Raw genomic sequence first — 107507 nt, forward strand, 5'->3', positions numbered from 1 at the left:
TGGTGGCTACGCCCAGTATTTTCAATTAAAGGCACACTGACGCCAACTCCAACGAGCCAATCGGGTTTCATTTGGCCCGCTAATGAGTCATCCTCATGTAAGCTATAGTTACCAAATAGATACACCTCTGGGTAGTATTTCCCTTTCTCAGCCTTGATAAGGCTATTGGCTTGTTTCTCTTTTGCGCTGAGCAGATCAAGGCCAGGATAGGTTGCTAAGGTTTGCTGTATAAAAGCACTCAAAGGAGGAAGGCTTTGGTTAATAAACAGCTGCCCACTTGGTTCAACAGGCTGATGTTGATTAAGTATTTGAGTTAAAGCACTTTGTGCAATATCTAAATCTTTTTCTGATTTTTTACGATCAATCGTTGCCTTATCAAGGGAAGCTTCGGCTTGTAGACGCTCAACTAAAGCGATTTGACCTTGTTGCTCAAGTTTAAGGGCCTTATCTCGATGCTGAGTCAATCCTTGCTCAACGGCAAGCCGAGTTTGTAACACTTCGCGTGCTAAAACCACACTAAAGTAGTACTTGGCTAAATCTTCGTAGCGTGCTTGGGTTACCATCGCTAATTGACTTTGTGCTTCTTCTTTTCTGCCTTGAGCGGCCGTTTGAGCGGCGGTAATACGTCCACCGGTAAAAATAGGCCATACCGCTCGAATCGAAGAACTAAAAATATCACGTTCAGTGATCGTTGAGCTAAGAGACCCCAATTGATTTATAAGAGGCCCCAATTGATTTAATTGCGGCGGCAAGGTCGGTAAGTGAGCACCGCTACTGCCTACAATTTGTTGTACGGATAAAGTGACATCTTTATCAAGCCGAGTATAGCTGGCTCCTAATGAAACCGAAGGAAGATTAAGATTTGCCGTAGAATCTTGGAGGTGCTGATAGTGCTCCACACTGGCTCGTTCGGCGGCTAATGAGTGGTTGCTTTGCTGCAAAATATCCCAAGCTTGCTGAAACGAAATCGGCATGGCATGGACAGAAGCACTACCCAGCAACGAGCACAACGTCAAAGTAATGGTTTTTAGCTTCATGTTACCGTTCAGAGTTCGATTTAGAGTGATTACTCTATAGTAGCGAGTTTTTTTTCGAGAGAGTAGTGTTTTGTTGTAACAAGAGTTCAAAGCTGATTCGTGGTAACGAATCAGCTTTGATTTATCGATGAGGGAAATGGGGACAGAAGAAATCCGCTCGCCAAATCAATTTTTTCGTGCCTTGCATCGTAGTGAGCACATCCTTGCCCGACATTTGTGGAAAAGCGAATAATACGCGGACTTGTTCATCGTTTTCTACCGCCAGTTCGTAAGCCCGAACATGAGTAAACGTTGACAGAAGATGCTCGCTTAGCATGTCTCGTGAAAGGCATATACCTAAAGCATCTTTTTCCATAATGACTTTCCTCCTGACGATGTAAAATGAGATAAGTCAATCGTTCCTAATCTATTTAAATGATTATGATGAGTAGGGAATGATTGATGATTTAACACCTCACTGCACTTATCAGTATATAGAAGAACGTACCTGTTGAGTAAAAAATAAGCGACATTATAAGTGATCGATGTCACATATTGATATGCAAAAGAGTTTCTATTGAGGTGTGATTTTTCCCATTTTAGTGGGTTAATCATTGGTTCTGTGGTGCTTCTTTTACAACTACTCATCTATATTCATAGACTTGCTGGCAATAGCACGGTTTAAGGGAGCCATGGCGGATTAACGAGAGACTTTTTTCTTGGTAATTGGGTATAGATAACAAATTAAATAAACAATCTACCCCATTATCATTTTCTTTGGACGACTTGCGTATATACTACAAAAAGGAACGAACTTAACGCTTTGCCGAAAAGATGTGAATGATTATGAGCAATCCAAATAATACAATTTTATTAGAAAGTGGTACTAATGAGCTGGAAATTATTGAATTCCATCTAGAAAAACTATTGCCTAGTGGTGAGACGAAAACCTGTTACTACGGGATTAACGTTGCCAAAGTACGAGAAGTCATTCGTGTACCTGAAACCACCGATTATCCCAATGCACAGCCTCACATGATAGGGGTCTTTTCTTCTCGGGAAATATTAACACCCTTAGTCGATCTTGCTGGTTGGCTTGGTGTTCCCACTCGCCCAGATATTAAGAACAAATACGTTATAGTGACCGATTTTAACCGTATGACAAACGGATTTTTAATTGACAGTATTAGTCGAATTCACCGTATTTCGTGGAATGATGTTGAGTCACCGAGTCAATTTTTAGAAGCTGGTGAGCAAGACTGTGTCGTTGCCGTCGTCCGTAAAGACAAAAAGCTGATCATGATTTTAGATTTTGAGAAAATCATTGCTGACATCAACCCAGAATTAAGTATGGGTAAATACGATGTTAAAATGGATCGTTCGATTGATTTAAATCAGAAAATGGTCAGCAAACGCAATGCTAAAACGATCATGGTAGTCGATGATTCGGCATTTATTCGTAGTATGATTCAAGAAACGCTGAGTTCAGCTGGTTATAACGTGATTGCTTGTAAAGATGGGGGAGAAGCGTACGAAAAGCTAATGGATATTCAGCGTGTGGCCAAAGAAGAGAATACCTCCGTTAGTGAGTTGGTAAATGCCATCGTGACTGATGTAGAAATGCCGCGTATGGATGGGATGCATTTAGTCAAACGGTTACGTGAGAATGAAGCATATAACCAAACACCAATCATCATGTTCTCATCATTAATGAGCGATGATAACCGAGCTAAAGCGCTTGCTCTAGGTGCTAACGACACTATCACTAAACCTGAAATTGGTAAGATGGTCGGTTTGATGGATAGTTTTATTTTTTAATAATAATCAATATAGCGATAAGCTTCTCGTTAGCGTTGTATAGATAAAGAATAGGTACTATGGCGAACGTCTTTATTATAGTTGCTCTTTTGGTTGGTTTTTTTCTATTCATTCAAAAATATTTAATTCGTAATGATGATAGTAAAGATTACACTTACAAAAAAAGTGGCCCGTTACTGAATGCCGCAGAAAGTACCTTTTTTAATGCATTAAGAGCTGCCGTCGGTGAGCACGGTATTGTGCTGGCAAAAGTAAGCATGACCCATGCTGTTATGCCCAAACCATTGAAGAACAAAAAACAATGGTTTATTGCTCATAGCCGGATTGCTAAGCATTATTTTAGTTTTGTGGTTTGCGATGCAAGAACGTTAGAACCACGAGTCATCATGGAACTCGATGATGGAAAACCGTTAAACAAAGGAAAAATAGAGCGACAAAAGTTGTTACTGCAAGTATGTCAGTCAGCTAATATTCCATTAATTGGCGCCAATATTAAATACAGTTATCAAGTGGGTAAACTACGCCGATTGCTTGCCGCACACATTGATCTTATTGAGCCGGATAAAGAAGTTCGTTTTTGTAAGCGTTGTGGTAGCCCAATGGTCATCAAGACGGCCAGCCAAGGTGAGTTTAAAGGCCGACGATTTTTCACTTGTAGTCGTTTACCTCATTGTACCTATACTGAGAATTATAACGTTGTTTTTGAAACTGATGAAGCTGAGGTACCGGTGTCCGAAATAAAACGGCTAAATTGAATCAGCTTGTGAAAGTTCAGTATAATCTTTGCTGGCTGATGATTGACAAATACAGACTTGATTTCGGCCATTTTTTTTCGCTTTATACAGTTCCATATCCGCTAATTTAATTAACTCATTCAAGTTATCCCCGCTGCGATACTCACAAATACCGACACTGAGTGTTAACTGGATAGCTTGTTGTTTAGAAAATGAGTAATTAGCAACAAGATTGCGTAGCCTTTCGCCGATTTTCTCTGCCTGTAACAGTGAATGATCAAAGAGAGTAATACAAAACTCTTCCCCACCAATTCGAAATAAGTTTTTCTCCCCAACATGTTGAGCAAATAATCGACATGTTTCTACTAGCACTTTATCGCCAGTATCATGGCCAAACTGATCGTTGATTTGTTTGAAGTAATCTAAATCAATAATCAATAAGCAAAGCGAGGTATTTGGGCTCTTGTTTTGCTCAAAATAGTCAAATGCAGAATGCAGCGAAAGTCGATTATGAGCTCCAGTTAATGGGTCTCGAGTGGCTAAATGAGTCAGCGTAAATTCAATTTTATGGCGATTAGATTCATAAAGATGAGCAATAAACCAAAGGCCGCTATAGCAAAAACTAAAATTAATCAGTATAGGTATGGCATTAGGATACGATGAGTAGGGGAGCTGAATAAACAAAAGGCAACTGATGATCACGACGATCATACCGGTTACTACTCCGCCTAGTTTCTGACCCAGAAAGACGTAAAGTACCACCGGAGCCAATAAGCCCCATATAAAGGTCCCATTACTAATCGGTTGTAGATAAGTTGCTAACACTATGATCGTTAATAGGACACAAACGTAAGACTGAGCATGGCGCTCAGAGTAGTCATTCTGTTTAGCGTATTGATGAACATAGAAAGAGTAGCCTGAAAACAGAACTTCAATACTCGCTAGGCCGAGTGCTTGATGGTAGACAACGTTGAAGATGGCCATAGAGAGAGCAATAAAACACAAAAATAAGCTCAGCCCGCGAAGTACGGACGCTCTTAGCGTTTGTGAATGATTAAACAGTTTTGCATCCATGTTCTACCGACTCAATTGCATATTCGTTCGAATAGCCGTTATAGTACCCATTCGCCTTCACCAATCAACGTTATTTTTGAATCCAAATCACAAAAAGAGGAGCTAGTTCTAATTAACGGCCTTTTTAATTTTTGATGTGACCCGCCTTTTCTCTTTTTTATGACTTACTCACGACCTACTATAAAAGTGGGGATGACTGTGGACTTAGACAGAAAGATTGGATGATAACGGTTATTTTAGAGCAAAAAGCCAGCAAGTTGATCGCGTAAGAGGCAGTTGAGTCAAAAATAGTAAAAATCCACTTGCACTGAGTAAAATCAATCGCTAATATCCACCCCGTTCTCAAGTGATGCGTCCGTAGCTCAGCTGGTTAGAGTATCGCCTTGACATGGCGGGGGTCGGTGGTTCGAGTCCACTCGGACGCACCAATGTGAACAAGAAAAAATTTGGGTCTATAGCTCAGTTGGTTAGAGTACTACCTTGACATGGTAGGGGTCGGCAGTTCGAGTCTGCCTAGACCCACCAAATTTTAGACAAAGCCCGCTTTTTAGCGGGCTTTGTTGTTTCTACCCCTAAATTTCCTTTTTTTTTCTCTTACTTTTTACCGTTTTCAATACCGTCAGTGATCTAGCAATATCTGTTAATGCCTATCATTAGTATTCAATAGCGTTTAATGATTGATTATTGTTATAATATTACAATTTTCTCACTCAGTTTCTTCTTCTCAATCAACAAACGAGTTTAATCCAATGATAAAACGCCCACCGGTTGCTCTTCTTAATGATTGGCAGCTTCTTTCCCCGGCAGGAAAAGTTTTGGTCGCGAATAGCCTAAGTTTTAACTTAGGTTTCTATATGTTGATGCCTTATTTAGCTGACCATTTACAAGGTTTAGGCTTAAGTAGCGCCTATATTGGGCTGGTTATCGGTTTACGAGTTCTTAGTCAACAGGGGCTATTTTTAGTTGGAGGCACTCTCGGTGATTGGTTTGGTTATAAACCGATGATTTTATTTGGTTGTATGGTTCGTATTGTCGGCTTTTTGATGCTTGCCTTGAGTGTTGAATTACCGTGGATTATCGTCGGAGCTTTTGCAACTGGATTTGCTGGGGCATTATTTACACCAAGTAGCCAAGCATTTCTTGCTGCTGAATATCCTGAAAATCAACAACGCAATCGAGTCTTTGCATTACAAAACCTTGCTAGTGAAGCCGGTATGTTATTAGGGCCTTTGCTTGGTTTGATGCTATTAAGTGTTAGTTTCACGTTGGTTGGCGTGCTATCTGCTGGTATTTTTATCCTATTACTATTGTTGCAATGGTTTTTTCTACCGACTCAAAGGCACAAAATAAACCGCTCAGCTCAACAGCCATTTTGGCGAGATTGGCTAGAGATGTTACGCAATAAACCTTTTATGGCCTTTGTGATGGCCGCTTCTATTTATCAGGTGTTATTTCATCAACTGTACATGGCGATACCTTATCATGCGCGCGTAGAAACTAATGACCCTAGCATTATTACTTGGGTATTTATGGTTTCGTCACTGATGGGGGTGACACTACAAATGATAATAAGCCGTTGGATAGATCGCTCATTAGGCACAGCAAAAGGGATGGGATGGGGAATGTCACTGATGGGAGGAGCATTCTTAATTCTTACTCTATCTTTTCCGCTTTGGCCTGCATTGCCGTTTGTTTTATGTGCTGCATTACTCAGCTTTGGCTCAATGATGGTTTTTCCTTTACTGAGCGCTTATGTACCTAATTTTGCCTCCTCAACGAAATTGGCTAGTTATTACGGTTTACAAGCTTGCATTGGCGGTATTTTTGCGTTTATTGGCAATAGTCTCGCGGGGTGGTTGTTAGGTTTGAATTTTTCAACCAATTGGATTTGGATAACATTAGCCTTATTAGGTGTTTTCTCTGGTGTATGGCTGCATCGGCAAACGTCACGCCCATCGTTTTAAAACCGTAAGTAAAGTTAACAACTTGTTTAACCGCTCAAAGTTCGTTGGGCATCAAAATTTAACCCAATGAACTTTGAGGCCCCAAAAGCCATTGATCGTTTTTGAGCTCCATATTTTATTTAAGGAGTTTTCTAGCTCCAATAACATTCACTGAACTGACCGCAAACACGGATAATGTTATTAATGCCAGTGATGGAGCAAGAACGACCCAATAACTACGTTCAATATAGGGCATCCCTTCGGCAAGAATCCTCCCCCATTCAGGGCTTGGTGGCATAGCACCTAACCCCAGAAAACCAAGAGAAGCAAGAGCGAGGGCAATACCAGGCACTCGTAACATGGAATGACGTAATAATGGTTTGATGACGGCTGGCAAGATATAAAATAGATTACGACGAATCATTCCAACGCCAATAAGTGGTAACATTTGGATATAAGGTCTAGCTCGGACTTCGGTTGTTAGCGTAGCAGCATGAGCAGCAAGAGGTGCCCAACTGATCAGAATGACGGATAGAGCTGCGCCGTACAATCCGGGTCCATAGACTGCTGCGACTAATAAGCCGCTTACTACAGGAGGCAACGCGTTGGCGACTTCAATCGGGCCGGTCATTAATCGTGGAAATTGACCAATCAATAAACCAATAAAAAGGCAACTGATGGCAACGCCAACGGCCAATAAGCAAGTATAAAGACTTCCATGAGCGACCCTAGCTAATAGATCGCGTCCCATGGCATCTGCACCAAAAGGCAGTAGTAATGAAGGGGGTTCGAGTCGCATAAACTCAATGGCATAAGGATCACGACCCAAGCCAAATAACATCACACTGGCCAATAGTATGATGCATAGCATGGGGGTTCGCCGTGTACTCTTACCTATAGTGATATTTGATTCTTTAGGTAACGGCATCGCGCCTTGTGTCAGTGCTCTGCCTAGCAGTAAAGCTTTGGTGATGTTCACCGCAACCCCAACCATAAACGCGAGCAAAAGAATCAACAAAATACCCAGTTGTAACGTCGGTAGATCTTTCGCAATGGCTGCTCCTAGCGTGACTCTCCCTAAGCCGGGTATAGCAAACACTTTTTCCACCGCAATCGCTCCACCCGTTAGTGATACGATTACTAAGCCAATCATTGGTAGAACGGTAGTCAAGGCTCGTTTGAGAACGGCTAAAATGATATGAATACGGCGAATACCTGCAACGCTCCAAGTTGCTACCCAAGCTTCAGTAAAAACTTGTGCAATTGCATCAGAAAATAAACGACCTAGATAGCCACCAGCGGGAATACCTAATGCTAAAGCAGGCAAAATAGTATAACTAAAACCATACCAACCGAAGGGTGGTAGCCAGCGTAACCATACCGCACCCACCAAGAGTAGTAACGAAGCGAGGAGAAACTCTGGTAGTGCAGTTAACCCAACAGCAAGAATGCCGTTGCTTCGATAGGCTTGTCCTTTTAATCCTCGACGAAGTGTTGGGGTAACTAAAAGTGACGCGATCACAAATGCTACCCCAAGAGCCAGAACCATCAGCTGCAACGATACGCCTGCAGCACTTAACATGTCGTTAAGAATCGGCTTGCCAGTGACCCAAGATGTCCCTGGGTCACCTTGTAACAGATTAGTTAGCCAGTGGAACATTAGTGAAAATGGTCCTTGATCTAACTCTAGAGATTGGCGGATAGCATTAAGTGTTTCCTCACTTGGGTTTTGTTCTGCTGAACGTGCTCTTAATAACGCTAAGGCGGGATCTTGTCCGGATAGCCAAGGCAGCAAAGCAATCAGAACAACAACTCCCGCCATGGTAAAAATACGTGAACAAAGCGTAATTAAAGTGGGAGTACTGATGCTTGATAATCGCCATGGTATCAACGTTTTTCGCGTGAATCGTTGTGTTGTCGTCATGGATAGCGATGCCTTTATTGGGATGTTTCAATGATTGTGCTCAGATAAGTCTGATTACTGATTAAGGTTCGCTCTCGGGGATCACGATCGGCATGACGAACGTAAGCGGATTCTCCTTGAATAACCCGTTCATGTAGCATAGGAATAGCCGCATCACTAGCTAAAATAAGTGCTTCAGCGTCCATGATAGCTTGTTGTCTTTCTAAACCTGCAGGTAATTCCGATGCTTTTTCCAAAGCATTATCAATATCTAACTGGCAAAGCTGCGCAATATTGAACGAACCTTTACAGCTGAAATCACTGTACATATAAGCCACGGGATCGCCAGAATCGAGTACGGTTGCACGAGAGAGAATAAAGGCATCAAATTTTCCTGCTAAAGCATCCGCTTCGATTTGAGAATACTCACGAACCACTTGTCTGACCTTAAACCCAGCTTGAGTCAACTGTTGTGCCAAATAGACCGCCACTTCCGGTAGTTCCGTTCGGTCGGTAAACGTAGCTAAAGTGATGATCGCTCCATTAGGATGACCCGCTGGCGTTGGATGCTTGATTGGCTGGCGTAATTTCGCCGCCCAAGGGATAGCTGGGCCAAGTAGACCTTGGGCAATATCAGCACGTTTTTCATAGACAGTATTGACGATTTGCTCTCGATCAATTGCATCACGAACGGCAGCTCGTATTGCCGGGTCTGCCATTACTCCTTGGCGAGTATTCAGATACAAGGTATTGGTACGAGGCATCGGCACTTCATGAACTAGGTTTGGATCTAATAAAGGTGCTTGAGATACAGGGATTGCTTCAACGATATCGACAGAACGAGTGCGCAGTGCTGAAGCTCGGGCGAGGCCATCAGGTACAAAACTGACGTCAATACCAGCCGCTTTTGCTGGCTCTCCCCAATAGTCTTCAAAACGATTTAATTGAGCACTACTCGTGCCATGAACATTAACCAATACAAAAGCACCGGTACCTGTATTAATAGGATTAATAACGCCATTATCACCATAAGCATTGTGTGACAAAATCGACAGCTGTGGACTAGTTAAACGTTGCGGTAGCAGTGGGTCTGGCGTTGCAGTATGTACGATTACCGAGTATTCACCGTCAGCCTCAATAGTCAGATCAACGCCATCCAAAATACGAGGCTTAGGTTTTGCTGTTGCTGCGGTATTGAGAGCATTGACAACAGCCTTGGCATTAAAAGGCGTACCATCATGAAATAGAACTTCAGAGCGTAACTGAAATCGCCAAGCTGTAGGGGTAAGCCTATGCCACTCAGTTGCTAATGCCGGGGTGAGATTGCCCTCATCGTTTAAAATAACCAGTGTTTCGGCTGTGCTCCATCGGGACAATTTAAATGCATCATCACTTAACGGCGTTAAGCCGGAGCGTGGCGGGAGTAACATCGCAAGTCTAATTCGATTATTATCATTTTCAGCTAAGGGGACCGTTTTGTTATCTGAGTCAAAACAGCCAGTTAATAAAAACAAAGGGGCAGCAAGGCCAAATATTAATCCAATTTTTACCTGTAGCATCGCGTTGTGAATCCTTAAATAATCAAACGGTGTGGGAAGATGATTGGTCGTGGAGAGGGTAGAAATCAATTCTAGGTACGGCTTCGATCAATTTTTGGCTATAAAGGTGCACTGGTGATGCGATCACCTCACCGGTTGCACCATCTTCAATAATTTGTCCTTGGTGCATGACTAGCATTCGCTCACATAAATCCGATACCAGAGAAATATCATGGGTCACGACGAGTAATCCCATCTGGTTTTCATGACAGACCCTTTTCAGTAACGACTTAATTTGCTCTCTCAATGGGAGGTCAAGGCCACTGGTTGGCTCGTCTGCTAATAGAAATTTAGGTTGTATAATCAATGCACGAGCTAATGCAATCCGCTGAGCTTGACCGCCCGAGAGTTCACCTGCCTTCTTATAAAGAGTACTAACCGGTAACTCGACTTGTTTAACGGCACGCTCTAAGGCGGCTTGACAAGGTTTCCCTACTGCCAATCGTTTAAGCGGTTCTGCGAGCAATTTTGCTACGGTTTGAGTGGGAGGCAAGGCGGTATGAGGGTCTTGTGGAATATATTGTACCAAACGTCGATAATTTTTTAGTGTTTGCCAAGGTGAGTGGATAATGGGCATTCCCGCACAATGTATTTGTCCCGTCTGCGGTGCCGCTAAACCTAGGATCAGCTTTAATAGTGTCGATTTGCCACTGCCTGACTCTCCAACTAAGCCAACACGTTCTTGTTGTCCGATGGATAGCGAAAGAGAATCAATGATGGTGTGTTTTTTTTTCGCAGTTCTATAACTGTAATTTAATGCATTGAGCACAAGAAAATATGCATGTGGATCAATATGTTTTAGCATGCACTCGCCACTCTTGTTGGTATGATAAGCTCATTGAGGTTGTGGTTGCTTGCCGCCTTAACCAGTTGCTGGGTATAAGGATGAGCGGGGGAGGTGAGAAGACCGTTCATGCTGCCAGTTTCTACAATACGACCATTTTCCATCACAATTGCTCTTTGGCACAGTTGAGCCGCGACATTAATGTCATGAGTAATAAATAGCAGAGAAAGGCGATGGCTATGCAGCTGTTGATCGTGATGACAACGCTCACCGCAACATTGCTGAAGTAAAGTGATGACCTGTTTTTGATTAATGACATCGAGTGCGGTTGTTGGTTCATCGGCGACGAGTAGGCTTGAGCCACTTAACAGCGCAAAAGCAATACATAAACGTTGTCGTTGTCCGCCGGAGAGCTCACAAGGTAAACGAGACAGGAGATCATCACCATTAGATAATTGCATTTTATTCATTAGGGTTTGCAATTCATGCTGCGAACGGAGGTGAGTACTAAGCAGCATTTGTTTACCGACACTCATCAGTGGATTGAGTGCGCTAAAACTATCTTGGAAGATCGTTGCTACGCGCGATTTGGAACGGCGGGCCAAAATTGGCTGTTGTGCAATACTATCGCCATCGAAATCGATTTCTCCCTCAATATCGCAGTAAGGAGGTAAAGTACCACTGATTGCTCTAGCGGTCAGTGATTTACCAGACCCTGAAGCGCCTAATAACGCGACGCGTTCCCCCTGATATAGCTGAAAGTTAACGTTGTTTAAAAGTAGATTTCCATCAATACGTAAGCTTAAGTTTTTGACATCTAAAATCTTTTTTTTATTTTTCATTATATTAACTTTCGGGCTGGTCTGTTTAATATGTTATAACATAACCATGTTGACATGAATGCGAATGTCTTTCAATTTTATTTTTGTATCATTCCAGAAGTTCACCTTCGCTTCATTGAATAGGTATCACTACTACGATCGTCATATTTATTATTGTTTATCCCCTCCCTACTTGAAGCTGCAGCGGTGTTGACTACGTTCGTTCACCCCAATCATAGAGCCTGTCTATGCTCATGGGGATGAACTCACTTGCCGCCTACCTGCAACTTCAAGTAGTGCGAGTATATTAAGCTAGATAAATGAGAAGAGCCGATAATATTTGAATAAGTGTGCTACTGTGCGGTCTCTCCTTACCGCTTAGTAGGGACTTCTTTTCTTTTCCGATGTGACTGATCGGCACTCCTGAGTTGCCCATCTAAGCCTTAATTGATTAGGCTTTTCTATGTCTCTTGCAACCCCAATACTCAATAAACGTTTCCATCCTCGTACTGATGCTAATAACAAAAACCGTCCATCAGCCTTAGCTTCGATCATCCCCAATATTCCGACTGCCATCATCTATTGCGAAGGCAATTTTGGTAAGGTGGATGGTAAAACTGCCAATGGATTGGTTAGGCATTCTGAAAATTATCGGATTTTATCGGTCGTGGATAGTCAATCTGCTGGGCTAGATTCAGGAGAGGTACTTAACGAGGAAAAAAATGGTGTGCCCGTAATGGCCACAATTCAAGCGGCGCTGCAACAGGCAGGAGTAACGCCTGATTATTTTATTTTTGGTATTGCCCCTTCCAATGGCTTGCTGTCTGATGACGAAAAGACATTGATTCTAGAAGCGATGGAATCAAAAATGAATATTGTTAACGGGCTGCATGAGTTTCTCACTGATAACCCACTATTTGTCGAGTCAAGCCTTCGCAATGATGTGCATATTTTAGATATTCGTAAACCTAAGAACAAAGCAGAACTGCAAACATTCAGCGGTAAGATACATAGCGTACTTTGTCCTAGAATCGCAATCATGGGTACCGATTGCGCTCTGGGCAAGCGAACCACAGCGACTATCTTATCTAATGCGCTGCGCGCGAGAGGACTGAATGTGGTGATGATTGCTACAGGACAAACCGGAATCATGCAGGGGGCCCCTTATTGCGTTGCTTTAGATGCGGTTCCCTCTCAATTTTGTGCTGGAGAGCTAGAAGCGGTGATAGTCAAAGCTTATCAAATTGAGCAGCCCGATCTTATTATCATTGAAGGGCAGGGAGCATTAAGCCATCCAGCGTTTTCAACCAGTTCGTTTATTTTACGTGGCAGTTGCCCGACCAGTGTGATTTTACAGCATGCTCCGCATCGCCTTTACCGTACCGATTTTCCAGAAATGTTAATGCCTTCTGCCCAATCTGAAATCAATCTGATTGAAACCTTTGCGAAGACGTCTGTCATTGGCTTAACCTTAAATCATGAACAAATGTCCGCAGATGAAGTTGAAACGGCGATCGCGACTTATTCTGCCGAGTTGGGCATTCCTGTCACTGATCCACTATCACAACCGATTGATGCACTCTTACATATGGTCGAATCGGTTTATCCGCAGCTAGCCAGTAAAATGGTGACGGAAGGGTGAACTACCCTCGATTAGAGATTAACTGCACAAAGATTATTCATAATACTCAATATCTTATGGCTGAGTTGCATTTAAAGGCCATTTCAGTGACCCCCGTAACCAAAGCCAGCTCAGGCCACCCCTTACTGGCACAACTATTTATTCATGCCGGAGCGACAATGCTGGCTGATTCTCGAGTCGAAAATATGCAACGTATGCGCTGCTCTGGTATTTCGATACCTTTGATGTTGATCCGTACACCGATGCTTAGTCAAATAGCAGGGGTCATTAGTGATTGCAGTATCAGCCTGAATACCGAAATTGAAGTGATTCAAGCGCTTTCTGACGAAGCTCAGCGAACCAATAGCGATCATGGCGTGATAATTATGGTTGAATTAGGTGACTTACGCGAAGGGGTGATGGCAAAAGATCTGGTTGATTTTATACGTCGTATCGTGTTGCTACCCAATATTATTATTAAAGGTATTGGGGCAAACTTAGCCTGCCGTTATGGGATTGCTCCAGATGAGCAAAAAATGGCGGTATTATCAGCGTTAGCGGATGAAATTGAAGGCACCTTTGATATTCATCTAGACATTATTTCCGGTGGCAACTCCGCGTCATTACAATGGGCGTTGGCACACACTGGCGAGACACGAATCAATCATCTGCGTATAGGAGAGGCAATATTTTTTGGCTATGAATCCCTATATCAAGAAACACTGGCTGGTTTACAAACCGATGCGATGATCTTAACCGCTGAAGTCATAGAGTCTAACTTAAAACCCTCTTTGCCTTGGGGCAAGCGTGGTAATAATGCCTTTGGAGAACAGCAACCGATTGAAGATAGAGGGCCAGTGACCCAAGCGATTTTGGCTATAGGTCGTCAGGATGTTGATGTATCAGGGTTAACGCCGCCGCAAGGGATCACCATTGTCTCTTCGACCAGTGATCACTTGATTGTTGAAACGCTTGGCGAAAAACTATTGGTAGGGCAGAAAATCTCGTTCAGTCTTAATTACAGCGGTTTTCTTTCGGCGATGTCTTCACAACATGTTTATAAGCTTTTTAGTTACCCCCACTGTTAGTTGGTCGTATATATCCCCTTCTTACTGGAGGATGCAGCGGTGTTGGCTGCAGCGCCAAGTCGTTTGAGTATGACGAGATGAACAAAAGTTACAAAAGCTAAAGATAGTTACATTAATAGGAGGCTCAATATTCGATGTGTTAAGGGTTGTTAGAATGGCGGCATAATTTTAACAATCTAATAAAAAGGTAGAATATGTTAGCCAATAATGTGAACTCCCAAAAAGATAAGCGGATGATCAATATCATCTTTGCCTTATCGGCTGCTGTGATACTCTTTTCAACGCTGTCCAATAACTTACCAACGGGAATCATCGGCGCGATTGGCGTCATGGTCGTGGTTGGTTACATCCTTAATCTGATCGGTGATAAAACGCCGATTATCAATCAATTTTTTGGTGGTGGGGCGATTGTCGTTATCTTTGGCTCTTCCTACCTTTTTCATAGTGGCATTATGCCGCATGAAACTACGGAAACCGTGACTACCTTTGTTAAAGGTGGCGGATTTTTATCCTTCTTTATTGCCAGCTTAGTGACCGGTTCTATCTTAGGTATGGACACTCAAGTCTTGAAAAAAGCGGCGCTGAAATACATCCCAGTTATTTTGGGCGGTGTGGCATGCGCTTTTTTATTTGCAGGCCTTGTCGGCAGCCTATTGGGTGAAGGATTCTTTGCATCGGTTATGTTGATTGCTTTGCCTATCATGGGGGGCGGCATGGGCGCTGGTGCGGTCCCTTTAGTTGAGATTATGTCGGGTAATACTGGTATGTCAGCCGAAATGCTCTTATCGAAAATGGTCCCTGCATTAGCGATAGGTAACGCGATGGCGATTGTTATCGCTGGGCTACTGGATAAGTTGGGCAAAGTTTACCCTTCATTAACGGGGAATGGACAACTGATCCGAGGGAACGCTGAACAGCCAGCCGCGTCGGAAAATGAATCACCGATATCAATCAATGTGTTGGGGATAGGCGCACTGCTGGCAATCACCATGTATTTCGTTGGTACGATGTTGAGTGATGTGATCAGCATGCACCCTTACGCTTTAATGATTCTATTTGTCGCATTGGTCAAAGTTATGGGGCTGATTCCGCGTGAGTTAGAGAAAGCCGCTCACGGTTGGTACAAGTTTGTGGTTGATAACTTAACACCAGCGTTATTGGTAGGAATTGGCGTGGCATATACGGATCTTAATCAAATTCTCGCCTCATTAACCCTAGTCTATTTTTTAATGGTTCTGGCAACCGTGCTCGGTGCGGTAGTTGGGGCCGCGTTGATGGGGCGATTAATCGGTTTTCATCCTATTGAAGCAGCAATCACCGCCGGCTTATGCATGGCAAACATGGGTGGAACGGGAGATGTGGCGGTGCTTGCAGCCAGCAAACGAATGGAGCTTATGCCTTTCGCGCAAATCTCATCACGCATTGGTGGGGCTTTGATGCTAATCATGGCGACCTTTATCATTGAACTCTTAAAATAACGCCTTAGATTAACGCTTAACGGGTTAAGTTGTGTTAGTGATAGTTAGCACTATAATTATCAAGGGCATGATTGAGCTTCGATTTTACTTCAAGAAGGCACGATAGGCGTGATCGTATTTGGAGCGCAGTATTGGCTTTAGATTGACCGGCATTGATGACAGTCTCTGGGTACGTTCGCTCATCAGCTTAGTGGTTCCGACAAGCGTTTAATTGATTTCTCTATTAAGGAAAATACATGTTCTATTTACATATGCTGCTTCTTTTTGCGGTCATTTTTACGGGTATTCGCTATGGCGGCATCGCGTTTGGTTTACTCGGCGGCTTAGGGGTTTCGGTTCTCGCGTTTGTCTTTGGTGTTGCTCCCGGAACGCCGCCAATTGGTGTCATGCTGATCATTTTAGCGGTGGTATCGGCTTCAGCGACATTAGAAGCCACGGGCGGATTAAAACTATTGGTAAAATACGCAGAAAAAATGCTGCGTAAACACCCCAATCATATCGTTTATCTCGGACCACTTTGCACCTATTCATTAACCGTATTAGTCGGCACTGGTCACTCGGTTTATCCGCTGTTACCAGTGATTTATGATGTTGCATATAAGAAAGGCATTCGACCTGAACGGCCGATGGCGATTGCGTCAGTGGCATCACAAATGGGCATTACAGCCAGCCCCATCGCTGCCGCTGCTGCGGTGTTTATGGCTACCGCTGCTGACAATAATTTGGATATCGGTTTACACAATGTGCTGATGCTGACCATTCCTGCCACTTTGATTGGCTTATTGGTGGCGTGTACGTGGAGTTTAAACCGAGGAAAAGATCTCGATAAAGATCCTGAGTTTCAAGCGCGTTGCCAAGATGAAGAATTTCGTAACGGCCTGATTGATCCTGAAGCGGAGGTCGTTGAAGGTTCTAGCGAAGACAAAAAAGCCAAAACGGGTTTATTGGTCTTTATGCTGGGGATTGCCTCGGTGATTTTTGTCGCGATGTTCGGCAAAGAGTTAGGCTTACTGCCTAACGGCGTCAATATGTCGGTAGCGATTCAGTTCTTAATGCTGTCCGTTGGGGCCATCATCTTATTAACCACCAATATTCAACCATCGAAAATCGTCAACAGTCATGTTTTCATTGCTGGTATGACCGCGGTAATCATCATCTTTGGTATCGCTTGGCTCAGTGACACCATCATCAGCTATCACAAAACGTTTTTGATCGATATGGTGCGTGATGTGGTGAATCATCACCCATGGACTTTTGCTATTGCGATGTTTGCGGTATCTATCTTCTTAAAAAGCCAAGCAGCGGTATTAACCATTATGTTACCGTTGGGTTTTTCTTTGGGTATCCCACCAGAAGTGATCATCGGTGTATTACCGGCTTGTTACGCGTATTTCTTCTTTCCGTTTTACCCAAGCGATCTTGCGGCGATAAGTTTTGACCGCTCAGGCACGACTCGGATCGGTAAATACGTGTTAAACCATAGCTTCTTGATCCCTGGATTTATCGGTGTTTCAACCGCAACCGTCGTGGGGTATTTTCTCTCGATGGCGCTTAATGGCTAACGCTTTCATTCGCTAACGATAGGCTCATTCTTATGCCGAACACTCAATGGTGATCTGGCTGAGGATGAGCCGACTTAACCGAGCAACAAGATCAGTTAACCAGATGATACAAACGGCGTGGCCTGCCGCCCGTTTTATAATTAAGCGCTAAACGAACCATTCCTTCGGATTCTAAAAATTCTAAATAACGGCGAGCCGTAATTCGGCTCACGTTCATCTGCTCGCCAATATCATCCGCTGAAAATTCAGCCAAGTGTGGTTGTTGTAATAATGCCTTCAAGGACGCTAACGTAGTGGCATCAATCCCTTTGGGAGTTTGGCGTAACGGTTTAGTGACCGATTTACCGAGAATATCATCGATATCGCCTTGATCAACGGTTGCCGTACGCGCTAATTTTGCGGTGTAATGTTTGTAATCATCTAACGCTTGATGAATACGCGACATGCGCAGCGGTTTCACCAAATAGTCGGTCACGCCTAACTGAATGGCTTTTTGTACCGTTGCCGTTTCACGTTCGGCGGTCGTCATAATAAAATCACAAGCCGCTTGCTGATCACGTAATTGACGAATCACCTCAATGCCATTACCATCTGGTAGGCTGATATCAACAAAAATCAGTTGCGGTTTAAAGGTGGTATATTGCAGTAAAGCATCGGCGCAACTTTCACTGGCGGCGACAACGATAAAATCAGGATGCTGATTAATTGCTGACTCAAGCATATAACTCGCTCGGGGATCATCTTCAAGTAACATGACGGTTGTTTTATTCATAATTAATGACTTTGTTTTTATCTAAATAAATACTGAATAGGGTAGTATTTTCGTCGGTTCTTTCCCAGTCAATACTGCCGTTAAAATTATCGACCCATTGTTTGACCAAATACAAGCCTACACCGCTTTGCTCGTGATCGAGTTTCGTGCTGACTCCAAACTCTAAAATATGCTCGGTAATTTGCTCACTGACTCCCGCTCCGCTATCCTGCACCTCAAAAATAATATGATGACTTCGATCACTAAGATAAATATGCACCAATGGACAACAGCTTGCTCGGTTTTGCCATGCAGCCAGTAAAGCGTTATCAATCAGATTGCCTAAAATAGTCACAAACTTTTCAGAAAGATTTTTCGGATAACTCGATAAGTGAGTATCTTCGTCAATAATAAATTTAACGCCAATCTCTGAGGCTTTATTAAATTTAGCCAGTAATAAACCAGCAATGACACTATCATTGACTGAAAAAACAATATTATGAATGATGGATTGATAGCGATCGGTTTCTTGTTGGATAAATTCAATGGCTTCATGGTGTTTTTGACTTTGTAACAGGCCGGATAAAACATTTAATTTATTGGAATACTCATGGGTTTTACTGCGTAATAGCTGGGCATAATTTTTAAGATAAACCACTTCACGCTCAAGTTCGTTTTGCTCCAGATTGGGAAAAAAGACAATCACTTGGCCTTTAACACCTTTGGCGCTAGCAATCGGGTAAATATCCACTTTGTAGTTTAATTGACCAATAGAAAATTCACCTTGATGCAGCTGGCTCGGTTTGGCTAAAACCAAGTGACTTAATGGTGTTGAATAACGGGAGAGTGGTTGGTTTAAATAATCATAACGATTACAGACGCCCATAGAGAGTTTTTGCATCGCACTATTATTGATGGTGGTAATGTTCATATTATTATCTACGGCAATAATCGCATCGCGAATACTGTCTAATACCATTTCATGCTCACGGAATTTATGAATAATAAATTCCGGTTCATAGTCAAGAAACGTTCGTTTCATTTTAAAAACAAACGCACTGCTGATCCCGATCCCTAGTAAATAGACGACAGCAATTAAACCACCAAGATGACCATATTGCGCCAATAAAATATCCGATGTTTTCTCAGATAAATAACCGATACTAACCGCACCAATCACCTCGTCTTGCCAGTAAATGGGTGAGAAATTACGAATCGCTTTACCTAACGTTCCTGAATGGATACTACTGTATTCAGCACCTTGGATTAACGCGGGATAAATATCTTCGCCAATAAATCGTTGACCGACACGCGTCGGATCAGGATGACTTAAACGCATGGTCTTTTTATCCACGACCACAATATAAGACGCATCGGTTTGGGCGCGGATATGTTCCATATAATCAGCAATTGATGAGCGGGTAGGCGATGTATTCTGCGCGTTCACTGCCTCAATCACCGCAGGATCATTCGCGATGACGCGAGCTAACTCTAAACCGCGAGCTTTAAGCCCTTCAGTGTAGGAATTTTGTAGCAGAAAAAAAATAGCGCAGGTCACAACAATCACAATCGAAGAGGTTGTCGCAATCGTCGTTAATGCTAAATAACTTTTGAGTTTCATGCTCCCGCCTAATGACGATGGACTGTACGCTTAGCCCTGATAATTAAGATAAAAATAAGATCATCAGTATATCTCGAAACGACAGCAGAATGTGCAGTTATCCCTGAACGCAGTTCGCGAAAATGTGAGTTAAAGCGGCAATAAAAGCATGATAGACACTGCATTATGCAACAGAGCCTAAAGCCTCTTAGGTGGGCTTATGTTAGGGTGAGACGATGGTATTAGACGCCAAACCAAGATAGTAAACCTCTTGTTCTGGCGTTAAATGATGTGGCGTTGCAGGTGACCGTTGAGTGTCGAGATCAGCGAGAAAGCATAAGGAATAAAACATGGACGATTTATCCCCCTCCGATTTAAAAACCATACTGCACTCAAAGCGCGCCAATATGTATTACTTGGAATATTGCCGTGTGATGCAAAAAGATGGCCGTGTGCTCTATTTAACAGAAGCCGACAAAGAAAATCTCTACTTCAATATCCCGATTGCCAATACCACCGTACTGATGCTCGGTAACGGCACCTCCATTACTCAAGCCGCGATGCGCATGCTCTCACAGGCAGGCGTATTGGTCGGGTTTTGTGGTGGCGGTGGCACGCCATTGCATATGGCGTGTGAAGTAGAATGGTTTACGCCGCAAAGCGAATACCGGCCCACCGAATATCTACAAGGTTGGCTATCGTTCTGGTTTGATGATCAAAAACGCTTGGCGGCCGCCAAACAGTTCCAAAATGCGCGGATTGATTACTTACAGCGCGTTTGGCGATCAGACCGAGAATTAACCCTAGAGAAATTTAATGTTCAAGATGAAGTGATACAGCAATCTCTTGAAACCTTTCACCAACGCACTGACGCCGCCAGCAAACAATCCGACTTATTGCTCACCGAAGCACAACTGACCAAATCCTTATACAAGTACGCCGCTAATAATACCGGTAAAGACGGTTTTACTCGCCAGCATCAGCCGGACAAAAAATCCACCGACAAAGCCAACGATTTTTTAAACCACGGCAACTACTTAGCCTATGGGCTTGCGGCAAGCTGCTTGTGGGTGCTTGGCATTCCGCACGGCTTTGCCGTCATGCATGGCAAAACCCGCCGTGGAGCCTTGGTGTTTGATGTAGCCGACCTAATCAAAGACGCCATCGTACTGCCGTGGGCATTCGTTTGCGCCAAAGAAAACGCCACCGAGCAAGTGTTTCGCCAGCAAATTTTACAATCTTTCATTGAACACAAAGCGCTCGATTTTATGTTTGATACGGTGAAACAGGTCGCACTGCAAGGTAAAGAGGAAGAAGAAAGCGAGGATGGCTCGTTATGATGGTCACTTTTGTCAGTCAATGCGAGAAAAACGCCCTCAAGAAAACCCGCCGCGTACTGGATGCCTTCGCCAACCGAATTGGCGATAACACTTGGCAAACTTTGATCACCGAAGAAGGGCTATTAACCGTCAAAAAAATGCTAGGCCAAACCGCCACCCGCAGCACCGCCGTCAGTTGCCATTGGATCCGCTCTCGTTCACGCAGCCAGTTGTTATGGGTAGTGGGCAATAAAAAGAAATTTAATGTGGAAGGTGTGGTGCCTGTTAATCAAACTAGAAAAGAGGTTTTTATGGATGTTTTAACTGATAAACCCAAGCAAGGTGTGTTGTATGCAAACACCCAATTGCAACCACTGAGCGAGCATTTATTTGCGGTTGGATATGTTGCCGAACGACTACATTGTCAGTTATTTCCAGACAATACCCAGTTTTCAATTGTGAATTTCATTGCAGGTTGTTTGCATGATTTAGGAAAAATTGATCCCAAGTTCCAAGAGTGGGTAACCAACCCTAAAAAGAAAGAGTACATAGCAGACGATGGTCAGCATATTGATGATGCTAAATTTAGCTTTGATAAGCATCCAAGACATAATGAAATTTCACTTTTGCTCTATCAATTACTTGATAGTGCAGAACTAAAATGTCTAAATCCCAGCAATAAGCGTTCTGTAAAGCACGCGGTATATTGGCATCATGCAAAGCCCTTTCGTAAAGAAAAAAATGGCTTTGATAGTTATAAAGATATTTGCAAAAAGCTGGTGATAAATCAAAAAGAAGCAAAGTTAGCTGATATTGTGGTTCAAGCCCAAGCGCTGATTAAGCAAGTCGTTGCCATAGATAAAAAATACCGTGAGTCAACCAATAGTGTCCTTGAAAGAAGTATTTTGGCTGACGAATTGCAGGGATTAGAGGAGAATCTGCCTGATGCGCCGCCTCTGCCTAGCTATAAAGAATATGAACTAGAAGAATCAGTATCAGCCAATACCTTCAATGTAAAAGTTAATGCGCTAAACAATGTTGCACGTGCATGCTTGATCACTTCTGATCGAATAATATCTGCATTAAGTGCGACAGAATTACACGCTGTCATTTTTGAGCGGAACTTGAATGAACTTGTGGCTGGGCTGCTCGAAGTGGAGTCTTCTCTCAGTAGCGATATTGCTACCTGCCTACGCACATTTTATCCGGATAGTGAACGCAGTAAAAAGCAAAGTGAGATTGCTCAACAATTGGCTAACGCTGATGATATTTCAGTACTCGCGGGTGCTGCTGGCTGTGGTAAAACCAAAATTGCCTTGGAATGGGCAAAATTGAAAGGTGCGAAGCGCATTATTTGGGTGTGCCCTCGCGTACAGGTATGCCAAGGTTTATTTTATGAGCTCACCTCGGAGCAATATTTGCCCAATAGCACCATTGAAATTAATACGGGGGAATTTAAGTTTCATAATCAATGGGATAATCCTATTACCGATGATGAAAGCTTTTCTGGTGATATCGTTATTACCACCATAGATCAAATCCTCGGTTCAGTGATCAGCCACACGAAAGCCAACACGCTTATAGATTTTTTGAACGTACATGTCGTATTTGATGAATTTCATGAGTACGTCAATATGCCAGCCTTTAATTTGTTGTTTGCAGAGCTTATTGCCGCCAAAAAGATGCAGCAGCAACAAGCCAAAACCTTATTAGTGTCGGCAACCCCTCATTACGTGTTTGTTGAAGAACTACTTGGTATTCATCCTGATGATATTAAAGTCATGCCATCGTTTAACCACAGCCAATATCAACTTGACTTTAAAGTATTCAATGATTCGGAATTAGGTGCAGATAATCCGCTATTTACGGAACAAAAGGATGGTACTTTTGTTATCAGTAATATGGCACTCACGGCACAAAATAGTTTTATCCGCAATCAACACAGAGAAAATTCTGTTTTATTACACTCAAAATTTATTAAGAGTGACAAACGTAAATGGTTTGGTGAAGTGTACGAAGCATTTAAACGCGGAGGAACCCGTAAGTTTGAAGTGTTGCGCAGTGGACCAATTGTACAGGCCTCGCTAAATATCAGTTGTGATTATATGGTGGCCGAAATCACCAGTGCTGAAGATAGCTTACAGCGTTTAGGTCGTTTAGATCGCTTTGGTGAAAATAAGGTTGTAAACACTTACACATTAGCAGTGCCTGAATCAATTGCTAATAGCAAAGGTAAAAGCCCTGCTGCGGGTTTTCTATCGAAAATGTATGTATTAAGCTCTGTGAGGGCATGGTATCAATTTTTGCGAAGCGAACTTGATGATAAAACGTTTACCTTGCCAGAAGCTTATCAACTTTATTTCACTTTTCATCACACCGAGCGTAATCGTAGTTTTATAGAAAGTGATTTAGTGGCTGCACTTAAAAACAGTGTGCAACAAATTAATGTCAAAGTGGTTGATCCAATCACCATGCCACCGAAGAAAAATAAAGATAAAAAACGCAGTAAAATCAGTAAAGGATCTCTGCGTGGCGATAATCGTTTTGTGCAAATGGCGCTTGTAGATCTCAGTAATTCGGAGCCAAATTTTCTTGACCAATATGCCTACTCAATACAACTAGATGATGACAGCAATATTGATAATCTTACCTATGCCACTAGCGCTATTTGTGGTTATGGCCAAAGTGACAAAGACCTGTTATCTCATATGTTTAAAAAACATCACAACATTATGGGTGGGTTTAATAAATCGTTCACTGACAAAATTTTATTAAACCAAGCTCGGGATCCTGAATCGCCAATTTATTTAAGTTATACCAGCAACGATTTACTGCAAGTGGGCGGCGAAAGTGCCCGTCACTCGCATGCTATTTATTACGCCGTCTGCGATAAACAAGCTATCGGCGCTATATCCATTAAACAAATCAATCAAACTACAGAAAATGAGGAATAAACCATGGAAAAAGTAACAGGTATTAAAAGTGTAGATTTTAAAATTAAAGCATTAGGGCATGGTGTTGTGAACTGGAATGGACCAACAACTTTGACTGGTGACAATGGTAAAACTGTAGACAATCATACTTTACCAAAGTTACGAGGCTATACCAATTTAACAGGGAAAGTGAAAGAAGAAACAGGTTATAAATATAAAAAGGAAGCGACAGATATAGATTTTAAAAAAACGCCTTTATATATCAGCCAAAACTGTATCCGTCATCATCTTTTTAGGGATCAAGCATTCGATTTACATTTTGCCGCAGAGAAAAACCTAGAAATGGTGTTAGCTTCTATTACAGGGTTGATCCGTGGTTACGTCGTTCCTTCAAGTCAGTGTAAACGCACAAGCCCCCTACTTCTAGAGGATTTTATTGATCAATTGGGTAACGGTAACTTTGAACAGTTTGGTCAAGCTGGTGCGCGTGACAGCTCATCATTCTTTTCTAAAACAACATTTGGTGATACTGAGTACGTTTCTTATGGCTCGATCAGTATTGAACAATTGCAATTTATCTCACTCGATAAGAAATTTGATCGCGCCAGTATGATTATCAAAGAGGGCCAAGGTGAAGAAGTGGCTAAAACGGTACAAGACTTTATTCAGTCGCTTAATCCTTCACTCAACCCTGTTGCCATATTCCACAGCAATTATGTGCGTAAAGGTACCATTTTTGAAGAAGGCGAATGCGGGATTTTACTTAATGATGATGCAGTAAAAATCTTGGTTACTGAAACATTAGATCGCTTAGCTAATTTATCTATTCGTCAAGCGAAAGGCTATATGTATGTCGATGAGATCACTGTAGATTATAACGATAGTCATAAAATGATGCGTATTAAGCGTGATGAATCCGAAATCAGCAATGAGCAACATGTACCGTTTGCTCAGTATTTTTATGCAAAATAGGAGGCTGAATGAAAATAACCATAGAATATGATTCTTGCTGGCGAAATTCATTTTTAGGTGGTTCAAATAATGATCCTGTTCCTAAGAAAGGCCGTGAATTTTTAGGATCAATGACTAACTTAAAAAAAGAGGGTAATTTCAAAGTATGCGAAACGACTTTGGATACTGTAATGGGAATACTTAATCGATTAATTGGTGACCAGCGTAAACTGTATCAGGCTCGTAGTAACATACATGAAACTAGCTATTATTTTTCAGAGTTGGAAGATAAGGTCAGTTTTACAGATAAGCCGCAGTTTACCAATGAAATGACTTTTATTCGTAATATGAATGGCAGTACGGACCAAAATTCATTTACTGGTATGATTAAGGTGTCTGATCCCGTTTTTAAGTCTGAATATTCACAGCAGTTTTGGGGAGTATTGAACCTAGATTTCAATCAGCTCTGCGATTTTATTATTAAGCAACCACAGGTAGAAGTATCAATTGATCTTGATCCTTTAAGTATTATTAACCGATTGGAGAGTCTTAATAAAGAAAAAGCAATAGAGTTAAATGACAATCTGGCTCTGGTTATTGATATTTTAAATAAAAATTTTCCAGAAATTGAATATTTAAACAATAAAAACTTGATTACACCAATCAGCCTTTATTGTTCAGCACTCTATCTTCAACTTGCTCGACTAGAAGTAAATTATGATATGGCCACTGCGAAAACTAAATCAGGTGGTATTAGTGGTATATCTAAACGTGGATTTACCAAAAAAGATTTCATGGATCGATATACCACGGGATCAAAGAAAACAATTTGGGGCAATCCTTTTATCAAGAAAGAAAAGATAAAAGGGCAAGGGGAAGTGACTTCCATGATGACGAAAGCTAGTGGTCAATTAGAAATTAATATCGATGTTGATCGCAACAAAGCACAAGAAATAAAAAGCTTGATCGAAAATGCTGGGGTATCAAGTTTTTACCTAGGGAAAAAAGGCCTAGCTTATGTGTCAAACATACGGCTTTAGGAGGAAATATGGACTCACACATTGATATTCGATTAAAGCCCGATGCAGAAATGCTTGAAGCCGAATTGAGCAGTAAAGTGTTTACCAAATTTCACAAAGCATTGGTGATGCTGAATAGCGATCAAATAGGCATCAGCTTTCCAGAAGTTAACGTAAAACTTGGGCGATTATTTCGCTTACATGGTGAAGCAAGCTTTTTGCATGATTTACAAGGTTTAAACTGGCTTGGTCCGTTATCTGGTTACTGCCAAGTGAGTGAGATATTGGCTATTCCTGAACAGGTGCAATATCGAGTGATCTCAGTAAAGCGTAGCAATTTAAGTCAAGCGAAGCTCAGACGTTTGATCGCTCGCGGTAGCATCGATAAAGAAGGTGAAAAACGTTACAAAGTGAAAATGCTTAGCCAAGGTTTTGATAATCCGTACCTAGATTTATTCAGCAGTTCGACGAAGCAGGTACATCGTAAATTCTTTGAGTTTGGTGAAATACAGCCACTGCCAGTATCCGGAAAGTTTGACTCCTATGGGCTAAGTCATACCACTACGGTTCCTTGGTTTTAACCCTATTTTTGCTCTTTAAAAATAACCTTTAAATACAAATAGTTACAGCATGTGATTTAAAATAGGGTAAAAATGGCTTTTTTACTCTAACTGCTTGTTGTAACTTATTTTTATGTTGTTATTCTATAGTTCACTGCCGCACAGGCAGCTTAGAAATTCCACTCTCACTGATACAAGCTCGGCTTGTTGTTCACTGCCGCACAGGCAGCTTAGAAAGCTCTATCTAGCACTTTATGACCATGAAACACGTTCACTGCCGCACAGGCAGCTTAGAAAGATCAGTCGAAAATCAGCGTCAAGCCGCAGTTGTTCACTGCCGCACAGGCAGCTTAGAAAGTTCATTTTTCTAGCGAGCGACATTATTAACTGTTCACTGCCGCACAGGCAGCTTAGAAATCACTACTCCTCCTTGAGGAAGTAACGTTACATGTTCACTGCCGCACAGGCAGCTTAGAAATTCTTGGCAGGGTAACCCAGTGCGTCAATTCGGTTCACTGCCGCACAGGCAGCTTAGAAATATTAAGTTAGCAATCAAGCTGTTAATCGGGCGTTCACTGCCGCACAGGCAGCTTAGAAAAACCATTACACGCTCACCAGTCATCCCCGCGAAGGCGGGGATCCATTCTGCAACCGATGCCAAGTGCTTAAGTGAGCGATCAATGGTCACCGTTTACTGATACTGCGCATAGATTCCCGCCTACGCGGGAATGACGGTTTTGTGTGGTTTTGGGATATGATCTCCATAGATCCCCGTCATATTTTGCCTGCTACTGTTGTGAGGCAGGGAAATGAAGGTGTAGCGATCATCGAAAACTGATCCACTAAATACAATTAGTCAGCATAGACTCCCACCTTGACGGCAATGATGCTTGACGCTTTGAATATTCGATTATTCACCGTGATTACAAGAAAACGTGAGTTTCTTAACAATATGTGCGCCTAATTCCTTAGACACTACGTTGTATGATTGATGTGAGTGGTGGAATACATGAGCTCCCTAACGTTACCTTGCCAGCGAGAGATTGATCTCTCATCAGAGTTAAACGTCGTATTACAAGACAATGAATTGCATTTTTCTTATTTAGGACGCGACTCGGTGCCCATCAGCGATCGCTATGTCCTATTTCGGATGGCGCTAAAGAGTGATCCCCATGCCCGAGTCATTGGCGATGGCTTTCAAATGTTGGCGCAAACGGCGGGTACGGTGAGTCATCCGCTGGATGTGGGTCGTTGCCCCGATAATGACCAGAGTTATCGACTTTATGCTTCTCATGCCAATAAACGCTACTACAACTACCTAGTGATTGAAGATAAAGACCAATATCAGCTCGTTGGCTTTACCTCTTGCCAACGGTTTGCGGGCTATTTTGAGTTAGTGGTGGAAGAAGAAACCACGTATCTGATTGCCGCCATCGATGGAGAGCAAACTCTGCCGAGTGATTGGCCCAATCACCGTTTAGAATCACTTATCGTATTGCAAGACTCATCGCTAGCCGAGATCTACCAACAGTATGCGCACGCCATTCAACGCCATCATCGATCACGTGACGGGGTAACTCAGCCTGCGCCGATCGGGTGGTGTTCGTGGTATGCCTATTATGCGGAAGTTAATGAGCAGCATATTCGCGCTAACCTTGCGGCCATGCAAGGCGAGTTGGCGGAGGTCGAGTGGGTATTACTGGATGACGGATACCAAGCTTTTATGGGCGATTGGTTGACGCCATCAGAGAAATTTTCCGGTGGTGTAAAAACGCTGCTCCAGAGTATTAAAGCGGCGGGCAAAAAACCGGCAATCTGGCTGGCTCCGTTTATTGCTCAGCCTGAATCGGCTTTGTTTCAGCAACACCCTGACTGGTTTGTTAAAAATCACCAAGGACAGCCTCTAAAAGCCGAAGATGTGACCTACGGCGGATGGCGTTGCACGCCTTGGTATGTGTTAGATGGCTCTCATCCACAAGCTCAGGCTTATTTAACTCATGTAATAAAAACCATGCGAGAAGAGTGGGGGGTTGAACTGTTTAAACTGGATGCCAATTATTGGGGAACCCTAAAAGGTTTGCGTTACCAATCAGGCGTTACTGGGGTTGAGGCTTATCGGATGGGCATGCAAGCGATAGCCCAAGGAGCCGGAGAGGCTTGGTTATTGGGTTGTAATGCGCCGATGTGGCCATCACTCGGTTTGGTGGATGCGATGCGAGTGTCTGATGATGTCGAACGTCGTCGTCAACGTTTTGCGCAAATCGCTAAAGAAACCTTTTATCGCAGTTGGCAACATCGTCAGTTATGGCAAATCGATCCCGACTGTGCCACCTTGGTGTCGTTAGCCGATCAGGCTACCGATCTCGCCAGTTATGAATTTCATCGTAATGTACTACTTGCTTGTGGAGGGGTACTGCTTTCAGGTGATCCGCTCACCGAGTTAACGCCTTTTGCTAAGAGCAGTCTTCAGCAATTGATCGCTCGCCAACATCAGACTCAAGAGACGTCGACGCCAACGTCTTTAGCGCTTAATCATTGGCGATTGGCTTTAACCCCTAATCATGAGTTGCACTGTTTATTTAACGATCAAGCTACCTCACAGCATTATACCTTGACCGCTACCCAACCGGTCGATTGGTATGACTATTGGAGTGGCGAAAAACTTGTTCAGCAGCCGGCTCAGGTGTTGGATGTGTCATTGGCGGGAGGATTAACCAGCCGAGCTATCGTCGCCTCGACAGAGAGAACACACTCATCGTATCGAGAATAATAACCGAAATTTTTTATGATGGAGACGCATCTATCCTACTTTAGGTTACGTATTACCCTGAGTGTGTTTATAAAAGGAATAGTACCAGCGTATGTTTTCTGCTGATGAGCAATCAAGAATTATTGAAATGGCATGGGAAGATAGAACGCCATTTGAAGCTATTTTTCACCAATTTGGTTTAACTGAACCACAGGTGATTCGTTTTATGCGCAGGCATCTAACCACACGTAGTTTTAACTTGTGGCGAAAGAGAGTCAGTGGCAGAGAAACCAAGCACCTTAAATTACGTCCACCTGAAGTTGATCGCGGTTACTGCCCGACTCAATATAAACCTCGTTAACGGGTTTATTGATTGGGGATCCTGGTCAGGTCTGCTAAAGTGACGACCTGCCAGCGATCAAGTTGATAGCGCTGGAGTACCTAAGACTAGGAAAAACTTTGACCAATAATGATATTTTCTGCGCTTTGCGCACGACGTTTGCTTTTAACGACCAAACTTTATTAGAGATTTTTCATCTCGCGGATAACGAGACAACACCAGCACAATTAGCCTCTTGGCTGAGCAAACCGCAAGCCCCTGAGTTTGCTGAACTGAGTGATCCGCAATTAGCGAGTTTTTTAAATGGTTTGATTAACCTCAAACGCGGCAAGCGTGAAGGGGAAGCGGCAAAGCCAGAAGCGAATTTGAATAATAATATGGTGTTTCAGAAACTGCGTATTGCGTTAAATTTGCAAGCTGATGATTTACTGACTCTTTTTCAGCAGGTTGGGGTTGAGCTGAGTAAAAACGAAATCGGCGCTTTTTTCCGTAAGCCGGGTAATAAGCATTATCGAGAGTGCAGTGATGCAACGTTACGTCAGTTTTTACAGGCTGTTGAACATCACTCGCCAGCCGTTACAGAGTAACCGTAAACTAACAATAGTGTCGTGAACATCGTGAGAAGCGATCCCTTCTCACGATGTTGTTATCTCTCTTCACTGATATTGAGTGGTAGCCTGAATTCAAAACAAGCTCCGCCTAAACTCGGGCTAGAGATTACTATCAAATGCCCATGATGTTGACGAGCGATTTGTTCAGCAATCGCTAATCCTAATCCAAAACCACCACTGGCTTTATCTCGCGCCGATCCGACTCGATAAAACGGTTTAAAAATATGTGGCCAATGAGTTTCCGGGATCCCGGGACCATCGTCTTCAATCGTTACTGTCCAATCAATATCATCACAACTGACACTGATTTTTACTTGCTGCTTGGCATAGCGAGAAGCATTGCGTACGACATTAGAAATGGCACGATTCAATAAATTACTATCGACTAGTGGCGTTGGCCATTGCTGTGGCGCTTGCAATTCAATGGTTACTGGCGACTCGATTTGCCATTTTTCGATTTGCGTTGGCAGCCATTGCGCTAGGTCGAGGCTAATGAAGGTTAATGGCGTCGTTTCCATTTTACCTAAGCGAAGCAGCTCGTTAATCATCTCTTCGAGTTCGTGGATGTCATCTTCGATGCCAGCAATGTATTTATCCTTTTTTTCTGGCATATCTTGCAGCATATCAAGCTGGCACTGAATCCGAAACAGCGGGGTGCGCACCTCATGGGCAATCGCGTTGGTGAGCATTTTATGACTTTCAATCAGATGAGAGATTTTATCTGCCATAGCATTAAAGCTGCGGTTAAGCGTTCCCAATCTCATTGATCCCGTCTCTTTTGCTCGAATGCTTAAGTCACCTTTGGCTAAGGCTTGCGTTACTTGTTCGAGGTGTTTGAATCGCCACATAAATAACTTCATCATCACCATGCTGTACACGGCAAAGCAACCCATTAAAACCAGGAAAATAACCCAATCTTCGATATCTAAGGCAATCCAAATCTCAGCTTCTGGATCGCGATAGATATGATAGATGGTATCGGTTGGATTAAAGGTAAAAATAGAACCATCTTCATCGGTAGTAAAAACGCCATGATTGGCTAGTCGCTCTCTAACTTGAGGGGTCAGTAAAGGGGAGTTTTCGGGCAGCGCGTCAATGACTAGCCAGTTTGCATCGGCAATCGCTTTGAGTTTTTCTTTGGCAACGTCAACCCCATGCTGATCGGCGACAAATTCTAAAAGCTCAAGGCTACTTTGAATTTGTTGACTGCGTGCGACTAAGTCAAGATCAGGAGAGAGCCAGTCATTAATGCTGACATAACTCACTAGAGTAAACATAAAAATACCGACTAGAGCGAGATAAAGCTCTAAATAAAGACGTTTCATAGTCTCCCTTTATGACCAACTTTCTGGGACAAATAAATAACCTTTACCACGTAAGGTTAAGATACGTTTTGGGACCGATGAGCTGTCGCCAAGTTTACGGCGTAAAATGGCCACTTTATTGTCGATGGTTCTATCAAGACCATCGTACTCAATACCACGGGTTTCTTTGACTAAATACTCGCGTGACAGCACTTGCTCAGCATGGCTAGCCAGTAACCACAAAAGGTCAAATTCACTGTCGGTAAGTACAATATCTTCACCGGCGAGAGAGCATTGACGAAGCTTATGGTTGATACTGAGCTGCCCAAAATGAAGCTGATGATCGTTGTCTGGATGCGCTAACTCGGTTTGTTGCTGGCGACGTAATAGCATGCGGATTCTCGCCAATAATACCCGAGGTTTAATCGGTTTATTAACAAAGTCATCGGCGCCTAGCTCAAGGGCGGCGACATGGTCGATATCATCATCACTGGCGGTTAAAAAGACAATTTTCCCTTTGTAGTCGTTACGAATCTCTCGGCAAATCGATAAGCCGTCTAAACCGGGTAGCATCAGGTCGAGAATCACTAAATCTGGCTGAACTTGCAAAATCAACGCGCTGGCTTGTAGGCCATCATGAGCCAGATGAACCTCAAACTCATTATTTTCTAAATAGCTAGTCAGGAGCTCTGCTAGCTTTACATCGTCTTCGATAAGTACAATTTTCATAAGCGAATCATCAGTTAAAAATAGAGTGGATACAATAGGGGCGGACAAAACGGTACATTACGTGGTGCTGTGTACGGCCTGCATACATACGCGTACAAAACATGAGTTGTGTCACAAAAAATAAGTAACTATAGTTCGGGCCAATACGTTAATAGTACGAGTATCATCCCATGAATTCTATACAACCCAATGAAAACCGTACGCGTTTAGTCGGCCTCGACTTTTTACGCGGCTTGGTTATTTTTATGGCCATCTTTGAACATTATACGGGGTATTTAAACTATTGGTATGTGGATTTTTTCCCTAAAGAGAGCGATTTTTATGAGACATTATATCGTTCACACTTACCAATGTTGGGGCAACTTGTCCCGATGGACAGTTTTACCGGACAAGTCTCAGCATGGTTGATTCCTTGGGTGAGTCAAGTCTATTTAGCGTTAGCGGCCTTTAATCTTTCGGCGCGATCATCTGAGCATATGCGAGCAACACTGGTGAAAAAACTGGCTCTGTTTTTGAGCATTATTTTTGTGTTGTACATTGAAGGTTTTATTATTGCTCCTAACTTTGGTGAGGCAATTTCATTTTATCCGGTCATGCTATGGATGACGTTACTGGCTTTTTTCTCTATTGTTTACGCCTTTTTTGGTATTCGCGGCATGTTGGTGTTGACCGTATTGAGTACCATCGTCAGTCAGTTAGGTGTGACATCATTACTAGAGCATGCTGAACTATGGATGCAAACCCATGTTCATCCGGGTTATGAGTTGGATGCGCGGTTAGATCTGTTTATGGCCAGTGGGTGTTTTGGTTTCCTCTACGGGTGGGTGTGGCATCATTACGCTGAAAAACGTGATGCGCTGAATAAACTGGTATTGGGTATTGCGCTGGTGGCTTTATCGCTTTATTTCTTGAATGGTCAAGCCGCGACGATTGATTTGCATGATGTCTATGCCGAAGAGCATGCCTTAGCAGAAGATACCATTGGTCGTCTCGGGATTTGGGGCACGGAATTTTTAGTGATTGGTTTAATTTTAACACTGCATCAAGCGGGAATTCGCTTAAGCTGGCGACCACTCAATTGGATTGGCATGTACTCATTAACCGTGTTTATCTTCCATAAGTCGATTTTTATCTTCTTATGGGGTCCGTTGCTTACTTGGGCTTCAGCAAAGATGGGAACGACTTTACCCAATAATTTCTTGTTGATCTTTACCCTATGTTCATTATCGGTTGGCATCATTTATCTGTTCAAGCGTTCGGGCATTATTTGCCATCTGATGGGCGATCATCAAGATCAGATGTGGAAAGACGTTTACCGTAAGAAGAGGTTATCGGATGCTTAATCCAACGATGATTCTCGCTTACCAAGCTATCATCGTGCTCACGCTGACCCTATGGGTCGGCGTTGTGCGTTGTGATGAGTTTAGTCTTGGGGCCAGTTTTGGTATTGATAGCCCTGCGGTGAGTTCCTCAACCAAATGGGAGTGGTCACCGAGCATTGCTTACGAAAAAGAGACGGAGTTTGGACTGTTTTTTGCTCAGGGAGGTGAAGCGGGGGTGGCTTTACCTATGCCTTATTGGGACAAGGCTTATTTTACCGTTGGCCCAGTCTTATTGAGCGAAGAGCAGGGCTCATCACGAATCGGTTCAAGTTTGCGTATCGGGTATTTATTTACTGAATCATTGTCGGCCTCATTAGCATGGCAGAAAGATTGGTCAAATGCCGTTGGAGCACAGTGGTTGATTGATGGCTCCTATCGACTTAATGATGAGTGGAGTATCAATGGCTGGTCTCGCTATGCCGACAAACATAATCAAGCGTTACGTGATGTCTCTGGGACTTGGCGTGATGTCGGCATCAGTGTTGAATGGGAAACGCCGTTTTTATCCGATTGGGTGAGCTCGGTGGAGGTTGGCGTTAATCATCAAGTCGATAGGAATTTCACCGAGCCAGTGCTGACTTGGAGTGTACGTTATCTGTTTTGGTAATCATCCTTTACCACGATTCATCCCGCATACTTTGTCATTGAGGTCAATCGGTGTTAATGCACTTGCTTATGGGTTTCAATTCAGACAAAGCCATACATTTCATGACTGAATGATTTTGATGTTTATCTTTATAATAAATACTGTTAATTACTAATAGGATCGCTGTTTACTATGTCGAAAACATTGGCACTTTCTCCGATTATGGGCTTGATGGCTTGCCTTGGGCTTCACTCCCCTCACGTGTTAGCGGAGCCCGTCGCTTGGGATCAAGCTGGGCAGGTTTGGCAAACACAGCAATCTGCGCATTTTGTGGTCCATTTTCGTAGTGAACTCGCCAGTAGTGCAGCACGTGCATTAGATATTGCTGAGCAGGTTCATCAAGAGCTCGCGTCTCAGTTTGCACAAATGCCCAGCGAGAAAACGCATCTCACCGTAGTCGATGATTATGATTACTCTAACGGATGGGCTACGCCACTGCCTTACGCACAGATACGTCTGATCATCAATCCACCTAGCGATGTGAATGGCTTAGAAGGTAATGATGAGTGGCTGCATTTACTGATCCGTCATGAATATACCCATATTATCCATATGGAAATGAATGATGGTGCTGTTACCATTGGACGAGGCATTGTCGGTCGTCATCCTCTTTTATTCCCACATGCTCTTACCCCTTCGATGCTATTGGAAGGTTTGGCGGTCTATATGGAAAGCCAAAACGATCATGGTGTGGGTCGATTACACAACAGTCACTTTGCAATGCAGATGCGCATGGAAGTGGCGAGTGGTGAGTTAGCCGATATTGAACACGTGGTAGTGGCTCATAAGCGTTTGCCCTTTGGCAGTAACTATTTGTATGGTGCTTATTTTGTTCAGTATCTAGCCAAAACCTATGGTGAAGAGTCTGTTCAGGCCTTTTTAACCGATTACAGTGGCTATCTGGTTCCGGGACTTTTCTTAAATCTCAGTGCTCGACACATTTTTGGGAAAGATTTTTTCGCGCTTTGGGAAGAATTTCGTGCCGATTTGAACACGCAGTTTGCCGATCAACTGACTTCGAATGAGGCGTTCACTTACCATGAGCTCGATGCTCAGCCGTTTGAGTATTTGTTAGCCCATGACCGTGATACGTTGATCGCGTGGCGTCAAAATGGCGACGATCGTGCTAACCTTGCTCAATGGGATACCAAGCGTGGTCAATGGCAAAGTCTGGTCAGTACCAAAAGCTTAACCAGTATCGACTCGCATCCGACGCAAGGGCTAGTGGTTTCGCAAATCAATTCGTATGTTGATGGGCGTGTTTTTAATGATCTGTATCGTTATGTTGATGGTCAGTGGCAGCGTTTAACTGAGCAGCAACGCTTTGTGCAAGCACGCTGGAGTAACGATGGGCAAAGCATTTTTGCGGTCCGTCATCAGCAAGGTCTGGCTGAGTTATGGCAAATCGAATTAAACGGCAAGCAAACTCAGTTGTGGCAGGGTGAAGCCAATTGGGTATTAGGCGATATGGCCGTGTCACCAAACGGTGATATTTATGCCACAGTGAAAGCGCCTTTTCAGTCGTGGAATATTATGCGTTTTGATCAGCCAACGCAAAGCTGGATGGCGGTCACTGAAACCGCCGCTACTGAACATCAATTGAGCTTTACTGCGCAAGGCGATTTACTATTCAGTGCCGATTATACTGGGCGTTATCAGATTTATCGTCTTGATTTGCAAACCAATATCGTTGAACAATTAACCGCAGAAATCGGCGGTGCATTTTCACCGCAATCGGGGCCTGAAGGGATTGTTTATCAAGCGTATGAGCATGATGGTTACCATCTGCGTCGTGTAGAGAATCCGCAAGGACTTGCCGATATACCGCTATCAACGCTACCGGTGGCCAACACCGTGAATGCGGCTCCGATAGCCACGATTACTGCTACAGAGAAAAGTCAGCCAACAGGATACTCGCCATTATCGACGTTAGCGCCACGTTATTGGGTGCCGGTATGGCAGTCTGATGATAATCAATCGTTATTTGGTGTTGCTACTAGTGGCTCCGATGTATTGGGTCGCCACCAATATGAGATCATGGCGGCATGGGACAGTAAAAATGCGTTTGCTGCTTATCAACTTGGCTATCAATACGATAACCGCTGGCAAGCGACATTAAGTCGTGAACATGAGTTTAAATTTAACGCATTAACGGGTAAAGACGATCGGATTGTTCGTCAGGATGATTTCACACTGCAGCGTAACCATTTATGGCATGCGTTTGATGACCACTTAAACGTTGGCGTCGGAACGTATTGGCAGAAAGAAGCGCTGGTTAAATCTCCTCAAGGTTCTCACTATGCGGACGCGAGTAATGAATGGCTGGCCGGTGGTGCGATTCAATGGGATAACCGTGAAGACTTGTTGAATATCCCCGGTTACGCTTGGGGACATTACGCTGACTTAGTGTGGGAAACCAATATTGATGGTGACTACTCAGGACAGAAGTGGCAAGCACAGTGGCAGGCGAACTGGGATTTACCCGGACGTTTACGCTTAACAACGCATTTGGCCGCCGGTTATGCCGATGCTAAAGCTAAACCTTTTGAACTTGGTGGTTATACGGGTGACGAAGCACAACTTTATGGCCGAAATGAACTTAAACTACGCGGTTATGGTTCTGCGGCGCAAGTGGGCCAGCAATATGCCACACAAAGTATTGAGCTAAGCCGTTTGCTGTATCGCGCTGAGCGAAACTGGGGCTTATGGCCGATTGGTTTAGGTGACATTTCTGCGACCGCATTTGTTGATTCTGGTTCCAGTTGGAATTCTCAGCAAAGCTATAGCGCATTAACGGGCATCGGTGCTGAGTTACAAATCGATGCGATCGTTTTGTATGGTAATGCGTTACCGATTCATATTGGATATGCCCATGGTTTAGACAGTAAGCTGGGCAAAGATGAAGTGTACATTAAGCTCGCGGCTGAGTTTTAAACGCGCACCACTATTATTATCGGTTGTAAAAAGGGCAGAATGATTTCTGCCCTTTTTTATTGCTGAATCGATCGATAATCCCTCGATTTACGTATCAAAATAAAATTTAATCATCGGTTACTTTTTATGTCCATACGCTCTCTTTATTGGTTTACCAATGACTTACGGATTTCAGATAACCCATTATTGGCTCAAGCCGCGCAAAATAGTCACCAGTTGACTTGCTGTTATCTGATCCCTTCGTTAACGCCTTTAGATCAACGTTTTCAAGTTGTGGCCAGTAATGGCTTGGCCAAGCAGCGGTTTTTACTAGAGAGCTTGGCGGATTTGGATGCAAAATTGCAAACGCTCGGTCAATCATTACAGATAGCCACCGGAGAGGCGGTATCGCAGCTTTGCCAGTTTATTGAACTGACCGAAGCCAATCATTTGTATGTGTCTGAATCTGTCGACTTTGCCATTCATCAAACGTTACGTGAAGTACGCTTACGCTACCCACAATTAACGGTGGTCTCTCTTAATACTCATCGTTTATTTGAGCAAGTCGAATTACCGTTTTCGTTAGCGGCGTTACCTGACTCTTTTTCTGTTTTTCGTAAACAGGTCGAATCACTCGACGGTCGATATTCATCGCAATCAGCGCGGTGGAATAGCGATATCACGGCTTTGCCACCCAGTGTTCTTCCATCGTCGAGCTCTTGGTTATCGACCGCCATCAGATCCATCAATCTTGAGTTGCGGTCTTCGCCGCTGTGGAGAGGCGGTGAAAGTGCTGCCTTAGAGCATCTTGAAGATTATTTTTCTAGCGATGCGCCATTGATTTATAAACAAACGCGTAATGCGTTAGATGAATGGGAGTCTTCGACGAAGTTTTCGTCTTGGCTTGCCAATGGTTGTCTCTCGATTGGCCGTTTATTAGCAAGGCTTAACGATTATGAAACGCAACGAGGAGCGAATGAGTCGACATACTGGATTTATTTTGAATTGTTGTGGCGAGAATATTTTCAATGGTACGCCCTTAAATATGGGGCGCAATTATTTCAATTCTCAGGTATCAAAGGTCAAGTGCCGTTGACCAGCTACTATCCGCAACGGATGCGCAGTTGGATCAATGGTACAACCCCTTATCCGATTGTGAATGCGGCAATGAAGCAATTAAAAGCCACAGGATACCTGTCTAATCGAAGTCGTCAGCTTGTTGCCAGTTGTTTGGTGCATGAGCTAAGCATCGATTGGCGCTATGGCGCGCAGTATTTTCAATCACAATTAATCGATTATGATGTCGCCAGTAATTGGGGTAATTGGCAATATTTAGCGGGAGTTGGCGCGGACCCTCGCGGTCATCGCCGCTTTGATTTGGCTAAGCAGACCGCGTTATACGATCCTGAGTTGAGTTTTATTCGTCATTGGCAGGGGGAAGCGGATCAGCACAGCATTGATGTTGTTGATATGGTTGATTGGCCTGTCTCTCCAGCGCAATAAGCGTACGATTATTGCGCAAGCGTGGCGCCATTCACTTTTTGTCATCATTCTCATCGATTCGACACACCTTTTGGCTCGGTTATCATGAATAAGTTTGATATACATCAAACTTATTTGTGTTTTTATACCGAGTCGATCGCTATTAACCCTAATTGGCAATGGCAAAACACAATAAAAATAGCAACGAGTAAACCAAATTGGAGTGGGACTCGTAATTAACAAGTAAGTTAATAATCGTTGTGTCATTGCCTAGCGGTTTTTTAGATTGAGGAATACGTGATGTTAGATACCCTCATGTTGTCGCGGATACAGTTTGCGGCCAATATTAGTTTTCATATTTTATTTCCGACCATCACCATTGCGTTAGCGTGGATCATGGTGTTTTTCAAGTGGCGTTTTGTTCGTACTCAAGCCCAATTATGGCTTGATTTGTACTATTTTTGGGTCAAGGTATTTGCGCTTACCTTCGCTCTTGGGGTTGTCTCTGGTATTACCATGAGTTTCCAATTTGGCACCAACTGGCCGGGTTTTATGGAAAAAGTCGGTAATGTTGCTGGACCATTACTGGGTTATGAAGTGATGACCGCTTTCTTTATGGAAGCGACCTTCCTTGGTGTGATGTTGTTTGGACGGGGTCGTGTTCCTGAATGGGTACACACCTTAGCCACCGTACTGGTTGCGATTGGTACCTCACTCTCTGCCTTCTGGATTTTAGTCCTTAATAGTTGGATGCATACGCCAACGGGTTATGAACTGATTGACGGCATAGTACATGTGACCAGTTGGAAAGAAGTGATTTTTAATCCTTCTATGCCTTATCGTCTCGCCCACATGTTACTTGCTTCGTTACTCACAGTCAGTTTTGTTATTGCTGGGATCTCGGCTTATCAGTACCTGCGTAATTCACAACTTAACGCCGCCAAAGTGGGCATGAAAGTAGCGATTATTCTTGCCGCTGTTGGTATTCCGGTGCAGATTTTGGTCGGTGATTTACACGGTTTAAATACGCTTGAACATCAGCCTGCGAAAATCGCTGCGATGGAAGGGGTGTGGGAAACTGAACAAGGTGCGCCATTACTGCTTTTTGCTTGGCCCGATGAAACCACGCGCAGTAATCATTTTGAAGTCGGGATCCCTAAATTAGCGAGCTTCATTTTAACCCATGACTTAAATGGTGAAATTCAGGGCTTAAATGAGTTTGCGCCAGATCATCCTCCGGTCAAGCCTTTATTCTTTGGTTTTCGGATCATGGTGGGTGTCGGGATGTTGATGCTATTGGTGAGTTGGTACGGTGCTTGGCGATTGCTACGCCAACAATCACTACCGAAACCTTACTTATACACTTTAGTGGCGATGACATTTTCCGGATGGGTAGCAACCTTAGCGGGTTGGTATGTGACAGAAATTGGTCGTCAGCCTTGGTTAGTTCAAGGGGTATTACGAACCTCAGATGCGGTAACGACGGTGGCGAGTAGCTCTGTAGCCACGTCATTAGTGATGTACTTAATTGTCTATGCGGTCTTGCTGGTGGCTTATATCCATACCCTGTTTTATTTAGCCAGACAGTTTTCATCACCGACTGAAACCGCAACCACTAATGAGCAAAAGGTATAAGCATGATCACACATCTACCTGAAATTTATCTATTACTGCTGGGCTTTAGTGTCTTCATGTATGCCGTGCTTGATGGCTATGATTTAGGCGTTGGTATTTTGTTACCGCGTAATAATGAGCAGCAACGCGATCGAATGATCGCTTCGATTGGCCCTTTTTGGGACGCTAATGAAACGTGGCTAGTATTAGGTATTGGTATCTTATTAATCGCGTTTCCTGCCGCTCATAGCTATATCCTTACCGAACTCTATATGCCTGTCGCCATTATGCTGATCGCCTTGATTATGCGAGGTGTGGCGTTCGATTTTCGCGCCAAAGCGAAAGCCGATCATAAAGATCATTGGGATTTGTGCTTTAAAACGGGTTCACTGCTCGCGGCACTGACTCAAGGCTACATGATTGGTCGCTATGTGATGAGTTTTGAAGAGTCAACTCAAGCTTACGCCTTTGCACTGCTCAGCGCGTTGTGTGTCACTGCGGCTTACGTGTACATTGGTGGCGCTTGGCTAGTCTTAAAAACCGAGGGTGAGTTACAAAAACGCGCGGCATATTGGTCTCGCCGAGCTGGCTGGTTAGCGGCATTAGGTATTTTAGCGGTCAGTGTGGTTAATCCACTGTTTAATCCGATGGTGGCTGAGCGTTGGTTCAGTTTTCCAGAGATGTTGCTGTTGGCTCCGGTGCCATTGGTAGTGCTAGCAACCATTTTTATGGTTGATCGTTATTTAAGACGGGTGCCGGTAGAGAATGATATGGGCGTTCAATGGCCATTCTTTGGGGTAATGTTGATTTTTGCTCTAAGTTTCCTCGGCTTAGCTTACAGCTTCTTTCCTGATGTTGTACCCGGTGTGATGACAGCGCAAGAATCAGCCGCTTCTACTGCTAGCTTGTTAGTGGTCGGGATTGGGGTAGTGATTGTTATGCCAATGATCTTGCTTTATACCTTTGTTGTCTATCGGATTTTTAAAGGTAAGGCGACAGACTTAAGCTACAAGTAATCGCATTTAGTGGTATTGGAAAAAATAATGGCCTCGAAAGAGGCCGTTATTTTATGGTATTTACATCACCTTGCAGGCAAAGCCTTTCAGATAAAAACCTTCTGGGTACGCGGTATCAACGGGATGATCCGCGGCTTGTTCGAAGCGTTCGATAAACTTCACATCGCGACCGGCATCCAGCGCTGCATCGGCAATGATTTTTTGAAACAGGACTTGATCCATTAAACCCGAGCACGAATAGGTGAGTAGGGTGCCACCAGGTTTTAAAATTTGCATCGCCAACATGTTAATGTCTTTGTAGCCACGACAAGCGCCGTTCAACTGAGCTTTAGACTCGGCAAACTTAGGTGGGTCCATAATCACTACGTCGAATTGCGTGCCTTGCTCTCGGTACTCGCGCAGCAGTTTGAACACATCCGCATTGAGAAACACCGCGCGTTTTTTGCTGATATCAAATTCATTGAGCTCGGCATTCATTTTCGCATTATCGAGTGCTGGCTGTGACACATCGGCATTAATTACCCGCTTAGCGCCACCTTTTAACGCGTATAACCCAAAGCCACCGGTGTAAGAGAAGCAGTTGAGTACTTCTTTATCTTTAACGTATTTCATCGATTGCTGACGGCTATCGCGTTGATCAAGATAAAAACCCGTTTTATGGCCACCAACTATATCAACACGGATTTTAATGCCATTTTCTTCAATCACCACCACCTCTGGTGGAACTTCTCCGTGCAATACACCAACGCGCTCTTCTAAGCCTTCTTTCTTACGCACGGCAACGTCTGAACGCTCATAAATATGACAATCGGCAAAACAGTGTTTAAGTGCGGCGATCAAGTGCGGTTTTTGGTATTCAGCACCGGCACTGAGTAGCTGACAGACTAAATAGTTATCATATTTATCAATCGTTATACCGGGCAAGCCATCCGATTCCGCAGCAATCAGGCGATATCCAGTGACGCCGTCACGCTCAATCAATTCGTTGCGCAGTTTTTGAGCTTGCTGAATACGTTTGATAAAAAAATCATTATCAATGCTTTCATTGGTAAAGCTCCATACACGAGCACGAATTTGAGAGTGGGGAGAGTAAGCCGCTTTCGCTAACCATTGTCCATCATGCGTGTAAATATCGACCGTTTCACCGAGTTGTGGATCGCCTTCAACTTTGCTGATGCCACGAGAAAAAACCCAAGGATGTTTACGACGTAAAGATTTATCACGACCTTTGACCAGATAGATTGCAGGAGTCATTGCGCTACTCAAAAAGATTAATAAAAATGGGCAGGCATTGTCGTGCAACTTGGGGTGAAAAGCAAATCAGAGTATCCCTTTGCTTTATCAATGCTACGGCATTAACTACGCTCATCCTCAGTACTCATATCGCTATATTGATCTTCATGAGATAACGATTCTTCATTTCCCGCTATAGCGTTACCAAATGCTTATCTACCTACAACGGCAAGTCGCTGAGAGATATACTCTACTGGAGATGACTTTGACGTGGAGGAAAGTATGAGTAACGTAATAAGCGATAAGTTTATCGTGTCGGGAAGAGTACAAGGGGTTGGCTTTCGTTACCATACCGCCTTGCAGGCATCGAAGCTTAGTGTGCTCGGTTATGCGAAAAACCTTCCTAGTGGTGAGGTTGAGGTGCTGGCGGTTGGTCAATCAGAACACGTTGAGCAGCTCTTTATATGGCTACAACAAGGGCCGAAAACGGCACGAGTCATCCAAGTGATACGTAGTCAAGTCACTATCGATTCAGTGCCATCGGATTTCCAAATTTTATAGCGAGTTCAAAGAGGGCTGATTCACTGTCAGCCCTCGGCTGTTTAGTCGGGCTTATAAGCACTTCGCGGGTTTGGGTAAGCCAGCGAGCTTTGTTGCTTGTTTAGCGGGACCTTTAGGAAACAGCTTAAACAGATATTTACTATTGCCCTTTTCCGGTCCGTGGGCTTTTTCCATTGCCTTAACCAGCATGCGAATCGCGGGAGAGGTTTGGTATTCTTCATAAAATCGGCGAACCAAATGGATCACTTCTAAGTGCGCATCACTCAACAGGATTCCCTCTTCATTAGCTAGAATTTCTATCATTCCTTCTTCCCAAAGGGTGTGATCAAGTAAATACCCTTGTGCATCGGTTGCAATGCTTTTACCGTTATAGTCGAACATCAGTTTCTCGCCCCAATTGAAAAGTGCGCATAGGGTAATGGAGGCTTGGTTTTTGCTCAAGAGAAAACAAAGGCCCGAAAGCGAGCTTTCGGGCCTTTAGGTAATGTGATTTCAGTTGTGTTGCGATTAATCGCGCATGATACCAAGAATCGTCAACAAGCTGATGAATAGGTTGTAGATTGAAACGTAAAGGCTGACGGTCGCAGAGATGTAGTTAGTTTCACCACCACGAACAATTTGCTGAGTTGTTAACAAGATAACACCGGTTGAAAACAACACGAACATTCCGCTCATTGCTAGGTGCAGCATTGGCATTTGTAGGAAAATATTTGCCACAATACCGATAAGCAGCACAACGAAGCCAGCCATCAGTACGCCACCAAGGAAAGAGAGGTCACGCTTAGTCGTTAACGCGTACGCTGATGCACCCATAAAGGCCAAGGCCGTACCACCTAAAGCGGTCAGGATAACATCGCCCATGCCTGCACCGATGTACATGTTGAGGATTGGACCAATCGTATAACCTAAGAAGCCAGTAAATAAGAACGTAAACACCAGGCCAAGGCTGTTGTTACGGTTTTTCTCAGTTAAAAATAACAGACCATAAAAACCGACCAGCATAAGAATTAAGCCAGGGCGTGGTAGGTTCATTGCCATAGAAACGCCAGCGACAACCGCTGACCATAATAAGGTCATTGAGAGTAGCGCATAGGTGTTTCTTAGCACTTTGTTGGTTTGTAGAGCACTGTCATAAGACGAGGTGCGTGAATACATTGGACTGTTCATACTCTTCCTCATAGAAGGTGTAGTTAACTATGTAGACAGTAATGGGGTGAAAAGTTCACTATTTCAATCCCATATCTGTATTTTTGTTTACGAGAATAATAATCAAAAAGCGCGAATTAAGTGTGAACAAGTTGTAACATGATATTACTTGCGTTCGCTATTCATACTAGAACGGGGCGATCGCGCTTGTGAATAGGTAACGCTTATTCTACGTTAAAATAGACGTAATAATAAGAAACTTTTAGCGTATTGGTGGGGCGTACATAATTCCTCCGGCGTTCCAAAGGGCATTCAGTCCACGTGGAATGGCTAGAGGAGAGTCTTCGCCGACATTACGTTGAAAGCTTTCACTGTAGTTGCCCACTTGTTTGATGATTTGATAAGCCCAATCGTTATTAATGCCCAGTGGACGTCCAATTTCTCCTTCAACACCGAGGAGTCGTCTGATTTCAGGGTTGGTTGATTTGCGCTGTTGGTCGACGTTGGCTGAGGTAATGCCGAGTTCTTCGGCGTTAATCATCGCGGCGAGCGTCCAGCGAGTGATATTTAACCAGCGATCATCGCCTTCGCGAATCACCGGGCCAAGCGGCTCTTTGGAAATGATTTCTGGTAGAATAATGGCTGAGTCTGGTTTCGCTAAGTTCAGTCGCAAGGCATATAATCCAGACTTATCGGCGGTGACCGCAACACAGCGCTCTGCATTGAAGGCGCGGGCAATTTGTATTGCAGTATCAAACACCACGGGTTGGTAACTCATGCCGTGATGACGAAAATAATCATCCAAATTCAATTTGGTGGTGGTTTCTGATTGGACGCAAATAGGGCGATTATTAAGCTGGCTGAGTTGGGTTATGGCGGACTTTTTAGTAACCATAAATCCTTGGCCGTCATAAAAATTAACGCCGACAAAGTTTAAGCCCATGGTGGTATCTCGTTCAAATGTCCATGTAGTATTGCGAGAAAGCACATCGACCTGTCCCGATTGCAAAGCATTAAAGCGCTCGCGAGCCGTTAACGGCACGTACTCTACTTTATTTTTATCGCCTAATACTGCGGCGGCGAGGGCGCGACAATAGTCCACATCCAAACCTTGCCATTGACCTTTGGCATCGGCATCAGAAAAACCTGCTAAACCAGTGCTGATGCCACAGGTTAGCTTTCCTTGGGTTAACACGCGGTCTAAGGTTGTTGGCGATGCAAAAGCGAGATGAGTGGTTAACGATAATGAAACCGCACAAACAAGAGTAGCCAATCGATTCGCCATGGGAATATCCTTCTTTGAGCAGAAGCGCTCGGTCAATTTGTCAGTTATTATAAGCGTAGATAAGATAAGTCACTTCTACCAAGTCAAATTAATGTTAGATTGCTTCAACAATCTATCTACTGTTAGTGTTGGTTTTTTGTTAGCATGAATCGATTGAATTAAAAGGTAAAAGACTAACATGCGCTATTTTCCAGTATTTCTTGATTTGTCCAATAAAGCCGTTTTAGTGGTGGGTGGTGGCGAGGTAGCGTGTCGAAAAATTGAGGCGCTGATGCGTGCAGGTGCCCATATCACGGTAGTGTCCCCCCATATTACCCCTCAATTGCAGGCGTGGGTTGAGCAAGACCGCTGCCAATGGATTCAAAATTTCTATTCCTCAAAATTTATTAGCGCCGATTATGTGCAAGTTTGGGCGACCACAGATAATCCCGATCTGAATCATCAAGTGTTTCGTGATGCCAAGTCAGCCGGAGTCTTGGTTAATGTGGTCGATGATCAGCCTTATTGCGATTTTATTACGCCGTCGATGATTGAACGCGGCCGAATTCAATTGGCGATCTCTAGTGGTGGAGCTTCCCCAGTCTTGATCCGCAATATTCGTGAAACCCTCGAAAGTGTTTTACCGCAAAACCTCGCGTTATTGGCTGATTTTGGCGCTTCGAAACGTAATTCAATTAAAGATCATCTCACGACCGTCGATCAACGCCGAAAGTTTTGGGAACTATTTTTTGCGCAAACTGCGGTTAAAAATGCCACTAGCCGTGAAGCATTAGAAAAGCAGTATTGTGCGGCACTAGAGCAGCCGATGGATGAGCGAGGAGAAGTGACGTGGATTGAGTGTGGTAGGGATGTTGAGTTGCTTTCACTAAAAGCGTTACGTTATATGCAACAAGCGGAGTTGGTGTTGTTTTGTGACTCTTGTGACCATGAGTTTGTTAACTTGTGTCGTCGTGATGCTGAGCGCGAACCGTTTAGTCATCCTGGTCAATTAAGCGAACGTTTAGCCAGTGCAAAACAGGCTCAGCAGCGTGTAGTGATATTAATCCCTTCGGCACGTCAAGAATATGTGCTTTTGCAAGGGCAAGAGAAAGTGCTTAAACAAGGTAGCGAAGGGTAGTGTTCCCTTGATACCTAAAACACCACTCTAGTTTGAGAGTATAAAAACCCCCGAATCATTTGATACGGGGGTTTTTAAATGGTGTTTCTTAACGTAAAGCAAACTGCTCAATCGCAACAGCAACACCGTCTTGATCATTGCTCAAGGTAATATGATCCGCGATGCGTTTTGTCTCTTCCATAGCATTGTCCATGGCAATACCGAGTCCTGCATATTGCAACATATGGTGATCGTTTTCAGCATCCCCCATGCACATCACTTCAGAGGCCTGAATGCCTAAGTGTTCAGCAATCGCTTGTACGCCAATCCCTTTATTGCTTTTAGGATTAAGAAATTCAACAAAGAATGCCGCACTTTGTACAATCGTGAAATCTCGATAGAACTCAGCTGGAATTTTCGCGATGGTTGCGGTTAACACTGCTGGCTCTGCGACAATCATTGCTTTGATGATCGGATGATCATCTTCCAACTGGTCAAAGTCCATCTCAGTGATGGAAATGCCATTTATAGTCGCTTCGACTTCAGTATATTGGCTGACTTTAGGGGTGATCAAACCATGAATTTGACTAAATGCATGGGTATTAACGCCCAGCTCTTTGGCTAATTGTGCTACCCGTTTAGCCGAGCGACCATCAATAATTTGTTGATAGATAACTTCCCCCGTACCAACGTTTTGCACCATCGAACCGTTGTAGTGCAATACATAGTCTTGATCTGAGGTGAGGTGTAAAAGTTCGAGTTTATCTTGCATCCCCGCGAGTGGACGACCAGAAGCAAGCACGACTTTAATTCCTTGCTCGCGAGCTTTGGCTATCGCTTGTTGAGTGCGTAGAGAAATCTGCTTTTGGCTATTGAGTAAGGTGCCATCCATATCGAGCGCGATCAATTTATACATGTGTTACCTAAAATGACTAAAAAGAGAGTTACCGCTGGATTTATCGTTTTTAGCCCATTTGCCGTGGTGCAACGGATAAATCGCTTGGCTTGAAAGTATGACAAGATACGTGTTTTTTATGAAAATCTAAAGTCAGTTTATAAAAAGCGTGGGATTGAGGTAGATGAATGAACCTCGTCAATAACGCTAACGGTTCAAGTAAGAAGGGAGCGGAGCCCTTAACGAGAAATTATTGATGATCGGCGGGTTTAAATTGACCTCAAGTTGAGCATCTATTAAGGTCTGCGGCCTAACGTTTTATCAGCGCAAATATAGGCCAATGACTTTGTACAAAGTGAATGAAATATTTGAAACCATCCAAGGGGAAGGCGTCTTCACTGGTGTCCCAGCGGTATTCGTACGTCTTCAACAATGTCCGGTTGGTTGTGCTTGGTGTGATACTAAGCAAACTTGGGATGCTGAGCCACAAGATCAGCGTAGCTTCGAGCAAATTATTGTCAAACAAGGCGATAGTCCAACATGGTGTCAAGGCTCTGCGGAGCAGATCGTCGCTCAGTATCAGCAGCAAGGCTATACAGCCAAACATATTGTGATCACGGGTGGCGAGCCTTGTCTTTATGATCTTGTCCCTTTGACGGAAGCGTTTGAAGCGATTGGCTGTCAATGTCAAATTGAAACCAGTGGTACATTTGAGATTAAAGCCAGTGCGAAGACTTGGGTGACCGTGTCACCGAAAATCGCGATGAAAGGTAAGTTACCGATTGTGCCGTCAGCACTACAACGGGCCAATGAAATCAAGCATCCAGTGGGTACAGAAAAAGACATCGCACAGTTAGAGGCCTTATTAGCACAAGTAGCGATAAGCCCCGATACCATTATTGCTTTGCAGCCGATCAGTCAAAAACCACGGGCAACCCAGTTATGTATAGAGACTTGTATTACCCGTAACTGGCGTTTATCGATCCAAACCCATAAATACTTAAATATTGCTTAAAGGAATCCAACATGAATAAAGCAGTCGTGGTATTCAGTGGTGGGCAAGATTCAACTACCTGTTTAGTGCAAGCCTTGCAAGAGTTTGATGAAGTTCATGCGATTACGTTTGATTATGGGCAGCGACATAAACTTGAAATTGAAGTTGCTCAGCAATTAGCACTCAAATTAGGTGTCAAAGCACACAAAGTGATGGATGTCAGCTTGCTTAATGAACTGGCGATCAGCTCACTGACTCGTGATGATATTCCGGTCTCTCATGAATTGCAGGCAAACGGTTTACCGAATTCCTTTGTCCCAGGACGAAATGTTTTGTTTCTGACTTTAGCAGGTATTTACGCTTACCAAATTGGTGCTGATACGATCATTACTGGGGTGTGTGAGACCGATTTTTCAGGGTATCCGGATTGTCGAAATGATTTTGTCAAAGCGATGAACCACGCTTTGGTGCAAGGTATGGATCGCCAATTAACCATTCGTACTCCGTTAATGTGGTTGAATAAAGCAGAAACATGGGCGTTAGCGGATCAGTATCAAGCTTTGGATTTAGTACGTAACGAAACGCTGACCTGTTACAACGGCATGATAGGGGATGGCTGTGGGACTTGTCCGGCTTGTGAGCTTCGTAAAGCCGGTCTGAATCAATATTTACAGCACCCTCAATCGGTTAGCCAATCTTTGTTCAGTAAGTACACCATCGATAAAGGGTGATCAAGATAGTGTTTTAAGCGTAAAAGAGTGTAAATACTGTGTATAATGACAGTGTTTACGCTTGACAAGCCTAGAGGCTGAGCTATGCTGGTTATATAACCAGTGGTAAGGAGGTCTCTATGTTGTGGGAAACATTAGAACGCGTTAACCGCCTACGCCAACAGGCGATATCAAACCCTGAGTTCATTCAATCAGCCAAAGAGCACGAGCAAACGTTAAAACACGTTGAGCAAGAGTTCGAACCTAAACGGCGTCGAAAAGCCAGAGCCAACAAAGTCAAAGCGCTGGCGGATATTTATCAACAAACCGAATTTAGTCATAACCCTTCCGGTGTACAACACTAACCTTTTATTCCACTCAGCCAGTTAGGGCTGGGTGGTTGACTGACTCTTTATTGATCATGCTACCTTTTTGTCGCCTAACGGCTTAGTTCCTAACGGCTTAGTTAAAGAGAGGCTTTAACAAAATAGGGATTGGTCTGTTTGTTTTCAGAGCCGAATTCTGAACGCACTATGCGGTTCCATAATACCGAGTTAAATTGTCCTTTGGGGATCGATGGGTAGAGCGTTTCCAGCTCTTCTTGCGCAAACCGCATAAACTGCTTTTTTTGTTGCTGATTGTATTTGCTCAACACAATGTTGTATTGCTTAATCCATTCGGTTTTAAACGCACGTAAAGCTGGCTCAGCCTGTTCAAGAGGCAAACGAGACAGATAAATTCGTTTATAAGTCACCTTTCGGTCGATCATGGTGAGCATTGTCGTTTGGATGTATTTGCCGTGATGAGTGATAGAAATATCCTCGGTAGAGAATGGGGTTAAACACCAACCACGGGGCAAAAAATCAGCTTGATGATACTGTTGGTTACGTAGCGTTAGCGCTTGGTGCAAAATAATATCGGAGGTTCCACGAAAGGTCGATTGCCATTGACCTATACGAACTTGTATTGAGCCTGGTAGGCGAAACACATTCATAAATTTATCGGCGTTCATAGACATATCATACAACTGCTTTACTTAAGGTGATCTATCCTGCTAATGGGGCTTAGAGCTGAACGGTGAGTCATCATGACAGCCGCGCATCATACCGTAGTCATGGATGAGATAGCGAGTATTTTATCATTAATTAGGGGGATCCTAGTAGGCATGAGATACGAAGGGATTTTTTATCATTACTTGAGAGAGGTGCGATATACCGCTTCGTTCTGTTTACGAAGCGGTATAGGATTAGCAAACCGGTTCGAGCGGTGTTTGGTGCTCAATATCACGCAGATGTTCACCCACTTGCTGCATTTTATACATTTGCGCGTAACGTCCTTTTTGAGCCAGTAATTCTTGATGTGAGCCTTGTTCGACCAGTTCACCATGATGCAAAACAACAATTTTATCGGCTTCCATAATGGTTGATAGACGGTGGGCAATCACCACTAAGGTCATATCATGGCGTAACGCATGGAGGCTACGCTGTATTAATGCTTCTGTGCCTGAATCGATATTGGCTGTCGCTTCATCTAAGATCAGTATTTTCGGTTTAGCGACTAAGACACGAGCCATCGCGAGCAGTTGTTTTTGTCCGGCGGAGAGATTGGTTTGACCTTGCCCCAATTGAGTGTCTAATTGCTCGGGATAGTGCTGAATCTGTTCAGCCAGTCCGACTTGATGTAACGCTCGCCAAATTGACTCATCACTGATCTTGCGTCCAAGAGCAATGTTATCACGCACTGATGACGGTAGAACATGTGGGTCTTGCTGCACCATGGCAATGTCTTTTCTTAATACGGTTTTATCGAGATCATGAATCGCTCTGCCATCAATCAATAATGTCTCTTGTTCCACAGGATAAAAGCCCATCAATAACGAAGCGATGGTACTTTTACCACTACCGGTATGGCCAACTAAAGCCACAAAGTGCTGATGAGGAATAGTCAAATTAATCTGCTTGAGTACGGTTTGTGTTCCGTCATAGCTGAATGAGAGATTATTTAAACAGATGGCACCACTGGCCAGTGGTCGAGTATCTTCACCATAGGTTTGTTGTGGCGCATCGATCATCTCAAAAATTCGTTCACTGGCAACTAAGGCTTGCTGTAATAGAGCCAGTTGTTGAGTCATTTCTATTAGCGGCTCGGTAATTCGTCCGAGATAGCTAATAAACGCGTAAAGCACGCCAACACCGATTAACTCAGTGCCACTAAAACCAAAAATAGCCACTAAGGTTAATAACGCAATGCCAGCCAATAGATCCATTAATGGACGAAGCAGAATACCATTTAAGGTGATCACTTTTTTACCGGCATTGAAATGTTCGGCGGTCAGTTGTTTGAATTGTTGGTTAAAACGTTGTTCTTGGCGCATTAACTGAATCACACTCATACCTTGAATCGATTCACTCATGTTGCCATTGATGTCAGTAAGTAAATCACGCATTACCCGATAAGCTGAAGTGCTGAGTTTTTGGAAAAGTAACATGAACCCTATAACCACGGGTAAAAGAACCAGCACGACCAGCGTGAGTTGCCAGCTAAGTAGCCACATTACTACCAGCATGACGGAGATCATCACAATATTTCTAACCACCGAAGCGATCAGTAATTCATAAAACTGTTGCAGCGATTCAGTATCGTTGGTTAACCGTGAGACCAACTTACCGGTTGGCGTGTAATCGAAGGCTGACAGCGGCTGTCGAAGGACACTATTAAAAGCCTGTTTACGAATGGTTTTGATCACGCCTGTGGCGACAATATTAAATTGAATACTTTGCAGATATTGAAACAGCGCTGAGCACAGGGTAAGACCAAGATAACCCGCTGCTAATAGCGTTAACGCTTGCTGCGAATAATCCCCTTTAGCAATGTGTTCATCGATAAAGTGTTGGATAAGCCAAGGCCCCCCTGCATTCGCTACGGCAGCGATAAACAGAAACAACAGGCCAATCATCATCGGCTTGGGTTGTGAGAGAGGGTAGGTAAACAGGCGTTTTATGGTTTGCTTTCTCATGTTTATTCTCCCTCAATCGCTTGAGCCAGTTGTTGATATTGGTACATCTCGGCATACCAAGCGTGATTGGTCAGCAAGCGTTGATGTCGACCGCGTTCGGCTATTTTCCCGTGATTAAGGACAATGATTTCATCGGCTTTCTCTAAAGCGGTTAAGCGATGAGCAATGATAATCAAAGATTGCTGCTGGTTACTTGTTGCAAGGTTACGCAAGATGGTATGTTCAGTGCGTCCATCCACCGCTGATAACGCATCGTCGAGAATCAATATTTCGGCATTCAATAACATCGCACGCGCGATCGCTATGCGCTGTTTTTGTCCACCGGATAACGTGATGCCTTTTTCACCGACCTCGGTATCGTAACCTGCTGGAAATTTCAAAATATCGTCATGAATACAAGCCAGTTTCGCTGCTTGGTAAACCTCTTCTTGAGTGGCGGTAGGGCAACCTAGGGCAATATTGTCAAATATCGAACGGGAGAAAAGAAAAGGCGATTGGCTCACCACCGCAAATTTACGGCGCCATTGATCCAATTTGGCCTCTTTTATCAACACATCACCATAACGAATCTCCCCATGTTGTAACTCTTGTTGCCGCAGTAGTAAGGCGACTAAGGCCGATTTACCACTACCCACGGGGCCAGCAATACCCAACATCGCACCGGGTTTAAGATGAATATGGCACTGTTCCAAAGCCGCGGGAAGTTGTGCATCCCAGTGAAATTGTTCGATATGGATTGTTAGTGGCTGAGCTTCGTTTGGCAATGGATGATCACCACTGGTGATGCTCGGCGCAAGGTCGAGTACCTCTTGCAAGCGATCCCAAGCGGCAGAGCCGCGTTCTAAAATGTTAAATAAAAACGCAAATGCTAACATCGGCCAGATCATCAGGCCGAGATACATAGTGAACGCGGTGAGATCACCTAGACTAATTTCTTGTTGATCAACCAGATAGGCACCGACGCTGATACTGATAAAAAATGATAAACCAATCGCCAACTGGATCGCGGGATCAAAACGGGCATCGACACGAGCGACGGCAATGTTTTTATCGCCAGTTTCGTTGACCATTCTTTCAAAGCGTTGTTGTTCTTGGCTTTCTAGGCCAAATGCTCGCAACATACGCACGCCATTTAATGACTCTTGAGTCATGTCGGACATATCAGAGAAAGCTTCTTGAGCGACTTTAAAGCGCTGATGAAGAATGCGAACGATGAAAAAAATCGTTAATCCAAGAAAGGGCATAGGTAAAAGCGCCATCAGGGTCAGTTTCCAACTGATCTGTGTGCTCATAATGATCAGCACGGCAATGCCGGTAATCAGTGAGTCCGTTGCGGTAAGCACACCTTCGCCTGCCGTCATAACAATATTTTTCACGTCATTAGTACCGCGCGCCATCAAATCGCCGGTTTTATAGCGTTCAAAAAAACGTGGCGGCTGGTGTGAAAGGTGTTGATAGAGACGATTACGCAGAATACTGCCCAGTTCAAAACTGGCACCAAATAACCAAATACGCCAGAGAATTCGACAACCATAGATGATAAGAATAACCACCAAGAGTCCACCCAGCCATTGCAATACTTCATTACGCGTCATAGTGTTGTCGACGATACCATCTACGATATGACCAACGGCTTTGGGGGTAATAAGTTGCATGGTTGAAATGAGCACGAACAGTAAGATAGAACCACAATAATGTTGCCAGCGTAGTCTAAAAAACCAGCGCAAATGCCAAAATATTTTCACAACTTTCTCCTAAATTCTCGATGGCGTTTGAGGTATCGTAGATATTATCTTCCCTGATGACTTGATAATGTCGAGATTCAAAAACTTTCCTTTCCTGTAAAACGCTATGGCTCAAGGAGAGGGAATGGCGATCAATCGCGAGTGGATAGAGTATTGGGAATCAGTAAGTTACGATAGAATGATTGTTACACGTCTTATTTATTCTTTTTCTCTTTCAATGTTCTGCGTTATTAAATGCTTTTACCACTGTAGTCACATTACTTATGTCTATCTACGCTTATCGTGGTCGATGAACGGATGATCCGTTTTCCACCTAAAGCCGTTCGGGGAGATTGAACTGACTATTATTAACCGATGCTCAATTAATACAAGTTCAATTGTTACTAATGTTAAAAAACGGCATAAAAAAGTGAATAAAAAGTGGTTTTATGCCGAAATATCCTTGTCTATGCTAAATGCATCCAGTTTTATAGAGTGTTAATCGGTTGTAGAGTGCTCTTTCTAATGCCTTGAATCACGGCAGTGATGCTCACGGATGAGTTTAGGTACTCGTTATCCCTTTCCTACTTGAAGCTGTAGCGGTGTTGGCTATGTTCGTTCACCCCAATCACATCGTTTGCCTATGCTTATGGGGATTATGAGAGCCATCCGTGGCTCTCACCAAAGGCCAGCCTACGGCTGTTCAAATTTGTTCCAGACAAATTTGTCAGTCACTTGTCGCCTACCTGCAACTCCAAGTCGTTTGGGTATAGATGACAAGAATGTAATCTTCAGGTCATGTTACTGACAGGCAGCGCAGACTATGATTAATCTGTTCCAGCGACCAAAGCAGATTGTACTTTGGGTTGGGAGCAATGTTGAGTTGTCAGGCAATGGCAAAATTTTTATCACGTTTTTATCGAGGTATTTATGTTACGTAAAGTAGGGTTATTGACCAGTGTCTTGGTGATGTTTAGTGCCGTGACTTTTGCGGCCACCGATGGACATGCCAAACACCATAAAAAGATGGCTGCCCCTTCGACACAATCAGCGTCGATTGCGGCTTATCAAGCCATTAATGATAACATGCACCAAGCCATGAATATCAATTTTACCGGTGATGCCGATGTGGATTTTGTGCGCGGAATGATCCCTCACCATGAAGGTGCGGTTGAGATGGCGAAAGTGGTATTAGAGCACGGTAGCGATCCTAAAATTCGTGCTTTGGCGCAAGCGGTCATTGCAGCACAAGAAGAGGAAATTAGCATGATGCAACAATGGTTGGCGGAACGAGGCCTTAACTAATTCGTTAAAGCTTATGCTTAGGGTCTGTTTGTGTGGTCAACAGACCCTAGTGATGCGATCCTTTTCGACAATGTTCTCGTTAAGTATTGTTATCGTTTGGTGTTTACGAGAACATAACGCCACCTGTCCTGAACTATAGTAGCGAATGATGAAAATCTTGATCGTAGAAGATGAAAAGAAAACCGGCGATTATTTACAGCAAGGGTTAAGTGAAGCTGGTTTTGTGGTTGATCTGGTACGTGATGGCATTGATGGATTACATCTGGCATTAACAGGAGAGTATGACCTCTTAATATTGGATGTTATGTTACCTGGACTGGATGGGTGGGGTGTGTTAAAGACGATTCGTCGTGCTGAATATCATATGCCGGTGCTGTTTTTGACCGCGCGGGATGCCGTTGAAGATCGTGTACATGGGCTTGAATTGGGTGCTGATGATTACCTCATCAAGCCTTTTGCTTTTTCCGAATTGCTTGCTCGAGTTCGGACCTTATCGAGAAGAGGGAAAACGCAAAAGATTGATCACTTACAGGCAGCAGACTTAGCGCTTGATCTGGTGAAACGTCGAGTGATACGAAATGGGCAACGAATTGATTTAACGGCGAAAGAATTTATATTATTAGAGTTATTATTGCGCCGACGAGGTGAAGTTTTATCGCGTTCGTTTATTGCTTCTCAGGTGTGGGATATGAATTTTGATAGCGATACGAATGTAATTGAAGTGGCTGTGCGTCGTTTACGAGCGAAAGTTGACGACCCCTTTGAGCCAAAGTTAATTCGTACTGTTCGAGGAATGGGGTACGTGCTTGAGGTTGACGAGACGTGAAATTGGCGCAATCCCTAACCGTTAGACTGGCGGTGTTGTTTGCTCTGATGGCGGGTGGACTATTGATCATCATGGGCGTGTTAATTGAGCGCTCAGTGTCCCTTCATTTCGATGAATTAGATAGCCATGAGCTTGCAACTAAGTTGACTACTATAGAAAGACTCCTATCGACGACGACTTCTCATCACTCACTTGAGACCTTATCGGCCCGAATTAATGAGATCCTTGCGGGGCATGATAATATCGCCATTTTGATCGCCATTGCCGATCAGCAATGGCAATACGCTCTGCGTGCTGAACACCTTGAGCCGATTAAGACTTATTTAGTCACCTCTAAGCAACCTTTTCTCAAATGGAGCGATGCCTCTGGGGCGGATTTTATTGGTATCGCCACTCAGTTTTCTGTGTCATTACCAGAGCTTAGCGACGTTAATGTCTTGGTCGGGTTAGATATCTCTCATCATGTGCATTTTCTTAATACCTTACGCTTACAATTAGGTATCGGGATTGGCATTGCAACGTTATTTGCGGCGATGCTCGGCTGGATGGCCGCCCATAAAGGCTTAGCGCCAATGCGAACGATTGCTGGTACAGCAAGGCGATTATCGGCACATAGCCTTGGTGAACGGTTATCAACGGAAGAGGCACCCAGCGAGATACAAGAACTGGTGCAAGCGTTTAATGGCATGTTAGAGCGTCTCGAACAGTCGTTTCGTCGTTTGAATGAATTTTCTGCCGATATCGCTCATGAGTTACGCTCACCAGTATCCAACTTGATGACCGAGACACAAGTGGCGTTATCACGCTCTCGCTCGGCAGAGGAGTACCAAGAAGCCTTACATTCTAACCTAGAAGAATTTGAACGCTTAGCCCGGATGATTGCTGATATGCTGTTTTTGGCTAAGGCTGATAATGGTATGCTGCCGAAACCTGAGCAAAATGTTGCACTTGAATCAGAAGTGCGTGCTCTGTTTGAATTTTACGAAGCTTTGGCAGAAGAAAAGGGCTTAACGATGAAGTTGATCGGTAAGGGATCGGTGATCGGTGATCGTTTAATGTTACGAAGAGCACTGTCTAATCTTTTATCTAACGCGATTCGACATGCTCCCGCTGAACACGTGATTACGGTGACGATAAAAAGGGTTAATCATCAGGTTCACCTTCTAGTGAGTAATCCCGGAGAGCCAATCCCTCGCGATCAGATCCCCTTGGTGTTTGAGCGTTTTCATCGAGGCGACCCTTCTCGTCTACGTCAAGGCGATGGCTCTGGTCTCGGTCTTTCTATTACTCGTTCAATCGTTGAGGCTCATCAAGGTGAGATTATACTGGAGTCTGATCCCCAGCAAACGACATTCACGATACGGCTCCCCGCTCATCCATAAACAGCGGTGAAAATACCAATATAATAAAGGACAGCTACCGCGACTGTCCTTTATCGATCTTAAAGTCTATTAACACCTTCGTCATAACTGACGATTAATGTTCAATCAGCTGTAGGCCATACGGTAAAGCATCACCAAAGACACGTTTTGACTCACTCGCAGAAAGCTCACTGACGCTATCGACCAGAGCTACCCATGCATCAGGAACCTTACTGTGTTTCAGTTTGCTTAACACATCGCGACGCATTGAATCACTAATATCAAATAAGCGATCACCCGTTTTACGGCACATCATCACGGTGGCAAAAGCAATCATCGGTTCTTGTTGCCAGTTTTGCTCAAGCAGAGTGGGTAACCATTGTTCTGCTTGTTCACGCGCAATAACGGTGTGCTGGCTGCCATAGAATAGACTGCGTGAGGCAAGTCGGCCAAATGCCCACCAGTGAGCCTGAGCGAAGTTGGTTTGGTTGAGGGCTTTATTCAAAAACCAAGACGCGAGCAGAACTTTATCTTCAACATCCAGATGTTCTAACGATGCAGCAAGGCGCACCATCGCTTCGTAGCCCATCTCTTGCGCTGCTTTCGCCGTTTGTGGGTTTTTCATCGCGCCGGGATGCAAGTATTTGGCAATGTCGGCTAGAATTTGCTCTTGTTGGCTTTGGTTTAATCCCCCTGCAATTCGCCTCCAAAATACCCACCAATCGCTCCAACCTTGTTGATTTTGAAACTGAATACCTTGCTGATAGAGACCCCATACCTGATCGATGCGCCATGGGTCTGTGCTATCACCAAAACCTGGACGTAATGTAAACCCAGCCAAGCGTAGCCAATGTTTTTCGTGTGCTTCTGAGCGACGGCGACGTTTACGTCCTTGAGCTAATACATCAAATAAATGGCGCAGGGTGGTGAAATCCCATTCATCGCGTTTGCCCAGTTGTTTCTCAAGGGTTTTGGTTAAGGTTTTTATCTCATCATTAGGCGCACTTTTGGTATTACCGCTGTACAAACGGGCAATTAAAGCTTTGCATTCCGATAAGCGAGGATGAAGAGAGGCTGGTTGCTGCATCGCTTCGGTTTGCTGACGAACTTCGAATTCTAATTCCCAGCGTTTACTTTCATCGTCGACGTGAACACACTCTATTTTCAAGGTACCGACTTCGGTTAGCTGACAGGCCAGTTGTACTTCAATGCGCTCTTTTTGGTTCGCATGTAAAACCGCCCCTTCACCTTCGAGGCTGGTAATGTATGGTGGTAAAGGGCTAAAGCGTTCCGGTTCAATCTTAACCAGCATACCATTTTGTATTGGCGCTTTTTCATCAATCGTATCGTAACTGGAGGTGAGAAGGTTAAAACGAACGGGCTCGCCTAACGTTAACGAGAAGCGCCGACCGGTTAAGCGGATCTCTTGCCCTTCTTCACTGCCTTTGGCGAGTAAACACAATGCCTTGCCTAAATGATTTTTTTCGGGAAGATGTAAAAAATACGAGCGGGCAGATCCGCCGCCAATTTTCAGCTGTGCGCCACGTCGAGCTTTGGCAAATGCGACAGCACCAAGCGCCACGGCCAAATCAGGGTGAGGATTATCTAATACGGTTATTGGCGCCCCTCGCCAATCGGTCAGCAGTTGGGTAAGACGTTCGGTAATTAATGGGCTATTAAAAACCCCACCGTTGAGTAGCAACCCAACGGGTATCGCTGGCTGTGTGGTATCGAGCTGATTGAGTGCTGATAGCGCAACAGATTGATGCTGGTGAAGAAATTCGGCGACATGTTTACTCACTGCAGGGTCAGCGACGTAGGGCAAGCCAAATTCGACCACCGCACGACGCCGCTTATCAGGCAGCTGTGAAAATTCAGACCGTGGAAAGAATCCTTCTAAAGCAATCTGATGCACTTCTTGGCGAGTGAGTGAGACGCTTTTACTGCCGCCGAGCAATCTAGAACCGCTGCCGAGTAGGGTGATTTTGATGTTTTCTGGCGCATCATGAGAGAGTAATTGTTCTTTTGCTTGTCGGGTTTGCTGAATCAATTTACTCAGGCTTGCAGCGCTCAGCTTTTGGTTCGTATTGAAATGTTGTTCCGCAAGATGGGCGAGGGCGAGGTCTACGTTATCACCACCGAGCATGAGGTGCTCACCGACACCAACACGATTGAGGATTAAACTTTGCTGGTGTTTGGCTTCAATTAAGCTCAAATCGGTGGTGCCGCCGCCGACATCACAAACTAAAATCAAAGGGACTTCGCTCAGTTGCTCACTGGCGGTAGCGGAATGGCGAGCATACCAATCGTAGCAAACGGCTTGTGGCTCTTCTAATAAAATGATGGTAGATAAACCTGCCAATTGCGCAGCATCGAGGGTGAGTTGACGGGCTGTTTCATCAAATGAGGCTGGCACGGTGACTACCACTTCTTGATTTTCTAACCGATCTCCCGGATGGCGGTGATTCCACGCTTGACGGATGTGGTTGAGATAACTCGCACTGGCAATCACCGGTGAGACTTTATCGACATCACTCGCTCCAGCCCAAGGTAAAATGGCGGAGTGTCGGTCGACACTCGGATGAGACAGCCAGCTTTTGGCACTCACCACTTGGCGACCTTCGACTTTGGCACCGAGCGCTCGGGCCCATTCACCAATGATTACCTGAGGAAGATCGCCACTGACCGGTTGATGTTCCCAAGGTAGGGTAAGATCGGCGGCGTTGACTTGCTCTGCTGCTGGGTGATAGCGAAAAGAAGGCAATAACGGTCTACGCACCACTTCACCGGGACCAATTAATTGATCGATCTCGAACAGAGCCACGGGTGAATGCAATAAATCCGTGGTTAGCTCGCAATAAGCAACGACAGTATTGGTGGTGCCTAAGTCAATGCCCACCAGAAAACGAGGAGATGTCATGACAACCCTTTTCATGAATAAAAACGACACTCTGAAAGTGCCGTTTTTGTAATGGATGGCTAAGCGGTCGGTTGCGCTTCTTCACGGACATTGAATTCAACATGCCACGTTTGGCCATTATCAGCGGCGATGGCCTCAAGGCGTAACGTTCCTAACTCCGTGACTCGTGCAGCTAAGGTGACAGGGACAATTTCACCTTCGCGACGGCCTTCTGATACCGGTAAAGTGACTTGGATCTCCGGTAGTTCTTCTAATTCGTCATCTTGCCAATGATCCAGATGGGTGCCTGCGGCATCGTCACGGCGAGTTGTTGAGCCAAAAAACTGGAAGTTAACCGGTTGACCAATCACTAAACCAAAAGTTTGGCTGGGGACGTCGACGCTAGAACCTTCTTCCATACCAAACGGTGCAACACAGAGTGCTTCCATTGGCGGAGCCATACCGGGAATTGCTGGCATCGCACTTTCAATACCCACGTAGTAACTCGAAGCTATACCACCACGAATACGCACCCCTTGACCGCGGCGAACCACACCATAATAAGCGGCACCTCTGGCAACGGCTAAGTCTAAGTCAACGCCCGTCAGGCGTTTAGCGATTGGAGCGTTGGCTTCGACTAGCCATTGATTAATGGTGTCTTGCAAACGTTCAGCTAAGAGAGAGGATTTTAACACTCCGCCATTAAACAATATCGCGGTTGGCTTAATAAAAGCGTTTGACGGTGATGATTGGCCGGGCATGCCACCAAGAAACGGATTGAATTCTTGGTCTGTTGCCTCTGTGGTTGCGTTGGCTTGTTTGGCAAGAAACGCGGCAATATGGCGAGTAATACCCGCATCTTGCGCATAAGGTAGGCCCATTTGGGTTAATGCGCCACGGCTACGTTGCTGCGGATGATCATTAATCGTCACTTTCGGGAAGAAGCCGTCAATCAGCATTTGCTGAACGTCATCTTGTGTTAACTCGGTTTTCAATGTGCTACCGAGCAGTTTGGATCCGCGACTTGGCACAACAATCGGCATCGCTTGTCGTTGACTATCATTCAATAACGCTTCTTTGGCATCGCGGCAAGCGTGAGTCATCGCTTGCACTTGCCAAGGTTGTAGATCTTTACCTTCTTTGGCCAGCTTCATTTTTAAGTGGTAGGCTAGAGCGAGATCCATATTATCGCCACCGAGCAAAATATGCTCACCGACGGCGATGCGTTGTAAACTTAGTGTTCCTTCATCTTCGGTCACTTCAACCAGTGATAGGTCGGTAGTTCCGCCACCAATATCCACCACCAGTACGATATCGCCGACATTGACCTGATCACGCCATTGATCATGACTATTATCGATCCAGCTATACAGTGCGGCTTGAGGCTCTTCGAGTAAGGTCAAATGGGTTAAGCCAATATTCCGCGCCGCTTCAGCCGTGAGCTCTCGCGCTGCCGGATCGAACGAGGCGGGTACGGTGATGGTTACTTCTTGATCACAGAGCGGATGTTCGGGATGAGTGTGATCCCACGCTTGTTTTAAGTGCTCAAGGTAAAGTTCGGTGGCGCGTAGGGGAGAGATTTTCTCCACTTCTTCGGGACTGCCAGCAGGTAAAAATGCTTCACGACGATTCACACCGCCATGGCATAACCAAGATTTCGCACTGGCCACCAAGCGAATCGGTGTTTTAGCGCCAAGGTTGCGGGCAATCGCTCCTACTAAGGCATTGGGTTTATCTGTCCATGGCAATACACGAGACGCTGGATTCATTTCGTGTTCATGGGGTTGATAGACGAAAGAACCAAGCTGATTGAGCGATTCGACGCTACCCGGTGCGCTGAGCTGAGGAATCGGCATCACTTGCACACTCGCGTGTTCGTTTCGTGTATCACTATAGGCAAGCACACAGTGAGTCGTACCTAAATCAATACCGACACTAAAAGTTGCTGATGGTTGCGTGGAGAGATCGTGTTGATGTTCCATTATAGCTCCACCTCTGCTGGGGCAATGATTGAGGGATCATAATGCTCGGCCAGTTTCGGCAAGTGTAGTGCGCTGGCTTTCCACCCTTTGTGGATCAACGTACCAGTAAACGGTGCTTGTCCGGTCACGTTGCCGATCAAACGAATCGCTTGCGAGTTGAACCCTTGTTCAACGGTGATTCGGGTCTCTTCTTCTTCAGTACGAATTGGCTCTAACGTTAAGTATTCTTTGAGAACTTTTTGACCGCCCGAATGGATAACGCGAGCCGCTGCACCGACTTCTTCGTCAGAAAACGCGCTGAGTTCTTCTTGTAAAAAGTCAATGAAGCGGGCTTCTTTTTGCAAAATAGCCAGCAATTGCAGTGCCGAGTCAGTCGATGTGGTGGCAAGCTTGGATTCTACTTCGACCACTTTTTCGACGATTTTTTCTACTTCAACAATCTTTTCGACTTCAATAATTTTCTCCACCGGTTTTTCCACTTCGACGATCTTCTCAATCGGCTTTTCAACGATGGTTTCTATCACACGCGGTTTACGAAGAATCAGTAATAACAGGGTAAATAAGCTGAAAATAGCAAGGACAGCGTGGAGCATGTCGACGGTGGTTGGTATAGCGCTTAAATCGAAGTTCATGATGAATTCTCAATATTAGGTCTAACAAATACAGCGTGGTGCAGTATTTTGATGATCAGAATAGCTTGATAAATAAGGGCAGATATTAGCATATTCAACCGATGAGGCATGGTTAAATCGGTGTTTTCAGGGTGAGAGTGCGACTATTCGTTCGCTTTTTAAGCGCTCAACGTGGTGATTTGCCGAGTTTGTCGACAATCGTTTTAAAATTGCGGCAACCAATCGTGGTGCTACGGTTTAATCGTCGAGTTTTGGCAGAGAGTTGGGTAGTATTTGTGGTTTATTGACAATCAGTCACGGAATAAACGAATGAATTACAACCGAGTGGTGTGTTTTGACCTCGAAATGTGTTGCTGGAATGAGAACGGCGTAGGCACTACCGGAGAGATCATCGAAGTGGGGTTGGCTGAAATCGATCTTACGGCGGGTAAAATCGTCAAGCGTGCTCAATATTATGTTCAACCCGAGCAGGATAAAATTTCTGAGTTTTGCGTTGAACTAACGGGGATTACTCCGCGTAAAGTGGCTAAACAAGGCCGCCCCCTTGCCGATGTGTTGCGGTCGATGGTGAAAAACTTTGGTGGCAGTAAGAAAATTTATGCGTGTTGGGGAAGAGACGATTTGATCTTAGCCAAAGAGTGCGCGCAAAAAGGTCTGCCTATGCCGATCCACGAATGCATCAATTTAGCGACCTTATATCGTCTTCAACATCGTTTAAAAGATAAACGAATCGGGCATCGAGCGGCGCAAGAAGCACAGGGTATTGATTGGGAAGGGCGTCAGCATTCCGGTTATGTCGATGCTTACAATCTGGCAAAACTGGCATTAACGATGTTTTAAACATTCATCGATCTATTTATATGGCAAATCTCTCAATAAAAACGCGATGACAATGCTCAAAGGAAAAATCTGACTTAAACTGGTAGTAATCAATGGATAAGTAAGGTTATCAGGATGAAATTTACCAGTATTCGCCAACAGGTTTTAACCTTTAGTGTGTTAGCCCTTTTATCAATCACCCTTGCGGTGATTGGTTTTAGTTATCATAGCAGTCAAATTTTATCGGCTTCCGTTAATCAACAGGTCGATCAAGAGCTGCGTCGTCAAGCGTTACAAAACATGCAGCTTATTGCAACGCAAGAAGCGTTAGGAGTGAAAAGTCGTTTTGACCAAGCGATGCTCATTTCACAGTCATTATCGAGTAGCTTAGAAGGTGAGCGTCCTTCTCGTGAAGTGGTCACTGAGATGTTACGCAGTGTTTTTCTTCAACATCCCGACTTGCTAGGTATTTATACCGGTTGGGAAGCGCATCAATTCGATGGTGATGATATTTTTTCGCTCGGCTTACCGCATAGCAAAGATAATGGTCAATTCGCCCCCTACTGGAATCGCTCGGCTTCGGGGCAACTAGGGATGCGTCCATTAGGTAATATGTACGATAAAACCGTTTCTTCGACAGGCGTACGTAATTCTGAATGGTATTTATGCCCCATAGAAACGGGCAGAAATTGCGTGATTGATCCTGCAAGTTACGATATCCAAGGTGTACAAACCTTGTTGAGTTCTTTTGTTTCTCCTGTGATGGTTAATGGTAAAGCGGCGGGGATGGTTGGTGTCGATTATTCGTTAAACTTCCTACAACGCATTGCTGCCGATACCCAAAAACATATTGATCGTCAAGCGCGAGTCCTCATCCTTAGCCCGAAAAATATCGTGAGTGCAGATAGCTCTGAAGCCGCGAATGTTGGTAAAGCTCTTCAACAGACAGGTGTCGCTCAGTTGATCAGTAAGCGGGTGGTTGGACAAAGCCGCATTGAAGATAATTCAGTGATCGCATCAGCGCAGTTTCGTGCTCATGGCGTGAATGATAACTGGGAAGTGATTGTGATATTACCGGTTTCTGTGGCATTAGCTCAGGCCGCTGTGATCTCCCAGCAATTAGATCAAGGCTTCTCCGCTAACCTACAAGGTCAGCTTTGGGTCGGTGGTTTACTCATCTTATTAGGTATTATCGCCATGTGGGTCATGGCATTATCAATCAGCCGTCCGATTCAAAAGCTGGTTGGTTTGGTTGAAAAACTCACCCAATCTGGAGGTGATTTAACCCAAACCATTAAAATTGATCGCCGTGATGAAACCGGGCAATTGGCTCATCATTTAAATACCTTTGTCGGTAATGTTCGTTCGATAGTCTCTGATGTTGCTCAGCAAATGGAGGGTTTAACCGAAAGTACTCAGCGTTCAGCTTCTTATGCGAAACAGGGCGTCGATCAGATTAGACATCAACGGGCAGAAATAGAGCAAGTGGTAACCGCAACCAATGAAATGTCTTCTACTGCGCACAGTGTTTCCGACAATGCTCAAGAAACGGCCAGCGCCGTGACTCAAGCTCAGCAAGAAATTAACCAAAGCCAGCGCGAAGTAGAACAAAGTGCCGAAGGCTTGAAACGTTTAGCTAATGATCTTCTTAAATCTGCGCAAGAGATAGAAGAGCTGGAAGCGCAAAGTGAGCAAGTGGGGTCAATCTTGGATGTCATTCGAGCCATCTCTGAGCAGACCAACTTATTGGCATTAAACGCAGCGATTGAAGCGGCGCGTGCTGGTGATCAAGGACGCGGCTTCGCCGTAGTGGCTGACGAGGTGCGTAACCTTGCCACGCGCACTGCGCAGTCCACCGATGAAATACAAACCATGATCGATACCTTACGTCAGCGCAGTAAAAAAGCGGTCGCCACGGTGAATGAAAGTCGTGAGCAGAGTAATAACTGCCAAGCGTTATCACAACGTGCTGTCGATGCTTTAAAAGAAGTACGCGCACAAAGTGAGCGTATTCAAGATATGGCCCACCAAATCGCCACCGCAGCAGAAGAGCAGGCGGCGGTGACTGAAGAGGTGAATCGTAATATTGTGGCGATTAATGATGCGGCGAATGAAATTGATCATGGTGCCAGCGCCGCCGATCAAGAGAGCCGTGATGCAGCGAATCGAGTGAGTGCGGTGAGCTCGCGTTTGAATCAGTTTAAATACTAACGAACGGTCTTGGAGACCTTGGTGGGTGTATTGCTTCGCTCCCATCAAGGTCATTGTGGAATTCAACATTAAAGAAAGTAAAAACAGCAAACAAATAAATCATCAAGCGAAGGTCGCGTTAATTCGAGAACTTCGCTTTATTTTTTCGGATTAACAACCATCAATTTTGCGCGAATAAACTGACTGTGGTCAACGTACAATAACTCAGCCGTTTTACGGATCACCGCATCTTCTAGTGGATCAATCTCACTATCCGCATGGGCAACTTCCCACATCGCTTTTATTAACTCAAATCGTTTGCCTTGGGTTAATTCTCGTAGCTGAGAGGTAAATTCATACAGTGATGCCGATTGACGTATTTGTTGCTCAGCACGGCTAATCAAAGCTTGTGCTTCACTGTCGTCTATTGCAAGTAAACGTTGCAGTAAGGCTAGCTTCGCTTGTCGTTCTGTGGGCGTTATTTTTTGATCTGAACCGGCGACCTCACTCAATAAACAAGCGATTGCAAAATTAGGGCTAGGAGAAGGTTGACTTAGATCGTGCCCGTCGAGGAGCTGTTTAAATAAGGCGGTAATAGTATTGAACATAAAAAATACCTTTCTCTATATGCGGTACCAGTGAACGTTAATGATTGGAGGATAAAACGCTGCCACAGTTCCCTTATTGTTGTAGAAAATGGCGCAGAGAAGGTGCTTATTCAAGCGTTGAGAGAGTTAAACGCTTACAGTTCCCAGTCACTGATCATTTCTACAAACTCCGAACTGCTTTGTTCATGGGCAAGCAGCAGTAGGGCGACTAAAGCTTCAACTTGAACGCTCTGTGGATTGGGTTCATTGAGTAATTGAGTAATACGCTCACGGATCAGATTGATTTCATGCTGAACAAAACCGCGACCCTCTTCCTCGCCTTCACCTTCTTCTGGAGCATTATCAAATTGTAAAAACAGCATATCGTTATCGTGCTGAGTACCGACTAAACGTTCGGGCAGCCAAAGTTCTCCCATGACGACTTCAGGGTCACAATCAGCAGGCAGGTCATCAAGTCTTAGTTTCAGTTCAGAAGCTTTCACAGTATTTTCTACTTAGTTAGGTATCTTTCTATTTTAGCGGCCAAATGACAATAAAACTAAACCTTCTTGCATGCAATGGGCCATAAACGAACAATTAATCATCGAAATACATTTTTTACTGGTTAACGAGCCGAATCAGCAGGATTGGCTTAATACGAATTACCGATCGACCAACAAGTTTGTGATACAATTCGGCTAATTTTATGCAAAGAAAAGAATAGGTAACGCTTTGACTCAGTCACAGCCTCACTCAGAAAAAAATACGATGGCAAAAGCCAATACCGTCAAGTCATTGCAACAAGCGTTGCAACAGTGTTTGATAAAAGACCGTTTTCGTCTCAATAAGCGGATCATCGGTGCCAGTAAAATTGTTAAAGAACAAGCAAGAACAGCCGTCTTTGATGAAATAGCGCTGGATATTGCTCGTTCAATGATGGTGGTTTCGCAGCGAGAAGCGCAAAAGATTACTATCGAATACCCAGAACAGTTACCCGTTAGTCAAAAGCGAGATGATATTGCGCGGGCAATTGAGCAGCATCAAGTGGTGATTGTCGCAGGGGAAACTGGTTCTGGTAAAACCACTCAGTTACCGAAAATTTGCGCTGAACTTGGACGCGGCAAATATGGGCTGATTGGCCATACCCAGCCACGCCGTTTAGCTGCTCGCTCGGTAGCGAATCGTATTGCTGAAGAGATGCAGTGTGAGCTCGGCGGAGTGGTTGGTTATAAGGTTCGCTTTAACGATCAAATCTCTGAGCAAACCCAAATCAAATTAATGACTGACGGTATTTTACTGGCAGAAATTCAACATGATCGTTATCTCAATCAGTACGACACGATCATTATTGATGAAGCTCACGAGCGCAGTTTAAACATTGATTTTATTCTCGGTTATTTACGCCAATTATTACCCCGTCGTCCTGATCTCAAAGTGATCATCACCTCGGCAACCATTGACCCTGAGCGATTTTCTAAACACTTTGCTAATGCGCCGATCATTGAAGTGTCAGGCAGAACCTTTCCGGTAGAAACGCGTTATCGTCCACTAGTGGCAGAAACGGACAGCGATCGCGATCAACTCGAAGGTATTTTTGACGCAGTGGATGAGCTGTGCCTTGAAGGTTTAGGGGATATCCTGATTTTCATGAATGGTGAGCGGGAAATTCGTGACACTGCTGATGCGTTGGCAAAACGTAAGTTACGAGATACCGAGATTGTACCTTTGTATGCCCGTTTATCCTCTGGCGAACAAAATAAGATTTTCCAACCCCATAGCGGCCGGCGGATCGTACTTGCCACCAACGTGGCGGAAACCTCGTTAACGGTACCAGGGATCAAGTATGTTATTGATCCGGGCACCGCGCGGATCAGCCGTTACAGCTATCGCACCAAGGTGCAACGTTTACCGATTGAACCGATTTCTCAAGCCAGTGCTAACCAACGTAAAGGGCGCTGTGGGCGTGTCGAAGAGGGTATCTGTATCCGTCTGTACTCAGAAGAGGACTTTTTATCTCGCCCTGAGTTTACCGATCCGGAAATTCTGCGCACCAACTTAGCGTCAGTCATTCTACAAATGACCGCGCTAGGCTTAGGCGATATCGAGGCGTTCCCATTTGTTGAAGCGCCAGACAAACGCCATATCCAAGATGGCGTTCGCTTGCTGGAAGAGTTGGGGGCAATGAACCCTGAGATCAGCGACCCGAAAAAACGCCTGACCACGATTGGCCGTCAGTTGGCTCGTTTACCGATTGACCCACGTTTAGCGCGAATGGTGTTGGAAGCGCCGCGGCTCGGTTGCTTAAAAGAGGTGATGATCATTGCCTCAGCGTTATCGATTCAAGACCCAAGAGAAAGGCCGAGTGATAAGCAGCAAGCCTCGGATGAAAAACATCGCCGTTTTGTCGATGAAGACTCGGATTTTGTTACCTTAATCAATCTGTGGCATTACTTACAAGAGCAGCAAAAGGCCTTGAATAGCAATGCTTTTCGTCGTCAATGTAAACAGGACTATTTAAATTATTTGCGCGTTCGTGAGTGGCAAGATGTTTATTTCCAAATTCATCAATCGATGCGTGAAATGGATTATAAGCTCAACGATCAGCCGGCAAATTATGACAGTCTGCACAGCGCCATTTTGGTGGGTTTGCTGTCACACATCGGCAGTAAAGACGCTGAAAAAAATGAGTATCAAGGGGCTCGTAACGCAAGATTCAATATCTTCCCAGCTTCTGGTTTATTTAAAAAACAGCCAAAGTGGGTGATGTCGGCAGAACTGGTCGAAACCTCGAAACTGTGGGCGCGGATTGTCGCCAAAATTCAACCGGAATGGATTGAGCCTCTTGCTAAGCACTTGATCAAGCGTAGTTATAGCGAACCACATTGGTCGAAGAAAAGTGCCGCGGTGATGGCGTATGAAAAAGTGACCCTTTATGGCGTGCCTATCATTGCCAAACGAGCGGTCAATTATGGGGCGATTGATGTGCCATTAAGCCGCGAGATTTTCATTCGCAGTGCTTTGGTGGAAGGTGATTGGCAAACCAAACACGCTTTCTTTAAGCAAAATCGCGCTTTGTTACTTGAGGTCGAGGAGTTAGAGCATAAATCTCGTCGCCGAGATATCTTGGTGGATGATGAAGAGCTGTTCCAATTTTATGATCAACGAGTTGGCGCAGAGGTAGTATCTGGACGTCATTTTGATGCTTGGTGGAAAAAAGCCAGCCATGATAACCCAGACTTACTCAATTTTGAAAAAGAGATGCTGGTTAAAGGCGATGCCAGCCATATCACCGAACTCGATTACCCTAATTTCTGGCACCAAAACGGAATTAAATTAAAGCTCAGTTATCAATTTGAACCGGGCATTGATAGTGACGGTGTAACGGTGCATATTCCTTTGCCGATCCTTAACCAAATTGAGCCGCAAGGCTTTGATTGGCAAATTCCGGGTTTACGTCATCAATTAGTGGTCAGTTTGATTAAATCGCTACCGAAAACGCTGCGTAAGAACTTTGTGCCAGCGCCAAACTATGCTGATGCTTTTCTAGCGCGCGTCACACCGTTAGCAATGCCATTACTGGATGCGCTGGAAAAAGAGCTTAAGCGGATGACAGGCGTGGCTATCGAGCGTGAAGATTGGAATTGGCAGCAAGTACCTGATCACTTAAAAGTGACCTATCGGGTGGTGGATCATCGTCATCGGAAACTCAATGAAGATAAAGACTTATACGCATTGAAAGAAAGCTTGAAAGCCAAGGTTCAAGAAACCTTATCGCAAGTGGCGGATGATGATATTGAGCAGAAAGATCTCCACACTTGGTCGTTTGGTGAGCTGCCGAAAGTTTACCAGCAAAAACGTGGCGGTTTTGAGGTTAAAGCCTATCCGGCGTTGGTGGATAATAAAGACAGCATTGAAATTAAGCTATTTGAAACGGAAAGTGAGCAGCAAACTGCGATGCAAGCCGGACAAAGACGATTAATTTTGCTTAATGTGCCATCACCGATCAAATACTTACACAGTAACTTGCCTAATAAATCCAAGCTTGGCTTGTATTTTAACCCTTACGGTAAAGTGCTGGATTTAATTGATGATTGTATTGCTTGTGGCGTTGATAAGCTTATCGAGCAGCATGGGGGCATGGTTTGGCAGCCAGAAGCCTTTGAAGCGCTGAAAGAATATGTTCGCGCTGAACTGGGCGATACGGTGGTCGAGATTGCCCAGCAAGTAGAAACCATTTTAACCACCGCGTACAACATTAATAAGCGTTTGAAAGGTAAAGTCGATTTCACGATGGCTTTTGCTTTATCGGATATCAAAGCACAAATGGAAGGGCTGATTTTTAAAGGTTTTGCCACCGAATGCGGTTGGAAAAAGCTGGCGGATATTTTGCGCTACATGAAAGCGATTGAAAGGCGGCTGGAAAAGCTGCCGGTTGATCCCAATAAAGATCGCTTGCATATGTTGAAAATTGAATCGGTGGTTAACGAATACAAGACCTTATTGAATAAAATTCCGAAAGGAGTAGCTGTGCCTGAATCGGTCAAAGAGATCCGCTGGATGATCGAAGAGCTAAGAGTGAGTTATTTTGCTCAGCAACTTGGTACGCCTTATCCGATTTCAGATAAACGAGTCAAACAAGCGATTGATGCCTGTTAGGCAAGCTGCAAGTCTCCGCCCATCGGGCGGCGACTTCAAATGATAAGCGGATATATTATTGATCTTTATTCACTATCTGTCCTTTCGTTCCTTGAGGTGCGGTGAAGATGATTCTATAATTTCTGGTAATGCATAACATTGGCTTAGCAGCAGCGGCCAGACAACTATCAAAAGGTTAATTATGAAAAAAACGTTACTTGCCCTCGCGCTATTGGGAGCCTCTTCTGCAGCAATGGCAGATGCTTTGGTTTACGCTGGTGCATCGGTTGGCCAATCTGATTACCGTGGTGATAGCAGTACGGCTTATAATTTGCATGTTGGAACCGGAATTCTGCCATTTTTTGCGGTTGAAGGTGGTTACACAAAATTAGGCGATTTTAAAATTAACGGTATTGAAACCTCTGCTTCAACCATGTATGCCGCACTAAAGCCAAGCATTGATTTTGGTCCTTTACATATTTATGCGCGTGGTGGTATCCATTCATGGAAAACAGAAATCAACAACAGTAAAGATGATGATGGTTTCGATATCATGTATGGCGTAGGCGCTGAATATTTTATTATGGGTCCTTTTTCGGTAGGCGCAGGTTACCATCGTTATACTCTCGACAAGAAAGACGTCAGTGTGCTTTCCTTTAACGCGACTTTCCATTTTCTATAATCGCTTTAGCGGTTAGTCGTCAAATCGGTTTATCGCTCAGTTGATAAACCATCGATAACGCCCTTGGAGGTTGTGTTTTTCTCCAAGGGCGTTTTATTCTCGTCAATTATGTATTTAACCAATGACTGAACGCCACTCTTGGCCAATGTGCATTGATGTAGTCAATAAAAGCTTGGGTCCTTTCTGGTAAGAATCGCCGTTGAGGGTGCAGTAAATAAACATCAGCCCCTTCTATATCCCATTCTGGCAATAAAGGAACTAATTGCTGTTGCGTCAGTTCTTGGCTAATCAATCCTTTCGGTAAGCGAGCGACTCCCATATCTAGGAGCGTCGCTTGTAAAATCGTATCTAACTCTTCTGAACTTAAGCGAGCTCGCGGGGTAAATTGAAATTGTTCTCCTGTGAGCCGATGTTTAAACACCCAAGCCTGTTTGGTATTCAGCGTCAGTAGCGGTAATGTTTGCAACTGTTCAGGGTGATTTAAGGTTAAGGTAGCGGCGTAACTGGGAGTCGAGCAGAGCTGCGATGGATTATTGGCTAGCTTACGAGCGACCCAATCGGAATGTGGCTGAGGACCAAAACGCAAAGCGATATCAATATCGTGACGCGTGAAGTAATCCATTCCCGCACCGACTTGAAAATGGATATTAACGTTGGGATGTTGCTGACAAAATTCTAATGCAAGTGGGCTCAGTTGATGACGTAAGGGGATAATCGGTGCATTAATGACAATCGTGCCACGATATTCTTGTTTGGCACGTAAGGCGATTTCTTGTTTCGATTCGATTTCAGCGAAGAGCTCGGCATAGGTTTCAAATAATTGTTCACCTTCTTTGGTTAAAACAATTTCTTTACTACTACGGATCAGCAAGATGCTACCCATATCATGCTCTAATTGTTGGATTCGGCGACTCAGAGTGCTGCTGGAGAGGGCTTTTTGCTTAGCGGCTAAGGCGAAGCTACCGCAGCGTACCACCGTAATAAAAAGCGCCAGATCGTCTAATTTCATCATAATCCCATATTTGCAATTGACGATCCCATTCTATCCTATTTTAGATGGAATGATATTCAGTTATCTTATAGTGATGCGCGATAGGCTGCGCTTTCTTCAATCTTGAGTTACCGAAGCGGCGCACCCTCTGCGCTCATTCGCTGATCACTTACCCATAACGTTATGTTGTATTGGTATCGTTTAATACCAGAGGATTTATGTCAACCGATTCGACTTATTCATCCAACCCGAAAATTATTTTTGCCAGCGTCGCACTGGTGATTGCCTTAGGCTCTTTAGAAAAAAGTATTGTCACCACACCTTTGGCTTTGATTGGTCAGGAGTTATCCGCTGGAAAATCCCTTACTTGGGTGATTACCGCTTATTTATTGGCTGCGACAGCGGTACTGCCGGTTTATGGTAAGTTAAGCGATCTGTTTGGTCGGGTGCGCATGCTCAATATCAGCATTGTCATTTTCATGATTGGCTCAGCACTCTGTACGTTTGCGATTGATTTGCCGAGTTTAATTGGTGCGCGCGTGATTCAAGGCATTGGCGGTGGTGGCTTAATTGCGCTGGCCTTTACCGTGATTGCCGATTCGATTCCAGCGCGTGAAGTGGGTAAATATCAAGGCTATATTTCCGCGGTATATGCGGTATCGAGTATTGCTGGGCCACTGTTAGGCGGTTATTTTGCTGACCATTTAACGTGGCGCTGGGTCTTTGGAATCAACTTGCCCCTTGGCTTGGTGGCATTGTGGATGGTCAATCGTTACCTCAGCCACTTGAATAAACGTCGTAATAGCCGCTTTGACTGGCTTGGTGCCGGATTATTGATGATCGCCACTACCATGTTGCTAATGTTGCTTTCATCGCACTCGTTTATGCCTAATGGCTGGGGGGCGTTTATTTTATTAGCTAGCCTTGTCATGCTTGTATTGGTAGAAAAACGCGTTAGCGATCCTATTTTACCTGCTCGTTTAGCGCGTTTGCCCAACTACTTAACCGCCATTATGTTAGTGATGGGATCGCAAATGTTGATGTTTGCGCTGTTAGTTTATCTACCTTTGCAACTGCAATGGCAGAAAGGACTTTCTCCATCACAAAGTGGCGTCGTGATGGTAATTTTTATGTTTTGTATCACGGCGGGCGCGTATGTCGGCGGTAAGCTGGTCGCTAAGTTTGCTCGCTATAAATTGTTAGTGGCATTAGGTTTTGCTTTGGCGATGATCGCGCTATGGCAAATTCACTATGATATTTGGGTTAATTTCGCGCTCGGTTTTGCAGGAATTGGACTTGGGTTAACTTTGCCTGCACTCAGTGTTGTCGTGCAAAGTGTTTTGCCTGCTCGCGATCGTGGGATTGGCATGTCGTTATTTAATTTTGGCCGTGAGCTAGGCGGAGCGTTAGGGGTTGCATTTTGCTCGGCGTTATTCTATCTACGAGTTCCCCAAGACGTGACAGTCAGTGAACATGGTGCTGAACAAGCGCAAGTCGCGACTCATGTACTCGCTCAAGGCTTTAGCTTGGTTTATATCGGGATGAGTGTTTTAGCGCTTTGTGCCATGTTGCTGACCATTCTCAAGCTGCGTCGTGATGCATTAACCCTTAAGGCACCAGCCACAGAGTAGGGCTATTCACTTTTGTGATGCTAACCAATACGCCTAACACTAATCGGTGTTAGGCGTATTTTTTTTTACCTTTATTGGATAGAATTCAGAGAGTTTTTATTTCTGTGATGGCAACATTATGTCAGCGATTATCCTATCAGCGGCTCAAGTCGATGATTTAGAAGTACTCAATCAGTTGATGTTTGAGTTACATGACGAGCATCACCGTGCTTGTCCAGCTTATTTCAAAACCGCTCATGAGATTGAGCAAGAGAAGAGTATTGCCCGTTATATAGATGATCCGGAATGTTTGGTTTACGTTGCTAAACAGGGTTCTCAGATCGTTGGTTTTATTACTGGGCATTTTTGTGAGTTAATTTCGAGTGTCAGTCAGCCCATACCGATGGGCAGTATTGATGAGCTATATGTTGTTCCCTGTTATCGTCAACAAAGGGTCGCAGCCTCACTTCTTGCTCATTTAGAGCAGACATTCGTTGAGTATGGCGTCAAAGAAATGTTTGTTGAGGTGTGGGAGTTTAATCAAACGGCGCAACATTTTTATCAGCAAGGGGGATTTGTTCCGCATATACACTGGTTGCGTAAATCCCTATCACAACAGAAGGTGTAACCTTGGTGTTGTTCTGGCTGGTTTTCATTAGGATGTCGATGATTTCCCCTTTGTTATTGCCGAAAGATCGAGAGGTTTAGAGTAGAAATACCCTTGTTGATATTGAACCCCTTTGTTGGCAAGGTATTTGGCTTGAGCGGCATGTTCCACTCCTTCCGCGACGATATTGACCTTAAGCTGATGAGCCAGCTCAATAATGGTATTTAAGATCGGTGCACTAACTGATTGCACGCCAATTGAATCAATAAAGCATTTATCGATTTTTAAATAATCGAAAGCAATATGTTGCAGGACCGATAATGAGGTTTGTCCTGTGCCAAAATCATCAATAGAGATCATCACACCAGCTTGCCGTAATTCTTGTAAAATAGTTTGTCCTTTTTTATCCAGCAGTTGGCGTTCAGTAATTTCAACCACCAACTGAATTCCTTGAGCAGCAAGATGACTGGCACAAAGGATTAAACGATGAATATGCTTTTGGTGTGAAAGATAGCAAGGTGGAACGTTGATACCAAGGTGTAATTGCTGATGGTTAGGTAAATGCTGAGCATCTTTTTGAGCTTGGTTAATCACATAATCGGTCACTTTATTGATTAAGCCATACTCTTCTGCAATTTGAATAAACGTATCGGGTTTAACAAAACCTAATTTAGGGTTAATCCAACGCAGTAACGCTTCATAGCCGACCACATTTTGTTTCTGACTGTCGATGACAGGTTGATAGACTAAAAACAGCTCGTGTCGTTCTAATCCTTTCTTTAAATCATCTAATAAGCTCGTCCGGCCGGTGAAAAATAAAAACAGAACATAAATGAATAGTGAAAGTGCAATCGAGGCCGGAAGGGCACTCAGTAGATAAAAGGTTATCTGTTCAGTAACAAAAGAGTCACTAGCGACAATTTGTAACGTAAAAAGCTGCTTGGCCGATGTGACCTTTACGTTATGTTGTTTAGTGATAAATTTACTATTAGCTGGGTAGTATTGATTACCGACCTTGACGATTAATTGAGCTATGCGAGTGTCGGTGTGATAACCGAGACGAGCTTGAATATAACCTTGATCGACAACAGAAATGGCTCCACGATAGGGATTGTTTTTATCGGCATCAATCACTAATAAAGTGCGCATGGCTGGATCGTTTTGTAAGTCAAAGAAGCGTTCTTTACTGGTGACAATGCCATCGGGATAATAGTCGCTGATATCTGACTGCATCTCTCCCCGTTTGGATGAACAAACAATTTGTTGATCTTCAACGATCAACATTTCACGCAGTAAACTTTCAAATAACAGGTCTTCTTGAATCTGTGCGCAGCTTTTATTGCTGTATAACGCTTTGGCATTTTCATCATGGAGATCAGCAATCAGGCTATCGATACGTTTGGCGTACGAATCGGCAATGGTGTTTAACTGGCTATTAATGCTCGTGACGCTGGTATAGTAAGCGTAAAAAAAAACGATCGGAATAGGGATAAGACAAGCAGATAATATTTTTTTGAGCAGGACTCTTTTTTTATTTTGCAATGCTTTTTACCTGTATTTCTAACTTCGTCTTAAATTTGAAACGGATTGTGCATAGATTGCGCATTATAGAGCAAGCGTGCTGAGGTACAAGGCATAACTCATCGAAGATATCGTTTTTTTATGCGGACATATAACCTCATTAATTAAAAGTAGTATTCAGTCATTGATTTCGCCAATCGGTTATTCGTTGGTGGCATTAAGACGACATTAAAAAAATAACTCTTCATTAGGTTTAATCGACCGTTAACTACTTCATTTTTTACACCTGTATAAATATTTATACTCACTAAACTCTGCTCTTTCGAAGCATGTTTACCTGCAAAATGACCACTACATTGATGAGACACTGAGGACGTAAACGGATTATGGTTGTTTAATGTAATAAAAGTGTTACATTTTTGGTGTTTTTTAGAGAGGGAGATAGGTATCTGCTGATCGTTGCGACTTTATTGAATCGTGCCATGGTTAATAGAGATTTCGACCCTATAAAGGAAACCTAGACATGACATCAATAAGTAACCCTCTTGGTACCGATGGTTTTGAGTTTGTTGAATACACGGCAGCGGATGCACAGGGGATTGACGCACTAAAACAGCTGTTCACTTCTTTAGGTTTTGCTGAAATCGCGAAACACCGCTCTAAACAAGCTTGGCTATATCGTCAAGGGGATATCAATTTCATCATCAATGCTCAACCTCATAGTCAAGCGGCTGATTTTGCAAAGCTGCATGGCCCATCGGTGTGTGGAATGGCATTTCGGGTTAAAGATGCAGCAGGGGCATTACAACATGCCTTAAGTTGTGGAGCCGCAGCTTATCAAGGTGAAATAGGACCGATGGAATTAAGCATTCCAGCGATTTATGGCATCGGTGACAGTTTGTTGTACTTTGTTGACCGCTATGGTGATAAAAGTATCTATGATGTTGACTTCTTGTTTTACGATGATGCAGAGCAGCGTTTGCAACAAAAGCAGGTTGGTTTATGTGAAATCGATCATCTTACTCATAACGTAAAACAAGGCAATATGGATAAGTGGGCTGGTTTTTATGAACAGTTGGCGAACTTTAAAGAGATTCGATATTTTGATATTGAAGGGAAATTGACTGGCTTGGTTAGCCGTGCAATGACCTCACCATGTGGAAAAATTCGTATTCCAATCAATGAATCGCGTGATGATAAGTCACAAATTGAAGAGTTTTTACGTGAATACAATGGCGAAGGGATTCAGCATATTGCCTTGAGTACCACCGATATTTATCACACTGTGCGTACGTTGCGAGCGCAAGGTATGGAGTTTATGCCAACCCCAGATACCTACTATGAGAAAATCAATTCGCGCGTTCCCGGTCATCATGAATCCGTTGATGAGTTACGCGAATTGCGGGTATTGATTGATGGTGCGCCACTCAAAGATGGTATTTTACTGCAAATATTTACCCAAACCGTTATTGGTCCAGTCTTTTTTGAAATTATTCAGCGCAAAGGCAATCAAGGTTTTGGCGAAGGTAACTTCAAAGCCTTGTTTGAATCGATAGAAGAAGATCAAATTCGTCGTGGAGTGCTAGATGATGCATAAACCGTTTACGTTTCCTCATCGCGAAGGGGTGTTTTCGAAACAGGCTCATGCGGATTTTCCTGAGCAAGCGATCTATGAGCGAGAAGCTGGGCGCAGTGGTTTTTTTGGCGCTGCGAGTCACTTTCATCATCAGCATCCCCCCACCGCATGGACCGAATGGCAGGGCGATTTACGGCCAAGAGCATTTAATTTAAATCACTTGAGCCACTCTGAACAATTATCCCCTTGGTCTGTTCCTCATTTGCTGCATAACCAAGAGGTGAAAATCCGGGTCTGGCAGCTTAGCCAACCAATGACCCAATTGGTGCGTAATGCGGATGGCGATGAATTATTATTTGTTCATAAAGGCAGTGCCGAGCTGTTTTGTGATTATGGCCATATGACGATTCATGAAGGGGATTATGTGTTAATTCCTCGCTCAACGACTTGGCGTTTAGACCCTAATGAACCGCTGTTTTTGTTGATGATCGAGAATACGGATGCCGCTTATGCGTTACCAGAAAAAGGCATTGTTGGTCAGCACGCTCTGTTTGATCCAGCGGTGCTTGAAGTGCCGAGTATTAATACACGTTTTCAGGCGCAGTACTCAGAACGCACCACGCACGTTGAAGTTAAACGGCACGATCAAGTGAGTGTGATTACCTATCCTTTTAATCCCCTAGATGCGGTAGGCTGGCATGGCGATCTGGCGGTGCTGAGGCTCAATTGGCGAGATATTCGACCGCTAATGTCCCATCGTTATCATCTACCGCCCTCTGCACATACCACCTTTGTTGGGCAAGGATTTGTGGTCTGTACGTTTGTGCCAAGACCGATTGAAAGTGACCCTGGTGCGCTAAAAGTACCGTTTTATCATAACAATGACGATTATGATGAAGTACTGTTTTATCACGCGGGTGACTTTTTCAGTCGCGATAATATTGAAGCTGGGATGGTGACCTTTCACCCTGCGGGCTTTACTCATGGCCCTCATCCGAAAGCGTTTCAAGCCGGATTAAAAAACAGCAAAACGTTTACCGATGAAGTGGCGGTAATGATTGATACCCGCCACGCCCTGCAATTTAGTGACGCGGTTAAAGAAGTAGAAAATCCTCAGTACGTTTATAGCTGGAAAGAGCACAAGGATACGCCATGAAGTTAGCGACGTTAAAAAATGACACACGGGATGGTCAATTAGTAGTTGTTAGTCGAGATTTACAGCGCTGTGTGGTTGTTGATCACCTCGCTTCAACACTCCAACAAGCACTCGATAATTGGCAAAAAGTGGAAGGGCCGTTACAAGAGATCTCCCAAGCTTTAAATGCCGGCCAGCTTACTCATACCGTACCGTTTGCAGAACATCACTGCGCCTCGCCGTTACCAAGGGCATTTCAATGGGCAGATGGCTCAGCTTATGTCAACCATGTTCAGTTAGTTCGACGTGCTCGTGGAGCCGAATTGCCAGAGAGTTTTTGGACTGATCCGCTGATGTATCAAGGGGGATCGGACAGTTTTCTGGGGCCACACGAACCTATCCCACTTGTTGATCCCCAATGGGGATTAGATTTTGAAGCTGAGGTGGCTGTCATCACCGATGATGTCCCTATGGGGATCACAGCGGAGCAGGCAGGGCAACATATTCGCTTAGTCATGCTGGTGAATGATGTCTCTCTACGAGGGTTAATTCCCAATGAATTAGCCAAAGGTTTTGGTTTTTTCCAATCGAAACCAAGCTCAGCTTTTTCTCCGGTGGCAGTGACTCCTGATGAATTAAACGATGCGTGGGACGGCGCTAAGTTATCTTTACCATTATTGTCGACTTTTAACGGTCAGTTGTTTGGCTGTCCGAATGCAGGGGTCGATATGACCTTTGATTTTCCTCAGTTGATTGCCCATGCAGCGAAATCTCGCCCTTTATGCAGTGGCACGATTATTGGTTCTGGTACCGTCTCAAATAAGCAAGGCACGGAGTACGGAAGTTCAATCGGTGAAGGGGGTGTCGGTTATTCGTGTATTGCCGAGTTACGAATGATTGAAACCATTCGTGATGGGCAACCCAGCACCGCTTTTATGCAGGTCGGTGATACGATAAAACTTGAGATGCTCGATCATCAAGGTAATAGCGTATTTGGTCGTATTGAACAAACGGTGATTGAATCAGGGAGATAGATGATGAGTGAGCTGAAATTATACGGCTACTGGCGCTCATCGGCAACGTATCGGGTGCGTCTGGCTTTAGAAATTAAGCAACTGAGTTATCAACAGTTTCCGGTTGATCTCATCGCTCAAGGTGGTGAGCAACACAGCGAGGTATTTCATCAGCTTAATGCGAGTGAATTAGTGCCAGTGTTAGTTGATGGCGATTTCGTTCTTAATCAATCACTGGCGATTATTGAATATCTTGATGATCATTACCCGCAGCCGCGTCTTATTCCTGTCTCAGGTGAGGCAAAATACCGTGTGTTGTCGCTAGCTCATGATATTGCAATGGATATTCATCCATTAAATAACCTAAGGGTTTTACAATATTTATCACAAAACCTTGCTGTGGATGAGCCCAAAAAAACGCAGTGGTATCAACATTGGATAGCGGTAGGTTTTCGCGCCATTGAAGAAAAGCTGACTATAAGTGCAGGGCAATATTGTATCGGCGATGCACTTTCTCTGGCGGATATCTGCCTGATACCTCAAGTGTATAATGCGGAGCGCTTTGCCGTTGACATGAGCCTTTATCCAAACATCATGCGTATTACCAATACGCTGCGTGAGCGAGCTGATTTTCACTCAGCCGCACCGGAAAGCTGCCGCTGAGTGAAGCGTTTAACTTAGGATGATTAAGCGATAGCTCGCTGAGCTAATGAGGTAGGGCATAAGCGCTTCCCTTGTTCATCAAACAGATGCAGGTTATCTATGTTGATCGATAGGTTAAGTGTTTGATCAATATCTACATTCATTTCAGGTGTTACCGCAATAAAATCGCTGAGTTGAGTTAACCCAGCGATTTTTCCATGCACCAATTGATTGGGACCAAGTGGTTCAACGACACTGATTTGTAAGCGTAAATTCAGAGCGTTTTCACTGCTCGAAAGACCAGCATGCTCAGGACGAATACCTAGGGTTAATGATGGAGCGCTGAGTTGTTGATAGTGCGGTAGATAAATTTTTTGATGACCAACCTGTAAATAGCCGTTATCGAGTGTTGCGGGGATAAAGTTCATCGCTGGGCTACCAATAAAACTCGCCACAAAGGTACTCGCCGGTTGGTGGTAAACTTCTTTTGGGCGACCGACTTGTTCAATTTTTCCTTGGTTTAAGACCACAATGCGATCGGCTAATGTCATCGCTTCTACTTGATCGTGGGTGACATAGACACTGGTCACCCCGAGTTTGCGTTGCAGTTTTTTTATCTCTAAGCGCATATGCGCGCGTAACGCCGCATCGAGGTTGGATAGTGGCTCATCAAATAAAAACAGCTGCGGATCGCGGACAATCGCGCGTCCCATTGCGACACGTTGACGTTGACCACCAGACAGTTTGGCGGGTTTGCGATCTAAATACTCTTCAATTTTGAGGGTTTTAGCGACGTGATTAATTTTTTCAGCGATGGATTTTTTATCCACCCCACGATTTTTTAAGCCATACGCCAAGTTATCGTAAACGCTCATATGAGGATAAAGAGCGTAGTTTTGAAATACCATCGCAATATCACGTAGCGCAGGTTTTTCGTTATCCACTCGGCGACCGGCTAGATGGATTTCTCCCCCGTTGATCGACTCAAGTCCTGCAATCGAACGTAGAATTGACGATTTACCACAACCTGATGGTCCAACTAAAACGATGAATTCGCCCTCATTAATTGACAAATCAACGCCTTTAACTGCTTGATGACCATTTTCATAGGTTTTGACTAACTGTCTGATATCCAACATAACATTGTCCAGTTTTTGTGGTGAGGTTGGGGTGACTAAATGCATAGAGTTATTTTTCACTTTCGACTAATCCTTTAACAAACCAGCGTTGGAAAATGACCACGACGAATACCGGCGGCAGCATGGCTAAAATCACCATGGCGAACGCGTAGTCATAACGTGGTAAACGAGTTTCATTAATATTATTGAGAATTTGTTTAATGCCCATCACGATGGTGTTGTATTGCTCATCGGTGGTCATCATGATGGGCCATAAATACTGGTTCCATCCTACGACAAACATAATGATGAAAATGGCGGCGATCATGGTTTTCGATAGCGGCAGTAATACGTCGATGAAGAAACGAATCGGTCCAGCATTATCGAGCTGTGCTGCCTCCATCAATTCATCTGGAATCGTTTTAAAAAACTGACGAAAGAAAAAGGTTGCAGTAGCCGAGGCAATCAAAGGCAAGATAAGCCCTGTATAACTATTGAGCATTCCTAGGCTTGAAACGACTTCATAAGAGGGGATGATTCGCACTTCTAACGGCAATAAAAGCGTGACAAAAATAAGCCAAAACCAGAAGCTGGCATAAGGCAGCCGGAAATAGACCAAAGCGTAAGCCGCGATCATCGAAACCAAAATTTTCCCGATCGCAAAACCCAGCCCCATGATCATCGAATTGGTGATCATCGATTGCGCGGTAATATTGCCCGAAAATCCGTGGCTTTTGTGCCACGCTTCTTTATAAATAGCCAAAAATTGATCGCCCATTCCCCACTGCAAACCTTCACTGATGATGGTGTTGGGATGATGAGTCGAGCTGGCAAAAATGAGCCAGATTGGCACTAGCATAAATAAGGCTCCGGTGATCAAAATTAAGTGATCGAATAGGTTATTACTTTTCATTTTGCTTCCTTGGATATAAAACCTTAATAATGAACACGTTTTTCAACCACACGGAACTGGATAAACGTCAGCCCGAGAACGAGCAGTAATAAGATCACAGATTGTGCTGAACTGCCGCCTAAATCCGCCCCAACAAATCCATCACGGTATACCTTATAAACCAAAGACGTTGTTGAACCTCCTGGCCCGCCGTTGGTCATGGTATCGATCACGCCGAACGTATCGAAAAAGGCATAGGTGAGGTTAATCACTAAGAGAAAAAATCCGGTTGGGGCAAGCAAAGGAAAAGTAATGGTCCAAAAGCGTTTGGCATCACTGACGCAATCGAGTGTTGAGGCTTCTTTAACGGCATAAGAAATGGACTGTAATCCGGCGAGAAAGTAGATGAAATTGACGGAGACCTGTTTCCATACAGAAACCAAAATCAATGCGAAGGTTGCATCAAACGGATTGGTTTGCAGGCTAAATTGCCATCCAAACATCGCAAAAAGATCCGTTAATAGGCCAATGTGGGGGTTAAACAAAAAACCACCGATAATTCCGGCTATCGCAGGAGCGACGGCATAAACCCAAGTTAAGCTAACCTTGTACGCTCCTTGACCATGAATGATATTATCTGCTTTGACCGCCAGTAGCAGAGCGATGGCGAGTGATAAAAAGGAGACCACGATAGAAAACAGTAAAGTGAAGCTCAGCGATTTCAAATATTCATGGGATTGAAACAGCATCTGATAGTTTTCAAAGCCAATAAAAGTAGAGGACATTCCCCACGGGTCTTCCAGCATAAAGGAAAGATAAATCGCTTTTGCGGCCGGATAGAGAAAGAAAATCGCGATAATCACCATTTGCGGAGCTAACAGCAAATAGGGTAAAGGAGTGTGAGAAAATTGTTGTCGACGTTCCACGGTTATTTCCAGTCATAAAAAATCGTGCTGAAGAGTACGGCTATCTTCGCCGTACTCTTCAATAAGCGAGACTCAAGCGACGAAACGTCGGTTTGAAGTCTGTTGTAATCAACGAGTGTTATTGCACAGTGCGAGCAAAACGTTGCAGGAGATTTTTACTTTCGTCTTCGACTCGTTTAAGGCTATTTTCTACCGAAGAGCGTCCAGCAAAAATATTGTCGAATTCACGGTGCATGACTTCACGTATTTGCGGATAGAAACCTAAGCGATAACCTTGTGTCCATTCACCGGAAGGTAGGCTTAGCTGTTTTACGCCCACTTCTGCATCGGGATAGGTTTGATAATAGCCTGAGGCTTTGGTTAGGCTATAAGCGGCATTGGTGACGGGTACATAACCAGTCGATGTGTGCCAATTCATCTGTACTTCAGGCTGAGTAAGATAAGTAAAAAAAGCCGCGACGGCATTTTCTTCTTCTTTAGTATGACCACTTAAAGCAAACAGAGCGGCGCCGCCAATAAAAGTATGAGTGCCTTCAGCGTTTAATTTTTCCCAATGTGGTAAGTAGGTAGTACCTAACTCAAACGGGACTCTATCGCGCAGCCCACCGAAGGAACCTGATGAGCCCATCCACATCGCCACTTCTTGGCGTTCAAAAGGCGTTTGGTTGGCATCCCAGTTACTTCCGTAATATTTGAAGTAGCCCTTATCTGACCATTCTTTAAGTTTATTAAAATGCATCAGCATATCTTGTGAATTAAACATCAGCTGTGATGAAAGAGAGGCATAGCCATTGTGCTGATCAGAGAGCGGCAAGTTATGACGAGATTTGAAGTTTTCAAACATAATCCATGGCGTATGCGATTGTGAAAAAGTAACGTAACCTTTTGCTTTTAGTTTTTCGGCTAAGACTTCAAGTTGTTCATAAGTTTGTGGTGCCGTAGCTCCAACTTTATTTAAAATATCTTTGTTGTAATACAGAACGGGAGTGGAACTATTGAAGGGCATACCAACCATTTTGCCTTTATTGTCCGCATAGAAATTACGCACACCAGACAGATAATCTTGAGCATTAAATGAGTAACCGGCATTAACCAGAATATCTTGTACTGGTTTTGCAACGCCAGGGACATTCATAATCGTTGCGGCTCCCGCATCAAACACTTGGAGAATATGCGGTGATTGACCCGCACGAAATGCAGCAATGCCTGCGGTTAAGGTTTCGGTATAGTCTCCTTTGTAGATAGGAGTGATGGTATAGTCCTTCTGAGCGGCATTAAAATCTGCTGCAAGTTGGTTGACTGATTCTCCCAGTTGCCCTCCCATTGCATGCCACCAAGTGATTTCGGTCGCAGCAAGAGTGTGTCCAGAAAAAGTGGTTGCCATCAGACCCGCTAGCCATAGCTTGTGCATTGTATTTCCCTTAATTATATAAAGTTGGAGTTAACATAGTGGTTCGCTGAATAGGGTGGCGGTCAAATATTTCAATTTAATGTAATGTTTGTTTCACTTTGATTTTGTTCTGGTTTGTTTTTTGTAATGCGCCACAGATAACATTTTTGTTGGTTTTTTGTTTATTTATTGTTTCTTTGAGTGGTATGGTTAGTCTTCTTGCCTTCAGGACCGACCAGTTAGAGTATTTGTGAAAATTCATACCCTTCGCGGCCATATCCAAAATTTATATTTGGTTGAATATCCAGATAGATTAATGCTATTGGATGGAGGATGTCGTGCTGATGTGTCTCTGATACTGGATTACATTACTGCTCAATTAGGTCGCTCAGTGAGCGAACTTAAGGTGGTGGTGGTCACTCATATGCATCCTGATCATGCTGGTGGTGCGCACTTATTGCGGCGTAAAACCGGCTGTAAGATAGTCTCTGGTGCGCAAGTGGGTCATTGGTATCAAGGTGGGTTAGGGATTGTGATGTTTTGGGCTGATTTAGCTTTGGCGCATTGGATGGCAAAGCGCTTGGGTAAACCAAGGCGTCGTTTATGGTTTCCTCGTAAATTACGTGCGGATCATCAATTAATGGACGGTGAAGCGATTCCTGGGTTTTCTGAATGGCAAGTTTTAGAAACGACAGGACACACCGATAGAGATATCTCTCTCTTTCATCCACAGCAAAGTATTTTGTATGTCGCCGATTTGATCGTCGAAGTAAAAAAACAGCTGATCTCTCCTTTTCCTATTTTTTTTCCCAAACAGTATCGTCGTTCGGTTGCGCGGGTATATCAGCTCAATCCGCAGCGTTTATTGCTGGCTCATGGTGGCGAAGCCATCCTTGATGATCATGCCTATCAACATTTGATGGATACCACACCAATCACGCCCGCCACCCACTGGCGAGTAGTAAAAATCAAACTTAAGCGTTTTCTGTTTACCCCGTTAGCTCATTTGTTTCCTCGTTGATATCCCCTTCCAACTTAAAGCAGCGGTGTTGGCTACCTTCGTTCACCCCAATCACGTCGTTTGCCTATGCTCATGGGGATTCACTCACTTGCCGCCTACCTGCAACTTTCAGCCGTTTGGGTATAGTGGGTTGAGCTTTAGTTTGATCTTCATATCATCCACACCATCGACAACAATCCTGAATTCACCCATCTGGCACACTTTTCTCAGTAGTAATAGATAACTTTATCTACTTATCCGAGTTGGTAATGTTAAATCAATTCCATTATTTGCGTAGTTGATATCTGACTGCTACTTTTTAATTGAGCCTTATTTTGTTATGCGCCTAAGTGCTTTTTGGTGTTGATGGGTTGGTTGTAACAGATAAGCTCTCTAATAATAATCATAATTTTACGTTAGTTCGGCATAGGATAACTGCACATATGTTAGCGCTCAGGCTTGTTCCTCTATTCATGCCTGCCCTAGTGTTATCGGGCATGGTTGTGATCTATTCGAGTTTACCTTTATACATCAGCGCGTTGCTGGTATTGGCTTCCATTGCCAGCCTTAGCTACGTCGCTTGGAATTATGAATCGTACATTCAAACCGTCAAACAGCAAAAAAAACAAATTGAACACCTCTCGGCGTTACAGGAGTCTCAATTAGAGTCCTATCACTCGTTAGAGCCCCTGTTTATCGAATCATTACCCGTCTGGGCACGACATATTGATTCCGCTAATCAACATCTAACCGATTCAGTTTCAGAGTTGAGCCAGCAGTTTTCTCAACTGGTCGAGCGGCTCAGTCATACCTTGTCTCTCACCGGAGTGAACAGTCACGGTAAAGAGCAATCGGTAACGGAAGAAATTCATCAATGTCGTAGCATGCTTAACAATGCGGTAGATGCGCTACGGGCTGGGCAAACACTAAGACAGCAAGTATTGAGTGAGATGCGTGAATTAATGAAATACACCACATCACTGAAAAAAATGGCTGGAGAAGTGGTTGGTATCGCAGATAAAACCAATTTATTAGCCCTCAATGCCGCGATTGAGTCCGCGCGAGCTGGAGAAGCGGGAAGAGGCTTTGCTGTGGTTGCCGATGAAGTGCGTGGTTTATCTCAACAATCAAGAGAAACCGCGAGCAAGATGACAGAGCAAGTGAATAGCGTTAATGCTGCTATCGAGAAAGCCTGTGAAATGGTTGAACAGGTTAATAAAGATGAAACTGAGCAAATGAATAACACCGAGCAATGCATTGATGAAGTTATCAACCATTTTCAGCACATAGTGCAAACGTTAGATGAACAAGCTCAAGGGCTCACTGAAGATGCCCAACAAGTCAAAGAGACGGTGACACACGTGATCATTCGCCTTCAGTTCCAAGATAGGGTGAGTCAAATTTTAGAGCAAATTACTCGTAATTTAACCGAGTTAGGCGATGCCATTACGTTAGTTCAACAAGATAGAAATCATCCGATTGTCGGACAATTATCGCCGCAAAAATGGCTCGATAAAATGAAGAGTAGTTACACCATGATTGAGCAGCATCAAGTTCATACGGGTAAAAAATCTACTCATAGTAGTAAACCAGAAGTGCAATCTGACATTACCTTTTTCTAACGAACAGCAAACCATAAGCAGGAGGTTTGAGGATGAGTAAAACAATTTTGGTTGTCGATGATTCTGCAGCCATTCGTCAAGTTGTTAGCCTTGCTCTAAAAGGCGCGGGTTACCAAACGATTGAAGCCATTGATGGTGCTGATGCGCTAAGAAAAATTCAAGGCGTTAAAGTCCACTTGGTGATCAGTGACGTCAATATGCCCAATATGGATGGATTGACCTTACTAAAAGAACTGAAAAAACAACCTGCGACCAAATTCACGCCCGTGATCATGTTGACCACGGAATCGGAAGCCTCGAAAAAAGATCAAGGCCGTTTAGCGGGCGCGAAGGCTTGGGTAGTGAAACCGTTTGTGCCAGATCAAATGTTGGCGGCGGTGAATAAACTGATGCCAGCTTAGGAGTTAAGGTATGCAGATCCTCGAAGAAAATGATCAACACGTCAACATTGAGTTATCCGGCGAGTTAACGATTTATCAAGCGCAGGAAATGTATGAGTTTTTGACGCCATGGGTTATGAAGCCGATTGATTTATTGATTGATGTTACGCGCATTACTGATCTTGACACCAGCGCGATTCAATTATTAGTAATGGTCAATAAAGCGAAACGAGAGCAACAGCAGCAATGTTTGTTACTGGTAGAGAATCCTTTGTTTATCCAAGTGATGGCTAAATTAGGCGTTAATGCCCTTAACCATAATTTGGCATTGCAGCCCAATACGTAATGCGCGAATAGGAGTATAAACATGGATCCGATGCTGTTGGCTGCACTTGAAACCTATTACACCGAAAGCCGTGAATTATTAGAAGGTATGGAGCTGGATTTACTCGAGCTTGAAGCAGGTAATCATCAAGATTTAAACGAAAGACTCAATGCTATCTTCCGTGCTGCGCATACGGTTAAAGGCTCGGCAGGTATTTTTAATCTTGATGCGATTGTCCACTTTACACATAAAGTAGAAAACCTACTTGACCAGTTACGCTCAGAGCAATTGGTCTTGACTGGTGAAGTGATCAGTCTGTTGTTTCGCTGTCGTGATCATATGCTAACTCTGCTCGATGAAGCGCAATTTGAGCAGCAGCATCACGCGGATAACCAGCAAATCAGTGAAACACTGATTGAACAATTAAACGCGTTTCTTGGTGAGCAACCAGACGTGAAAACCAGTGAGGCACCAATCAAAGACAGCGCTCCACTTACGGTAGAGGCTCAGCGTTTTCTATGGGTAAAGTTTCCGAAAAGTGCTTTACAGGATGGGATGGATCCGCTGTCCTTTTTTGCTTATTTAGCCAAATTAGGCCAAATCGAACAGATTATTTTCGATGACAGTGACTTACCCCAAGAGTGGGCAGACTTTGACTCAGAAAATTGTTACTTGAGTTGGCAAATAGCGCTCAATAGTGATGCTCAAGATGAGGAAATTTTAGCGGTTTTCGAATTTATTCGGGACGAAGGCGAGGTGTATTTATTTTCCGCCAATCAGTGTACTCCGGCCTTACTTGATGAGTTACAACAGAAAGGTATGCACAATCTTGAGCATTTTCAAGCCTGTGGCTTACAACTGGATCTTTTGTCTGAGCCGTTGATTGACGCTGAGTCACCGATTGAAGTGCAAAAAGACTCCGATCAATCCATCACTCAAGCTAAGCCAGTTAAATCGGACGCTGCCGTGGCAAAATCAGCGGCGAATGAAACGGTAAATCGTGAACAAAAAAGCTTGCGTGTTGATGCAGAAAAGCTCGACACGTTAATTAACTTGATTGGAGAGTTGGTCACCGCTGGAGCGGGCTGCGCTTTACAAGCCAGCAGTCATGCTGATAGCGCAATGCAAGAATCGGTCTCTCGGCTCAATGGCCTATTAGAAGAAGTCAGAGATGCGGCATTAAAGTTAAGAATGGTACCGATTGGCAATACGTTTATCCGTTTTCAACGGGTCGTACGCGATGTTGCTAAAGAGTTAGGTAAAGAGATCCAACTTGATATTCATGGCGGAGATACTGAGCTTGATAAATCGGTGGTCGAGAAAATCGGTGACCCGCTGATGCACCTGATTCGTAATGCCATGGATCATGGCATTGAAATGCCTGAGAAAAGGCGAGAGCAAGGCAAAAATCACTCAGGACAAATCACCTTAAATGCCTACCATGATTCAGGCAACATCGTATTGGAAATTATCGATGATGGTAAAGGACTTGATGCTGAAAAACTGCGTTTAAAAGCCATTGAAAAAGGGTTGATTGATGAGCACTCGGTATTGACCCGAGATGAAATGTATCAATTGATTTTTGAACCGGGTTTTTCTATGGCGCAAGAGGTTTCTAATCTCTCGGGACGAGGGGTTGGCATGGATGTGGTGCGTCGAAACATCAATGAATTACGTGGTCGAGTCGAGATAGAAAGTGAGCTATCGATTGGCACCACAGTCCGTCTAATTTTGCCATTAACTCTGGCGATCATCGATGGGTTCTTAATTGAAGTCGGTGATGAAGAGTTTGTTGTACCTCTTGATGCAGTTAAAGAGTGCGTAGAGCTGCATCACCCAGTGACCAAGCAAGGGGTAAAGGTCAGCAGTCACCTTAATTTGCGCGGCAGCGTTTTACCACTGATTGATTTACGCAAACAGTTCAACTTAAGTAAGCAAGCGCCTCGTCGACAAAATGTGGTTGTTGTACAAACCGGTGGGCAAACGGCTGGATTGGTGGTTGACCGATTATTGGGCGAGTTACAAACCGTTATTAAACCGCTCGGACCTATTTTTGAGAATATCCAAGGGATCAGTGGCTCTACTATTTTAGGGAATGGGGATATTGCCTTGATTTTAGATATTCCTGGTTTAACGCAGCAAATGATTCAACAAGAATCACAACAATTTGCGCTGCATTAATATCGACAGCGCACAAGGTATCAGATTAAGCGCATAATGCGCGTCACCGCTATAAGGAATCTGGCAATGTTTAAGGATCTATCAGTAAAAATTAAGCTCAGCCTACTCATTGGTTTGTTAGGTGTGTTATTAATCGGTGTTGGTTCGGCTGGCTTATATGGCATGAGCAAAATGGTTGATGGATTGAGAAGTGTTTATCTTGATCGAACCATTCCGATTGGTCAGTTAAACGATATTAAAGTTCGTTTCTTACAAAATCGGATTGCAATGGCATTTGCTCAGTTGTATCCCGATGATGAGAATATCAACGCTCAAGTCAAGAACGTAGAAGATAACTTAAAAGTGATTGATCAAATCTGGTCTCGATACATCACGACGACGTTAACCGAGGAAGAAGCTCGGTTGGTCAATCAGTTTCAGCGCGACAATAAAATCTTCATTGAGCAAGCCATTGAACCTACATTGATTGCATTAAGAATGGGGGATATTGCAACTGCCACCTCATTGGCATTGGAAAGGGTTCGACCTTTATATCCCCCCGTTGCTCAGTCTTTGGATCTATTGGTTGATTTGCAAATTCAAGAAGCAGCAGCGGAATATAATAGAGAAAGTACATTGTATGAAACGCTACGTTTGGTCTCCATCTCTTCGATAGCGGTTGGACTGATTTTGGCTTTCAGTTTCGGAATTGCTTTAATTCGGGGAATTTGTGGCCCATTAGAAAAAGCGGTCCATCTATCTCAAGAGTTGGCGAAGGGCAACTTAACCACCAAGCTAGAAGCAACTAGTAAAGATGAAATGGGGCGTTTGCTTGACTCCATGCAGCAAATGGTTCGTAAGCTATCTAGTATTGTCGGTGAAGTGAATGGGGCAAGTAATGCATTGGCTTCTGCGTCAGAGCAAGTCTCAGCGACGGCGCAAAACTTAAGTCAGGGTGCGAGTGAACAAGCGGCGAGTGTTGAAGAAACCACCTCTTCAATTGAAGAAATGTCAGCCTCTATTGCCCAAAATACTGAAAATGCCAAAGTAACCAACGGGATTGCCAGTAAAGCGGCTTTAGAAGCCCAAGAAGGCGGCAACGCGGTGGGCAAAACAGTGGCCGCAATGAAGTCAATAGCAGAAAAAATCAGCATTATCGACGACATCGCTTATCAAACCAACTTGCTGGCTTTGAATGCAGCGATTGAAGCGGCTCGGGCTGGTGACCACGGTAAAGGATTTGCTGTTGTGGCGGCAGAAGTAAGAAAACTTGCCGAGCGCAGCCAAGTGGCTTCGCAAGAGATTGGTGAAGTGGCGAAAAATAGCGTTGCCTTGGCAGAGCAAGCCGGAAGTTTGTTAGAAGAGATTGTCCCTTCGATCCAAAAGACCGCTGATCTGGTTCAAGAAATCAACGCGGCATCTATGGAGCAAGCCACGGGTGCATCACAAATTAATCAAGCGATGGAACAACTCAATAGTGTCACGCAACAAAGTGCATCAGCATCCGAAGAGTTAGCCTCCACGTCCGAAGAAATGAGTAGCCAAGCTCAGCAGTTACAACAATTGATGACCTTCTTTAAGACCGATGAGCGACAAGTGAAATTGGCGAGTAAAAAACAGCAACCCTCCGCCAAATCATCGCCTGAAGCCTCAAGAGTCACTCAAGACGATGATGATTCGGACTATGTACGTTTTTAGGAGAATCGTATGATGGGACAGTTAGCGACACCCAACTTGGCAACCAGTATCAACGATCAGCAATATTTAACCTTTCTGTTGAACGGAGAGATGTATGCGTTTGCGATACTTAATGTCAAAGAGATCCTCGAATACGGAAAAGTAACCCCGATCCCTCGTATGCCTAAATTCATTCAAGGGGTGATCAACTTACGTGGTGAAGTGGTTCCAGTGATTAATTTGGCACATCGCTTTCAAATTGAGGCTCGCGCGATCACGAAACGAACCTGTATTGTGATTATTGAAGTCGATACCGATGATCAGCGCCAAGATTTAGGGGTGCTGGTGGATAGCGTGTCAGAGGTGATTGATATTCCGATGAGCGATATTCGTGCTGCGCCGGCTTTTAGTTGTCAGATACGGACAGATTTTATCCGCGCGATGGCTCAGTTACAGGATAACTTTGTCATCATTCTCGCGGAAGATAAAGTGCTATCGGTTGATGAGCTCGCTATGGTTGATAAAGTAGCCAAGGAACTCGGTAAGAGCTAAGAGGTGTAAGATGTCTTTTCTTGAATCTGTGTATACAGAATGTCAGCCACAGCTATCGGACGAGACATTCATTCGTTACCAACGCTGGTTATATGAAAAAGCGGGGATTTCCCTTAACGTAACGAAAAAATCCTTGGTCATTGGGCGTCTTAATGTTCGCTTACATCAACTTGGCTTAAAAAGCTTTGATGCTTATTTTGATTTTTTTGCTTTAGCACCGGATAGTGCTGATAAAAAAGCAGAGCAACAGGTGGTGATTGATTTACTCACCACCAATGAAACGTACTTTTTTCGCGAAGAGGCACATTTCACTTTCGTACAACAAGAGGTGATCCCCAACTATTATCCCCAAACACTGCGTTGCTGGAGTGCGGCAAGCTCATCAGGGGAAGAAGCTTACTCTCTGGCGATGCTATTAATGGATAACAATCCACGACCTTGGCAGATAGTAGCGACCGACATCAACAGCCGAGTTCTCGCACAAGCGAGTAGCGGAATTTATCCCTTATCTCGCAGTAGTAATATTCCGTTGCACTATTTACAAAAATATTGCCGTAAAGGCGTCGGTGCGAAAGCCAATACATTTAAAGTGATTCGTTCTTTACGTGATCGGGTCACTTTTCAGCAGGCTAATTTGCAAGAGAGCTTAGCTCGATTTGGGCATTTTGATCTAATTTTTCTGCGTAACGTGATGATTTATTTTGATGCAGCGTCGAAACAAAGAGTGATTGATAATATCCAGCGTCAGCTTAATCCTGGTGGTTACCTGTTGATTGGTCATGCTGAAACGTTGCAGTCGATTAAAGCGCCATTAAAGTTAATCAGTCCGTCGATTTATCAAAAACTATAAGAAATCAAGATGCTAGTGGTTAACTATACTTTAACGTTGATGATTGCTCTCCTCCTTTGCCTCAATAGGGAAGGTTAATGACAAATAAGAAAATACAAGTCCTGATTGTTGATGATTCAGCGGTCGTCAGGCAAGTGCTTAGCCAAATATTAGTTGAACAACCAGATATCGATTTGCTTCCTGCGGCGGCAGACCCGCTATTTGCCATGAAACGGATGGAAAAAAACTGGCCAGATGTGATTATTTTGGATGTCGAAATGCCGCGTATGGATGGCATTACCTTCTTGAAAAAAATCATGGCCGAGCGACCAACGCCGGTGATTATCTGTTCAACATTAACCGAAAAAGGCGCTCAAGTGACCTTAGAGGCATTACAAGCTGGTGCTGTTACGATCATTACTAAACCCAAAATGGGCTTAAAAGATTTTTTAGAAGATAGCGCCAATCAAGTGCTGCAAGCGGTAAGAGGGGCCGCGAAGGCGAAAGTTAAAAATTTGTTCAATGCTTCAGCATCTCACTCTGACAAATCATTATCCACGGAACATAAATTTCAGACTCAGCCAGCAGCTTCATTACCGATCAATTCATTATTGAGCAGTGAAAAAATCGTCGTCATCGGCACTTCGACAGGCGGAACACAAGCCTTGGAATACGTTTTAACCCATTTACCGAAACACGCGCCGGGGATTGTGATTGTCCAACATATGCCAGAAAAGTTTACCGCAATGTTTGCTGAGCGCCTCAATTCATTGAGTCAAATGACGGTCAGTGAAGCCAAAAGTGGCGATCGAGTGCTGCCTGGTATCGCATTGATTGCTCCTGGAGGCAAACACACTAAGTTGTTGCGCAGTGGTGCTCAATACAAAGTCGAGGTGTTTGATGGACCTTTAGTCAATCGACATAAACCGGCTGTCGATGTGTTGTTTCGTTCAGCAGCTCAGCAGGCCGGAAGCAATGTACTCGGGATCATCATGACTGGCATGGGCGATGATGGAGCCAGAGGGTTAAAAGCGATGTTTGACCATGGTGCGTCAACCGTCGCGCAAGATGAAGCCAGTTGTGTCGTCTTTGGTATGCCGAAAGAGGCGATTGCCCTTGGTGCGGTGCAGACCATTTGTCCTTTATCCGCCATTCCTAAACAAATTCTGCGTTTTACTCAGCACATCAAGTGATCGTGCTTCCTCGGGGCTGTTGCCATAATTTCATCGTTATCGAACCTCATGAGGCGTAATTGACTCGCCGCCGACTTATAACGTCAGTCTTTTGAGGCTTATTATCTCTGTCCGCGTTGGCTATCTTTACATTGTTTACGCTTATAATCGCAGCCAGAGCAGATTTTCATTGAAAATACAGTTGATAATGAGAGCCTTTATCAATAACATGTCAGCATTCTCATGTGGTAATTGATGACAACGATGAATTTAACCAAACCTAGCCTAATCTTATTTTCAGCGCTAAGCGTGTTAGCGGCGCATGCCAGTGTGCTGGATGATGCAAAAACAATCCAAAAAACCACCAATCGCGCTTCAGCGGTGAGTCAGCAGAACGTCGATAAAAGTGCAGAAGCAACCTTATCTCTTCAAGCGGATATTGAGCGATTAAATGAAGAAGTGAAAAATTTAACCATTTATCGTGATCATTTACTCTCGCTAGTAGCCAGTCAGGAAAGTGAAATGACGAGTTTAGATGAGCAGATCATTGAGGTTCATCAGACTCGTCAGGGGATTGTGCCTTTGATGTATCAAATGATCGATGGTTTAGATGTTTTAATCAGTGAAGATAAACCCTTACGTCTTTCCGCTCGCCAAGAGCGCCTTGAGCGACTCAAAGAGTTAATGCCACGCTCCGATGTGAGTGATGCTGAGAAATATCGCCGAATTCTTGAAGCGTATCAAATCGAGATGGATTACGGCACGAAATTAGGGGTTTACCAAGATCGAATCACCTTAGCTGATAAAGAAACGATTGAAGCGGATATTCTTTATGTCGGCCGAGTTTCATTATTAGCACGCAATCGTAATGGATCGCGCTATTGGTCTTGGGATCAAAAACAAGGGCAGTGGCAAGCATTATCGATGAAATCGAAAGGGGATATTGACACCGCTTATCAACTTGCCTATCAACAAATTGCCCCGACACTGCTTTATCTACCGGTTTCTCTTACTCCAGCGGAGGCAAAATAATGATCACTAAATATGGCTTTGTCGCATGGAGTTTAAGTCTGTTATTACTCACTCCAGCTTATGCAAGTGGTGGTTTGACCGAACAAGCACACAATGAGAGCCGAGTACAACGCAATCATAATGTTCAGCGTGAAGCAACATTTCAAAAAATGGAACAGCAATTACGTGATGAAAAAAAGGCTCTGATGGCGCAAAGAGATCGCTTACAAGCAGAAGCCGATAAGCTGTCTACCCGTTTTAGCCAAAATGAAAATAGTCTTGCTCGTCTAGAAGAAAAGCTGCGTTTGGAAACCGGCAGTTTAGGTGAAATTTTTGGTGTCGTTCGACAAAACGGAAAAGAGTTACAAGCGACACTAAGTGATTCTGTAACGGGGGTTGATCGTCAGCAGTACGCTCCAGTGGTTGATCAGATTGTCGCAGCACAATCCTTACCTTCGATGAAGCAACTGATTGGTTTATGGCAGGCAATGCAAGAGCAAGTGATTGCCAGTGGCGAAATCAGCACGAATACGATTGCTTTCATTGATGGTGAAGGAAGAACCCAACAAGTGGATGCGGTTAGACTTGGTGCGATGGCTTTAGTCACTGAGCAAGGTTACGTCAGTTGGAATAATCGCCGTCAAGACGCGGTCGCTTATCAACAGCAGCCCGCTCAAGGTGCGCGTTTCTCTTCATTAACCGATCTTAAACAAGGAGAAATGCAATCGCTGGTATTGGATCCTTCACAAGGCCTTCTATTTGAACAACTGGCGTTAACTCCAACGTTGAAGCAACGCCTTGAAGCCGGTGGTGTGATCGGCAATATCATTTTGGTATTACTCGCGATTGGCCTAGGGATCGCTGTTTATCGAGGCATCGTTTTAGCGATGGCTCGACAACGCATTCAACAGCAACTTAAGCAATCTGAGCCAAGCAGTAATAACCCGTTGGGCCGAGTATTATCAGTTTATGACAAAGAGCAAAACCGCAGTGTTGAAGCGCTAGAACTGCGTTTGCTGGAAGCGGTGGTTGATGAACAAGCTGGTTTAGAAAAAGGACTGTCGATGCTGAAGCTTTTTGCCGCCTTAGCACCGATGCTTGGATTGCTCGGTACTGTTACGGGAATGATTGAGACTTTCCAAGTGATCACGCAATTTGGTAATGGCGATCCTAAAGTCATGGCGGGAGGGATCTCGATGGCGTTGGTGACGACAGTATTGGGCCTAGTCGCGGCAATGCCTCTATTGCTGGCTCATAATATCTTAAGCTCTCAAGCAGAAACGATTCGTACCATCTTAGAGAAGCAAGGGATTGGGCTTGTTGCTGAACAAGCAGAACGTGAGTCTCTAGCGGCGAATACTAAAAAAGCCGTCAACCACGCAGCGGCGTAAGGGATGAACATGAATCAAGCAGATGGGTTATTTTCATTGCAAAAGCTCTTTCTGCCCCTTTCCGAGTTTATGGCTCAGGGTGGAACAGTACTCTGGTGGCTGGCCGCGGTGGTCGCGGTCTGCTGGTTGCTAGTGATAGAACGGATAATGTACTTATTATTTACCTTTCCTAAGCAGCGTAAGCAGTGGATTGAACAATGGCATGCGCGTGACGATCATCATTCATGGCATGCGCAAGCGATTCGTTCAGGATGGTTGGGTCAAGCACACATTCAACTTACTCAATACCTTAATCTAATTAAAGTATTGGTGGCCATTTTTCCGATGTTAGGTTTACTCGGTACGGTCACGGGGATGATTTCGGTGTTTGATGTGATGGCGACTCAAGGCAGCAGTAATCCCAAATTGATGGCGTCGGGAATCTCTTTAGCGACGATTCCGACCATGGCAGGCATGGTCGCTGCTTTAGCGGGGATGTTTGTTTATGCTCGGTTGGCGAAAACGTGCCGTTTATATGAATTGAAGTTAGAAAAATCCTTAAGGAGTCAGCGATGAGACTGGGCCGACGTTCGTCCAATCAAGATGAAGCACAAATCGATTTAACCTCGATGTTGGATATTGTGTTTATTATGTTGATTTTCTTTATCGTAACCAGCTCATTTGTCCGTGAATCTGGCGTTGAGGTGAATCGTCCATCCGCCTCGAATGTAACAGCACAGAAAGATGCGGGTATTTTTGTTGCGATTACCTCAGCAAACGATATTTATATCGATAAAAGGCAAATTGATGTTGAAAGAGTACAGGCGACATTAGAGCACCTGTTGTTAGAGCAGCCCGATGCGGCTTTGGTTATTCAAGCCGATGAACATGCTTACAATGGAACCGTTGTCAAAGTGATGGACGCGGCCAAAGGGGCGGGTGTAAAAAGCATTGCATTGGCGGCGGAGAAGCGCTGATGCTACGTTTATTGCTGGCTACGCCTTTCGCGGCTTTGATTTCAGTGAGCTTATTTTCATTCATGGCTTGGATGATCAATAACGATGGCTTGCGCTCACCGACGCAAAATAACTCACTGAGCTTTACCATGGTAATGGTTGAGCAAGAGAAAGAGGTGCAGCGCCGACAACGCGCTGTGCCTGAACAGCCTAAAGCGCCACAGCCTCCGCCACAATCGCCAGTGTCTAAGCAACAGAGTTCAGTGACCAATACGTTAACTTCAACATCGGTTCCAACACTTGGGCTCGACACGGCGATTAACGGTATTGCGATCAATGTGCCTACTCTTGGTGATTTTGGGGCTAATCAGCAGGCTTTACCACTGTATCGTGTTGAGCCTAATTATCCAACACGTGCTTTAAAACGTAATGTTGAAGGCTATGTTCTACTGCGTTTTACAATAGATGAAACGGGACGACCAACGGATATTGAGGTGGTCGATGCCAATCCGCGGCGAATGTTTGAGCGTGAAGCGATGCAAGCCTTACGGAGTTGGAAATATCAGCCTAAATTGCTGGATGGGCATGCGGTTTCTCAACCCGGTCAAACGATTAAATTGGAGTTTAAGTTAACCAAATGATCAGACGATGGATAGTTTACTTATTGCTGATTGGTTCTACTTCTTCTTTTGCGGTAGAACTCAGCCCTTATGCGGCGAATAAAGCGCTGCAAGCGAATCAACTCGCTCAAGAAGAGCGTTTTGCCGAAGCGATTGAACTATTAAGAGAAACCAAAGTAAGCCGGGGATACGATAAAGCGTATTTCGACCGTATGCTTGGGGTTTTTTATTGGCAAAATGAACAGCTTTCTTTGGCGATACGTTCGTTGACAGAAGCGGTGGGTAGCGGAGAATTGGTTGATGAGCAAGGCTGGGCCACTCGTCGAATGTTGGCCGATTTATTACTTATGGATCAACAATATCAATCCGCTTTACCGCATTACTATCAGCTCGTAAAAGAAGTGATCAAAGACGGTAATGAAAAGCAAACCACTAGCGAATTATGGTTAAGGATTAGCCAAGTTCATTATCAATTGCAGCAATGGGCGAAGACATTATCATCGATTGATCGCTATGAGCAACTAACGTCAATCGATGAGGTGACACCACTATCGTTGAAACTTGGTGCTCAACTTCAGCTTGAACGATGGCAGCCAGCGATTGTAACCTTAAAGCGCTTGATTGCTTTAGAAAGTGACAAGAGCAGTTGGTGGCTACAATTGGTGAGTTTGGAGTTACGTACCGGACAACCGAAAGAAGCCTTGAGTAGCTTGGGCTTAGCGAAGTTACATGGTATTGAGCTGAATCAGCAAGAGTTAAGATTACTTGCCCAACTGTACGCTCAAAATGGAATTCCTGAGCGAGCGGCTCAAATTCTTGGTTCAATAGACAATGCTGACAGTGATCTTGATTTGATCACCGAGCGAGCATCTTATTGGCAACGAGCCAAAGAGTGGGATAGGGCGATTGAAACTTGGTCTTTAGCCGCGCAATTTGACGCTAAGTACTATTGGAACGTCTCATTACTTTATAATCAGCAAGGCGAATATCGACAAGCTTTAAGCGCACTGGATAAAGTCACTGATAAAGCGCGTCAACCTGAGGTCGCTTTAGCTCGTGCCCGTGCCCTTTATAAGTTAAATCGACTCGATGATGCGTTAGCTCAAGCCAAAAGAGCTCAGCATTTACAACCTTCCAATAATGAAGCTCAAGGTTGGATTAATTATTTGACCCAGTTACGCGAGATTAACTCAAGGCATCAAGCCTCTTAACCTTCTCCGGACCTTATCATTACCGTGCTCCCCATCTATTCTACCGTGAGTGTCATTGGATTTTATGATGACCTTTAGGTCAGATGGGGAGTGAATCTCGTGTATGTAGGGCATCAATTAGTGTGAAATACCTCGCTAGTTCTCCTTTGTTGTTGCTCAAATAGACGCTGATATCGGCATACTTTACTCATCTTTAAATCAGATGCTTAGCGCATCATTAGAGTGAAAATTTGAGGACAAGTGATGTCATATAAAATCTCGTTAATTACCGCCTCGCTACTACTTATAGCGCCAGCTATAACGATTACGCCAGTTTGGTCAGCCGATTATCAACCGTTGCCGATTGTCTATGCAAAAGAATATCGTCAAGGGATTGAGTTAGGTGATTATTGGCAAAGTGAAAAATTGGATGGTATTCGTGCCATTTGGGATGGGCAACAACTCACCACTCGTAATGGCTACCCGATCCATGCGCCCTCATGGTTTACCGAACCGTTGCCCAGCTACCCGTTAGAAGGTGAATTGTGGGCGGGACGCGAGCAGTTTTCCCTTGTTCAGCAAACAGTATTAGATAGACAGCCTTCGGATGTTGCTTGGCAAAAAATCAATTTTATGTTGTTTGATGTGCCTGAAATGGAAGGCAATTTTCGGATGCGATACCAACATTTAATTGAGATAACGACGAATATCGGCGCGAAACATATTCAGTATATCGTCCATCAGCCGATTGAATCCGAGCAGACGTTGTTCGCTGATCTTGAAACGCTGTTTACTTTGGGTGGCGAAGGGTTAATGCTACGAAGAGTTGCTGCCGATTATCAAGCTGGGCGCAGCGATGATCTCCTCAAGTTAAAAAAACACCAAGATGCAGAAGCTCACGTGATTGGTTATCGACCAGGAAAAGGCAAATATACCGGTATGGTCGGTGCTCTGATTGTGCGAACGGATGACGGTATTGAATTTGCGATTGGCAGTGGTTTAACCGATCAATTACGTCAAACTCCACCTAAAATAGGCTGTTTAATTACTTATCAATACAATGGGTATACCGATTCAGGCATCCCTCGTTTTGCTCGCTTTATGCGTAATCGAGAAATCGTATGTTAACGGCCGACGCTGATTGAACAGCGTTGAAATAATTGCTGCCAATAGCCTACGTGTGACGCAAGGGCATCACGAAACTGTTGGTGGCTATCTTGCACGGTAAAGTGGCTCTTCATACTATCGTTGGCTTCAAAAATGATGAAGAACTCTTCTAATTGAAGATAGACACTATCAATCCGAGTTAATGCCGGCTGAATACGTTCAACATAATAACGGTTGAACACATTTTGTAAGTAATGGAGACGAGTACGGTCTTGATTTGGACCACATACAATCGCGCTATCGTTATCTTGCAATTGCTGAGTCGTAACTGTCAGCCAGAGGGCTGCATTATCCAGCGAAAACTTGAGAGCCCCCAAAATACGCTGCTTTTCAATTACCTCTTGATAGGGAGTAATAACGCTATCGGGTAAGGTTTGATTAAGCACTATATGGTCATGAACGGTGGTAAAGGTTTTTAACGCTTGAGTGAGTGTACTGAGTTCGATGTTATCGGCTAACCATGAATGGCTGGTGAGCTGCGCACGCATGGCCACGCTGGTATAGAGTAAGTTATACCAATGTTTATGGAGATCTTGCCCTTTAAGTTCTGCCATCGTTTTTAGTTGTGTACTAACGCTTTGAGAAAGCGAGTTTATTTGCAAACAGTGTTCGATGCCGTTTAATAATTGTATCTCGTAGTCAAAACCGCGAAATTCATCTTGGACTCGGCCAAGGGAGGAGTTTCTTTGGGCAATGAGTTGAAAAAGCTGGCATTTTCTCAGTTCATAACTATCAAGTAAGCCTAAAGTCAGTGGCGTGATCGTCAGCTCAATGTGTCGTTTGTCCGGTAAAGTTTGCGATAACCTTTTGGGATTTGCCAAGCGCTCGGCTTGTTGAACGTTGGCAATTCGTGTTAAGTAGGTAGAGAAATCACTCTCAAGTGATTGATTAGAGGTATCGCAACCAGTGAGTAAGATCATTAAGGTAATCACACACAGTAACGGTGTGAATGTTTTATGGCTGTTTATCGACCAAACATGGTACTGATCCACGGACTTCCCCTCCCGAAACCATCTCTATCCATATACGCAAAATAAAAAAGCCAAGTTCAGTTAGAGTCATCACTTGGCCTTGATTGTTGCTACTTTAAACTACCGTGTCTTTGGCTACTTAGCAGCAAATTGCATTTGTATCTCTTCATCTTGGCTTTGCATCCAATATAAACGTAAACCAAGCATTAAAGCCGCAGAGCTTAAGCCAACAATAAAGCCAATCCAGAAACCACTTGCGCCCATTGGCTCAACAATCCAGTCGGTCATCGCCAACACATAGCCGGTCGGTAAGCCTAAAATCCAATACGCAATAAAGGTACGATTAAAAATCGCCGCCATATCTTTATAGCCACGTAAAGCGCCTGCAGCAACCACCTGAATAGCATCGACACATTGATAGATACCAGCCAGAATCAGTAGCTGCATTGCTAGGGTAATCACTTCGGTATTGTTGGTGTATAGCAAAGCAATCTCTTGTCGAAAGATCAGGGTAAAAGTCGCTGTCAACAAAGAAGCGGCGACACCGACCATTAAACCCACATTAGACGCAACGGCAGCACCAGGTAGGTTATGTTGACCAATAGTATGCCCAACACGGATGGATACAGCAGCACCAATACTCATCGGGATCACAAATACCAATGAAGAAAAACTTAACGCGACCTGATGTGCTGCGACCACCAAAGAGCCAAGCGGGGCAACTAACAAAGCCACAGCGGCAAAAAGCGTCACTTCAAAAAATAATGCCGCAGCAACAGGAAAGCCTAACTTAAACAAGCGCAGTTGTGCTTTTAGTTTCGGCGGATGAAATTGCGCAAATAAGTTAATGTGAGCTAAACGGTTCGACGTGACGACATAAGCCAGTAACATCAAAAACATAATCCAGTAGACGATGGTGGTCGCAACACCACATCCCACACCGCCAAGAGCCGGTGCACCAAACTTTCCATACACAAAGATCCAGTTGAGTGGGATATTAAATAATAAACCGAGGAAGCCGATGACCATGGCAGGTTTAGTTAATGACATTCCATCAGTGAAACTGCGTAAGGTTTGAAATAACAAAAAGGCGGGAACGGCAAACATAACGGCAAACATATAGCCAATGGTTTTTTGTGCCATCAACTCTTCAACGTCCATAAAGCCCAAAATGATTTTGGTTTGAAATAAGACCAAAATGATCGGTAGCGATACCCATAACGCTAATATCGCGCCTTGCTGGATTTCAAAAGCGATCTGTTCTTTACGCCCAGAACCATTAAGTTGAGCGACAATCGGCACTAATGCCATTAGTAAGCCGATACCAAATAAGATAGAAGGCAGCCAGATACTCGCTGCAATGGACACCGCAGCCATATCTGTCGCACTCACGCCACCAGCCATCACTGTATCAACAAATCCCATCCCTGTTTGGGCAATCGAGGCAATGAGTACAGGGGTGGCGAGTTTAACTAACGTTGAGGCTTCTTGTTTATAACGTTGCACACACTTCTCCGGAAAAAGGAAAATCTAGGTCAAATAGTGACTCAAGAGATAAAAGGGGGGTACTTTCGAGTACGTAGGGTCTAGAGAGAATGATAAAGAAATGTCACACTAAGCACCACGAAAATCTACCGGAATCACATTATGTTTACAGGTATTGTACAAGGGACAGCAAAACTTGTCGCTATGGATAAAAAAGCACAATTTCAAACTCATATTATTGAGCTTCCAGAGCCTCTCTCTACGGGCTTAACCATAGGCGCTTCGGTGGCGCATAACGGTTGTTGTTTGACGGTGACGAATATTGATGGTCACCGAGTCTCTTTTGATTTGATGCAAGAAACTCTACGTTTAACTAATTTAGGGGAGCTGAAACTAGGCGATAGGGTGAATATTGAACGAGCCGCTAAATTTGGCGATGAAATTGGTGGCCATTCAATGTCTGGACATATTATCCATATGGCAACATTAATCGATATCATCGACTCTGATCATAATAAAACGTTGTGGTTTGAAGTCCCGGAATCATTGATCAAATATGTACTCCCTAAAGGGTACATCGGTCTTGATGGTTGTTCATTAACGATTGGTCAAGTGGAAGCGAATCGTTTCAATGTTCATCTTATCCCTGAAACGTTACAGCAAACGCTGTTCGGAACCCGTCAAGTTGGCGATAAAATTAATCTTGAAATTGATCCGCAGACGCAAGCGATTGTGGATACTGTTGAGCGCGTATTGGCTACAAAATCTTAGTCATTAATGTTAAGGACGTGTTGAAGGTCACGCCCTTAAGCAAGGTAAAGCCACTCGATTAAAAAATCTGCTCGTCATCAGCATCAATATAAAGATCAATGCAATCTTGCTGTTCGTTAACTTGCATATTAAGGTGAATAGTATGGCAGCACGCAGGACAATCATCATAAAAATCTTGGCTGCCATTACTGGAATCTAAAGTGATGCGAATGGTGTGCCCACAGTGTGGGCACAGTACCGCTCTCTCCGTAAAATTCTTCATATCGCTTTCCTTACTGTTACTCTCACACCGTTAATCTTAGCCAGTAAAGTTGCTTAAAACAGAAAATTAAGTGCAAAGTTTGCTCTCATCGAGACTTCTTTATCTAAGAAGGATTCTGAGTATATAAAATCATCGTTGATGTGCTAAACCTATAAGTAGGTCGTTAAACAATAAGATGGTTATTATGGATCTATTTGCTGATTATCGTTCCCAAGACAATTCCGGTGCCGAGAAAAAAAGCCCGATTACGGCAAGCATAAAGCCTTGGCAAGTATTGCTCGTCGATGATGATGAGCAAATCCATCAGATCACGCAAATCGCTTTGTCCGGTTTTACGTTTCAATCAAGAAAGTTAGAGCTACTTTCTGCATTATCGGCTAAAGAAGCGAAGCAGGTTCTTCAAGATAACCCAGACATCGCTCTGGCGCTGATTGATGTTGTTATGGAGACAGAGCACGCGGGGTTGGATTTGGTGGAGTACATTCGCCGAGAATGCAGTAATAAAAATATCCGCTTAGTGTTACGTACTGGGCAAGCAGGGCAAGCGCCAGAAGATAAAGTCATTCAGCAATATGAGATTGATGACTATAAAGAAAAAACCGAATTAACGACTCAAAAATTGCGTACTTTAATGTATTCGATGCTACGTTCTTATCGCGATTTGTGCTTAATCGAAGAACAAAAACAGGGATTAAAGCGAGTGATTCAAGCATCGGCACAAGTACAAAATACCACAACATTAAAAGCGTATGCCGAATCGGTTCTTCATCAGCTTACGTCACTATTAAAGTTACCTGCTTCTGGTTTTTATTGCGTGGTGCGTCCGAAAGCCGACGGTACCGCAACTTATGCGTTAACTCTAGCGGCGATAGGTGGGTTTGTTGATCTCTCTAGTGAATGTGATTTTTCACATTTACCCGATGAAGTCGCACGGCGATGTCAGCAAGTATTAAATAACCAACGTTCTGAAAATTTTCATGACGCGGCTATTCTTTATATGCTCGATAGTCGAGGGACTGAAAACTTATTATACATCAACTTATTAGAAGAGTTGAGAGAAGCGGATGCTCAGTTGCTCGAGATCTACATGCAAAATATTGCGCTGACTTTTAATAACTTGAATTTACAGCTTGATTTACGAGAAACGTCCAAAGAGTTGGTTTACAACCTAGCTAATGCGGTAGAAGCAAGAAGTAAAGAAACGGGCGCACACGTACAGCGTGTTTCACTGATTGCTGAAAAACTGGCCGAGCTGTGTGGCTTGCCCGAGCAGGAAGTGTACATGATAAAAAATGGTTCACCACTGCATGATGTAGGCAAAGTAGCAATACCGGATAGTATTTTGCATAAACCAGGTAAATTAACGGCTGATGAATGGGAAATCATGAAAAAGCACGTTGACTATGGTGTTGAAATACTCAGTAAATCCAATCGTCCACTGATTGTGAAAGCAAAAGAAATTGCAGGTAGTCATCATGAAAAATGGGATGGCAGCGGTTATCCAAATGGATTGGCTGGCGAGCAGATACCCATCAGTGGCCGTATCACCGCGTTAGCGGATGTGTTTGATGCTTTAGGATCAAAACGCAGTTATAAAGAGCCTTGGTCGGAAGATGATATTAAAAATGAGTTAATCAGCCAAAATGGTAAACATTTCGACCCGACTTTAGTTACTTTATTAATTGATAATTGGGAGCATTTTATCGCTATTCGTGAACAGTACCCAGATTAAGTTTCTTTACTTATTAAGCGTAGGTGTTGTTATGAGTGTTTTAATGGATTGCAATCGATTTTTTATATGTTCATCATTTGTTTTCTTTCCTCTTTTATTTTCTATTCATGCAGAAGAGAAAGAAAAATCTAGGAGTGAAATTATTGCTCATTTGGGTGAAATTCCGGGATTGATTAATGCTGATGGTAGTGGACCTTTTGTTGATTTAGTACGACGTATTGATGTAATTGATCCTAATGTAAATATTATTATTCATGTTTATCCACTCCATCGTGCTATTTATGGTGTTGTGAATGGTCAAGCTGACTTTGCATTACCAGCGGTTAGAGTAGATGATCCGGATGACAAACTGACTTACCGGTTTAGTAGTCGTTCTTTTGGTCTGGTTGCCTCTGTTCTTTATACAAATAAGGATAAACCATTTAGCGTCGATCAGCTTTGGGCTAACCCTAATCATTATACAATCGAGGCATTTCCTGATGATATGCCTTTTCCAGTAATGCGCTCTAATAGTATAAATACATCATTACTTAAATTATCTTCTGGTCGTATTGATGGGTTTGTTTGGGCACAAGAAGAAGCCGATATTGCTCTAAGAAGTCTAAACCTGACAAATATTTATCGCCAGCATTTCTATGACCATGAGGATGTATTCATCATTCCCAAAGGGCTTAAAGGTGATTGGATTGATGATTATTTAACAAGAATGATTGATAAACTTAAAGAGAGTGGTGAGTTAGAGGCTATTTATAAAACGATCCATCTACCTTATGATGATTGGCAGTTTTAATACTTAAATGTCTTAAAATATACGATTAGAGAGAATATAGGATATGAAGAGAGAAATAATAAAATTATTAATATTATTTTCTGGTATAACTTTATCCATATCCACAA

At 44.0% G+C, this 107507-nt stretch carries 92 protein-coding genes, 2 tRNA genes and 1 CRISPR repeat array (1 of these 95 cut by a window edge); of the genes, 60 read left to right on the top strand and 34 right to left on the bottom strand.

Annotated elements, in window-relative coordinates; genetic code table 11:
• On the bottom strand, positions 1-1037 hold the 5' portion of the coding sequence (locus CAG58_RS05700; protein WP_161425540.1) for a TolC family protein. It extends 406 nt beyond the left edge of the window; 1037 of the gene's 1443 nt are visible here — the first part of the coding sequence; the start codon lies at positions 1035-1037; the stop codon falls past the left edge of the window.
• A 121-nt stretch (positions 1038-1158) separates the two neighbouring features.
• On the bottom strand, positions 1159-1392 hold the full coding sequence (locus CAG58_RS05705; RefSeq protein WP_040904267.1) for a hypothetical protein: 234 nt from the start codon (positions 1390-1392) through the stop codon (positions 1159-1161).
• Positions 1393-1862: 470 nt separating this feature from the next.
• On the opposite strand from CAG58_RS05705, the gene CAG58_RS05710 reads away from it, so the two are divergent.
• Together CAG58_RS05710 and CAG58_RS05715 are read left to right on the top strand one after the other, a co-directional pair.
• Entirely contained in the window at positions 1863-2834 is a 972-nt protein-coding gene (locus tag CAG58_RS05710; RefSeq protein WP_040904797.1) for a chemotaxis protein, read from the top strand.
• Between the two features lie 59 nt (positions 2835-2893).
• Positions 2894-3589 (top strand): DUF2726 domain-containing protein, encoded by a 696-nt coding sequence (locus tag CAG58_RS05715; protein WP_154168004.1) that lies wholly within the window; start codon positions 2894-2896, stop codon positions 3587-3589.
• Here the strand turns inward: CAG58_RS05715 and CAG58_RS05720 are convergent.
• Positions 3581-4642: a GGDEF domain-containing protein gene (locus CAG58_RS05720; protein ID WP_161425487.1), complete on the bottom strand. Its 1062-nt coding sequence runs from the start codon at positions 4640-4642 to the stop codon at positions 3581-3583. The genes CAG58_RS05715 and CAG58_RS05720 overlap by 9 nt on opposite strands.
• A 351-nt stretch (positions 4643-4993) precedes the next feature.
• Between CAG58_RS05720 and CAG58_RS05725 the strand changes: the two genes are divergently transcribed.
• From CAG58_RS05725 to CAG58_RS05735, 3 genes are all read left to right on the top strand, one after another.
• Positions 4994-5070 (top strand) — tRNA-Val (locus CAG58_RS05725).
• Positions 5071-5090: 20 nt separating this feature from the next.
• Positions 5091-5167, top strand: a tRNA-Val gene (locus tag CAG58_RS05730).
• Between the two features lie 224 nt (positions 5168-5391).
• Positions 5392-6606 (top strand): MFS transporter, encoded by a 1215-nt coding sequence (locus CAG58_RS05735; protein WP_161426424.1) that lies wholly within the window; start codon positions 5392-5394, stop codon positions 6604-6606.
• 115 nt (positions 6607-6721) lie between these two features.
• Here the strand turns inward: CAG58_RS05735 and CAG58_RS05740 are convergent, their stop codons facing one another.
• From CAG58_RS05740 to CAG58_RS05755, 4 genes are read right to left on the bottom strand one after another with little or no spacing between them, the layout of a single operon-like run.
• Positions 6722-8509, bottom strand: coding sequence for an ABC transporter permease subunit (locus CAG58_RS05740; protein WP_161426425.1), 1788 nt, complete (start codon positions 8507-8509; stop codon positions 6722-6724).
• Positions 8510-8523: 14 nt separating this feature from the next.
• Positions 8524-10047, bottom strand: coding sequence for an ABC transporter substrate-binding protein (locus CAG58_RS05745; RefSeq protein ID WP_161426426.1), 1524 nt, complete (start codon positions 10045-10047; stop codon positions 8524-8526).
• A 22-nt stretch (positions 10048-10069) separates the two neighbouring features.
• Positions 10070-10891 carry an ABC transporter ATP-binding protein gene (locus CAG58_RS05750; protein ID WP_161426427.1) on the bottom strand — a complete coding sequence of 274 codons (822 nt, stop codon included), beginning with the start codon at positions 10889-10891 and terminating at the stop codon, positions 10070-10072.
• Positions 10885-11712 (bottom strand): ATP-binding cassette domain-containing protein, encoded by an 828-nt coding sequence (locus CAG58_RS05755; RefSeq protein ID WP_161426428.1) that lies wholly within the window; start codon positions 11710-11712, stop codon positions 10885-10887. Before CAG58_RS05755 ends, CAG58_RS05750 begins: the two co-directional genes overlap by 7 nt.
• A 442-nt stretch (positions 11713-12154) precedes the next feature.
• Between CAG58_RS05755 and CAG58_RS05760 the strand changes: the two genes are divergently transcribed.
• The 4 genes from CAG58_RS05760 (at position 12155) to CAG58_RS05775 (ending at position 17440) form a co-directional block, all read left to right on the top strand.
• Complete coding sequence (locus tag CAG58_RS05760; protein WP_161426429.1) at positions 12155-13333, top strand: DUF1611 domain-containing protein; 1179 nt, start codon at positions 12155-12157, stop codon at positions 13331-13333.
• Positions 13330-14400: an alanine racemase gene (locus CAG58_RS05765; RefSeq protein WP_161426430.1), complete on the top strand. Its 1071-nt coding sequence runs from the start codon at positions 13330-13332 to the stop codon at positions 14398-14400. Before CAG58_RS05760 ends, CAG58_RS05765 begins: the two co-directional genes overlap by 4 nt.
• 233 nt (positions 14401-14633) lie before the next feature.
• The gene (locus tag CAG58_RS05770; RefSeq protein WP_161425363.1) at positions 14634-15878 is read left to right on the top strand and encodes a 2-hydroxycarboxylate transporter family protein; all 1245 of its coding nucleotides are present in this window, start codon (positions 14634-14636) and stop codon (positions 15876-15878) included.
• Positions 15879-16114: 236 nt separating this feature from the next.
• Positions 16115-17440, top strand: a complete 1326-nt coding sequence (locus CAG58_RS05775; RefSeq protein WP_161425362.1) for an anaerobic C4-dicarboxylate transporter — start codon at positions 16115-16117, stop codon at positions 17438-17440.
• Positions 17441-17531: 91 nt separating this feature from the next.
• Here CAG58_RS05775 and CAG58_RS05780 read toward each other — a convergent pair whose 3' ends face one another.
• The 3 genes from CAG58_RS05780 to CAG58_RS17045 form a co-directional block, all read right to left on the bottom strand.
• On the bottom strand, positions 17532-18212 hold the full coding sequence (locus CAG58_RS05780) for a response regulator (protein WP_187985748.1): 681 nt from the start codon (positions 18210-18212) through the stop codon (positions 17532-17534).
• A complete protein-coding gene (locus CAG58_RS05785) occupies positions 18205-19812 on the bottom strand; it encodes an ATP-binding protein (protein ID WP_161429835.1) in 1608 nt (535 codons plus the stop codon). The genes CAG58_RS05780 and CAG58_RS05785 overlap by 8 nt, the downstream gene beginning before the upstream one ends.
• Positions 19813-20014: 202 nt before the next feature.
• Positions 20015-20143, bottom strand: coding sequence for a hypothetical protein (locus CAG58_RS17045; protein WP_267902769.1), 129 nt, complete (start codon positions 20141-20143; stop codon positions 20015-20017).
• Between CAG58_RS17045 and cas1f the strand changes: the two genes are divergently transcribed.
• From cas1f to CAG58_RS05825, 8 genes are all read left to right on the top strand, one after another.
• Positions 20142-21131, top strand: a complete 990-nt coding sequence (gene cas1f, locus CAG58_RS05790; protein WP_161426551.1) for a type I-F CRISPR-associated endonuclease Cas1f — start codon at positions 20142-20144, stop codon at positions 21129-21131. The two genes, CAG58_RS17045 and cas1f, sit on opposite strands and share 2 nt — an antisense overlap.
• On the top strand, positions 21128-24064 hold the full coding sequence (locus CAG58_RS05795; RefSeq protein WP_161429834.1) for a CRISPR-associated endonuclease Cas3'': 2937 nt from the start codon (positions 21128-21130) through the stop codon (positions 24062-24064). Before cas1f ends, CAG58_RS05795 begins: the two co-directional genes overlap by 4 nt.
• Positions 24065-24067: 3 nt before the next feature.
• On the top strand, positions 24068-25015 hold the full coding sequence (gene cas7fv / locus CAG58_RS05800; RefSeq protein ID WP_161429833.1) for a type I-Fv CRISPR-associated protein Cas7fv: 948 nt from the start codon (positions 24068-24070) through the stop codon (positions 25013-25015).
• Between the two features lie 8 nt (positions 25016-25023).
• A complete protein-coding gene (gene cas5fv, locus CAG58_RS05805; protein WP_161426315.1) occupies positions 25024-26034 on the top strand; it encodes a type I-Fv CRISPR-associated protein Cas5fv in 1011 nt (336 codons plus the stop codon).
• 8 nt (positions 26035-26042) lie between these two features.
• Complete coding sequence (cas6f, locus tag CAG58_RS05810; protein ID WP_161426314.1) at positions 26043-26594, top strand: type I-F CRISPR-associated endoribonuclease Cas6/Csy4; 552 nt, start codon at positions 26043-26045, stop codon at positions 26592-26594.
• Positions 26595-26722: 128 nt separating this feature from the next.
• A CRISPR array of direct repeats spans positions 26723-27171; the repeat unit is 28 nt; unit sequence GTTCACTGCCGCACAGGCAGCTTAGAAA.
• Positions 27172-27582: 411 nt separating this feature from the next.
• Positions 27583-29343: a glycoside hydrolase family 36 protein gene (locus CAG58_RS05815; protein ID WP_161426313.1), complete on the top strand. Its 1761-nt coding sequence runs from the start codon at positions 27583-27585 to the stop codon at positions 29341-29343.
• Positions 29344-29434: 91 nt separating this feature from the next.
• Complete coding sequence (locus CAG58_RS05820; protein ID WP_158143835.1) at positions 29435-29683, top strand: TIGR03643 family protein; 249 nt, start codon at positions 29435-29437, stop codon at positions 29681-29683.
• A gap of 98 nt (positions 29684-29781) precedes the next feature.
• The gene (locus tag CAG58_RS05825; RefSeq protein WP_161426312.1) at positions 29782-30249 is read left to right on the top strand and encodes a DUF1456 family protein; all 468 of its coding nucleotides are present in this window, start codon (positions 29782-29784) and stop codon (positions 30247-30249) included.
• Positions 30250-30308: 59 nt separating this feature from the next.
• Here CAG58_RS05825 and CAG58_RS05830 read toward each other — a convergent pair whose 3' ends face one another.
• Complete coding sequence (locus tag CAG58_RS05830) at positions 30309-31598, bottom strand: ATP-binding protein (protein ID WP_161426311.1); 1290 nt, start codon at positions 31596-31598, stop codon at positions 30309-30311.
• Positions 31599-31607: 9 nt separating this feature from the next.
• Positions 31608-32306: a response regulator gene (locus CAG58_RS05835; RefSeq protein ID WP_158143837.1), complete on the bottom strand. Its 699-nt coding sequence runs from the start codon at positions 32304-32306 to the stop codon at positions 31608-31610.
• Positions 32307-32476: 170 nt separating this feature from the next.
• Here CAG58_RS05835 and CAG58_RS05840 point away from each other — a divergent pair, with 170 nt between their 5' ends.
• The 6 genes from CAG58_RS05840 to CAG58_RS05865 all read left to right on the top strand — a co-directional run bounded on the left by CAG58_RS05840 (position 32477) and on the right by CAG58_RS05865 (position 41359).
• Positions 32477-33649, top strand: a complete 1173-nt coding sequence (locus CAG58_RS05840; protein ID WP_158143838.1) for a hypothetical protein — start codon at positions 32477-32479, stop codon at positions 33647-33649.
• A complete protein-coding gene (locus CAG58_RS05845) occupies positions 33642-34295 on the top strand; it encodes a hypothetical protein (protein WP_161426310.1) in 654 nt (217 codons plus the stop codon). Before CAG58_RS05840 ends, CAG58_RS05845 begins: the two co-directional genes overlap by 8 nt.
• 171 nt (positions 34296-34466) lie before the next feature.
• Entirely contained in the window at positions 34467-37268 is a 2802-nt protein-coding gene (locus tag CAG58_RS05850) for a TolB (protein ID WP_161426309.1), read from the top strand.
• Positions 37269-37394: 126 nt separating this feature from the next.
• Positions 37395-38750: a DASH family cryptochrome gene (locus CAG58_RS05855; protein WP_161426308.1), complete on the top strand. Its 1356-nt coding sequence runs from the start codon at positions 37395-37397 to the stop codon at positions 38748-38750.
• Positions 38751-39029: 279 nt separating this feature from the next.
• Positions 39030-40364 carry a cytochrome ubiquinol oxidase subunit I gene (locus CAG58_RS05860; RefSeq protein WP_161426307.1) on the top strand — a complete coding sequence of 445 codons (1335 nt, stop codon included), beginning with the start codon at positions 39030-39032 and terminating at the stop codon, positions 40362-40364.
• A gap of 2 nt (positions 40365-40366) precedes the next feature.
• Positions 40367-41359, top strand: a complete 993-nt coding sequence (locus CAG58_RS05865; protein WP_158143842.1) for a cytochrome d ubiquinol oxidase subunit II — start codon at positions 40367-40369, stop codon at positions 41357-41359.
• 60 nt (positions 41360-41419) lie between these two features.
• Here CAG58_RS05865 and CAG58_RS05870 read toward each other — a convergent pair whose 3' ends face one another.
• A complete protein-coding gene (locus CAG58_RS05870) occupies positions 41420-42613 on the bottom strand; it encodes a class I SAM-dependent methyltransferase (RefSeq protein ID WP_161429791.1) in 1194 nt (397 codons plus the stop codon).
• A 261-nt stretch (positions 42614-42874) separates the two neighbouring features.
• Between CAG58_RS05870 and yccX the strand changes: the two genes are divergently transcribed.
• Positions 42875-43153 carry an acylphosphatase gene (gene yccX, locus CAG58_RS05875; protein WP_161426591.1) on the top strand — a complete coding sequence of 93 codons (279 nt, stop codon included), beginning with the start codon at positions 42875-42877 and terminating at the stop codon, positions 43151-43153.
• Positions 43154-43204: 51 nt separating this feature from the next.
• Here yccX and CAG58_RS05880 read toward each other — a convergent pair whose 3' ends face one another.
• The 3 genes from CAG58_RS05880 to CAG58_RS05890 form a co-directional block, all read right to left on the bottom strand.
• A complete protein-coding gene (locus tag CAG58_RS05880; protein ID WP_161426590.1) occupies positions 43205-43534 on the bottom strand; it encodes a TusE/DsrC/DsvC family sulfur relay protein in 330 nt (109 codons plus the stop codon).
• A gap of 126 nt (positions 43535-43660) precedes the next feature.
• Positions 43661-44320, bottom strand: a complete 660-nt coding sequence (locus CAG58_RS05885; RefSeq protein ID WP_040904274.1) for a Bax inhibitor-1/YccA family protein — start codon at positions 44318-44320, stop codon at positions 43661-43663.
• 241 nt (positions 44321-44561) lie between these two features.
• On the bottom strand, positions 44562-45584 hold the full coding sequence (locus CAG58_RS05890) for an amino acid ABC transporter substrate-binding protein (protein ID WP_161426484.1): 1023 nt from the start codon (positions 45582-45584) through the stop codon (positions 44562-44564).
• A gap of 178 nt (positions 45585-45762) precedes the next feature.
• Between CAG58_RS05890 and CAG58_RS05895 the strand changes: the two genes are divergently transcribed.
• Positions 45763-46701, top strand: a complete 939-nt coding sequence (locus CAG58_RS05895; protein WP_154168084.1) for a precorrin-2 dehydrogenase/sirohydrochlorin ferrochelatase family protein — start codon at positions 45763-45765, stop codon at positions 46699-46701.
• A gap of 88 nt (positions 46702-46789) precedes the next feature.
• Here CAG58_RS05895 and yidA read toward each other — a convergent pair whose 3' ends face one another.
• Positions 46790-47596 carry a sugar-phosphatase gene (gene yidA / locus CAG58_RS05900; protein ID WP_004395194.1) on the bottom strand — a complete coding sequence of 269 codons (807 nt, stop codon included), beginning with the start codon at positions 47594-47596 and terminating at the stop codon, positions 46790-46792.
• A gap of 319 nt (positions 47597-47915) precedes the next feature.
• Between yidA and queE the strand changes: the two genes are divergently transcribed.
• The 3 genes from queE (at position 47916) to CAG58_RS05915 (ending at position 49644) form a co-directional block, all read left to right on the top strand.
• Positions 47916-48590, top strand: a complete 675-nt coding sequence (gene queE, locus CAG58_RS05905; RefSeq protein WP_004395195.1) for a 7-carboxy-7-deazaguanine synthase QueE — start codon at positions 47916-47918, stop codon at positions 48588-48590.
• 11 nt (positions 48591-48601) lie between these two features.
• Positions 48602-49300: a 7-cyano-7-deazaguanine synthase QueC gene (gene queC, locus CAG58_RS05910; protein WP_161426483.1), complete on the top strand. Its 699-nt coding sequence runs from the start codon at positions 48602-48604 to the stop codon at positions 49298-49300.
• 119 nt (positions 49301-49419) lie between these two features.
• Complete coding sequence (locus CAG58_RS05915; RefSeq protein ID WP_004395197.1) at positions 49420-49644, top strand: hypothetical protein; 225 nt, start codon at positions 49420-49422, stop codon at positions 49642-49644.
• Positions 49645-49745: 101 nt separating this feature from the next.
• Here CAG58_RS05915 and CAG58_RS05920 read toward each other — a convergent pair whose 3' ends face one another.
• From CAG58_RS05920 to CAG58_RS05930, 3 genes are all read right to left on the bottom strand, one after another.
• A complete protein-coding gene (locus CAG58_RS05920; RefSeq protein ID WP_161426486.1) occupies positions 49746-50291 on the bottom strand; it encodes an MSHA operon transcriptional regulator in 546 nt (181 codons plus the stop codon).
• Between the two features lie 234 nt (positions 50292-50525).
• The gene (locus CAG58_RS05925; protein ID WP_161426482.1) at positions 50526-52295 is read right to left on the bottom strand and encodes an ABC transporter transmembrane domain-containing protein; all 1770 of its coding nucleotides are present in this window, start codon (positions 52293-52295) and stop codon (positions 50526-50528) included.
• 2 nt (positions 52296-52297) lie between these two features.
• Entirely contained in the window at positions 52298-54040 is a 1743-nt protein-coding gene (locus CAG58_RS05930; protein WP_161426481.1) for an ABC transporter transmembrane domain-containing protein, read from the bottom strand.
• Between the two features lie 909 nt (positions 54041-54949).
• Here CAG58_RS05930 and copM point away from each other — a divergent pair.
• From copM to CAG58_RS05945, 3 genes are all read left to right on the top strand, one after another.
• On the top strand, positions 54950-55324 hold the full coding sequence (gene copM / locus CAG58_RS05935) for a CopM family metallochaperone (protein WP_161426480.1): 375 nt from the start codon (positions 54950-54952) through the stop codon (positions 55322-55324).
• Positions 55325-55472: 148 nt separating this feature from the next.
• Positions 55473-56150 (top strand): heavy metal response regulator transcription factor, encoded by a 678-nt coding sequence (locus CAG58_RS05940; protein WP_004395202.1) that lies wholly within the window; start codon positions 55473-55475, stop codon positions 56148-56150.
• Positions 56147-57532 carry a heavy metal sensor histidine kinase gene (locus tag CAG58_RS05945; protein ID WP_161426479.1) on the top strand — a complete coding sequence of 462 codons (1386 nt, stop codon included), beginning with the start codon at positions 56147-56149 and terminating at the stop codon, positions 57530-57532. Before CAG58_RS05940 ends, CAG58_RS05945 begins: the two co-directional genes overlap by 4 nt.
• A gap of 94 nt (positions 57533-57626) precedes the next feature.
• On the opposite strand, the gene CAG58_RS05950 is transcribed toward CAG58_RS05945, so the two are convergent.
• From CAG58_RS05950 to CAG58_RS05960, 3 genes are read right to left on the bottom strand one after another with little or no spacing between them, the layout of a single operon-like run.
• Positions 57627-60431, bottom strand: a complete 2805-nt coding sequence (locus CAG58_RS05950) for an Hsp70 family protein (protein WP_161426478.1) — start codon at positions 60429-60431, stop codon at positions 57627-57629.
• A gap of 59 nt (positions 60432-60490) precedes the next feature.
• Positions 60491-62392 (bottom strand): Hsp70 family protein, encoded by a 1902-nt coding sequence (locus tag CAG58_RS05955; RefSeq protein WP_004395205.1) that lies wholly within the window; start codon positions 62390-62392, stop codon positions 60491-60493.
• Positions 62392-63024, bottom strand: a complete 633-nt coding sequence (locus CAG58_RS05960) for a DUF2760 domain-containing protein (RefSeq protein ID WP_161426477.1) — start codon at positions 63022-63024, stop codon at positions 62392-62394. Before CAG58_RS05960 ends, CAG58_RS05955 begins: the two co-directional genes overlap by 1 nt.
• A gap of 309 nt (positions 63025-63333) precedes the next feature.
• On the opposite strand from CAG58_RS05960, the gene CAG58_RS05965 reads away from it, so the two are divergent.
• Positions 63334-63864, top strand: a complete 531-nt coding sequence (locus CAG58_RS05965; protein WP_004395207.1) for a 3'-5' exonuclease — start codon at positions 63334-63336, stop codon at positions 63862-63864.
• Positions 63865-63978: 114 nt separating this feature from the next.
• On the top strand, positions 63979-66054 hold the full coding sequence (locus CAG58_RS05970; protein ID WP_161426476.1) for a methyl-accepting chemotaxis protein: 2076 nt from the start codon (positions 63979-63981) through the stop codon (positions 66052-66054).
• 137 nt (positions 66055-66191) lie between these two features.
• On the opposite strand, the gene CAG58_RS05975 is transcribed toward CAG58_RS05970, so the two are convergent.
• Positions 66192-66641 carry a tellurite resistance TerB family protein gene (locus tag CAG58_RS05975; RefSeq protein WP_161426475.1) on the bottom strand — a complete coding sequence of 150 codons (450 nt, stop codon included), beginning with the start codon at positions 66639-66641 and terminating at the stop codon, positions 66192-66194.
• A gap of 134 nt (positions 66642-66775) precedes the next feature.
• Positions 66776-67123 (bottom strand): hypothetical protein, encoded by a 348-nt coding sequence (locus CAG58_RS05980; RefSeq protein WP_004395210.1) that lies wholly within the window; start codon positions 67121-67123, stop codon positions 66776-66778.
• 229 nt (positions 67124-67352) lie between these two features.
• Here CAG58_RS05980 and hrpA point away from each other — a divergent pair, with 229 nt between their 5' ends.
• A complete protein-coding gene (gene hrpA / locus CAG58_RS05985) occupies positions 67353-71276 on the top strand; it encodes an ATP-dependent RNA helicase HrpA (RefSeq protein ID WP_161426474.1) in 3924 nt (1307 codons plus the stop codon).
• Between the two features lie 181 nt (positions 71277-71457).
• Positions 71458-71937 (top strand): outer membrane beta-barrel protein, encoded by a 480-nt coding sequence (locus CAG58_RS05990; protein ID WP_072669170.1) that lies wholly within the window; start codon positions 71458-71460, stop codon positions 71935-71937.
• A gap of 106 nt (positions 71938-72043) precedes the next feature.
• Here the strand turns inward: CAG58_RS05990 and CAG58_RS05995 are convergent, their stop codons facing one another.
• Positions 72044-72946: a LysR family transcriptional regulator gene (locus CAG58_RS05995; protein WP_161426485.1), complete on the bottom strand. Its 903-nt coding sequence runs from the start codon at positions 72944-72946 to the stop codon at positions 72044-72046.
• Positions 72947-73146: 200 nt separating this feature from the next.
• Between CAG58_RS05995 and CAG58_RS06000 the strand changes: the two genes are divergently transcribed.
• Both CAG58_RS06000 and CAG58_RS06005 read left to right on the top strand, forming a co-directional pair.
• Positions 73147-74559 (top strand): MDR family MFS transporter, encoded by a 1413-nt coding sequence (locus tag CAG58_RS06000; protein ID WP_161426473.1) that lies wholly within the window; start codon positions 73147-73149, stop codon positions 74557-74559.
• Positions 74560-74677: 118 nt separating this feature from the next.
• The gene (locus CAG58_RS06005; protein WP_161426074.1) at positions 74678-75166 is read left to right on the top strand and encodes a GNAT family N-acetyltransferase; all 489 of its coding nucleotides are present in this window, start codon (positions 74678-74680) and stop codon (positions 75164-75166) included.
• 27 nt (positions 75167-75193) lie between these two features.
• On the opposite strand, the gene CAG58_RS06010 is transcribed toward CAG58_RS06005, so the two are convergent.
• On the bottom strand, positions 75194-76687 hold the full coding sequence (locus tag CAG58_RS06010; protein ID WP_161426073.1) for an EAL domain-containing protein: 1494 nt from the start codon (positions 76685-76687) through the stop codon (positions 75194-75196).
• Positions 76688-77189: 502 nt separating this feature from the next.
• Here CAG58_RS06010 and hppD point away from each other — a divergent pair.
• The 4 genes from hppD to maiA are packed head-to-tail and all read left to right on the top strand — an operon-like array spanning position 77190 to position 81053.
• The gene (gene hppD, locus CAG58_RS06015) at positions 77190-78263 is read left to right on the top strand and encodes a 4-hydroxyphenylpyruvate dioxygenase (protein WP_161426072.1); all 1074 of its coding nucleotides are present in this window, start codon (positions 77190-77192) and stop codon (positions 78261-78263) included.
• On the top strand, positions 78256-79398 hold the full coding sequence (locus CAG58_RS06020; protein WP_154170643.1) for a homogentisate 1,2-dioxygenase: 1143 nt from the start codon (positions 78256-78258) through the stop codon (positions 79396-79398). Before hppD ends, CAG58_RS06020 begins: the two co-directional genes overlap by 8 nt.
• On the top strand, positions 79395-80411 hold the full coding sequence (locus tag CAG58_RS06025; RefSeq protein WP_158138486.1) for a fumarylacetoacetate hydrolase family protein: 1017 nt from the start codon (positions 79395-79397) through the stop codon (positions 80409-80411). The genes CAG58_RS06020 and CAG58_RS06025 overlap by 4 nt, the downstream gene beginning before the upstream one ends.
• Before the next feature lie 3 nt (positions 80412-80414).
• On the top strand, positions 80415-81053 hold the full coding sequence (maiA, locus tag CAG58_RS06030) for a maleylacetoacetate isomerase (RefSeq protein WP_161426071.1): 639 nt from the start codon (positions 80415-80417) through the stop codon (positions 81051-81053).
• Between the two features lie 23 nt (positions 81054-81076).
• On the opposite strand, the gene ugpC is transcribed toward maiA, so the two are convergent.
• The 4 genes from ugpC to CAG58_RS06050 all read right to left on the bottom strand — a co-directional run bounded on the left by ugpC (position 81077) and on the right by CAG58_RS06050 (position 85379).
• Complete coding sequence (ugpC, locus tag CAG58_RS06035; RefSeq protein WP_186460191.1) at positions 81077-82171, bottom strand: sn-glycerol-3-phosphate ABC transporter ATP-binding protein UgpC; 1095 nt, start codon at positions 82169-82171, stop codon at positions 81077-81079.
• A 49-nt stretch (positions 82172-82220) separates the two neighbouring features.
• A complete protein-coding gene (gene ugpE, locus CAG58_RS06040; RefSeq protein WP_158138483.1) occupies positions 82221-83063 on the bottom strand; it encodes a sn-glycerol-3-phosphate ABC transporter permease UgpE in 843 nt (280 codons plus the stop codon).
• A gap of 23 nt (positions 83064-83086) precedes the next feature.
• On the bottom strand, positions 83087-83968 hold the full coding sequence (locus CAG58_RS06045; RefSeq protein WP_004395223.1) for an ABC transporter permease subunit: 882 nt from the start codon (positions 83966-83968) through the stop codon (positions 83087-83089).
• Positions 83969-84086: 118 nt separating this feature from the next.
• Positions 84087-85379: an extracellular solute-binding protein gene (locus CAG58_RS06050; RefSeq protein WP_158143857.1), complete on the bottom strand. Its 1293-nt coding sequence runs from the start codon at positions 85377-85379 to the stop codon at positions 84087-84089.
• A 229-nt stretch (positions 85380-85608) separates the two neighbouring features.
• Here CAG58_RS06050 and CAG58_RS06055 point away from each other — a divergent pair, with 229 nt between their 5' ends.
• The 16 genes from CAG58_RS06055 to CAG58_RS06130 all read left to right on the top strand — a co-directional run bounded on the left by CAG58_RS06055 (position 85609) and on the right by CAG58_RS06130 (position 101350).
• Positions 85609-86379: an MBL fold metallo-hydrolase gene (locus tag CAG58_RS06055; protein WP_004395225.1), complete on the top strand. Its 771-nt coding sequence runs from the start codon at positions 85609-85611 to the stop codon at positions 86377-86379.
• Positions 86380-86801: 422 nt separating this feature from the next.
• Entirely contained in the window at positions 86802-87980 is a 1179-nt protein-coding gene (locus CAG58_RS06060) for a methyl-accepting chemotaxis protein (protein WP_004395226.1), read from the top strand.
• Positions 87981-88012: 32 nt separating this feature from the next.
• Positions 88013-88381, top strand: coding sequence for a response regulator (locus tag CAG58_RS06065; RefSeq protein WP_004395227.1), 369 nt, complete (start codon positions 88013-88015; stop codon positions 88379-88381).
• A 10-nt stretch (positions 88382-88391) separates the two neighbouring features.
• Positions 88392-88706 carry an STAS domain-containing protein gene (locus CAG58_RS06070; protein WP_004395228.1) on the top strand — a complete coding sequence of 105 codons (315 nt, stop codon included), beginning with the start codon at positions 88392-88394 and terminating at the stop codon, positions 88704-88706.
• 21 nt (positions 88707-88727) lie between these two features.
• On the top strand, positions 88728-90866 hold the full coding sequence (locus CAG58_RS06075; RefSeq protein ID WP_161426286.1) for a chemotaxis protein CheA: 2139 nt from the start codon (positions 88728-88730) through the stop codon (positions 90864-90866).
• Positions 90867-90932: 66 nt separating this feature from the next.
• Complete coding sequence (locus CAG58_RS06080) at positions 90933-92543, top strand: methyl-accepting chemotaxis protein (protein WP_158143860.1); 1611 nt, start codon at positions 90933-90935, stop codon at positions 92541-92543.
• A 9-nt stretch (positions 92544-92552) separates the two neighbouring features.
• A complete protein-coding gene (locus tag CAG58_RS06085; RefSeq protein WP_110166926.1) occupies positions 92553-93074 on the top strand; it encodes a chemotaxis protein CheW in 522 nt (173 codons plus the stop codon).
• 10 nt (positions 93075-93084) lie between these two features.
• Positions 93085-93924: a CheR family methyltransferase gene (locus CAG58_RS06090; RefSeq protein ID WP_161426287.1), complete on the top strand. Its 840-nt coding sequence runs from the start codon at positions 93085-93087 to the stop codon at positions 93922-93924.
• 77 nt (positions 93925-94001) lie between these two features.
• On the top strand, positions 94002-95096 hold the full coding sequence (locus tag CAG58_RS06095; RefSeq protein WP_004395233.1) for a protein-glutamate methylesterase/protein-glutamine glutaminase: 1095 nt from the start codon (positions 94002-94004) through the stop codon (positions 95094-95096).
• A gap of 243 nt (positions 95097-95339) precedes the next feature.
• Positions 95340-96107 carry a DUF3450 domain-containing protein gene (locus CAG58_RS06100; RefSeq protein ID WP_158138475.1) on the top strand — a complete coding sequence of 256 codons (768 nt, stop codon included), beginning with the start codon at positions 95340-95342 and terminating at the stop codon, positions 96105-96107.
• On the top strand, positions 96107-97477 hold the full coding sequence (locus tag CAG58_RS06105; protein ID WP_161425745.1) for a MotA/TolQ/ExbB proton channel family protein: 1371 nt from the start codon (positions 96107-96109) through the stop codon (positions 97475-97477). Before CAG58_RS06100 ends, CAG58_RS06105 begins: the two co-directional genes overlap by 1 nt.
• Positions 97478-97486: 9 nt before the next feature.
• On the top strand, positions 97487-98032 hold the full coding sequence (locus CAG58_RS06110; RefSeq protein WP_040904289.1) for a MotA/TolQ/ExbB proton channel family protein: 546 nt from the start codon (positions 97487-97489) through the stop codon (positions 98030-98032).
• Positions 98029-98433, top strand: coding sequence for an ExbD/TolR family protein (locus CAG58_RS06115; RefSeq protein WP_158138473.1), 405 nt, complete (start codon positions 98029-98031; stop codon positions 98431-98433). The genes CAG58_RS06110 and CAG58_RS06115 overlap by 4 nt, the downstream gene beginning before the upstream one ends.
• Complete coding sequence (locus CAG58_RS06120) at positions 98433-99053, top strand: energy transducer TonB (RefSeq protein WP_161425744.1); 621 nt, start codon at positions 98433-98435, stop codon at positions 99051-99053. The genes CAG58_RS06115 and CAG58_RS06120 overlap by 1 nt, the downstream gene beginning before the upstream one ends.
• Positions 99050-100243, top strand: a complete 1194-nt coding sequence (locus CAG58_RS06125; RefSeq protein WP_161425743.1) for a tetratricopeptide repeat protein — start codon at positions 99050-99052, stop codon at positions 100241-100243. Before CAG58_RS06120 ends, CAG58_RS06125 begins: the two co-directional genes overlap by 4 nt.
• A 243-nt stretch (positions 100244-100486) precedes the next feature.
• On the top strand, positions 100487-101350 hold the full coding sequence (locus CAG58_RS06130) for a DNA ligase (RefSeq protein WP_161425742.1): 864 nt from the start codon (positions 100487-100489) through the stop codon (positions 101348-101350).
• Here CAG58_RS06130 and CAG58_RS06135 read toward each other — a convergent pair.
• Both CAG58_RS06135 and CAG58_RS06140 read right to left on the bottom strand, forming a co-directional pair.
• The gene (locus CAG58_RS06135) at positions 101347-102381 is read right to left on the bottom strand and encodes a DUF3080 family protein (RefSeq protein ID WP_161425741.1); all 1035 of its coding nucleotides are present in this window, start codon (positions 102379-102381) and stop codon (positions 101347-101349) included. The two genes, CAG58_RS06130 and CAG58_RS06135, sit on opposite strands and share 4 nt — an antisense overlap.
• Positions 102382-102495: 114 nt before the next feature.
• Positions 102496-103866 (bottom strand): MATE family efflux transporter, encoded by a 1371-nt coding sequence (locus tag CAG58_RS06140; RefSeq protein WP_158143866.1) that lies wholly within the window; start codon positions 103864-103866, stop codon positions 102496-102498.
• A gap of 141 nt (positions 103867-104007) precedes the next feature.
• Here CAG58_RS06140 and CAG58_RS06145 point away from each other — a divergent pair, with 141 nt between their 5' ends.
• Entirely contained in the window at positions 104008-104616 is a 609-nt protein-coding gene (locus CAG58_RS06145; protein ID WP_161425740.1) for a riboflavin synthase subunit alpha, read from the top strand.
• Between the two features lie 58 nt (positions 104617-104674).
• Here the strand turns inward: CAG58_RS06145 and CAG58_RS06150 are convergent, their stop codons facing one another.
• Positions 104675-104878, bottom strand: coding sequence for a CPXCG motif-containing cysteine-rich protein (locus tag CAG58_RS06150; protein ID WP_161425739.1), 204 nt, complete (start codon positions 104876-104878; stop codon positions 104675-104677).
• Positions 104879-105062: 184 nt separating this feature from the next.
• Here CAG58_RS06150 and CAG58_RS06155 point away from each other — a divergent pair, with 184 nt between their 5' ends.
• Positions 105063-106610, top strand: coding sequence for a DUF3369 domain-containing protein (locus CAG58_RS06155; RefSeq protein WP_161425738.1), 1548 nt, complete (start codon positions 105063-105065; stop codon positions 106608-106610).
• Positions 106611-106641: 31 nt separating this feature from the next.
• Entirely contained in the window at positions 106642-107400 is a 759-nt protein-coding gene (locus CAG58_RS06160; RefSeq protein WP_161429790.1) for an ABC transporter substrate-binding protein, read from the top strand.
• Positions 107401-107507 lie beyond the last annotated feature (107 nt).

Source organism: Vibrio sp. V31_P5A7T61 (genome assembly GCF_009904895.1).
Taxonomy (GTDB): domain Bacteria; phylum Pseudomonadota; class Gammaproteobacteria; order Enterobacterales; family Vibrionaceae; genus Vibrio; species Vibrio metschnikovii.

Excerpts from the sequence above, each read along its gene's own strand:
- CAG58_RS05705 (WP_040904267.1), bottom strand. The coding sequence starts at position 1,392 with ATGGAAAAAGATGCTTTAGGTATATGCCTTTCACGAGACATGCTAAGC.
- CAG58_RS05710 (WP_040904797.1), top strand. The coding sequence starts at position 1,863 with ATGAGCAATCCAAATAATACAATTTTATTAGAAAGTGGTACTAATGAG.
- CAG58_RS05715 (WP_154168004.1), top strand. The coding sequence starts at position 2,894 with ATGGCGAACGTCTTTATTATAGTTGCTCTTTTGGTTGGTTTTTTTCTA.
- CAG58_RS05720 (WP_161425487.1), bottom strand. The coding sequence starts at position 4,642 with ATGGATGCAAAACTGTTTAATCATTCACAAACGCTAAGAGCGTCCGTA.
- CAG58_RS05735 (WP_161426424.1), top strand. The coding sequence starts at position 5,392 with ATGATAAAACGCCCACCGGTTGCTCTTCTTAATGATTGGCAGCTTCTT.
- CAG58_RS05740 (WP_161426425.1), bottom strand. The coding sequence starts at position 8,509 with ATGACGACAACACAACGATTCACGCGAAAAACGTTGATACCATGGCGA.
- CAG58_RS05745 (WP_161426426.1), bottom strand. The coding sequence starts at position 10,047 with ATGCTACAGGTAAAAATTGGATTAATATTTGGCCTTGCTGCCCCTTTG.
- CAG58_RS05750 (WP_161426427.1), bottom strand. The coding sequence starts at position 10,891 with ATGCTAAAACATATTGATCCACATGCATATTTTCTTGTGCTCAATGCA.
- CAG58_RS05755 (WP_161426428.1), bottom strand. The coding sequence starts at position 11,712 with ATGAAAAATAAAAAAAAGATTTTAGATGTCAAAAACTTAAGCTTACGT.
- CAG58_RS05760 (WP_161426429.1), top strand. The coding sequence starts at position 12,155 with ATGTCTCTTGCAACCCCAATACTCAATAAACGTTTCCATCCTCGTACT.
- CAG58_RS05770 (WP_161425363.1), top strand. The coding sequence starts at position 14,634 with ATGATCAATATCATCTTTGCCTTATCGGCTGCTGTGATACTCTTTTCA.
- CAG58_RS05775 (WP_161425362.1), top strand. The coding sequence starts at position 16,115 with ATGTTCTATTTACATATGCTGCTTCTTTTTGCGGTCATTTTTACGGGT.
- CAG58_RS05780 (WP_187985748.1), bottom strand. The coding sequence starts at position 18,212 with ATGAATAAAACAACCGTCATGTTACTTGAAGATGATCCCCGAGCGAGT.
- CAG58_RS05785 (WP_161429835.1), bottom strand. The coding sequence starts at position 19,812 with ATGAAACTCAAAAGTTATTTAGCATTAACGACGATTGCGACAACCTCT.
- cas1f (WP_161426551.1), top strand. The coding sequence starts at position 20,142 with ATGGACGATTTATCCCCCTCCGATTTAAAAACCATACTGCACTCAAAG.
- CAG58_RS17045 (WP_267902769.1), bottom strand. The coding sequence starts at position 20,143 with ATGTTTTATTCCTTATGCTTTCTCGCTGATCTCGACACTCAACGGTCA.
- CAG58_RS05795 (WP_161429834.1), top strand. The coding sequence starts at position 21,128 with ATGATGGTCACTTTTGTCAGTCAATGCGAGAAAAACGCCCTCAAGAAA.
- cas7fv (WP_161429833.1), top strand. The coding sequence starts at position 24,068 with ATGGAAAAAGTAACAGGTATTAAAAGTGTAGATTTTAAAATTAAAGCA.
- cas5fv (WP_161426315.1), top strand. The coding sequence starts at position 25,024 with ATGAAAATAACCATAGAATATGATTCTTGCTGGCGAAATTCATTTTTA.
- cas6f (WP_161426314.1), top strand. The coding sequence starts at position 26,043 with ATGGACTCACACATTGATATTCGATTAAAGCCCGATGCAGAAATGCTT.
- CAG58_RS05815 (WP_161426313.1), top strand. The coding sequence starts at position 27,583 with ATGAGCTCCCTAACGTTACCTTGCCAGCGAGAGATTGATCTCTCATCA.
- CAG58_RS05820 (WP_158143835.1), top strand. The coding sequence starts at position 29,435 with ATGTTTTCTGCTGATGAGCAATCAAGAATTATTGAAATGGCATGGGAA.
- CAG58_RS05830 (WP_161426311.1), bottom strand. The coding sequence starts at position 31,598 with ATGAAACGTCTTTATTTAGAGCTTTATCTCGCTCTAGTCGGTATTTTT.
- CAG58_RS05835 (WP_158143837.1), bottom strand. The coding sequence starts at position 32,306 with ATGAAAATTGTACTTATCGAAGACGATGTAAAGCTAGCAGAGCTCCTG.
- CAG58_RS05840 (WP_158143838.1), top strand. The coding sequence starts at position 32,477 with ATGAATTCTATACAACCCAATGAAAACCGTACGCGTTTAGTCGGCCTC.
- CAG58_RS05845 (WP_161426310.1), top strand. The coding sequence starts at position 33,642 with ATGCTTAATCCAACGATGATTCTCGCTTACCAAGCTATCATCGTGCTC.
- CAG58_RS05850 (WP_161426309.1), top strand. The coding sequence starts at position 34,467 with ATGTCGAAAACATTGGCACTTTCTCCGATTATGGGCTTGATGGCTTGC.
- CAG58_RS05855 (WP_161426308.1), top strand. The coding sequence starts at position 37,395 with ATGTCCATACGCTCTCTTTATTGGTTTACCAATGACTTACGGATTTCA.
- CAG58_RS05860 (WP_161426307.1), top strand. The coding sequence starts at position 39,030 with ATGTTAGATACCCTCATGTTGTCGCGGATACAGTTTGCGGCCAATATT.
- CAG58_RS05865 (WP_158143842.1), top strand. The coding sequence starts at position 40,367 with ATGATCACACATCTACCTGAAATTTATCTATTACTGCTGGGCTTTAGT.
- CAG58_RS05870 (WP_161429791.1), bottom strand. The coding sequence starts at position 42,613 with ATGACTCCTGCAATCTATCTGGTCAAAGGTCGTGATAAATCTTTACGT.
- yccX (WP_161426591.1), top strand. The coding sequence starts at position 42,875 with ATGAGTAACGTAATAAGCGATAAGTTTATCGTGTCGGGAAGAGTACAA.
- CAG58_RS05880 (WP_161426590.1), bottom strand. The coding sequence starts at position 43,534 with ATGTTCGACTATAACGGTAAAAGCATTGCAACCGATGCACAAGGGTAT.
- CAG58_RS05885 (WP_040904274.1), bottom strand. The coding sequence starts at position 44,320 with ATGAACAGTCCAATGTATTCACGCACCTCGTCTTATGACAGTGCTCTA.
- CAG58_RS05890 (WP_161426484.1), bottom strand. The coding sequence starts at position 45,584 with ATGGCGAATCGATTGGCTACTCTTGTTTGTGCGGTTTCATTATCGTTA.
- CAG58_RS05895 (WP_154168084.1), top strand. The coding sequence starts at position 45,763 with ATGCGCTATTTTCCAGTATTTCTTGATTTGTCCAATAAAGCCGTTTTA.
- yidA (WP_004395194.1), bottom strand. The coding sequence starts at position 47,596 with ATGTATAAATTGATCGCGCTCGATATGGATGGCACCTTACTCAATAGC.
- queE (WP_004395195.1), top strand. The coding sequence starts at position 47,916 with ATGACTTTGTACAAAGTGAATGAAATATTTGAAACCATCCAAGGGGAA.
- queC (WP_161426483.1), top strand. The coding sequence starts at position 48,602 with ATGAATAAAGCAGTCGTGGTATTCAGTGGTGGGCAAGATTCAACTACC.
- CAG58_RS05915 (WP_004395197.1), top strand. The coding sequence starts at position 49,420 with ATGTTGTGGGAAACATTAGAACGCGTTAACCGCCTACGCCAACAGGCG.
- CAG58_RS05920 (WP_161426486.1), bottom strand. The coding sequence starts at position 50,291 with ATGAACGCCGATAAATTTATGAATGTGTTTCGCCTACCAGGCTCAATA.
- CAG58_RS05925 (WP_161426482.1), bottom strand. The coding sequence starts at position 52,295 with ATGAGAAAGCAAACCATAAAACGCCTGTTTACCTACCCTCTCTCACAA.
- copM (WP_161426480.1), top strand. The coding sequence starts at position 54,950 with ATGTTACGTAAAGTAGGGTTATTGACCAGTGTCTTGGTGATGTTTAGT.
- CAG58_RS05940 (WP_004395202.1), top strand. The coding sequence starts at position 55,473 with ATGAAAATCTTGATCGTAGAAGATGAAAAGAAAACCGGCGATTATTTA.
- CAG58_RS05950 (WP_161426478.1), bottom strand. The coding sequence starts at position 60,431 with ATGACATCTCCTCGTTTTCTGGTGGGCATTGACTTAGGCACCACCAAT.
- CAG58_RS05955 (WP_004395205.1), bottom strand. The coding sequence starts at position 62,392 with ATGGAACATCAACACGATCTCTCCACGCAACCATCAGCAACTTTTAGT.
- CAG58_RS05960 (WP_161426477.1), bottom strand. The coding sequence starts at position 63,024 with ATGAACTTCGATTTAAGCGCTATACCAACCACCGTCGACATGCTCCAC.
- CAG58_RS05965 (WP_004395207.1), top strand. The coding sequence starts at position 63,334 with ATGAATTACAACCGAGTGGTGTGTTTTGACCTCGAAATGTGTTGCTGG.
- CAG58_RS05970 (WP_161426476.1), top strand. The coding sequence starts at position 63,979 with ATGAAATTTACCAGTATTCGCCAACAGGTTTTAACCTTTAGTGTGTTA.
- CAG58_RS05975 (WP_161426475.1), bottom strand. The coding sequence starts at position 66,641 with ATGTTCAATACTATTACCGCCTTATTTAAACAGCTCCTCGACGGGCAC.
- CAG58_RS05990 (WP_072669170.1), top strand. The coding sequence starts at position 71,458 with ATGAAAAAAACGTTACTTGCCCTCGCGCTATTGGGAGCCTCTTCTGCA.
- CAG58_RS05995 (WP_161426485.1), bottom strand. The coding sequence starts at position 72,946 with ATGAAATTAGACGATCTGGCGCTTTTTATTACGGTGGTACGCTGCGGT.
- CAG58_RS06000 (WP_161426473.1), top strand. The coding sequence starts at position 73,147 with ATGTCAACCGATTCGACTTATTCATCCAACCCGAAAATTATTTTTGCC.
- CAG58_RS06005 (WP_161426074.1), top strand. The coding sequence starts at position 74,678 with ATGTCAGCGATTATCCTATCAGCGGCTCAAGTCGATGATTTAGAAGTA.
- hppD (WP_161426072.1), top strand. The coding sequence starts at position 77,190 with ATGACATCAATAAGTAACCCTCTTGGTACCGATGGTTTTGAGTTTGTT.
- CAG58_RS06020 (WP_154170643.1), top strand. The coding sequence starts at position 78,256 with ATGCATAAACCGTTTACGTTTCCTCATCGCGAAGGGGTGTTTTCGAAA.
- CAG58_RS06025 (WP_158138486.1), top strand. The coding sequence starts at position 79,395 with ATGAAGTTAGCGACGTTAAAAAATGACACACGGGATGGTCAATTAGTA.
- maiA (WP_161426071.1), top strand. The coding sequence starts at position 80,415 with ATGAGTGAGCTGAAATTATACGGCTACTGGCGCTCATCGGCAACGTAT.
- ugpC (WP_186460191.1), bottom strand. The coding sequence starts at position 82,171 with ATGTTGGATATCAGACAGTTAGTCAAAACCTATGAAAATGGTCATCAA.
- ugpE (WP_158138483.1), bottom strand. The coding sequence starts at position 83,063 with ATGAAAAGTAATAACCTATTCGATCACTTAATTTTGATCACCGGAGCC.
- CAG58_RS06050 (WP_158143857.1), bottom strand. The coding sequence starts at position 85,379 with ATGCACAAGCTATGGCTAGCGGGTCTGATGGCAACCACTTTTTCTGGA.
- CAG58_RS06060 (WP_004395226.1), top strand. The coding sequence starts at position 86,802 with ATGTTAGCGCTCAGGCTTGTTCCTCTATTCATGCCTGCCCTAGTGTTA.
- CAG58_RS06065 (WP_004395227.1), top strand. The coding sequence starts at position 88,013 with ATGAGTAAAACAATTTTGGTTGTCGATGATTCTGCAGCCATTCGTCAA.
- CAG58_RS06070 (WP_004395228.1), top strand. The coding sequence starts at position 88,392 with ATGCAGATCCTCGAAGAAAATGATCAACACGTCAACATTGAGTTATCC.
- CAG58_RS06075 (WP_161426286.1), top strand. The coding sequence starts at position 88,728 with ATGGATCCGATGCTGTTGGCTGCACTTGAAACCTATTACACCGAAAGC.
- CAG58_RS06080 (WP_158143860.1), top strand. The coding sequence starts at position 90,933 with ATGTTTAAGGATCTATCAGTAAAAATTAAGCTCAGCCTACTCATTGGT.
- CAG58_RS06085 (WP_110166926.1), top strand. The coding sequence starts at position 92,553 with ATGATGGGACAGTTAGCGACACCCAACTTGGCAACCAGTATCAACGAT.
- CAG58_RS06090 (WP_161426287.1), top strand. The coding sequence starts at position 93,085 with ATGTCTTTTCTTGAATCTGTGTATACAGAATGTCAGCCACAGCTATCG.
- CAG58_RS06095 (WP_004395233.1), top strand. The coding sequence starts at position 94,002 with ATGACAAATAAGAAAATACAAGTCCTGATTGTTGATGATTCAGCGGTC.
- CAG58_RS06100 (WP_158138475.1), top strand. The coding sequence starts at position 95,340 with ATGAATTTAACCAAACCTAGCCTAATCTTATTTTCAGCGCTAAGCGTG.
- CAG58_RS06105 (WP_161425745.1), top strand. The coding sequence starts at position 96,107 with ATGATCACTAAATATGGCTTTGTCGCATGGAGTTTAAGTCTGTTATTA.
- CAG58_RS06110 (WP_040904289.1), top strand. The coding sequence starts at position 97,487 with ATGAATCAAGCAGATGGGTTATTTTCATTGCAAAAGCTCTTTCTGCCC.
- CAG58_RS06115 (WP_158138473.1), top strand. The coding sequence starts at position 98,029 with ATGAGACTGGGCCGACGTTCGTCCAATCAAGATGAAGCACAAATCGAT.
- CAG58_RS06120 (WP_161425744.1), top strand. The coding sequence starts at position 98,433 with ATGCTACGTTTATTGCTGGCTACGCCTTTCGCGGCTTTGATTTCAGTG.
- CAG58_RS06125 (WP_161425743.1), top strand. The coding sequence starts at position 99,050 with ATGATCAGACGATGGATAGTTTACTTATTGCTGATTGGTTCTACTTCT.
- CAG58_RS06130 (WP_161425742.1), top strand. The coding sequence starts at position 100,487 with ATGTCATATAAAATCTCGTTAATTACCGCCTCGCTACTACTTATAGCG.
- CAG58_RS06145 (WP_161425740.1), top strand. The coding sequence starts at position 104,008 with ATGTTTACAGGTATTGTACAAGGGACAGCAAAACTTGTCGCTATGGAT.
- CAG58_RS06150 (WP_161425739.1), bottom strand. The coding sequence starts at position 104,878 with ATGAAGAATTTTACGGAGAGAGCGGTACTGTGCCCACACTGTGGGCAC.
- CAG58_RS06155 (WP_161425738.1), top strand. The coding sequence starts at position 105,063 with ATGGATCTATTTGCTGATTATCGTTCCCAAGACAATTCCGGTGCCGAG.
- CAG58_RS06160 (WP_161429790.1), top strand. The coding sequence starts at position 106,642 with ATGAGTGTTTTAATGGATTGCAATCGATTTTTTATATGTTCATCATTT.